The following is a 109743-nucleotide window of genomic DNA, read 5'->3' on the forward strand; positions in this document are numbered from 1 at the left end:
GGGCGAGATCGGCCTCGAAATCATCCGGGAGCACGGCATAGTCGACGAGGCCGGGGCCAGCGCGATCGAGCACCTGCCACCAGCGGAAATCCGGCACCGGACGCGGGAAGGCGATGATCTCGAGATAGGCGCCGTCCTCGAACACGACGAGCGCATTGCGCGAGCCGCGCGGATGCTCGCCGCCGGGGAGAACGGTGAAGCCGAGCGCGGCATAGTCCCGGACCGCGGCCTCGAGATCGGCGACGGCGATGACGATATGGTCGATCGAAAGCGGCATGGCGGGTTCCTGTCCTGCGGCGCTCAAGCGCTCCGGGCGATGGCTTCAATCCGGTCGATGCCGCCGAGCTGGGGGGCGAAGCTCGCCCAGACCTTGCGGGCGCCGTCCTGCCAGCCGGCGCGATCCTCGGCCGGCACGGTGCGGCCACCTTCGGAAGCGGCCTTGGCCATCGAGGCGGCCTCGTCCGCCAGCATCAGCGCGTCGAAATAGGCAGCCCCCTCGACTGCGGCCGCGGCCAGCGCCTCCCGGTCGGCCGGCGTCAGCGCCTTCCAGAACGGCGCGGCGAACATCACGACGCCGGTCGCCCAGATATGACCGGTCTCGATCAGCACCGGCACGACCTCGTGCAGGCGGAAGCCGACATAGGCGGATTTCGTCAGGTCCATGCAGTCGACCACGCCGGTCTTCAGCGCGTTGTAGGTCTCGGGGATCGGGATCGGCGTCGGATAGGCCCCGAAGCCCGACCAGAGCGCGGTGTGGAGCGGGCTCTGGATGACGCGGATGCGCTTGCCCTTGACGGAAGCAGGCGTCGTCAGCGGCTCTTTGGCCAGCAGGTGGCGGGCGCCGTAATTGATGAAGCCCGGCACGACGAAGCCCTGCGCCGCATAGCGCGCTTTGAGCTCAGCCCCGAGCGGCCCGGCCAGGACCCGCCCGAGATGCTCGCGATCGCGAAAGAGGAAGGGCAGGTCGAGGATCTGGCCGTCCGGCACCCAGGCCGACAGGGAGGAGACGGTCGAGAGCGCCGCCTGGATCGAGCCGAGCCGCAGGCCCTCGGCCACCTCCTTCTCGCCGCCTAGCGCGGCATTGGACACGATGCGCAGATCGAATCGCCCCGGGGCGGTGCGCGCCAGGATCTCGGCGATGCGCCGCCAGATCCTCGTCTCCGGCTTGTCCTCGCCGAGCAGCGAGGCGACGGTGACCGGGCGGCTCGCCGCCCCTGCCGAGCCGGCACGCAGGAGCGCGGGCGCTGCGATCAATCCGGCGGCGAAACGGCGGCGCGTGATGGGCATGGTCGGTCTCGAATGTCCTTTGCGCCAGATCGCCCGAAACCCGCCGGCACGGCAAGCCTCTTGCCAGTGGCTGGAAACAAGGCCGCCCGCCGATTCACGCGGGCGCGAATTTCCTCTATCGGTGCCGGCGGAGGCGAATGATGACCGAGACCCACGATATCTGCTCCGGCCGGCTGAAGGCGACGATCCGGGCGCAGGGCGGCGAGATAATCGCGCTGTCCGATGCGGATGGGCCCTTGCTCTGGCATGGCGGGCCGGAATGGCCGCGTCATACGCCGGTGCTCTTCCCCATCGTCGGGCGACTCACCGACGACACGCTGATCCATGAAGGCCGGGCTTACCACCTCACGCAACACGGTTTCGCCCGCGACAGCCTGTTCCAATGGGTCGAGCGGACGCCGGATCGCGCCGTGTTGGAACTGCGCGAGAGCGCGGAGACCCTGGAGCGCTACCCGTTCCGCTTCGTGCTGCAGATGATCTACGAGCTTGCGGATGACACGCTGTCGGTGACGACGCGCGTCACCAATCCGGCCGAGACGACACTGATCTGCGGCGTCGGTGCCCATCCGGCCTTCCTCTGGCCCCTCGCGCAAGGCGTCGCGAAGGAGGCCCATCGCCTCGGCTTCCTCCGCGCCGAGTCCGGGCTCGGGCTCGGCGTCACCGGCGGGCTGCTCGGCCCGGCGATTCCGCTGCCCTTCTCGGGCACCGAGCTGCCGCTCAGGGATGCGCTGTTCGTCGACGACGCGATCGTGATCCCGGACGCGGCCAACCGCTCGGTGCGATTTGCTGCCCTCGACGCGGCCGGGCGGGAAATCCGCGCGCTGACCGTGAGCTGGGAGGGCTACAGGGACCTCGGCATCTGGTCGAAGCCGACCGGGGCGCCCTTCCTCTGCATCGAACCCTGGTTCAGCATGGCGAGCCCGATCGGCTGGCAGGGCGAATTCGCGGACAAGCCCGGCATCCTGAAGCTGGCGCCGGGCGAGAGCCGCGATTTCGTCTGGCGTGCCGCGCCGCATTTCATCCCGACGGCCGCATCGGTCTGAACGACGGCAGCGTCACTTCTTCTCGATGTTCCAGAACAGCATGACCGGCGCCGCCAAAACACCAGCGACGTTGGTACGCCGGGCATAGGGCTGGTCGTACTGACCGAGCACGCGATAGGGCTGCACCTCGGCGAGACGCTTGTGCAAGGCGTCAAGCGCAAGCTTGCGGCCGGCTTCGTCGGGCGCATCGATGAAGGCGCCGCGCAGCTTCTCGGCCTCCGCATCGCAGGGCCAGCCTGACCAGGCGCGCTCGCAGGCCATGTTGGTGCCGATATTGGTCAGCGGCGACTGCATGGTCGCGCCGGACGCGGTCGTGACGAAGAGGTTCCAGCCGCCCTGCTCGGACGTGCCTTTGTTCTGCTGGCGTGTGGTGACGGTGCCCCAATCGGCGACTTGCAGATCGATATTGAAGCCGACCTTCCTGAGCGATGCGGCCGCGACCTCCGCCATGCGGCCGATCGGAGCGATGTCGTTGCTGGTGCTCAACACCAGCTTCTCGCCCTTGTAACCGCTCTCCTTCAGCAGCTCGCGCGCCTTGTCGAGATTAGGCTTGGCATAACTTTCGGCACCAGCTTCCGTACCGTTCGGACCGCCGCAGATAAAATAGGAGGCGCAGCGCTTCCACCACTCCTCGTCACCGAAGCCGGCCGAGAGGAAATCGGCTTGGTCGGTGGCATAGGCCAGAGCGAGCCGGGCCTTCGGATTGTCGAAGGGCGGGTGGAGATGGTTCGGCCGCAGCATCGCCTGATTGGCGAGGTTGGCATAGCGGTCGACCTTGACCTGCTCATTGGTCGAGATGACCGGGATCAGGTCCTGGCTCGGCTGTTCCCAGATGTCGATCTCGCCAGTCTGCAGTGCCGCCGCGGCCGTCGCGGCATCGGGCATGATCAGCCATTCGACGCGATCGACCTTGACGACGCGCCCGCCGGCGAGCCCGTCCGCCGGCTCGGAGCGCGGCACGTAGTCGGGGTTGCGGTCGTAGACGACCTTCGAACCGCTCCGCCAGTCCTCGCGGTTGAACTTGAACGGGCCGGAGCCGATCGTCTCGGTGATCGGCTTCATCGGATCGGACTTGGCGTCGGACTCGCGCATGATGACCGGGATCTGGCCGACGGCGGAGCCGAGCGCGAAGGGCACCAGGGCCATCGGCCGCTTCAGCTTGAGGCGGAAGGTGGCATCGTCGACCGCCTCCATCCCATCCGTATATTCCGCGAGCTTGCCGCCGATCGTGTCGCGCTTCATCCAGCGGGCGAGCGAGGCGATGACGTCCTTGGTCGTCACCGGCTGGCCATCATGGAATTTCAGGCCGGGACGGAGCTTGAAGGTCCAGGTCAGCTTGTCAGGCGAGGTCTCGAAGCTCTCGACCATCTGCGGCTTCGGCTGGAGGTTCGAATCCCAGGCGAAGAGCGTCTCATAGATCATCAGCCCATGCATCCGGGTGATGACAATGGAGGCCGCGACGGGGTCGAGCGTCTTCAGGTCCGCATGCGGCGCGACGCGCAGCACGCGGTTCGAAGCCGGCTGCGACTGCGCCGATGCCGCAAGCGGCAGGAAGGCGGCCGCCGACAGCAGCAGCGCGGCGGTGAAACGGGACAGTTGCATCAGGCGTTCTCCTCCTTCGTCACCAGCCCTGCGGCACCGCCCCTCTGCGAGGACGCCTCAGCCGGCGCGTTGCATTTGCAAGATCCTTGCCCGATGGCCGGCGACCCGCAAGCTTCCTTCCGCATCGAGCCAGAGGCAGGGTCGTGCAAGCCAGGGGCCGTGCTGGTGGCTGGCGAGCGCGCGACCGTTCGGCAGAGCCGTCAGGCGCGACACCGTCCCGCCGGAGGGCCAGGGCATCAGCGCCGTGCCGTCGGCCCGGATCTCGATCTCGGTCCCGAAGCGCGGATCGCGCCAGCGCCCGACCAGCCGCGCATCGAGCGGGGTGTCGGCCGGCACGCGGGCGAGCGAGCGCTGCACGCCGCCGATCAAGCCGGAGAGACGATCCTCGCCGTCGCGCCTGAGGCGGATGTCGAGATAGGCTGGCAGGCTGCGCAAGCCACCATCGCCATCGGTGATCAGACGCTCGAAACCGCCCATGAAGCTGATCGAATCCGATGCAAGTTCCGCCCAGAAGGGCCCTTCGTCGCTGGCGAAGAGACCGACAGGCGCCTGCGCGATCGCGGGGAGCTCCTGCGCGAGCAGGGCAGCCAGCACCGTCAGAGCGGGCCAGAGCGCCTCCTCCTCGCGATTGGACAGCACGACGACACCGACGCCATGGGCCGGCGACATCCAGAAATGGTTGCGATAACCGGCGAGCGAGCCGCCATGGCCGACGATCCGGGTCTCGCCGAGCCGGCTGCAGACGAGGCCCAGCCGGTAGACGCTCTCGCTGCCGTCAGCGAAATGGCGCGGCGCCGTCAGGCGTTCCAGCATGCCGGCGAGCGGGCCGCGGCCGGCCAGCAGGGCAGAGGCCCAGCCGGCGAGATCGGCGGCAGAGCCCACGATTCCACCCGAGGCGGAAAAATGCGGGCCATTATGGCCACGCCGCCAGGCCGAGCCGTCGTTCCAGTAGCCGGTGGCGAGGCCGGGCACGATCTCCGAGCCGTCATAGGGCAAGCGGAAGGCGGCACCGAGCTCGCCCGAGAGCTCTGCGACGGTCTCCTTGTAGGGCTTGCCCGTGACCTGCTCGAGGATGCGCTGGCCGAGCCTCCAGCCGGTGTTGGAATAGGCCATCTCGGTGCCGGGTTCGGCATTCAGCGCGGGGAAGCGACAGGCCATTGCGTAGACTTCCTCCGCGCTCAGTGTCGCGGTGAAGGGCACGCCCTGGTGCCAGAAGGCCTCCATCATGTCCGGCAGGGCGCCAGTCATATCGAGGGCGCGGCCGAGCTCGACCTCGGCGAGCGGCGCCGGCAATTCGCCGAGCCAACGGCCGAGCGGCGCATCGAGCGGGATGCCGGCCCGCAGTAAGGCCACCGCGAGGATATGCTTGCTGATCGAGGCGAAGCGGTTCGGCGTCTGCGGCGTGAAGGGCACGCCGTATTCGATGCTGGCGAGGCCGCCAGCAAAGGCCTCGCGCACCCCATCGCGATCGAAGAGCACGACGGCACCGCCCGGCCCCGCTGCGCGCTGCCAGTTCGCGGCGATCTCCTGCGCGCAGGTCGCTGCGCCGTTCCAATCCAGTGCCATGCGCCCCTCCCTCAACCCTGTGGCCGGGCTTCGCCGAGCAGATTGCGCAAGGCCCGCATGAAGACGCGCGCGCCAGGGCCGATCGCGTCATCCGGAAAATCGAAATCCGGATTGTGCAGATGCGCCGTGTCGCCCGAGCCGAGCAGGAACATCGCCGATTTGGAGCGGCGGCCGAACAGGCCGAAATCCTCCGAGCCGCGCGAGGGCGGCGTCGGACCATGCGGCACCTTCTCCTCGTCCATCGCCCGGCGCAACATCGCGACGGCCTCCGGCTCGTTCTCGCAGTGATGGAAGATGTCGTGATAGCTGATCTCGACGGTGAGCCGGCCGGCCTCGGCTGCCTCGCGCGCCAGCCTCTCGGCGGCCTCGCAGAGCGCACCCATCTGCGCGTCGTTGACGGTGCGCAGCGTCGCCCAAAGCTCGCCATGGCCCGGCGCGATGCCGAAGGCCTGCTCGCCGATCTCGACATGGGTCACGGTGACCAGCCGGAAATTGGCGTCGAGCGCGCCGCCCGGTCCCAGCGCGGTCAGAGCGGGGATCAAAGTCGCGATGGCCGGGGCCGGCGAGCGGCCATGCTCCGGCGTCGAGGCATGCGAGGTCTCGCCGGTCAGGACGATCTTGATGCCGCGCGAGGCGCAATTGGCGGCGCCTTCCGAAATCCGGGCATGTCCGACCGGAACGCCGGGGCGATTGTGCAGGGAGAAGGCGTAATCCGGCACGATCTCCTCGAATTTTGGATCGGCCATGACGGCGGCGGCGCCGGCGCCGGTCTCCTCGGCTGGCTGGAATAGCAGGATGGCGCGCCCCTTCTTCGGCGGGTTGCGCTGCAGCCCGCGCGCCAGGCCGGCGAGGATGGTCATGTGGCCGTCATGGCCGCAGAGATGGCCCTTGCCGGGAATTTCCGAGCGATGGTCGCTGTCGGAGAGCTCCTCGATCGGCAGCGCGTCGAGCTCGGCGCGGATCAGCACGGTCGGGCCGGGCTCGGCGCCCTCGTAGATAGCGGCGACGCCATGGCCGCCGAGCTCGGTGACGATGCGGTTCGGTCCGGTCGGCTTCAGGAAAGCGACGATCGTGGCAGCCGTCTCGCGCTCCTCGCCCGAGATTTCGGGGCGGCGATGCAGCCGATGCCGGAGATCGACGAGATCGACCATATCGCTGTTGGTCAGGAACACGGATGAGCCTCCCGGGGCACTATGCTGACCGGCGGACCACCGGCTCTTACCCTGAGAGGTTCGACAATTCAGCCGCTTCGGCAACCCGCGTCATCGCCGGGGGCGGCATGCGCGGGCGCCGGATCAGTTGCCGAGCTCGGCCTCGACCTCGGCGTCGAAGGCCTGGGCCAGCATCGCCCGGCAGGCTTCGGCCTGCTGGCGCGCCGAATCCAGCGCGATATGCGGAAGAATCTCGGCGAGATCGCGCAGGGCGAAATCGACGGCCGACATCAGGCCGAGCACCGGCTCGGCGGCGGCAGCCGATTGTTGCGGAAGACGGAACGCGATGACCTGACCCATAGGCATACTCACGCTGAAAGCGAATCGGCGATCAGTGTGCGGGGGCAGGCTTCAGAAAGTGGTTAACGGCGGAATTGCGGGGCCGCTCAAGCCCCGCCGACATTGCGAGAAGCGAAGCGACGAAGCAATCCAGGAGCGGCAGAGCTTTACGCCCCCTGGATTGCTTCGCTGCGCTCGCAATGACGGCAAACTGCGGCTTCCGGCTCAACCATAGCCGTGCAGGCCGGCGCCATGGCGCTTCAGCCAGGCTTCCGCCTCCTGCGTATGCGGGCAGAGCTTGTAGGTCAGCGCCCAGAAGCGGTGCGAGTGGTTCATCTCCTTGAGATGCGCCACCTCATGCGCCGCGAGATAGTCGAGCACCGAGGGCGGTGCCAGGATCAGGCGCCAGGAGAAGTTGAGATGGCCCTGCGAGGAGCAGGAGCCCCAGCGGCTCGTGGTGTCGCGGATGGTGATCTTGCGCGCCGGGATGCCGAGCGTCGCGGTGTGGCGGCGCACCGCCTTCTCGAGGTCCTCGAGCGCGAGCCGCCGCAGGAAATCCTTGATCCGGCGCGGGACATGAGCCGCCTCGCCTGCGACAGCGATGATGGGCGCCCCGTCCTGGTCCAAAGCCGCCTGTGTGAGCCCGCGCGCCTTCGACCAGTGGACGATGCGATGGGGGGTGCCGCGCAGCGGCACGACCCGGCCGGGCTCGAAGGGCACGGCGAGCGGTCGCCTGGCGATGCGCGCCGCGATCCAGCCGCCATGATTCTCGGCGAAAACCCGGCCGGCGGCGAAATCGGCGCGCTCGGGCAGCGTCAGGGTGATCTCGCCCGTCGCCTGCGAGACGCGCAGCGTCATACGCCGCGCATTGGCGCGGCGCTTGACGAGGACCGGATAGCGCGTGCCGGCATGCACGACCTCGATCCGGTCGGGGTCCGGCTGGCGCCTGAACAGGGAGATGCGCATCGCCTGCGATTGTGCGGGATTCGCGGGCGCCGCGAAAGAGCCGTCAGCCGACGACCTTGAGACCCTTGCGCTGCTCGGCCGCGCTGTCGCTGCGACGCCCCTTGGCCGCCTCCATGTCGAGGCTGACCATGAAGTCGGAGATTCGCGGCGCGATCTCGGCGCGGAAGCGCGAGCCGTTGAAGACGCCGTAATGACCGACCTTGGGCTGGAGATAATGCACCCGCTTCCCGGCCGGGATATTGACGCAGAGGTCATGCGCCGCCTTGGTCTGGCCGACGCCCGAGATATCGTCGTTCTCGCCCTCGACCGTCATCAGCGCGACCCGGCGGACAGCAGTGAGATCGACGGGCTTGTCGCGATGCATCATCTCGCCCCTGGGCAGGGCATGCCGGACGAAGACCGTATCGACCGTCTGCAGGTAGAACTCCGCGGTCAGGTCCATCACGGCGAGGTACTCGTCGTAGAAGTCGCGGTGCTTCTCGGCCGAATCGCCGTCTCCGGTGACGAGATGCTTGAACATCTCGTAATGGGCGGTGACATGGCGGTCGATATTCATCGCCATGAAGCCCGAAAGCTGCATGAAGCCGGGATAGACCTGCCGGAAGGCACCCATATGCGGGAAGGGCACCACGGTGATGCAGTTGCGGCGGAACCAGTCGGTGCCGCGCTCCATGGCGAGCTGGTTGACCGCGGTGGGCGAGCGGCGGGTGTCGATAGGCCCGCCCATCAGCGTCATCGAGCGGGGCGCGCAAGGGTCGGCCTCGGCCTCCATCCGCGCCACCGCGGCGATGACCGGAACGGCGGGCTGGCAGACGGCCATGACATGGGTGTCCGGCCCGAGCGTCTGCAGCATCGCGATGACGTAGTCGATGTAGTCGTCGAGGTCGAAACGGCCTTCGGCGAGCGGCACGAGGCGCGCATCGGTCCAGTCGGTGATGTAGACCTCATGGCCCGGCAGGAAGGCCTCGACCGTGCCGCGCAGCAGCGTGGCGTAGTGGCCCGACATCGGCGCCACGAGCAGCACCTTGGGCTGCGGCTTGCGGCGGCCCGCGATCTTGCGATCGAAATAGACGAGCTTGCAGAAGGGGCGCTCCCAGACGACCCGCTCCTCGACGGCGACCTTGACGCCGTTGATCGTGGTCTCGCCGAGGCCGAAGGCCGGCTTGCCGTAGCGGCGCGTCGCGCGCTCGAACAATTCGCAGGAGGCCGCGACCGTGCGCCCCAGCGGCGTATAGGTCAGCGGGTTCGCCGGGTTCTTGAAAGCCAGGTGCATCGCATCGGATACCCCGCGCGCCGGGCTCACCATCATGTGAACCGCTTCGTAGGCATGGTAGGCAAACGACATGGTGGCCCCGTACATGCGATCGAACGTCCTTCCGGCGGCGCAACAAGCAATGATGCGTCGCAACAACGCACCTTACGTTGATTTTGTTCTCATTCAACCCGGCTAAAGGCTAAGATTTTCCTGCCATGTGGATGAAACCCTCATGCCCGCCGCCGGCGGCAGCCTCGAAAAGGACGCATCGCCCGTGAACGCGTCCGACCTTTCCGCCCCCCTCCTGGCCCGCTCGGGCCGGCATCTGCGGCTCGATACGCTGGTCAGGCTGCGCTGGCTCGCCATAGCCGGGCAGAGCGCCGCGGTCGCCGGCGTGCATTTCGGTCTCGGCTTCTCCCTGCCCTTCGGCTGGTGCTTCATCGTCATCGCCGTCTCGGCCTGGCTCAACATCGCCCTGCGCATCCGCTTTCCGCTCAGCCACCGGCTGAAGGACAGGCCGGCGACGGCGCTGCTCGGCTTCGACATCGTCCAGCTCGCCGCGCTGCTCTACCTGACCGGGGGGTTGCAGAACCCGTTCGCGATCCTGTTCCTGGCGCCGGTGATGATCTCGGCCACGGCCCTGCCGCCGCAACGCACCCTGCTGCTCGGCGTGCTGGCGGTGGCGTTGGCAACCCTTCTGAGCCGCTACCACCTTCCCCTGCCCTGGACAGGCGCGGACCGGCCGGTGCTGCCGCCCTTCTATCAGCTCGGCAACTGGGTCGCGCTGGTGCTCGGCCTCGCCTTCACCGGCATCTATGCCTGGCGCGTCGCCAAGGAGGCGCGCGACCTCTCGGATGCGCTCGCTGCGACCGAGCTGGTGCTGGCGCGCGAGCAGCATCTCTCGCAGCTCGACGGGCTCGCGGCGGCCGCCGCCCATGAGCTCGGCACGCCACTCGGCACCATCGCGCTGGTCGCCCGCGAGCTTACCCGCCTCGCCCCGCCGGAAGGCGAAATGGCCGAGGACATCGCGCTGCTGCGGGAGCAGGTCGAGCGCTGCCGCGGCATCCTCGGCAAGCTCTCGAGCCTGCAGGACGACGATGCCGGCCCGCTCGACCAGCTGACGCTCAGATTGCTGATCGAGGAGGCGGCGGGGCCGCAGCGGCCCTTCGGCGTGCCCTTCGAGATCAGCATGAACGGCGACAAGCCGGAACCGGTCTGCCGGCGCAATCCGGGCATGATCTACGGCCTCGGCAACATCGTCGACAATGCCGTCGACTTCGCCCGCTCGACCGTGGCGATCGCGGCCGAATGGAGCCAGGGCCGCGTCGTGCTGACCATCGCCGATGACGGCCCGGGCTTCCCGCCCGACGTGCTGATGCGGGCGGGCGAGCCCTATCTCTCGCGCGGCGGCCGCGAGAGCCGCGCCGGCGGCGGCCTCGGGCTCGGGCTCTTCATCGCCAAGACCCTGCTCGAACGCGGCGGCGCGACGCTGGAATTCTCGAACCGGCCGGCTCCGGCGAGCGGCGCATCGATCCGAATCACCTGGCCGCGTGAGGTTTTCGAAGCCGACCTGCCCGCCAGCGGGGGTACCAAGCCGGAAGCATCGGCATTACATGAGCTTGGCTGAGGACGGGCTCCCACGAGCCCGGCCTGCCTTTCGACATGACACTTCGCGCCACCGCAGCGCGCATGGACAAGCGGTCAGGAGACGATGATGCAGGATGCGCCGAACGAGAACGACAGAGCCGACGCCACGGACATGTCGCTGTTGCTGGTCGATGACGACAAGCCTTTCCTCACCCGCCTCGCCCGCGCCATGGAAGGGCGCGGCTATGCGGTGCGGACCGCAGACAGCGTCGCGGCCGGGCTGGCCGCAGTCGAGGAGGCCGCCCCGGCCTTCGCCGTGATCGACCTGAGGCTCGGCGACGGCAACGGGCTCGACGTGATCGCGCGTCTCAAGGAGCGCCGGCCGGATGCGCGCGGCGTCGTGCTGACCGGCTACGGCAACATCGCCACCGCCGTCAGCGCGGTGAAGCTCGGCGCCTTCGACTTCCTCGCCAAGCCGGCCGATGCCGACGAGATCCACGCCGCGCTCGCCGCGCAGCGGGACGCCCGGCCCCAGCCGCCCGAGAACCCGATGTCGGCCGATCGCGTCCGCTGGGAGCATATCCAGCGCGTCTACGAGCTGTGCAGCCGCAATGTCTCGGAGACGGCGCGCCGCCTCGGCATGCATCGACGCACGCTGCAACGCATCCTCGCCAAGCGCGCGCCGCGCTGATCCGACCCTGAATGCAGAAAGCCCGCCGGATGACCTGTCCGGCGGGCTTTCTGTTGTTCTTTCGCGGGCGCGGCTCAGGTCGCGCAGGCCGGCACGATCCGGGCCGCGCGCCGTTCGAGCGACACCGCGAGGACGGCGAGTCCGAGGGCCGCCAGCGGCACCACAGCCGCGACCGGCGCGATCGCGCCATAGCCGAACCCCTGTGTGATGACCGCGCCGCCGAGCCAGGCACCGAGGGCATTGCCGAGATTGAAGGCGGCGATGTTGAGGCTCGATGCCAGCCCCTGCCCGGCTCCGCCAGCCTGCTGCAGCACCCACATCTGCAACGGCGCGACCGTGGCGAAGGCGGCAGCCCCCAGCGCCAAGGCGGCGATGACGGCGCCGACCTGGCTGTGGAAGGCGAAGCCCGCGGCGACCATCGCCAGCGTCAGCAGCGCGATGCTGCCGATCAGGGCCGGGGCGAGGCTGCGATCGGCCCAGCGCCCGCCGAGCAGATTGCCGATGACGAGGCCGCCGCCGAAGACGAGCAGGATCGGCGAGACCGCCGCCTCGCTGAAGCCCGCGAGCTCGACCAGGATCGGCTGGATGAAGGTGAAGACCGCGAAGATGCCGCCGAAGCCGAGCACGGTCATGACCAGGCCGAGCTGGACCTGCGGCCGCGCCAGCACCCTGAACTCCTCGGCGAGCGAGCCCGGGACGACCCGCTCGCGGTCGGCCGGCACGAGCGCGGCGAGGACGACCAGGGCGACGAGGCCGATGCCGGTCACGGCCCAGAAGGTCGAGCGCCAGCCGAAGGCGAGGCCGAGCCAGGAGCCGAAGGGCACGCCGAGCAGGGTCGCCAGCGTCAGCCCGGTGAACATCAGGGCGATGGCCGAGGCCTTGCGTTCTGGCGCGACGAGGCTGGTCGCGACCAGCGAGCCGACGCCGAAGAAGGTGCCGTGCGCGAGTGCGGTGACGATGCGGGCCGACATCAGCCAGCCGAAGCTCGGCGCCAAGGCGGCGGCAAGATTGCCGAGGGTGAAGATCGCCATCAGCACCAGGAGCGTCGTCTTGCGCGGCAGCGAGCGGGTGGCGATCGTCAGCACCGGGGCACCGACGAAGACGCCGAGCGCATAACCGGTCATCAGCAGGCCGGCGAGCGGCACGCTGACGCCGAGATCGGCGGAAACCTGCAGCAGCAGGCCCATGATCACGAATTCGGTGACGCCGATGCCGAAGGCACCGACGGTCAGGGCATAAAGGGCAATGGGCATGGAATGCCTCCGGGAATAGGGTCGGGCCCGGAGATAGCGCCGCTGCCGGCTGTGAATTAGACTGCATGAAAGATCAGCAATTGTGAGGTGAATTCACGATGCCGCGCCCCGAGATCAACCGCTCCGGCGAGATGGAGGTCTTCGCCCGCGTCGTCGAACTCGGCGGCTTCTCGCCGGCGGCGCGCGCATTGCGAATGACGCCTTCGGCGGTCAGCAAGCTCGTCGCCCGGCTGGAAGCGCGGCTCGGCGTCCGCCTGATCGTCCGCTCGACCCGCAAGTTCATGCTGACCGAGGAGGGAACGACCTTCCATGAGCGGACGCTGCGCGTGCTCGCCGATCTCGACGAGGCGGAGCGCGCGGTCGCCGCCTGCCAGATCCCGCGCGGCAGGCTCAGGGTCAATGCGAATGTCGCCTTCGGCTGGCATTTCCTGCTACCGGTCGCACCGCGCTTCATGGCGGCGCATCCCGGCGTCCAGCTGGACATCTCGATCACCGATGCGGTGATCGACCTCGTCGACGAGCGCGCCGATGTCGCGATCCGGGTCGGCCCGCTCAAATCGTCCCAGCTCGTCGCCCGCAAGCTCGGTGAGAGCGTCTCGGCGATCGTCGCGTCGCCGGACTATCTGGCAAAGCAGGCCGCGCCAGACCATCCCGACAAGCTCGCCGGCCAGGACCTCATCACCTTCAACTTCGCGCGGCATCGCGACACCTGGCCGTTCGTCATCGACGGCCAGCGCACCTTCCTGCCGGCCCATGGCCGCGTCACCGTCGGCGACGGCGAAAGCGCGCGGCGCCTCGCCTTGGCCGGCCAGGGCCTGACGCGGTTATCGCTCTTCCATATCGCCGACGACATCGCCGCCGGCCGGCTCGTCCCGGTTCTGGAAGCCTTCAATCCCGGCGATGTCGAGGAGATCCACGCCGTCTATGTCGGCCATGGCGGCCGGTTACCGGCACGCGTCCGCGCCTTCATCGACTTCCTCGTCGCCGAAATCGACCTCAACCGCTTCGCCATGTTGCCGGGAGCGACGGCAGGGGCGGGTGGAAGATCAGCATCAGGCCGAGCCTTCAGGATCCTCGATCAGGGCGAGCCGGCCTGAGGCCAGCCGCGCCAACGCGATCGTCAGCATCTTGCGGCGCGCCGGGCTCAAGGGATGGCGCGGCGGCTCGCGCAGCATTTCGCCGCCATAGGCGTCGGCGACGATCAGTCCGACATCCTCGGGCAGGATCTCGCGCGGGAATTCCGGCGCGACGGCGAAGAGGAAACCGTCGCAATAATCGCGGTAGTCCGGCCATTTGCCGTCGACGCGATAGTCGGCGATGCCGGACTTGACCTCGACGACCCAGAGCTCTCCCGAAGGCGAGAGCGCGACGATGTCGCCGCGCCGGCCATTGGCGAAGGTCATCTCCTTGACGATGGCGTAGCCGCGCTCGCGCAGGTGCCGGGCGGCGCCTCGGCAGACCATGCGCGTGATATCGGGCCGCGTCGGCGGCGGATTGAGGACGGAATCCGGAAGGGACATATGCTTATGTTCCCTCTTTGTTTCCGGATTTGCAAGTCCGGGCGACCGGCTCAGGGCAAATTCTCGCGCAGGATAATCTCGATGCTCGGCGCGGCCGTCCCCTCCGTAGCGGGGCGGCCGGCGCGCAGATTGGCGAAGATCGCGATGCAGCTCATCAGCGCCGCATGGGGATGCTGGGTGATGACGGCGTCCATCGTGCCGTCGAGCAGAAGCGCGCGCGTCTCAGGCGTCAGCCCATGGCCGACGAAGACGACCTCCTGCTGGCGCCCAACCTCCTTCAAGGCACGGGCGATGCCTTCCGGCCCGCCGCCGATATTGTAGATGCCGGCGAGGTCCGGATGCTGGGCGAGCAGCGCCTTGGCCTGGCGGTAGTTGCGCCCCTCGTCGTCGAGCCCTTCGCGCAGGCCGACCACCTCGATCTGCGGGAACAGCTCCTCGAAGAGATGCAGGAAGCCCATCTCGCGCTCCTCATGGGCGCGGTAGCTCAGGCTGCCGGCGATCATCGCGACCTTGGCCGGGCGCCTGCCGATGAAGCGGGCGACGAGATAGCCGGCGGTGCGCCCGGTCGAGCGATTGTCGAGCCCGACATAGGCGGCGCGGCGCGAACTGGCGAGATCGGAGATCAGCGTCACGGTCGGCACGCCGCGCTCGGCGAGCACGCTGACCGCCTCGCGCACGGCAGGGTGCTCCAGCGCCATGAAGGCGATGCCGTCGACATCGCGCCCGACCTGGCGAAGCTGCTGGGCCAACAGTTCCGGCTTGAAGCTTTCGATGAACTCGACACGGGCGCGCATGTTGAAGGAGGCGAGCTGGTCCTGCGCCGCGACGATGTGGCGCCCGAGCATTGCGAGGAAGCGGTTGCTGCCGGCCGGCAGCAGGAAGGCGAGCCGCATCGGCGTGAAGGCCTGCGCCGGCAAGGCCGGATCGAGCACATAGCCGAGCTCGCTCGCCGCCTTGAGCACGCGCTGAACGGTGGCGGCGCGCACGCCCGGGCGCTGGTTCAGCACCCTGTCGACCGTCGCGGTCGAGGCGCCGGACAGAGCAGCGATATCGGTGATGCGGGCCATCCGGCGGCGCTGCAGGCCGTCGCCCTTGCCGTTTCGTTCTACCGTCTCGCTCATGAAATCACATCAAAAGCCATCAGAATTTGAGTTTGACCACCATCATTCCAGCTTCCTACTCTTGAGGCAAGAAGACCTCGACCAATCAAATCGCATCAAGCGATGTCAGGGAGGACACCATGACGAATTTCACGCGCCGCACGGTGCTGCGCACGCTGGCCGCCGCACCTGCCGCCTCGCTCATCGGCATGCCGCATATCGCGCGAGCCGCCGAGATCGAGCTGAAATATGGCAACAACCTGCCGCTCAGCCATCCGCTCAACATCCGCGCCCAGGAGGCGGCCGAGCGCGTGGCGAAGGAGACCAACGGACGGGTCGAGATCAAGATCTTCCCGAACAACCAGCTCGGCGGCGATACCGACATGCTGAGCCAGGTCCGCAATGGCGGCATCACCTTCTTCACGCCCTCCGCCCTCGTCATCGCGACGCTGGTGCCGGTCGCGGCGATCAATGCCGTCGGCTTCGCCTTCGCCGACTACGATCAGGTCTGGAAGGCGATGGACGGCAAGCTCGGCGCCCATGTCCGCGAGGCAATCTCGAAGGTGAATCTCTACGCGTTCGAGAAGATGTGGGACAACGGCTTCCGCCAGATGACCACTTCGGGCAAGGCGATCGAAAGCGCCAAGGAGATGGCCGGCCTGAAGATCCGCGTGCCGGTGAGCCCGCTCTCGATCGCGATGTTCAAGGCGCTCGACGCTGCGCCGGCGAGCCTGCAGTTCTCGGAAGTCTATTCGGCGCTGCAGACCAAGGTCGTCGACGCGCAGGAGAACCCGCTGCCGATCATCCAGGTCGCCAAGCTCTACGAGGTGCAGAAGAGCTGCGCCGTCTCCAACCATATCTGGGACGGCTTCTGGTTCATCGCCAATGGCCGCGCCTGGCGCGGCCTGCCGGCCGATATCCAGAAGATCGTCGCCGGCGCCATCAACGATGCCGGCGTCGCCCAGCGCGGCGACATCAAGAAGCTCAACGAGACCGTGCAGGCCGACCTGCAGTCGAAGGGCCTCGCCTTCAACAAGACGGATCCCGATTCCTTCCGCGCCAAGCTGCGCGAGGCCGGCTTCTACAAGGAGTGGCAGGAGCGCTTCGGCAAGGACGCCTGGAGCCTGCTCGAAGACGCCGTCGGCAAGCTGGCCTGAGGCATGCGGGCGGGCCTATAAGGCGCCCCAACGCATAAGACAGGAAACGCCCCGATGGATGCTCACAGCGCGCCCCTTCCCGCGGCCGCCATGCCCGCGACCGGGCTCGGCCGCTTCGCCGGCCATATCGACAGCGGCCTCGGCAGGCTGGTCGAGACGGTGGCGGCGGTGCTGGTGCTGGTCGAGATCATCATCCTCGGGGCGGGCGTGACTGCCCGCTATGTCTTCCACGCCCCGCTCGTCTGGTCGGACGAACTCGCCTCGATCCTGTTCCTGTGGCTCTCCATGCTCGGCGCGGTCGTCGCGCTGCGACGGGGCGAGCACATGCGGATGACCGGCCTCGTCACCCGCGTCTCACCGCAGACGCGGGCGTTGCTCGAGGCGATCGCGATCACCGCCTCGATCGCCTTCCTGCTGCTGATCATCCCGCATGCGGTCGAGTATGCCGAGGAAGAGAACTTCATCGTCACGCCTGCGCTGGAGATCAGCAATGCCTGGCGCGCCGCCGCGATCCCGATCGGCGTCGGGCTGATGCTGATTGCGGCCGGCTGCCGGCTGCTGCGCTTCGGCTCGCTCAAGCCGGTCCTGCTCGCGATCGGGCTGACCGCGCTGCTGGTGCTGCTGTTCTGGCTCGCGGGTCCGGCGCTGAAGCCGCTCGGCAAGCTCAACCTCCTCGTCTTCTTCGTCGGTGTCGTCGCGCTCAACGTCTTCTCCGGCGTGCCGATCGCCTTCTCCTTCGCGCTCGCCACCTTCGGCTATCTCGCCTGCACCACCTCGACGCCGATGCTGGTCATGGTCGGCCGCCTCGACGAGGGCATGAGCCATCTCATCCTGCTCGCTGTGCCGCTCTTCATCTTCCTGGGCGCGCTGATCGAGATGACCGGCATGGCGCGCGCCATGATCCAGTTCCTGGCGAGCCTGCTCGGCCATGTCCGCGGCGGCCTATCCTATGTGCTGGTCGGCGCGATGTACCTGGTCTCGGGCATTTCCGGTTCGAAGATCGCCGACATGGCTGCGATCGCGCCGGTGCTCTTCCCCGAGATGCAGAAGCGCGGCGCCAAGCCCGGCGACCTCGTCGCCCTGCTTTCGGCCACCGGCGCCCAGACCGAGACGATCCCGCCCTCGATCGTGCTGATCACCATCGGCTCGGTGACCGGCGTCTCGATCGCGGCCCTGTTCACCGGCGGCATGCTGCCGGCCGTGGTGCTCGGCGTCGCGCTCTGCTTCGTTGTCTGGTGGCGCTGCCGGGGCGAGGACCTCAGCAACGTCAAACGCTATCCCAAGCGCGAGATCGCCAAGCTCACCCTGATCGCGGCGCCGGCCATCGCCCTTCCCTTCGTCATCCGCGCCGCGGTGGTCGAAGGCGTCGCGACCGCGACCGAGGTTTCCACCATCGGCATCGCCTATGCGATCCTGGCCGGGATCCTGCTCTATCGCCAGTTCGACTGGCGCCGCCTGCCGAAGATGCTGGTCGAGACGGCCTCGCTGACCGGCGCGATCATCTTCATCATCGGCTGCGCCACCGCCATGGCCTGGGGGCTGACGCAATCCGGCTTCTCGCGCGACCTCGCCCAGGCGATGGCTGCCGTGCCGGGCGGAAGCTGGGGCTTCCTCGGCGTCTCGATCGTCGCCTTCACCATCCTCGGCAGCGTGCTCGAGGGCATCCCTGCCATCGTGCTGTTCGGGCCGCTGGTGTTCCCGATCGCCCATCAGGTCGGCGTGCACGAAGTGCATTATTCGATGGTCGTGATCTTCGCGATGGGCATCGGGCTTTTCGCCCCGCCCTTCGGCGTCGGCTATTACGGCGCCTGCGCGATCAGCAAGATCAATCCCGACGAAGGCCTGAAATACATCTGGGGCTACATCCTCGCCCTGCTCATCGGCCTTCTCGTCGTCGCTGCCGTGCCGTGGATCTCCATCGGCTTCCTCAGATCCTGATTTCATAGAGAGCAACGCCCATGAGCCGCTTCTTTGGCCAGATCCGTCAGGCCGGCTATGTCGTCCCGGATATCGAGGCGGCAATGGACTACTGGAGCCGCGTGCTGGGCGTCGGACCGTTCTTCTACAACCCGAAGGTTCCGATCAGGAACTACCGCTACAAGGGCGAGGCCTACGAGCCGCACAATTCGGTGGCGCTGGCCAATTCAGGCCCGCTCCAGATCGAATTGATCCAGTGCCGCAACACCGTGCCGTCCATGTACAAGGACTTCACCGATGCGGGGCTGACCGGCCTGCAGCATGTCGCCTACTGGACCTCGGACTACGACGCCGATCTCGAGCGGCTCGTCGCCGAGGGCTTCAAGCCGGTGATGTCAGGCGAGGTCGGTGAGCGCGGCCGCTTTGTCTATTTCGACACGCATTACCATCCGGGCACGGTGATCGAGCTCTCGGAGGTCGCCGGCCCCAAGGGCGAGATGTTCCGCTTGATCCGCGAGGCCTCCGAGACCTGGGACGGCAAGAACCCGGTGCGGCCCTTCCCGGATTTGAGCAAGCTCGCCGCCGCGGCGGCCTGAGCCTGCAACTGCCTCGCGTCATGGCCGGGCTTTGACCCGGCCATCTCGGAAACCAGAGCCCTCTGGTCCTGAGATTCTCGGGTCAAGCCCGAGAATGACGCCCTGTGAACGGCCAGGATGCGCCCGATGACCGACAACCGCTTCGAAGCGACCTACCTGATCGAAACCCCGCTCGACCCGGCCAGGGTCGCGGAGGTGATGGCGGGCGAGCAATCCTGCGGCACCTTCGCCCGTGTCGCCGGCGAGACCGACGAATTGCGCGAGCGGGCACGCGCCATCGTCACGCGGATCGAGGAGCTGGAATCCGTATCCGAGCCCAGTCTGCCGAATGCCTGGCTTACCCGGAAAGGCGTCGGCGCGCCTTGGCGGCGGGCGCGGGTCGCGATCTCCTTCCCGGTATGCAATCTCGGCGCCAATCTCGCGACGCTCGCCGCCGTCGTCGCCGGCAATCTCTACGATCTCGGCGAGGTCACCGGGCTCAGGCTGGAAAGCATCGCCCTGCCCTGGTCCTATCGCCAGCGTTTCCCGCTGCCGGCTCAAGGCATCGCCGGCACGCGGCGCCTGACCGGCGCGGCAAAGGGGCCGCTCGTCGGCTCGATCATCAAGCCGAATGTGGGCCTGAGCGCCGCGCAGACGGCCGATCTCGTCGCCAGCCTCTGCGAGGCCGGGCTCGATTTCATCAAGGATGACGAGATCTCGGCCGATCCGGTGCATGCGCCGCTGGCCGAGCGCATTCCAGCCGTGATGGCGGCGGTGCGCCGGCACCAGGACAAGACCGGCAAGCATGTCATGATCGCCTTCAACATCACCGATGAAACCGACGCCATGCGCCGCCATGCCGATCTCGTCCAGCGCGAGGGCGGGTCCTGCGTGATGGCGAGCTTGAACTGGTGCGGCTTCTCCGCGATCGAGAGCCTGCGCCGCTCGACCGATCTCGCCTTGCACGGCCATCGCAACGGCTACGGCGCCTTCTCGCGCCATCCGCTGCTCGGCATCGGTTTCCAGGCCTATCAGGTGCTGTGGCGGCTCGCCGGCGTCGATCATATGCATGTCCATGGGCTGCAGGGGAAATTCGCGCAGGAGGACGAGGAGGTCGTGACTTCCGCCAGGGACTGCGTCACGCCGCTGACCGATGGTGCCGACGACCGGGTGATGCCGGCCTTCTCCTCCGGGCAATGGGCCGGCACGGCGCAGGCCACCTGGGACGCGATCGGCCATGACGACCTGCTCTTCATGGCCGGCGGCGGCATCCTCGCCCATCCAGGCGGGCCGAAAGCCGGCGTCGCCAGTATCCGGCAGGCCTGGGCGGCGGTGGCGAAGGGTACGCCCATTGCCGAGGCGGCACGCGCGCATCCGGAATTGCAGCAGGCGCTCGACACCTTCAGCGGCAAGGCGGGCTAGCGCGCCGTGACCGCGAAGCGCATCCCACTCTATGGCTGGTACGGTGACGATTTTACCGGATCGACCGATACGCTCGCGACGCTGGCCGAACGAGGCTTTCGCGCCCTGCTCTTCCTGCGCCAGCCGAACGAGGAGCAGTTCGCCGCCGCTGGGACACTCGACGCGATCGGCATCGCCGGCGCGAGCCGGGCCATGACGCCGGAGGCAATCGCGACGGAGCTGACGGAGATCGGCGCCTTCTTCGCGAGCCAGGGCGTTGGGCTGATGCATTACAAATGCTGCTCGACCTTCGACAGCGCCCCTCATATCGGCAGCATCGGAGCGGCGGTCGCGGCGCTGAAGCCGTTCTTTCCGAACCCGCTCGTCCCGATCCTCGGTGGGCAGCCCAATCTCGGGCGTTTCTGCCTGTTCGGGAACCTGTTCGCGGCAGGCGGCGACGGAACGGTCCATCGCATCGACCGGCACCCGACCATGAGCCGCCATCCGGTGACCCCGATGGCGGAAGCCGATCTGCGCCGGCACCTGGCGGCGCAAGGACTCCAAGACATCGGTCTTGTCGATTACCGCGCCTATGGCGAGGGCACCGTTGCTGCCGCGCTGGCTGGCTCCGAGCCCAACGGGGCAGCGCCCAAGCTGTTCGATGTCGCGACCGAGGCCGACCTTGCGGTGATCGGCAGGCTGCTCAGGACGGCACTAACCGACGGACCGATGCTGGCCGTCGGAGCGAGCTCGGTCGCACGCGCCTTTGCGGCGGGGCATTCAGAACGACTGCCAGGAGCACCCGCCACCGGGGCCGAGCGCCACCATGACGGGCCCGTCCTCGCCCTCGTCGGCAGCCTATCACCGGTCACGCGCGCGCAGGTCGATGCCGCACGGGGCTATGCCGCGCTGTCCGTCGATGCCGAACGGCTGCTTTCGGACAACGGCTATGCCGCCAGGTTGCGCGCGGCCGCCCTGTCCGAGCTGGCTCAGGGTGACGTGATGCTGATGACGGAACAGCCGCAAGGCGCTCCGACCGCGGCCGGTGCGGTTGCCGAAGCGACAGGGCGATTGCTCGCCTCGGTCATCGCCGAGGCCCATCTCGGGCGGCTTGTCGTCGCCGGCGGCGACACCTCGACTATGGCAATCCGGTCGCTGCCGCTCTGGGGCCTGTCCTATCGCGGCCCTTGCGTGCCCGGCGCGCCGCTCTGCCGCGCCCATTCAGACGATCCACGTCTCGACGGGCTCGAGATCGTGCTGAAGGGCGGGCAGATGGGACCGCCCGGCTTCTTCAACGACGCGGCACGCACCTAACCCGGCAGGCAGCCATCCGTGCCGGCGCCGCAGACCAGCGCGCAGATTTTCTCGCCGCCGGCCAACGGCAAACGCCCCGACTGGAGCGCCGCTAGCGCGGCGGCACCTGAAAGATCGGCGGCGATGCCGAACTCGAACCAGAGCGACTTCGCCGCCTGCTCCATCTCGGCATCGGTGATCAGCACGATCTCATCGACATTGCGGGCTGTCGCCTCGTAAATCGCCTGGTCGGTCTGGCGGCAGGACATGGTGGCGACGCGCGTCTCCAACCGGTCGAGCGCGACGAGGCGCCCGGCCGCGAGGCAGGCGTGCAGCGTCGGCGAGCCCACCGGCTCGATACCGATGATCCGCGTCTGCGGGCGCAGCGCCTTCACCGCTGTCGAGAGGCCGGTGATCAATCCACCACCGCCGATGGCGACCAGGATGACGTCGACATCCGGCATGTCGTCGAGGATATCGAGGCCGAGCGTGCCCTGCCCCGCCACAACCACCGGATCGCTGAAGGGGTGGGCATAGGTCGCGCCTGTCTTGGTGGAATGGGCGAGTGCGGCAGCGTTGGCATCGTCCCAGATCGCGCCGACGATGTGCACATCCGCGCCCCAGTCGCGCAGCTTGGCGATCTTGTCCGGCGCCGCGTTGGACGGCAGGAAGATCGTGGCGGGCACGCCGAGCACATGGGCCGAACGGGCGATGGCGAGGCCGTGATTGCCGCCAGACGCCGTGACGACGCCGCGCGCCAGCTCGTCCTTCGACAGCGTCAGCAGCCGGTTCATCGCGCCGCGCGCCTTGAAGGAGCCGGCCGCCTGCAGCAGTTCCAGCTTCAGCGTGACGTCGCCGCCAAAATCGCTGCCGCGCGTCTTCGCATAGGGCAGGGTCGGGGTTTTCCGGATATAGGGCGCGATGCGCTGGCGGGCGGCGCGGATATCGTCGAGCGCGATCATCACAGGGGTCCGTGATAGGGCGCTGCCACGATCAGGCAGCAATTGCCCGGCTTCACCCGGCCCGGCTGGCGTCGGCCATAGAGGATGCCGTCGGCGGCGTAGTACAGCGTCTCGGGCGGACGCGTCGGATCCCAGGTGCAATGGATGCGGCCTGCCGGCTCGCCGGCGCTGACCTTGGTGCCGTTGGCATGGAACGGCTCGAAGATGCCGTCCACCGTCGCGTAGACATAGGCCGAGATGCCGGGCAGCTCCAGGATCTGGCCGTCGCCGCGCTTCGGCTCGGGCTTCTCCCGGGCGACGACACCGAGATGGTCGAGCACATTGGCGACGCCACGGCGGCAGACCCTGAGCGCCTCGAGCGAGACCGTGCCGGCGCCGGCCATCTCGGTGCCGACCGTGACCAGCCCGGCCCGGCAGGCGGCGGCGGTCGCGGTGCGCGGTTCTCCGAGATTGCTGATCACGACCATCATCGGCGCGTCGAAGGCCTGGACGGCCGCGACATTGCGCTTGTGCAGGGCGGGATCGTCGGTCGGCTCGACGATGGCGCTGGGGATGATGTCGAGCGAGGAGCCGCCGGAATGCAGGTCGAGGAAGGCATCGCCAACCGGCAGGATATGGTCGCTGACGAAGGCCGAGATCTGCTGGGTGATGGTGCCGCGCGGATCGCCCGGGAAGGTGCGGTTGAAGTTCAGCCCGTCGACCGGGGAGGTACGCTGGCCGGCCATGACGGCATGGACGTTGTTCGCCGGCATCAGGATGAGGCGGCCCTGGACGCGGCCGGGGTCGAGATCGCGGATCAGGTCGCAGATCGTGATCGGCCCCTCATATTCGTCGCCATGATTGCCGCCCTCCATGATGACGGTCGGGCCCGAACCGTTCTTGATCACCGCGATCGGCACGCGCGTCGCACCCCAGGCGTCGTCATGCGGCGAATGCGGAATCATGAGGAAGCCGGTCTGCTTGCCCTCGCGATCGAGATCGACGGTGAGGAAGGCGCTGGACGGGCGCGGGGTCGGTTTCGGGCGCGCGGCGCTGGCTATGCTCATGGGATCACGCAGGATGCAAGAAGGGGATCGGCGCTGCGGGCGGGCCGAAGGATTCTTCGAAAGTGGCCGGGCGCGGCGGTACGCCCGGCCGGAACCGTTGCAGTCTCAAAGAGTCGGCAGCGGGTCCATCGGCATGTCCAGGTACTTGCGGTGCAGCCGGTCGAGCTCGCCATTCATCGAATTGAAGAAGATGAAGCCGTCGAGCCAGCGCACGAGGTTATGCTGGTCCATCTGCACGCCCATATGCGCCGGGCTGCGGCGGATGACGAACTTGCGCTCGAACTCCTTGTTCGGGTTCTGCTTGGCCAGCGCCTGCGCCACGATCGAATTCGTGGCGAGGAGATCGGCCTGGCCGGTGATGTAGGCGGCGGCGGCCGTCGCGTCGTCCTCGGTGCGCATCAGGCTGGCCTTCGGCGCGGCGGCCGAGATCGCGAGTTCCTGCGTCGTGCCCTTGGCGGCGGCGACGCGGGCGGAGCCGATCGTCTCCGGGCTCGACACCGTCGAGCTTTTCGCACCGTAGACCGCGAGGAACGTGTTGGCATAGGGCGCCGTGAACTGGATCTGCTTGGCGCGCTCCGGGGTCAGACCCATCACCGAGATGACGATGTCGACCTTGTCGGTCATCAGGAAGGGGATGCGGTTGGCGCCAGTGATCTGCTGCATCTCCAGCTTCACGCCGAGACCCTTGGCGACCATCTCGGCCATTTCGATGTCGAAGCCGATCGCCTTGCGGTCCGCGTCCTGCGAGCCGAAGGGCGGGGCATCGAGCGGCACGCCGATGCGGACCACGCCCTTGGACAGGATATCCTGAAGCTTGTCGGCCTTGGCCTCGGCGGCGCCGAAGGCGGCGACGGCCAGGGCGGCCAAACCTGCGAACAGTGAACGCATCGTCTTCTCTCCCCTCGTTGATGTTGTCTGGCTTTCCGCCTCAGTGCAGCACCGCACTGAGGAAGGTCTGGAGTTCCGGCGTCTTCGGCTCGGCCAGCACGGCGGCGGCCGGCCCCTGCTCGTGGACCCGGCCTTCATGCATGAAGACGACGCGCGAGCCGAAGCGGCGGGCGAAGCCCATCTCATGCGTCACCAGGATCATGGTCATGCCCTCCTGCGCGACGGATTCGAGGACCTTGAGCACCTCCCCGGTCAGTTCCGGATCGAGCGCGGAGGTGACCTCGTCGAACAGCATCAGTTTGGGACGCATGGCGAGCGAACGGGCGATGGCGACGCGCTGCTGCTGGCCGCCCGAGAGCTGCGAGGGATAGGCGTCGAGCTTGTCTTCGAGGCCGACGCGGGCGAGGACCTCGCGGGCCACCTCGCGCGCGGCCTGCGGCGCCTGCTTCTTCACGACGCGCGGCGCGAGCGTGATGTTGTCGCAGACCGAGAGATGCGGGAACAGGTTGAAGCTCTGGAAGACGATGCCGACCTCCTGGCGCAGCTTGCGCAGATCCGTCTTCGGGTCGTTGACCTGCGTGCCGTCGACGCGGATCACGCCCGCCTGGACCGGCTCCAGCCCGTTGATGCAGCGGAGCATCGTGCTCTTGCCGGAGCCAGAACGGCCGATCACGGCGATGATCTCGCCCTTGGCGACGTCCAGCGTGACGTCCTTCAGCACCTGGACGGCGCCGTAACTCTTGCTGATCCCATGGATTTCAACGAGCGACATCGAGCTTCCGCTCGATCGAGCGGCTCCATTGCGTGAGGGGGAAGCACATCGCGAAATAGATTGCGGCGACGGTGATGTAGACCGCGAAGGGCTTGTAGGTGCCGGCGGCGGTGAGCTGGCCTTCGCGGGTGAGCTCGACGAAGCCGATGACGGCGGCGAGCGAGGTGTTCTTGATCAGTTGCACCAGGAAGCCGACGGTCGGCGGGATCGCGACCCGGATCGATTGCGGCACGATGATGTGGCGCAGCTGCTCCCAGAGCGACAGACCGAGCGAGGCGCCGGCCTCCCACTGCGTCTTGGCGATCGAGACCAGCGCGCCACGCCAGATCTCGCCGAGGAAGGCGCTGCCATAGACCGAGAAGGCCGTCGCCGCCGCAAGCCACGGATTGACCGAGATGCCGGCGAGCGGAAGGCCGAAGAAGATGACGAAGAGCCAGACCAGCAGCGGCGTGCCCTGGACGACGTGGATATAGGCCGCGGAAAGCCAGCGCAGCGGCGCAAAGGGCAGGATGCGGGCGATCGCGATCACGATTCCGATCAGCGATGCGCCGATGAAGGCGGTGACGGTGAGCGCCAGCGTCCAGCGAGCCGCTGCCACCAGATACATCACGTCGATGAGGCCGAATTCGCGGATCATCGCCTGACGAACGCCCAGTAGTAGATGCCCGCGAACAGGCCACGGAAGGCGAAAGCGAGCCCGAGATAGAGCACGCCGATGACGGTGTAGACCTCGAAATCGCGGAAGGTGCGCGACTGGACGATCGAGGCCGCATGGAACAGGTCCTCGACCGAGATCTGCGAGACGACGCTGGTCGCCAGCATCAGCAGGACGAACTGGCTGGCGAGCGCCGGGAACATCGCCTTCAGCGCCGGGAACATCACGACATAGCGGAAGACCTGCAGGCCGGAGAGCCCGAGCGAATGGCCGGCCTCGACCTGCGCCTTCGGCACGGCCTCCAGCCCGGCGCGAACGATCTCGGTGGTATAGGCGCCGAGATTGATGACCAGCGCGATGATCGCGGCCGTGAAGCCGTCGAGCCTCAGGCCCAGGCTCGGCAGGCCGAAGAAGATCAGGAAGAGCTGCACCAGCAGCGGCGTGTTGCGGATGACCTCGACATAGGTTCCGACGATCCGGCGCAGCCATGACGGCCCGTAGACGCGGGCCGCGGCGCAGGCGATGCCGATGACGAGGCCGCCGATCATCGCCGCCGCCGAGAGCATCAGCGTGATCCAGACGCCGTCGAGGATCGATTCCCAGGCGGCGAAGACATCGCGGAACTGCAGGCCGTACTTCATGCGCGGCCGCCCTGCCGCCATGCTGCGGCACCGTTGCAACGCGCGATCCGATCAGACCATCGCACTATCCGCCTCCCCTTTACGGGAAGGCTAGGTTCGTTTCTTATTTGATGTCAAGCTTCATATATGAAACGAAATGGCATGAGCGACCCGGCGGACTCCGAGACCGGAGACAAAAGCACCTATGCGGCGCCTGCGCTGGAAAAGGGGCTCGATATCCTCGAGCTCCTCGCCGAAGTGGGCGAACCGCTATCGACGCGGGAGATCGCCGAGCGGCTCGCCCGCTCGAAGAGCGAGATCTTCCGCATGGTCTTCGTGCTGCAGCAGCGCGGCTACCTCGCCCGCGAGGCAGGGACCGACCGGCTCGGCCTGTCGCGCCGCCTCTTCGACCTCGGCATCCGCACGCCGGGCGGGCGCCAGCTCACCTCGATCGTGCTGCCGCTGATGGAGCGCTTCAGCGAGGAGAGCGGCCAGGTCGCGCATCTCGTGGTGCTGAGCCGGGCCCAGACCGTGGTGCTCGCCACCACCTCCGGCCATCTCGATGCCAGCGTGATCGTCAGGCCCGGCTATGGCAGACCCGCGCTCGACGCCAATTCCGGCCTGCTCATCCTCGCCTTCCAGAGCGAATCCCGCCGCCATCTGCTGATGAAGGAAGCCTCGCCGGCCGACCATGAGAGGCTGGAAAGCGACGAGACGCGGCGTATCCTGGCCGACATCCGCACGAACGGGCACCGCGTCGCGCCGAGCCGGGACATCATGGCCGTGACCGACATCGCCTGCCCGGTGATCGGCCCAGGCGGCCATGCCGAGGCTGCAATCCTCGTGCCCTGCCTACAGCGCCACGGCATCGCCACCGACGAGGAAGCGATCCTGCTCGCGCTCAAGGCCTCCTGCAGGGAGGCAGGCTCGCAATTGTCGCTTTGAGGCGGCTTCCGCGGGCGGTAGCGAATATCGATCTAGGCGGCTGCCAGCCCGCCATTCTCCTCGATGAATCCGACGATCTCGTCGAGGCCGATGCGGCGGTTCATGTCGGTGAAGACAAAGGGGCGCTCGCCGCGCTGCTTTTGCGTGTCCGAGCGCATCACGTCGAGATTCGCGCCGACATGGGGGGCGAGGTCGATCTTGTTGATGATCAGCAGGTCCGAGCGGGTGATGCCCGGCCCGCCCTTGCGCGGGATCTTCTCGCCGCCGGCGACGTCGATGACGTAGAGGGTGATGTCGGCGAGATCGGGCGAGAAGGTCGCAGCGAGGTTGTCGCCGCCGGATTCGATGAAGATGACGTCGAGATCGGGAAAGCGCCGGCGCATCTCGGCGATGGCCGCGAGATTGATCGAGGCGTCCTCGCGGATCGCGGTATGCGGGCAGCCGCCGGTCTCGACGCCGATGATGCGCTCTTCCGGCAGCGCCTGCAGCCGGTTGAGGATCAGCTCGTCCTCCTTGGTGAAGATGTCGTTGGTGACGACGGCGACGGAGTAACGGTCACGCATCGCCTTGCAGAGCTTCTCGGTGAGCGTCGTCTTGCCGACGCCGACCGGGCCGCCGATGCCGACCCGAAGGGGACCGTTTGAGGATTTCACGAGCGGAACACCCTGGAATACTGCGTTTCGTGGTTCATCGACATGATGTCGGCGCGGATGGTGCAGGAGCCGAGATCGTCGAGCGTCGAGACCGCCGCGCGCCGGGCGGTGCGCAGGGCAACCGATTCCAGCGCCGCAAGCGTCGCCACCCCGTCGCGCTGGCCGAGCGGGACCAGCCGGACGCTGGCCTGGACGAGATTGGAGGCGAAGGCGTGGAGATAGGCGGTAAGCGTATCCTCCAGCGCGATGCTATGGCGTGCGGCCGCCCCGCCAACAGCCACCGGATAGGCGACCGGCCCGTCCCCATCCATCGCCCGCTCGCCGCTCCAGGCCGCCATCGCATCGACAAAAGCGCCGCCCTGCAGCCTCGTCTCCATATGGCGCTCGCGGGAACCCGATATCGCCTCCGCGAGCTCCGCGACGTCAACGATGTCGGTTCCGGCAACTGTGCTGCGCCACGCCTCAGCCAGCAGTACCGCATCGTTCCAGGCCGAACCGCGCTCCAATAGCGCCTCCAACCATTCGCTCAGGCTCGTGCGGTCCCGGATCAGCCCGTCATGGATCGCCCGCTCCAGCCCGTGGCTATAGGCGAAGGCCCCGACAGGAAAGGCTGGGGACAGCCATGTCATCAGCCGGGCGAGCACGACCGTATCAGTCATGGTGATGGTGGTGATCATGGCCATGCGCGTGCCCATGATGATGGCTGTGACCATGACCATGACCGTGATCATGCCCATGGGCATGATAGGCGCCATGGACCGGTTGGAAGCGCGACACGGTCTCGCTGACGGAGGCGCCGAGGCCTTCGAGCATGGCGCGGATGACGTGGTCGCGCTGGATCAGGATACGATCCTCGTCGATCTGCGCCGGCAAATGGCGATTGCCGAGATGCCAGGCGAGATGGCGCAGCGGACAGGCCGGCCCGGGCTTCACCTCGTAGAGCTCTTCCTCCGCGGCGACGATGGCGACGGCGCGGCCATCCTCCAGCACGAGCCTGTCGCCATCGGTGAAAAGGACCGGCTCGGGCAGGTCGATCATGACCTTCTCACCCTGGTCGGTCGTCACCAGCTTGCGGCGCAGATGCCGCGCGGCATGGTCGAGGCTGATCGTGCCGGCCGGGGGATGGCCGCCGCCATGGCTATGGGAAACAGCGCGCAGCATCGTCGGCCTCAGAACAGGAAATAGCGCTGCGCCATCGGCAGCACGGTCGCGGGTTCACAGGTCAGGAGTTCGCCATCGGCGCGGACCTCGTAGGTCTCGGGGTCGACCTCCATATGCGGCGTGGCGTCGTTGAGGATCATCGAAGCCTTGGAGATGCCGCCGCGCGTATTCTCGACGGCGAGCATGCCCTTGGCGACGCCAAGCTTCTCTTGCAGCCCGTTCGCGATCGCGGCCCCGCTGACGAAGGTCACGGAGGACACGGCCGGCGCGCGACCCATGGCTCCGAACATCGGCCGGTAATGCATCGGCTGCGGCGTCGGGATCGAGGCGTTGGGATCGCCCATGGGCGCGGCCGCGATCATGCCGCCGACCAGCACCATCTCCGGCTTCACGCCGAAGAAGGCGGGGTTCCAGAGCACGAGATCGGCGCGCTTGCCGACCTCGACCGAGCCGACATGCTTCGACAGACCCTGCGCGATAGCGGGGTTGATCGTGTATTTCGCGAGGTAGCGGCGCACGCGCAGATTGTCGTTGTCGCCGGTCTCGCCGGGAAGCCGCCCGCGCTGCAGCTTCATCTTATGCGCGGTCTGCCAGGTGCGGATGGCGACCTCGCCGACGCGGCCCATGGCCTGGCTGTCGGAGGAGATGATCGAGAAGGCGCCGATATCGTGCAGGATGTCCTCGGCCGCGATCGTCTCCTTGCGGATGCGGCTCTCGGCGAAGGCGATGTCCTCCGGGATCGACGGCGACAGGTGATGGCAGACCATCAGCATGTCCAAATGCTCGGCGATGGTGTTCTGCGTGTAGGGCCGCGTCGGGTTGGTCGAGGACGGGATGACGTTCTTCAGCCCGCAGACCTTGATGATATCGGGTGCGTGGCCGCCGCCCGCCCCCTCGGTGTGGAAGGCGTGGATGGTGCGCCCCTTGAAGGCGGCGACCGTGTCCTCGACGAAGCCGCTCTCGTTCAGCGTGTCCGTATGGATCATCACCTGCACATCGTAATCGTCCGCCACCGCGAGGCAGTTGTCGATCGCGGCCGGTGTCGTGCCCCAGTCCTCATGGAGCTTGAGTGCACAGGCTCCGCCCTCGATCATTTCGACGAGCGCGGCCGGCTTCGAGGCATTGCCCTTGCCGGAAAGGCCGAGATTGATCGGCACGGCATCGAAGGACTGGATCATCCGGCCGAGATGCCAGGGGCCGGGCGTGCAGGTCGTCGCCAGCGTGCCATGGGCCGGGCCGGTGCCGCCGCCGAGCATGGTAGTGACGCCGGCCATCAGCGCCTCCTCGATCTGCTGCGGGCAGATGAAATGGATATGCGCGTCGACGCCGCCGGCGGTCAGGATCTTGCCCTCGCCCGCGATCGCTTCCGTGCCCGGGCCAATGACGATGGTGACGCCGGGTTGCGTATCCGGGTTGCCAGCCTTGCCGATGGCGACGATCAGCCCGTCCCTCAGGCCGACATCCGCCTTCACGATACCCCAATGGTCGACGATCAGCGCATTGGTGATGACGGTGTCGACCGCGCCCTCGGCCCGGCTCGCCTGGCTCTGGCCCATGCCGTCGCGGATGACCTTGCCGCCGCCGAACTTCACCTCCTCGCCATAGACGGTGAAATCCTTCTCGACCTCGATGATCAAGTCGGTATCGGCGAGCCGGACCCGGTCGCCGACCGTCGGCCCGTACATCTGCGCGTAAGCCGCATGGGAGAGCTTGGCCGGCATCAGAGTTTCCCCATCACCTTCTGCTGGAAGCCGTAGACGGCGCGCGCGCCGCCGAGCGGCACGAGGCGAACCTCGCGCTGCTGGCCCGGCTCGAAGCGCACGGCCGTGCCGGCGGCGATGTCGAGCCGCATGCCGCGCGTCGCGGCGCGGTCGAAATCGAGCGCCGCGTTGGTCTCGAAGAAATGGTAGTGGGAGCCGACCTGGATCGGCCGGTCGCCGGTATTGGCGACGAGCAGCGTGATCTGCGCCGCACCCGCATTGAGGACGATGTCGCCTTCGGCGGGAAAGAGCTCTCCGGGGATCATCGCCTCAGGCTCCCGCGACGAGCCAGAGGCCGGCGAGCGCGGTCAGGCCGCCGGCGATGCGCGCAGCGATCCGGCCGCGATGCGAGAGCGCATTGCCGGCAAAGCCGATGCCGACACCGAGCGCGTGCAGCAGCACTGTGGCCAACGCAAAGCCGACCATGAAGGGCAGGCTGGTCGCCTCCCCCAACTCACCGCCATGGGCATAGCCGTGGAACAGGGCGAAGAAGCCGACCACCGCCATGCCGACCGGCACCGGCACCTGCAACGCCACCAGTGCCAGCAGCCCGAGCACGACGACCGAGGCCGCGATTACCGGCTCGACGAAGGGCAGGCCGATGCCGAGGAGCGCCGCGGCGAAGCCGAGCATCATCGTGGCGACGAAGGCTGTTGGAATCATCCAGACGGCGCGGCCGCCGACGAGGAAGGCCCAGAGGCCAACGCCGACCATCGCCAGGATATGGTCCGCGCCGAAGAGCGGATGCGAGAAGCCGGCGGCAAAGGAGCCGTGCTCGGCCGGGTTCAGATGGGCGAAGGCCGGGCTCGCGGCACCGACGCTCAGGATCAGGGCGATCGACAGTCTCTTCATGGCAGCCTCCGTGCTCGGGACATCAGCGGATCGGTTCATGGACGGTGACGAGCTTGGTGCCGTCCGGAAAGGTGGCCTCGACCTGCACGTCGTGGATCATCTCGGCGACGCCTTCCATCACCTGCGCGCGGGTCACGACATGGGCGCCGGCCTCCATCAGCTCGGCGACGCTGCGGCCGTCGCGCGCGCCCTCGACGACGAAATCGCTGATCAGGGCGATCGCCTCGGGATGGTTCAGCCTGACGCCGCGTTCGAGCCGGCGCCGGGCCACCATGGCCGCCATGGCGATCAGCAGCTTGTCCTTCTCGCGCGGTGTCAGGTTCATGCCGTCAGTTCCTAGAGTTGCCAGACCTTGGGCAGCGCGCGGCCGCCCATGAGAAGCGTCAGCAGCGGCTCCAGCCGCCGCCTGAGCGCAAGCCCGGTCTCCTCGACCAGCCGCGCGAGAAACTTGCCGTTCCAGGCGCTGGCGCCGCCGCCCGGCCCGATGATCGACCGGGCCGGCTCCAGAAAGCGCTCGGGCGCGGCCCCGGCGAACAGCACCGTCGCCATGGCGCGGCGGCCGGCCATGGCGGGCTGCGGAGCGAGAAGTGCGGCGATATCGCCCGCGACGCGCAGATCGTCGGCGAAGATCAGGTGCCCATCCCTTCTCACCCGCCAGCGATCGTACAGATGGCCGCTGTGCAGCGTCTCGCCCATCGCTTGCCGGCCGAAGAGGATCGCCTCGACCGCGACCAGCTCGGCATCCCCAACGAGATCGGCCTCGAGACGGCGGAACAAGCGCCCGCCGTCGAACAGGATGGTTTCCTGCGGCAGCCAGGCGAGCCGCGCTCCGGCGGAGAGACGCAGGCGATTCTCGACGACGGCATCGGTGCCGGTCGAGCGGTAGACGCGCTCGCAGGCCTGGGTGGTCACGCAAGCCGACGCCTGCGGACCGAGATCGACCTCAGCTGCCAGCCGGTCGCCGCCCGTCAGGCCGCCGGCGGTGTTGATCAGGATCGCCTGCGGATCGGCGTGGTCGATCGGTATCGGCAGACGGATCTTGGCGCAGCCCTCCTGAAAGAGCCGCTCCAATCGGGTCGCGCCGAGGCCGACCCGGAAGCTTACCCGCGCGCGCCCTTCCGCACGCTGCGGGCGCGCCGGTCCCACGGCCGGCCGGCGCAGGGCGACACCAGCCGCCTCGATCACCTCACCGCACTCGACCACCGTCCCGGACACGACTGCCGCTCCTTCTTCGCTGCCGAAAAAAGAAGCAAACGACATGCCACCCGGCGCCCGCCGGGTTCAGTAGGTGGCGCGACCTCCCGAGAGATCGAAGATGCCGCCGGTCGAGAAGGAGCATTCGCCGGAGGCGAGCCAGAGCACCATCCGCGCAACCTCCTCGATCTCGACGAAGCGGCCCATCGGGATGCGCGAGAGAATGTAGGCCCGGCGCTCCGCGGTGATCTGCTTGGCCATCGCGGTCTCGGCGGCAGCCGGGGTCACGGCCGTGACGACGATGCCATCCCGCGCCGTTTCCTTGGCCATGCTCTTGGTCAGCGCGATCACCCCGGCCTTGGAGGCGGAATAGGCGCCGGCACGGGCCATTCCTTCCTTGCCCTGGATCGAGGCGATGTTGACGACATGCCCGCGCAGCGGATGGCCGCCGATGCCAGCGCGCGACCGCAGCTCCCGCATCCGGCCGATGACGGCGCGGCTGACGAGATAGGTGCCGAACAGGTTGACGCGCAGCACCGCTTCGAAATTCCGGGGGTCGGTCTCCCAGATCGGCTTCACCTCACCGAGGATGCCGGCATTGTTGACCAGGATGTCGATCCGGCCATGCTCCGCGAAGGCGGCCGCGGCGGCCGCCTCGACGAGGCCCGGCTCGGTGATGTCGACCCGCCGCCATGCGACACCGAGCTCGGCCACAGCCTCGGCGAGGCCATCCGGATCGGCATCCCACAACTCCACCGCCGCGCCGGCATCGCGCAGCGCCCGGGCGATGCCCCGGCCGAGGCCGCCGGCCCCGCCGGTGACGATGGCCGTGCGCCCGGCCAGATCGTAGCGCGCGTCCATCAGCCGGCGCTCCAGGCGGTCTTTGTGCGCGTGATCTGATGGCGGTAGAGACCGAGCGAATACGGACCCTCGCCGCCGATGGCGTCGAGCGCTGCCGGCGCCAGTTCCTTGCGCGCCAGCGCGACGAAATCCGCCTCGTCGCCCCAGCCTTCGAGCAGCAGCACCCAGCGCGGCACGGCATTGGCAACGCCGCGCGCCTTCTGCTCGGCGGTGGCGACGCCGCTGGCCTCGGCATCGGCCATGAGCAGATGCACGCCGGCGACGCCGGGCTTCGCCAGCAGGTCCGGAATGAACTGGCGCAGCAGCGCATCGCGGTGGGCCCGCACCTGCCCTTCCGGCACATCGTAGCGCAGCGTCGCGATCAGCCCGCCCTGGGCCGGCCCCGTGCTGTGGACGACACGGCAGATCGAGCGAGCGACCGAGCGAAAATGCTTCACCGCACCCAGCGTCCAGGGCGTCGGCGTGTTGACGCGAGCCGTGTAGTCCTGGCTCTTCAGCGTCTCGACGCTCAGCGCCTCGTAGAGGTTGAAGAACTCGAGATCGGCCTCGATCGCGACATAGCGCCGCCCGCGCAGGAAGCCGGGAATGCCGACCCGCTCCGGCATGTGCTCCTCGCCGTGCCAGGCATAGAAATCCTGCCGCCCTTCCGGCGCGATGTCATGCCAGATCGCGACCGCGCCTTCTCCCGCCAGACTCATGCGCCCTCCCGGCCCTCGCCCGCGAGGCGCGTTGACTCGGCCCCGTGGCGCTCTTATACGGAAATCAATTCCGAATTGGAAATCATTTCCAGAAATAGAACGAGGGACGGAACGGTTGACGATCGCAGCGGTCGAGCGGGCGTTGAAACTGGTGGAGGCGCTGGCCGGCGAGCCGGACGGCGTCGATCTCAGCCTGCTCGCCGAGCGGCTCGAACTGCCCTTCAGCGCGACGCACCGGCTGCTGGCGACATTGGCCGAGCGTGGCTTCGTCGCGCAGGACCCGCATTCGGGCGCCTACGGCCTGACCCTGAAGCTCTCGCAGCTCGCCTTCCGGGATCTCGACAGCCGTGGCCTGCCGGACGCGGGCCAGATCGTGCTCGACAGGCTGGCGGGAGCGACGCGGGAATATTGCCGGCTCGCCGTCGTCGAGGGCAGTGAGCTCGTCTGGATCGCGCGCTCGCAGGGCGCCACCGCCGGGCTGCGCTACGAGCCGCCGATGGGCGCCGGCCCCGTCCTGCACGCGACCGCCACCGGCAAGGCCTGGCTCGCCTCGCTGCCGGAGGCCGAAGCGCTGCGCATCGTCTTCGCACACGGTTTCGACGGCCGCGTCGGCCCCAATGCGCTCAAAGATGTCGATGCGTTGCGCGCCCATCTCGACGAGACGAGGCGGCGCGGGTTCGCCGAGGCGGTCGAGGAAGGCGAGATCGGCATCGTCGCGATGGCGACGACCTTCCGTGCCGGGCCCGACCCGGCCGCGCCGGTGGCCGGAACCCTGAGCGTCGCAGGCCCGCTGCCGCGCCTGCAAGCGGAGCGGCGCCCCGCCGTGGCGGAAGCGCTGAGCCGCGCCGCTACGGAAATGGCCGAGATCTGGCCGCTGCGGCGCCGGCAGATCCAGCCTTCGAAGGCCGCCCCGCAGGGCTTGGCGGGCGAAGTCCAGCAGACAGGAGCCACGGCATGAGCGACGGCGCCGCCACACCCGCTCTCCCGGCGACCGCGGCCGAGCGGAACCGGTTGCGCGACTGGAGCTCGGCCATCGGCTGGCCGCTGATGAGCTTCGCCGTGCTGCTCGCGGCTTGGGAGTGGCTGATCCCTTTGGCGCGCATCCCCGAATACATCCTGCCCGTTCCGAGCGCCTTTTTCGAACGGCTCTGGACCGACCGGGTCGACATCTTCCGCCACACGCTGGTGACGGCGAACGAGATCGTGCTCGGCTTCCTGATGGCTGCGGTGATCTCGATCCCGCTCGGCTACGTCATCGTCTCGGTGAGGCTGCTGGAGAAGGCGATCTATCCGGTCATCGTCTTCTTCCAGCTAGTGCCGAAGATCGCGATCGCGCCGCTCTTCGTCGTCTGGTTCGGCTTCGGCCTGTTCCCGAAGGTGCTGCTGACCTTCCTGCTCTGCTTCTTCCCGACGCTGGTCGCCAGCATGACCGGCTTCCGCGCGCTGGACGAGCGCGTGCTCTACCTCACCCGCTCGATGGGCGCCTCCGCTTGGCAGACCTTCCGCTATGTGCGGGTGCCGGCGGCGCTGACCTACATCTTTTCCGGCCTCAAGGTCTCCGCGGTCTTCGCGGCGACCGGTGCCATCGTCGGCGAGTTCGTCGGCGCCAATGCGGGGCTCGGCTATCTCCTGCTACGCGGCACGAGCTTCCTCGACATGCCGCTGATCTTCGCCTGCCTCGTGGCGCTGAGCATCGTCGGCATCCTGTTCAGCTACATCGTCGACGGCCTCGAAGTCCTGCTGATGCCCTGGCAGCGCAAGGGTTGACCCGACCACCACAGCCAAAAGCCGGACGAACCGGATCAAGGGAGGAATTCAGATGAACAGACGCATGCTGATTACCGCCGTCGCGGCCCTCGCCCTCAGCGCCTCCGGCGCCCTGGCGCAAGGTGCCGGCACGCCGATGAAGATCACGCTCAACTTCCTCGCCGCCGCGCCCAATGCCGGCTTCATGCTGGCCAAGCAGATGGGACTCTACGAGAAGGCCGGGATCAACCTGACGATCGAGGAAGGCAAGGGCTCCGGCACCACCGCGCAGATGGTGGCCACCGGCCAGACCGATATCGGCTTCGCCGACGCCCCGGCCGCGATGCAGCTGCGCACCAAGGGCGCGCCGGTGAAGATCATCGCGCCGGTGCTGCAGACCAACGGCTTCGCCATCATCGCGCTGGAGGAATCCGGCATCGCCTCGCCCAAGGACCTCGTCGGCAAGAAGGTCGCGGTCCAGCCCGGCACGGCGCAGACCACGCTGCTCGACGCCATCCTCGCCAGCAACCAGATCGACAAGGGCAAGGTCGACATCATCAACATCGACCCCGGCGCCTTCGTCGGGGCGCTGCTGGAAAAGAAGGTCGATGCCATCCTCGGCGGCGCCGACTTCCATTCGATCCAGATCCGCGAACGCGGCTTCAAGGTGCGCGACCTGCTCTATCGCGATGTCGGCGTGCCGACGGTGGGCCTGTCGATCATCGCCCGCGACGACCGGATCAAGGCCGATGCCGACCTCTACAAGAAGTTCGTCGAGGCGAGCCTGCAGGGCTGGGATGCAGCCCGCAAGAACCCGGACGCCGCCGCCGATGCCGTGGTCGCGCAGTTTCCCTCGGTGAAGAAGGCGCAGGTGCTGGCCCAGTTCGAGGTGGTCAACAAGCTGCTCTGCGCGCCGGGGGCGACGTCGCTCGGCAAGGTGCCGGAAGCGAACTGGAGCAAGAGCTTCGAGCTCCTGACCCAGTATCTCGGCCTGCCCAAGGACAAGCCGATCAGCGACTACTACACGGTGGAGCTGCTGCCCGCCTCGGCGCCGGCCTGTCCCTGACCCCGACAACCGCGGTCATCCCGGGCGACCGCAGGTCGATCCGGGATGATCCGAGACTGGACTGAATGCCGTGACAGCCGCAGCCGCCCACGCCGCAGCCTCGATCGAGGGGCGCCGCCTCATCAAGACCTTCGGCAGCTTCACCGCCGTCGACGGGCTGACGCTGAACATCCGCAGCGGCGAATTCGTCAGCCTGATCGGCCCGTCCGGCTGCGGCAAGAGCACGTTCATGCTGATGGCGGCGGGGCTGATCCCGATCAGCCAGGGCGAACTGCTGGTCAACGGCAAGCAGCTGACCTCCCCGCTCACCGATATCGGCATCGTCTTCCAGGACCATCTGCTGCTCGAGTTCCGGACGGCGATGGAGAACGTGCTGCTGCAGGCGGAAATCCGCGGCCTGCCGCTCGAGCCGGCGCGCGAGCGGGCGCTCGAGCTCTTCGCCAAGCTCGGCATCTCGCATGCCGCCGACCGCTACCCGAAGCAACTCTCCGGCGGCATGCGCCAGCGCGTCTCGATCGCCCGCGCGCTGATCCACAACCCGGCCGTGCTGATGATGGACGAGCCCTTCGGCGCACTCGACGCCATCACCCGCACCCAGATCCGGCACGATCTCGAACTGCTCTGGATGGAGCAGGCCAAGACCGTCGTCTTCATCACCCATTCGATCGAGGAGGCGATCGGGCTTTCCGACCGCGTGCTGGTTATGTCGCCGACGCCCGGCCGGATCGTCGACGAGATCGCGATCGAACTGCCGCGCCCGCGCCCGGCCCATCTCGGCGATTATCCGAGCTTCAACCACTATGCCGACCGCATCCACGACGCCTTCCGGCGCTTCGGCGTGATCCGCTACTGAGCGGCGGCGCGCCTCCTGAACAAGGAGGCGGCAGGACCTGCCCGTTTTCCGGTCAGCGCGGCGCGCTCACCGGAACAGTTCGGGATAGGCGAACAGGCCGGGCAGCCCGCCGGTGTGCCAGAAGACGACCGTCTCGCCGTGCGGAATCCGGCCGGCGCAGAGCAGAGCGATGAGACCGGCCATCGCCTTGCCGGTATAGACCGGGTCGAGCAGGATGCCTTCGGTCCGAGCCAGGGTCTCCACCGCCTCCTGCATCGCCGCGGTCGGCTGGCCATAGCCGGGACCGATCTGGGAATCGTCGATATCGATCTTGGGTAGGGCCGCGTCGGTGCGGCCGGTCAGCACCGCGACCTCCGCGACCAGGCCCGAGACCAGCGCATGCGCCGATTCCTGCGCCCGAGAGACGCTGATGCCGTGCACCTGGCAGGACAGGCCGGCCTCCGCCACGCCGGCTGCGATGCCGGCGTGGGTGCCGCCGCTTCCCGTCGGCAGGACGATGTGGTCGATCCGGCGACCAACGGCCCGCGCCTGCTCCGCCAGCTCGAGGACGGCGTCGCGATAGGCGAGGCTCCCGAGCGCGTTCGAGCCGCCGACCGGAATGAAATAGGGCCGGCGCCCCTGCGCCTTCAGCCGCTCCAGGGTCCGCTCCGCTGCTGCGGCGGCGTCCTCATCCGGCGCGAGCACCTGCAGTTCGGCCCCGAAGATCCGGTCGAGCAGCACGTTGCCGTTGCTGCGATAGGGTTCCTCGCGTCCCCTGACCGTGTCGGCCAGCACCAGCACGCAGGCGAGGCCGCTGCGCGCCGCCGCAGCCGCCGTCTGCCGCGCATGGTTGGACTGGATGGCGCCCATGGTGACGAGGACATCGGCGCCCTGCGCCACCGCGTCGGCGACGAGATATTCGAGCTTGCGCACCTTGTTGCCGCCGCCGGCGAAACCGGTGCAGTCATCGCGCTTGATCCAGATCGAGGAGGCCTCGTCGCCCCGTCCGAAATGTGCGGAGAACCGGGGCAGCCGCTCGAACGGCGTCGGCAGCTGTGCCAGCCGGCTCTTGTCACGTCGAATCATTCTAGGCGGCTCCTCCCGCGGACATTGCGGCCATCTGACACCGAACCGGCGCGGAGGCGACACCGGCGAGAACGCATGCCCTCCGTGCGTGCGGCGCAGCGAGCGCGGACCGTGGCCGCAGGCGTTGCAGAGAGCTCGTTCGAGGGAATCAGACGGAGCGCAGGCCGAGCGCGATGCGGGCTTCCTCGGCCATCCAGCCCAGCCGCTCGTAGTCGCCGCGCCAGTAGAGGAGGGCCGCGTCGTTGGGGCCGAGCCTGATCTCGCGCACCCGGCCGATGACGATGGCGTGCGAATGGCGCTCGATGAGCTCTTCCAGCTCGCAATCCAGGGCGGCGAGCGCGCCTTCGAGCAGGGGGACACCGGAGCGGCCTTCGCTCCACCGCGCCTCGACATAGCGAGCCGGGCCCTTCGCGCCACCGCGGCCGGCGAAGCGATCGGCGATCTCCTTCTGCGCGGCGGAGAGGAAGTTCACGCCGAAGCTGCGGTGGCGCCTGAGCACCGGAAAGACGGAGGAGGCCAGATTGAGCCCGAACATCACGGCCGGCGGCTCGGCCGAAAGCGAGGACAGCGAGGTCACGGTCAGACCGGTGCGGTCGTCGCCACGCCCGGTCGTGATGACGCAGACGCCGCCGGCGAGATGACGCAGCGCCGACTTGAACGCGCCCGCGCCGTCCGTGCCAGCCGATGCGGCGCTCGCAGGCGACCGGAGGGTCGATTGAGCGGCCGAGGAAGCGGGCGAGACGGTCGCCATGGAAACCTCTGAACGGGGCTGCGGATCGGACACCCCGACCGCAGGCGCCGGAGCTGCCATCGGATGATCGCGACGGGCCGGCAGGGGGATGATGCGGTTACCGCCGGCAGTATCGGCGCGAAACATGCGTCCTCCTTCGCCGATGGCGCTGTTGCGGGGAAAATGAATCCGGAAGGAAGCGGTCAGGCGTGCAGCGGCGCCGATGCCGCAATCCTTTCAATGGAAGCGCCCGGCGTCAATGAAAGCGCTTTTCAAATGCGTTCGGCTTAGGAGGTCGAACAGGGCGTTGATCCCGAGCTGTTGGAAGAATTTCCCTCGGCCCTGCCTATCGGCCGACCAAGGCGATGCACGCCTCGCACATCGAACGGCGCAGGCAGGCGCGCTCAGAGCCGCATGCCGCCATCGACGGCGATCTCGGCGCCGTTGATGTAGCTCCCCTCCGGCAAGCAGATCAGCAAGGCCAGCCCCGCACAATCCTCGGGCTTGCCGAGCCTGCCGAGCGGGATGCGGGCGCGTACCTGCTCCTCCCGCTCCGGCTGGGCCAGCACTGCGCGGTTGCGATCGGTCAGGACGGCGCCCGGCTTGAGGATGTTGAAGGTGACGTCCGGCGCCTGGGTGGTGCGCGCGAGGTTCAGGATCATGTTGGTCTGCGCGATCTTGGTGGCCGCGTAGTAGAAATGCGTCGGATTGGGGCGGGTCTCCTGCACACTGCCGATCGCGATCACCCGGCCGAAGCCGCGCGCCAGCATGCCCGGCAGGAAGGCCTGCAGCAGCCGCAGCGTGGCGTGGAGATTGATCTCGGTCTGAGCGGCCATCGCGGACTCGGAGACCGCATCCCAGGTCTCGAGCGTTTCGACGGAAGCGCAGAGCACGAGGATGTCGGGCTCCGCACCGCTCCCTTTCAGCTCGGCTGCCATGGCGGACGGAGCCGAGGCCTCGGCGAGATCGGCGATCAAGCTCGACGCAGCGAGGCCTCGCGCCCGCAGATCGGCGGATGCCGCGGTCGCGGCCGCAGCGTCCCGATCATGGATGATCGCATGCGCGCCGGCCTCGGCGAGGCGCGTCGCGATCGCCAGTCCGATGCCGCGCGCCGCGCCGGTAATGAGCGCGACACGCCCCGAGAGCGACCGCGCCATCAGCCGAGCAGCGGCTTCACGCGCGCCGTCGCATCGTCCATCGCCTGCTGCGCCGGCTTGCGGCCGAGCACGGCGGCCTGGGTTTCCTCGATGAAGATGTCGTGGGCGCGGGCCTGTTCGTCAAAGGCGGGCAGGTGGATGCGCGAGGCCTTGAGCGCGGCGGCCTCGTCGGCGGCATAGGGCATCGCCGCCTTCAGCTTCTCGTCCGCATAGGTCGAGATCCGCACCGGGCCATTGCCGTTCAGCGCCATGGCAGTCGTCCCGGCCTTGGAGGAGAGCGCGCGGATGAACTCCCAGCTCAGCGGCTTCTGCCTGGCGTTCTTCGGGATCATCAGCGACCAGAACTCGACCGTCGGCGCGAAGGCGACCTTGCCCGCGAGATCGGTCGCCATCGGCGGCAGCAGCGACTTGAAGCGCCCGCCATACTTGCCCTTGGACGCGTCGTTATAAGTGACGAGCCGGGCGAAGGGGTTGATCGTCATCGCCGCCCTGCCCTGCTGCATCCAGGTCGTGATCTCTTCGTTGTTCACCGTGGCGAAGTTCCGCGGCAGCACGCCGGCCTTGTAGAAGCCGGCGAGCAAGGTGAGCGTCTTCACCATCGGCGGCTCGGCGGCGACGATCTTGCCGTCGCTCGTCATGTAGTCGCCCCCGAGGCAGCGCGCGAGCGTCAGGAAGTTCGAGGCGAAGACGGCGGTGAAGGCGAGGCCATAGACCTGCGTGCCGTCGTCGCGCTTGAAGGTGAGCTTGCGGGCGAGCTCCGTCAGCTCCTCGAATGTCGTCGGCACCTTGGTGACGCCGCGCTCCTCCAGCAGGGCCTCGTTGTAGATCAGGGCGTTGGTAGCGTGGCGGACGGGGATGCCATGCAAGGCATCGCCGACCTTGAGCGGGGCGAGCAGGCCCGGCGCGAAATCGTCGAAGGCCTCGATCGGCGCCTGCTTCATCAACGCGTCCAGCGGTTCGAAGAGCTGAAGGTTTCGCGGCACGGCTCGGCCGTTGACGAGATAGGCGACGTCGATCGAGGTCTCCGACAGCGAGGCCTCGCGCAACAGCCGCTCATGCACGGCGTTGACGTCGCCGAAGGTCACCCAGTTCACATTGGCGTCGTTCGCCTTGCGGAAACCTTCGGTCGCATCACCGCCCGGGCCGGTCGTCGCAGCAGTCTGATGGACGCGATGGCCGAGCGCGGTCAGCGTCTTCGCCTGGGCGAAAGCGCCGCCCGGGAGCAATGCCGAGGCGGTCGCCGCGCCCGCAAGGACGCCGAACCGGCGGCGCGAGATGCTGGATGTCATCGATTGTCCTCCGGATATTGTTCCGGCGCTGTTCCGCGCCGTTTTTTTCTGGATCGTTCAGGCGGGCAGCAGCGGCTGCACGCGCTTGACCAGCGAGGCCATCGCCTCCTCCGGCGTCTTCATGCCGAGGACGGCAGCTTCCGCCTCCTCCTTGAAGAGGTCGCCGGCGCGCGCCGCCTCGTCAAAGGCCGGCAGCGGCACGCGCGCGACCTTCAGCACCTTCAGCTCCTCGGCCGCATAGGGCACGGTCCCGGCAAAGCTCTGATCGGCATAGGTCGAGGCGCGCACCGGGCCATTGCCGTTGAGCGCGGCCTTCAGCGTCGCCTCCTTGGAGGTCATCGCCTTGATGAAGCTCCAGGCGAGGTCCTTGCGCCTGGCATTCTTGGGAATGACCATGCCCCAGAACTCGACCTTTGCCGGGGCGGCATCGTATTTGCCGGCGAGGCTCTTCGAGGCCGGCACGGCGATCGTCTTGATCTTGCCGGGGAATTTCGACTTCTGCGGGTCGTTGTAGATGCGGTTGCGACCCATGCTCTGCAGGCTCATCGCGGCGCGGCCCTGCTGCATCCAGACATTGACGTCCTCGGGCGAGAGCGTCGCGAAATTGCGCGGGAAGGCATTGGCCTGGAAGAGCTCGCGCAAAGTGCGGATCGCGTTCAGCATCGGCGGCTGGTCGGCGGCGCATTTGAAGTCGGGCGTGATGAAGTCGCCATCCCAGGCGCGGGCGAGGTCGATCACGTTGGGATAGGTCACGCCCGGCGTGCAGAGGCCGACGACCTGCGTGCCGTCGGCGCGGCGATAGCTGCAAGCCCTGGCGATCTCGATCATCTCCTCGATCGTCGCGGGCGGCTTGGAGAAGCCCTTCTCGGCCAGGATCTCCTCATTGTAGTGCAGGCCGGAGGAGGCGTGGCGAAAGGGGATGGCGAGTTGCTTGCCGCCGACCTTCATGCCCTGCATCAGGCCGGGGAAGATGTCGGCGGGATCCTCGACCGGGTCCTTCTTGAGGTAGTCGTCGAGCGGCTCGAACAGCGTCGCGGCGCGCGGCACGACCTGCGTGTTGACGACGAAGCCGACATCCACCGAGGTCTCGCCGAGGCTCGCCTCACGGAAAAGCCGCTCCTGCAGGGGGCCGGTGTCGAAGGTGGTCCACTGGACGGTGACGCCGTTCTTCTGCGCCCAGTCCCTGGTGATGTCGCCGCCCTGCGCACCGGTCGAGACCGTCTGCATGACGCGATGGGTGAAGACGTTGAACGGCCCACTCTGGGCCTGCGCCACGCCGCCGAGCCCGGCGAAGCTCAGCCCGAGGATGCCCGCCCCGAACTGCCTACGGTCGAGCGTCGTCCTCTGGTTCATGGTGATCCTCCCTGTGGTTCGCGAGTTCCGCGATGGCGGCTTCGGCCGCTTCGAAATGCGTGTTCATGGCGGCGGACGCCGCGGCGGGGTCGCCGACGCGGATCGCCTCGACGACGCGGACATGGCGCTCGAAGGTGCGCTGCCAGTCCTCGGGACCGCGCGCCTCGCGCGAGTTGAAGATCTCCATCACCTCGCGGATGACCGGCCGCAGGCCGCGGATCTGGAAATCGAGCAGACGATTGCCGGAAGAGGCGGCGACCGCCTCGTGGAAATCGAGATCGGCCTCGATCCAGCGCGGCACGTTGCCGAGCGAATCCTCCATCCGGGCGAGGATGAGATCGAGCTTCTCGACGTCCTCGATCGTGCGCCGCTCGGCGCTGTGGGCCGCGATCGGCGGTTCGAGGATGCGACGCAGCTCCACCGCCTCGGTCAGCCCGTTGGCACGGCCGCGCACGGCGAAGCGGTAGAAGCGGTCGAGCGGGGCGGCGTCGAGCGCCTGCACCCGCGTCGGCTTGCCCTGCTGGATATGGACAACGCCCATCGCCGCGAGCTGGCGGATCGCCTCGCGCGCGATCGGCTTGCTGACCCCGAAGGAGGCGGCGATGCGCGCTTCCGACGGCAGGGAATCGCCCGGCTTCAGCCGCCCGTCGTGAATCGCCTGGGTGATGCGCTGGATCACGGCATCGCCGAGGCGCATCGGCACGACATCGCCCCCGGCGAAAAGGTCGTCCTCATCCAGCATCGAACGGGCGGGGTCGCTCATCAAATTCCTCCGGCGGCGATCATTGACAGATGCCGTGTTCCTTGGCAACTGTTCAACCTATCAGATAAGCAGATGTCGTTCAGCGACACGTTTCGGGAGGGCCATGCCGGATGCCGGCCAGCCGCATCGCCAAAGTTCATGTCCATCCGCTGCGGGCGACCTTGCCCAAGGTCCAGCGCACCTCGCAGGGCGACTATCCGGCGATCGAGATCGTCGTGGTCGAAGTCGAGACCGAGGACGGCACGATCGGCTTCGGCGAGGGGCTCTGCCGACGTGGGGCCGCCGGCTATGCGCGCTTCATCGAGGAGGCGCTGGCGCCGCGCCTGATCGGGCGCGACGCAGCCGACCGGCGCGCCCTGTGGAAGGCGATGCGCGCCGCACTTTCCGGCCGGCCCGGCGGCCAGGTGGTCGAGGCGATCGCGGCGGTCGACATCGCGCTCTGGGACATCGCCGGCAAGCAGGCGGGCGAGCCGATCCACCGGCTGCTCGGCGGCATGGGACGCAAGGCGGTCGCAGCCTATGCCTCCTCGATCAACTGGCTCGACGACGCCACGGTCGAGGCCGAGGTCGCGGCGGCGCTGAAGGCTGGCTTCCGCGAGATCAAGGTCAAGCTCGGTCATCCGCTGCGCGATGCAGTGGCGCGCGCCAAGCTGATCCGCCGGCTCGCCGGCGACGACATCGCCCTCTACGTCGACGCGAACTGGGCCTATGACGTCGACGACGCCCTGATCGTCGGCCGCGCCCTTGCCGATCTCGGCTATGGCTTCTTCGAGGAGCCGATCGCGCCGCATGATCGCGAGGGCTATCGACGCCTTGCGCAGCACCTGCCGATCCGGCTCGCGGCCGGCGAGAGCGACTTCGTCGCAAGCGAGGCCCTGGCCATGCTCGCCGACCGGACGCTCGGGCTGATTCAACCCGACGTGACGCGCTCCGGCGGCATCACCGAGACCTGGCGCATCGCCGAGCTCGCCGCGACCTTCAACACGGCCTACGCGCCGCATGTCGGCTGGTCCGGCGCGATTTGCGCCGCCGCGAGCCTGCAGCTTGCCGCGGCGGCGGAGAGCTTCCGCACCTTCGAATGCATGGTCTACGAGAACCCGTTGCGCGATTCCTTCACCCATCCGATCGTCGGCGAGGGCTCGCAACTCGTCGACGGCAAGCTCGCGATCCCGCAGGGGCCAGGCCTCGGCGTCGAGATCGACCGCGAGGCGCTGGCGCGCTTCAGGATCGTGTGAGGTCGAGATGAGATCCAGCGCTTCTCTCTGTTCCCCCCTCCACCATCACCCCGGGCGAAGCGAAGCGCAGACCCGGGATCCATTCCTGAACTGTTCCGGCATGGATCCCGGATCGGCGCCGCTAAGCGGCTTGTCCGGAATGACCCGTTGGGGATGTGAGGGATGAGCACCCGCACACCCTTTTCAGCGATCGCGCTGGTCTCGCCGGTCCAGCTGATGATCGGCGGCATCATCTTCCTGCCGGCGATCTATGTCTTCTGGCTCAGCCTCAACCAATCCTCCTTCGGCCAACAGACGAGCTTCGTCGGCCTCGCCAACTATGCCAAGGTGCTGGCCGATCCGTATTTCTGGAAGGCGCTCGTCAACACCGTCATCGTCGTCGCCGTCGTCGTGCATGCCGAGCTGCTGATCGGGCTCGGCATGGCGCTGTTCTTCGCTTCCGGCGTGCCGTTCCGGCCTCTCCTCCTCGCCATCGTGCTCGCGCCCTATGCCGTGAGCGAGGTCTCGGCCGTGGTGATGTGGCGCTACCTGTTCGAGCCCGATGTCGGGATGATGAGCCGGCTTCTTTCCACCGTCGGGCTTCCGCCCATCGAATGGGCGGTCAATCCGAGCCACGGGCTCGCCATGGTCAGCCTTCTCTCGATCTGGCTCCACCTGCCCTTCTCGTTCATCATCCTCTATGCCGCGCGGCTCTCGATCCCGAGCGATCTCTACGAGGCCGCTTCGATCGACGGCGCCTCGGCCTGGACCAGCTTTCGCCGCGTGACGCTGCCGCTGCTGATGCCGGCGCTGCTGATCGCCGCGCTGTTCCGCTACATCTTCGCCTTCCGCCTGTTCTCGGAGGTCTGGCTGATGACGGGGGGCGGCCCGGCGCGCTCGACCGAGGTGATGGCGGTCTATCTCTATCTCGAGGCCTTCCGCTACAACGCCTTCGGCTCGGCCGCCGCCACCGGCTGGCTGCTCGTGCTCGCCTCGCTCCTGCTCGCGCTGTTCTACCTGCGCCGGCTCTACCGGGAGATGTTCGCGCGTGCCTAACCCCGTCCGCTATCTCCTGAAGCTCGTCGGCGTCCTAGCGGTCGTCGCCTGGTCGCTCGTGCCGATCGGCTTGATCGCAATGTCGTCCTTCAAGGCCGACCGCGACATCTTCTCGACCACCGGCACCTTCTCCTTCGCGCCGACACTGGCGAACTACCAGGCGCTGTGGAGCCGCTGGGGCGATTTCTTCTTCGGCCTGTGGAACAGCTTCCTCGTCACCGTCGGTGCAACCGTGCTCGCGGTCGGTGTCTCCTTGCTCGCCGGCTTCGCCTATTCGCGCTTCGCCTCGCGCGGCCTGCAGGCCTCGGCCTTCTTCCTGATCTTCATCCGCCTGATCCCGCCGATCGTGATCACCTTGCCGCTCTTCCCGGTGGTGAACTGGCTTGGCCTCAACGACACCCACTTCATCCTGATCCTGCTCTACGCCACCTTCTTCGTCTCGCTCGGGACCGTGGTGATGCGCACCTTCATCGACCAGATCCCGCGCGAGCTCGACGAAGCGGCGATGATGGACGGCGCCACGCAGATGCAGATCATCGCCCGCGTCATCCTGCCGATGGCCGCTCAGGGCATGCTCGCGGTCTCGGTCTTCGTCATCGTCTATGCCTGGAACGAATTCCTCTTCGCCTTCATCTTCACCACCACCAAGGCCAAGACCGCGCCGCTCGTGATCTCCGAGATGATCGGCGCCGTCGAGGGCGTCGAATGGGGCGTGCTCTTCGCCGCCTCCACCGTGCAGCTCGTGCCGGTGCTCGCCTTCGTCATCCTCATGCAGAAGCACCTCGTCGCCGGGCTCACCGCCGGCGCGGTGAAGGGATAAGCCATGACCCAGCTTGACGATCTCAGGCGCGCGATCCGCGAGAGCGATCCGCAGCTCAGCCGCTTCGACCCGCTGCCGCGGATCATCTGCCTCGACGATTTCGACCGCGGCATGTGCGGCTGGACCCAACTCGTCGGCAATTACGAAGACACGCTCGACGCGATGCTGCCGGGCTATGCCCAGCACAGCCACGCCATGCTCTCGACTTTGCCGAACTGGGATTTCGGCTCGCATGGCGGTGTCGACGGCTCCTACGCGCTGAAGATCGCGACGAGGGCCAGGAAGGGCGCGCAGAATGTCGCGATCAAGCGCCTGACCTTCCGCAAGGCCGGGCCGATCCGGCTGGAGGCCTATTTCACCTTCAAGCCGGAGGCGACGGAGCTCGCGCTGTCGGAGACCGATATCCGCTCCTTCGGCTTCCTCTACGATCTCCAGATCGGCGACATGTCAGGGCCGGGCGACCGGGTGATGCCGCATCTGCGCTTCCTCAATGCGCAGGACGGGCAGCACATCCAGAAATGGCAGTTCAAGCGCCGGACGACGCCGATTAAGCCGATCGGCAGCGCCGGCAAGACGATCACGCATTATCATCTCGCTCCCAGCGATTGGGAGGACCTGCCCGGCGGCGAGCAGCGGCTCTGCTACAACGAGATCCCGACCAAGGTGAACTGGCACTATCTGCGCTTCGACTTCGACCTCGCGGCGATGCAGGCGACGCGCTTCCAGGTCAATGACCGCGTCTTTGCGATGGATGGCTTCGACTGCATCCGCATCCCGGCGATGAAGAATTTGTGGTGCATGCTGAACCTCGCCTTCTTCGCCGAGACGGACACCGACAAGCGCGCCTTCGCCTATCTCGATTCCGTCTGCCTGTCGGGGGATTTCTGATGCTGCCCGAGAACCTGACCGCCGTCGTCGCCCGCAACGAGACCTGGACCGGCGAGAGCGCCACCGAACCCTACGAAGCCGGCTGGGCGAAGGAAGCGATCGTCTTCGTCCGGGCGCTCAAGGACCCGGCCGGCTCCCTGCCGAAGGCGAGGATCGAAATCTCGGCGGACGGCATGCATTGGTGCGCCGAGGGCTCGGTGTTCGAACTGCCGGCCAAGAAGGATGCCGTCGTCTTCCAGCGCATCGCGCATTTCGGCAATTTCCTTCGCGTCGCGGCGTCGTTGCAGGACGGTTCCGAGATCACCGTCCTGGTGACGTTCCATCTGAAGGCCTGAGCCGGCCCATCGAATGGCGAGGAGGGCTTCCCGGTCCATCGCCTCTAAGCTGACATCCTGTTGCGGAAACCGCCATCGCTCAGGACGGGGTGAACCATGCTGCATCACATATCGCTCGGAGTGGCCGATCTCGAACGGGCGGCCGCGTTTTACGACGCCGTGCTCGCAACGCTGGGCTATGTCCGGGTCTGGGAAGACATCCGGCCCGGAGAAGTGGGGCAGGCCGTCGGCTACGGCGTCAGCGACGGCGGCGACAAGCTGGCCTTGAAGCACCGGCCGGATGGGCAGCGACCGCCGGGTCCCGGCTTCCATGTCGCCTTTGCCGCGCCCAGCCGGCAGGCCGTGTCGGATTTTTACGAAGCTGCGCTCGCGCATGGCGGCAAGGACAATGGCGCCCCCGGCCTGCGGCCGCATTACGGCCCGCACTATTTCGCCGCCTTCGTCGTCGACCCCGACGGGCACCATATCGAAGCTGTCTGCAACGCCGCGACGTGACGGCCGCACGACCGGCGCCGGCCCCATGTTTGCAGCGATAACGAGCCGGCAGATCCGTTCGCTCGCGCCGAGGCGGGAACGAAACTGTGGTGCGGTCCCGGGAGCGCGCAGACGACGGGAGCCGACGACGCGAGCACCGCCTTCAGCGGCAAGCTTGGTTTAGCCGCCAAGGTGCCCCGACCAGAATCGACAGCTTCAGGCTGAACGAAACACCGCTACCCGGGTGCGACGACGGTCGATGGTGGCTCTCCGATCGTCCAACGGCTCGATCGCAGCGTCCACGGGCGTGACGATTGCGGCCGGAGCGACGCTCAGCGGTCGTTCCAACGGCTGTGATCAATGGTGGCGCGGCCTCTCCCGGCGGCTCGCCGGAGACGCTGCGCCTGGGGCCGCGATCCTCGAAGCACGAGTGCGGTCGCCGCTTCGAGATCGCCGACGTTGTTCTCAAGCATTCAATATCGTCAGCGGATGAATTACCAAGAAAAATACGACTTTAGTATTACGATTATCGGTTTGCCATAAGGCGACATGGACATGAAGCCGGCCTTGCGCCCGCCCACGATCACCGATGTCGCCACCGCCGCCGGCGTCTCGCCGATGACGGTTTCGCGCGTGCTCAACGGCCGCGGCGGCGCCGGCGAGGAAACCCGCCAGCGCGTGCTCGAGGTTGCGCAGGCCCTGAACTACCGGCCCAACGCCTTCGCCCAGAGCCTGAAGAACGACCGCTCGAACACGGTCGGCATCGTGGTGCCCGACATCGTCAATCCGTTCTTCCCGGAGATCATCCGCGGCGCGGAGTTGGTGGCGCGCCCGGCCGGCTACACGCTGCTGTCCTGCAACGTGATCGAGGACCCGGAGCGCGAGGAGGAGGTACTGGGGACGCTGCTCGACAAGCGCGTCGACGGCGTCATCATCTGCAGCGCCCGCCTCGACGACGAGCGGCTCCTGCACGCCATCGCCCCGCACCGGGCCGTGGTGCTGATCAATCGCTCCGCCGCGAAGCGCCATGCCGGCACGATCGAGGTCGATTATCGCTCCGGCGTGGAAGCCGCCGTCACGCAGCTCGTCGCCCAGGGACGGCGGCGCTTCGGCTTCGCCGCGGGCCTGGCCTCCTCGCATGGCGGGCGCAAGCGGCGGGAGGGGATCGAGGCAGTCCTGGCCCGTCACGGGCTTGCATTGGTCTTCGACGCGCCCTGCACGCCCGACATAAAGGGTGGCGCCGAGATCGCCGCCCGGCTCCTGCCCGAGGCAGCACGGCTGGACACCGTCGTCTGCTATAACGACCTGATCGCGCTAGGGCTGATGAAGCCGCTTGAGCGCGCGGGCGTTAGAGTTCCCGAGGATATCGCCATCATCGGCTGCGACGACATTCCGGCGGCTTCGCTGGTGTCGCCGGCCCTGACCACGCTCAGAATCGCCAAGCAGGACCTCGGCGAGATGGCGATGCGGATGCTGCTCGACCGGATCGCCGGCCGCAACGCCCAGCAGGGCATCGTCATCGAACCCGACCTGATCTGGCGAGCGACGACACCGACCCTATGAGGGAAGGCTTCTAAGCTGTTCTGTGCTCATCGAGCGTGGCGACCTGGACGCGGAACTCTACCCGATCAATACCGGCTTTGTCGTGGGCCTTGCCGCTGCGCAGATCGCGGAACGCGGACAGGAAACCTGTCCGCGCCGCGATTTCGCCGGACCGGTGCGCGGCGTCTTCGCCCGTCGCGATATGGTCGTCGGGGAGGCTAGCCGTGCGGACGCAGCGTGTTGAGGTGGTGCCGCCAGCTTTCGACAACGATCTTCGCCTCCGCGAGGGCATAGAAGATCTCTCCGTCGAGGAGTTCGTCGCGCAACCCGGCATTGAGCGACTCGATGAAATGGTTTTGGATTCGGCCGGTGCCGGTCCTCGAAAGCCCGCAGCTCCAAAATGGCTTCGGGCGGTGGCAGGCGGCCAACTATGGATCGCTGAGGTCAGTCCTCGAAGACCCGCTTCCGAGCCGATTCCAGGTGGCGGCGCATTGCTGCCGAAGCTTCGCTCACGTCACTGGCGGCAATGGCATCGTAGATGACCTGATTGCCGTCTTCGGGACCGGGCAAACCTAAAGGCCCATTTGCTTCTTAAGCTGGGCGCCAACCTCGGCCATCAGCGTGGGCTTGATGCGCCCCAGCTTCTCGGCATGTGCCGCCTCAATTGTCGCGATCTTGACGGGACGGATCACGCTCGGCGCCGGTAATCCGGCCTCTTCGTAGAGCCGGCTGACCAGGTGGAAGAGCAGTTGCCCGCCGGACTGGGCGAAGGGCAGATAGCCGAGTTCGTCGAGGATGATGAAGTCCATGAGGGCGAGATAGTCGGCCATGCGGCCCTGGCGGCCGGCGCGGGCTTCGGCCTCGAGCTTGTTGACGAGATCGACGACGTTGAAGAAGCGGCCGCGAGCGCCGGCACGGATGCAGGCCCGGGCGATCGCGATGGCGAGATGGGTCTTGCCGGTCCCGGTGCCGCCGGCGAGGACGACATTGCGCTGATGGGCCAGGAAGTTGCCGCCGGCGAGATCGTGGACGAGTGCTTCGTTGATCGGCGTGTCGTCGAAGGCGAAGTCGGCGATGTCCTTGGCGAGCGGCAGCTTGGTGATGGTGATCTGATACTTGATCGAACGAGCCTGCTTCTCGGCGATCTCGGCGGCGAGCGGGTCGCCGACGACGCGCTGGGGCTCGTGCTGGCGCTTCGAGTCTGCAGAACACGCCGCAAATCGTCCTGCTCTTCATCTGACAAGCGGTAGCCATGGAGCGGTCGACAATCTGGTCGCGGCAAGCCATTCCGTTTGAGCAAATCGGTCCACAGCCCCGGCGCGGGGCGAGACATTGCGGCGCGAGGCGCAATAGTCCCCGAGTCAATGCATACTGCCGGTGATGCACCTGCGACGGTGAGTCTAAGAGCGCGCTGCAGGCTGGCAATCTTGATGCGGAGGGCGCGAGCTTTCGGCTCTGATCTCGCGGCGAGCTCGGCATCGATGATGGCTAACGCATTTGCGTCGAATGCAGATGCGTTAATCCGATCTGCCGCATTTGCTAGCAGTTCTTCCGCAGGCATTCCCCACCAGCCCAGCACCTTTGATTCTTTTTTCATCAGAAGCTGCGGCGGGGCGCGCGTCAAGGTTGTGCCTGGATGTGAGTGAGGCATTCCAAGAAACGTTTTTGAGACGGAGTGCTCTAGATGGCATTCGTGGCGACTCGGTGGCTATTCAAGCAGCCGTCGAGTACCGATAAAACGCCACGCGCTGACGAAATGTCAATAGTTTTAGGGGGTTAAATGGCGCGCCCGACACGATTCGAACGTGTGACCTTTGCCTTCGGAGGGCAACGCTCTATCCAGCTGAGCTACGGGCGCTAACCGTGCAGGCTGGATAGCCGATCCCCGTCGCTTCGGCAATGAAGGATTTTGGGATTGGGCACAGCCCGAACGGGCAAAGGTCATCCGTTCGAATCGTGTCGGGCGTGCCGCGGGTGTGGCGGAGACGATATCGTCAGCGCATCGAAGTGCGGGTATGCATAAGGCAACCAGGCATACTTCGATGAGACGAGTTCCATGCGACCTCTGTTGACCGCGTCGATAAATTGGCTACGCGCCGCAGCGAGGCCCGATGCCGGTAGGCGCGCCTGTCTGGGGGTGGCGCTTGCGGCTGCGGTGCTGACGGCGGGCTGCGGATCGAGACCTGAAGAGGGCTTTCTGGCTCCCGTCGCCGAGATCGACTCCGGTGCGACGCCGCACACACTGCTCGTGGCCACGACGCGAAAACGTGACGATCGGCCGGGCACCTTGTTCAACGGCGAGCGCAGCACGCCGCTCGATTTTGCCAAGATCGTCGTTTCTGTCCCAGACAAGCACACCGAGGGCGAAGTCGAATGGGCGTCGAGCCCGCCGGGTAATCCGAAGACCGATTTTGTCGTCCGCCAGGCCGGCTACCTCGAGAGCGAGAAGGCCTTCGTCAGCACATTGAACGCACAGCTAGCCGCAAAGCCGAAGGGGAAGCGCAACATCTTCCTCTTCATCCACGGCTACAACACGATGTTCGCGGAGGGTCTCTACCGTTTCGCCCAACTCGTGCACGATTCGCGTGCGGAGGGCGTGCCGGTCCTGTTTACCTGGGCGTCGCGCGGCCAGCTGACGCAGTATGTCTATGACACCAACAGCGCCACGGCTGCGCGCGATGATCTCGAACGCACCATTCGACTTCTCTTCGCCAGCAATGCGGATCAGATCAACATTCTGGCCCATTCCATGGGCAATTGGGTGACTGTCGAGGCGCTGCGACAGGTTCGCATCTCCGGAGGCCTGCCGCAGGCGTCCAAGCTCGGCCACGTGGTGCTGGCCGCGCCTGATATCGACATCGACGTCTTCAAATCGCAGATGCGCCGCTTCGGCAAGCCGGTGAAGCCGTTTTTCATCGTGCTGTCGAAGGACGACAAGGCGCTGGGAGCTTCCAATTTCCTGGCAGGAGGGCGGGGCAGGCTCGGAGCCGATTCCGACCCGGAGGAGCTGGCCGCGCTGGGCGCCGTCGTGATCGATATGACCGAGGTGAAGGGGCTCGACTCCAGCAATCACGGCAAATTCGCGCAACTGGCTGCCGTCGCTCCGAAGCTCACGGCGGTGCTGGAGAGTGGTGTCGCTCGGCAGCACCCGTCGGCGAGCGCCCAAGAGATCGCGAGCGGGTCGCTCGAGGCCATCGTCAAGCTGCCAATCACCATCATCGGCGCTCCATTCCGGCTTCTCGGCGGCGTCTGACTGCAGGTCATCGCTCGCGGTTACCGTCGTCGATGCCCCCGGCTTGCATGTAGACCTTCTGCTGACGGGCAGCGGCCCGATCCCCGTCGCTTCGGCCATGCGGGATTTGGATGCTGCGCGGTTCTCTCAAGACAAAGGTCACGCGTTCGAATCGTGTCGGGCGCATGCCCGCGTCGCCCCCGCCCTCATTCAGCCCCTCAACTGAACCGCAGGACGAGGCGGATGACCTCGATTTGCGTCGCCTTCACCGCGCGGCGCGCCGGAAACACCCGGAATGCCGCGTTGACGGATCGGCGAGCGAGGCGCTCAAGCGCCCAGCTCAAAAGCACGGGCCAGAAGCTCGTAATTGCGCAGGCGCAGTCGCGGATCGTCCAGGAAATCCTGAATCATGAACTCTTCGATCCCGGTTCTGTCCGCCATGCGCGAAAGGGTCGCCTTCACGCGCTCGGGCGTGCCGACGACATAGGCGGGCCAGTCCGCGGTCTCCGCGGGGACCATCCCGCCCATCACGGCGATCGCCTCACCGAGCTCCGGCAGATGCCGCACCATGATCCGCTCCGGCGAGCGCCGGAGCTTGAACACCGCACGCACCGGCATGGCGAGCCGCTCCGCCTCTTCCTGGGTCTCTCCGACGATGACGCGCACGGCGATGAAGGCCTGCGGCGCGGCAATGCCGGCGGCGTGACGGGACGGGGCGAAGTTCCTGGCATAGGCCGCCGCGGCATGCGGCGCCTGTTCCGGCTTGTGAAAGGCGCTGCAGGCGAGGCCGAGGCCGAGCCTCGCTGCCCTTTCGGCACTTTCCTCACTGACCGCGAGAACCCATGGCAGAGGTCCGGCAGGCTCGTCCGGCATGATCCGGATGCCATGGAACGGCGAGGTGGCGGGCAGGTCGTTGCCGAGCCAGCCGATCAGCTCCTCGACCTGCGCGGCATGATCGTCCGGGAGCGTGGCATCCCGGAGGCGCTGCAGCGCGCGATCGGCGACCGGGCCCGCCGTGGCGCGGCCGATGCCGACATCGATGCGCCCCGGAAACAACGCGTTCAACGTGCGCATCGCCTCGGCGACCTTGTAGGGGCTGTAGTGGTTCAGCAGCACGCCCCCAACCCCGATCCTGATCCGCGAGGTCGCGCCGGCCAGTGCCGCGGCGAAGACCTCCGGCGCTGGATTGGCCTCGAAGGCGACGTCGTGATGCTCGACGATCCAGTAGCGCGTAAAGCCGAGCCGCTCGGCCGCCCGTGCCATGCCGATGGCCGTCCGCAGGGCATCGCCGGAAGAGCCGCCCTTCGGCAGGACGATCGGATCGAGAAGCGACAGACGCATGATGCTTGAACCGGAAACGATGGCGCCGGCCGGAGAACGACCGGCGCCATGCGGGGCTATTTCAGGGTGAAGGCGGAGGGGGCGACGAGGCTCGCCTTGATGTCGATCGCCTTGGCCTTGGGCAACATGCCCGCCTGGACCATGAAATCCTGATCTTCCGAGAGATTGGCGATATCGGCCTCGGTCATCGCCGGCGTGAAGTCGTAGAGCGGCAGCTGCGCCCGGGCGTCCTCGATCGAGATCTTCTGCTCCCTGGCGGCGATCGCCAGCGCCTCCTCGGGGTTCTTCGCCACGAAGTCGAGGGCCTTGCGATGCGCCTCGAAATAGGCGGCGAGCAGATCGGGATGCTGCTCGGCGAAGGCGGTGCGGGCGCCGATCACCGTCGTCGGCTTGATCAGCCCTTCGCCGCTGGTCAGGGCCTTGCCGCCCGCCTTCTCGACCAGGGTGACGTTGGCGCCGGCGAGGGTTGCGACATCGACCTGGCCGGCGAGGAGCGCAGCCCGGGCAGCCGGCAGATCCATGTTGATGTATTCGACGTCGTTCAGCGTCAGCTTCTGCGAAGCGAGCGCCGCTACGAGAAGCTGGTTCAGCACCGTGCCCTTCGGGCCCGCGATCTTCTTGCCCTTGAGATCGGCGATCTTCGCCGGACCATCGGCGCGGGTCATCAGGAAATAGGCCTTGGGCGAGCGGGCATAGGCAGCGACCACCTTGAGGTCGACGCCATTGGCACGGGCGAGGATCGCCGAGGTGCCGCCGAGCACGCTGGCGAGGTCGATCTCGCCGGCGGCAAGGGCCTGCGTCTGCTGGGCGCCCGAGGTGATCACCGGATTCTCGACCTTGATGCCGAATTTGGCGAAGGCCTCGTCGAGATAGCCCATCTCGCGCATGACGATGGAGGGCACGTTGAAGGGCGCGGTCACATAGGTGACGCGGACCGTCTTCGGCTTGTCCGCCGCTGCGGCGGGGCCGATCAGCAGGGTGAGCGCGAGGCCCAGGGAAGCGAGACGTTTCATCGGGATGGCTCCTTGTCAGGGGCGGGAAGCACGGCGGTTTCCGGCTCCCGCGCCGGTGCGGTCAGATTCGCGAGGATGCGCCGGCGATGGTCGTTGACGGCCGTGGCCGTCGGGTCGCGCGGAAAAGGCAGGTCGACCGGCTCGTGACCGACGACGCGGCCGCGCTCGAGTTCGAGCACATGCTGGCCGAGCAGGACCGCCTCCTCGACGTCATGGGTGACGAAGACGATGGTCGGGCGCTTCTTCTGCCAGATCGCGATGAGCTCATTCTGCATCGCGCGGCGGGTAAAGGCGTCGAGCGCGGCGAAGGGCTCGTCGAGCAGGAGCAGGTCCGGCTCCGTCACCAGGGCCCTGGCGATGGCAACGCGCTGCGCCATGCCGCCCGAAAGCTGGCTCGGCATGGCGTCGGCGAAGGCGGACAGCCCGACAGTCTCGAGCGCGACGCGGCTGCGCTCCTCGGCGACGGAGGCGGGGAAGCGCCGGCGCAGGCCGAAGGAGACGTTGCCGAGCGTGTCGAGCCAGGGCATCAGCCGCGCCTCCTGAAACACCACACCCGTCCGCACCGGGCCGCCCTGGCGCCGCAGCGCGCCGCTGGTCGGCTGTTCGAGGCCGGCGAGGAGACGCAGCAGAGTGGTCTTCCCGCAGCCGCTGCGACCGACCACCGTCGTGATCGAGCCGCGCGGGAATGTCAGGTCGACCCCGGCGAGCGCAACGACCTCCGTCTCGCCCAGCCGATAGGCCTTGCCGAGCTGGTGCGCCTCAAGCACGGGCCATCTCCAGATCGCCGGACAGCCAGCTCGCCTTGCGGCTGATGAGATATCGCAGGAGGTGATCGCTGATGAGGCCGAGCACCCCGATCACCAGGATGCCCGCCAGCACGATGTCGGTGCGCGCCAGGTTTTCGGCGTCGACGATCATGTAGCCGAGGCCCGCCGACGAGGCGATGAGCTCGGCGCCGACGAGGGCCCGCCAGCTATAGCCGAGGCCGATGCGCAGCCCGACCACGATCGACGGCAGGGCCGAGGGCAGGACGATGCGCAGCATGATCTCGGTGCGGCTGAAGCCGTAGACCGTCCCGACATCGATGAGCTTGCGGTCGACGGCGGTGATGCCGCCGCGGACGCCGAGGAAAATCGGAAAGAAGCAGGAGAGGACGATGATCCCGATCTTCTGCGCCTCGCCGATGCCGAGCCACAGGATCAGCAACGGCATCATCGCGAGCGGCGGGATCTGTCGGAGGAATTCGAGCAAGGGCTCGATCATGCGGCGCAGCGCGCCGCTGAGGCTGAACAGCAATGCGACCGGAACCGCAAAAGCGATCGCGAGCAGGTAACCCGAGGCCACGCGCCGCAGGCTGACCAGCGTGTGCTTGGCGAGAACGCCCGAGCCGGCGAGCTCGACCAGCGTCTCGAACACGGCTTGCGGCGAAGGCAACAGGAAAGGCGTGACCCAGCCCGAGGTGCTCGCCACATGCCACGCCGCCAAGGCCGCGAGGAAGACAGCCAGCGTTGAAAGTCGCGGCATCGAAGAACCAGATTACAGAAGGTGGCTGGCCTGTAACCTCATCGGCCAGAATAGCAAGCACTGCGATCAAGTATTGAATTGTTCTAATTTGGAGAAACATTGAATATAGGACGCAGCGCGTTCGCGTCGATGTGCAGGTTCATCGCCCGGCGCGCCGCCTCGGCGTCGCCGCTCTCGATCGCGGCCAGGATCGCCCGATGCTTCGCCAGCGCATCTCCGAGCGCGCCGCTCTGCGAGGTCATCAGATGATGGACGCGTTCAAGCTGGGCGCGGGCGCGCGTGACACCGGCCCACATCTGGCCCAGCCTCTGCTCCAGAAAGAGCGCGCGGTGGAAGCGCTCGTCACAGGCATAGGCCGCCACGGCATTGCCGTTCGCGACGGCCTCTCCATGGTCTGCGAGCGCCGCCCGCATCTCGGCAAGCAGGCCGGCCGGGCGCTCACGCGCCGCCATGGCCGCAGCCTCGCCTTCCAGCAATCGGCGGATCAGGCTCGCTTCCGCGACAAGCGACGGGTCGATCAGCGAGACGAACGTGCCGAGATTGGGAAAGACATCGAGCAACTGCTCCTCGACGAGCCTCGCGAAGGCCTCGCGCACCAGAGTCCGGCTGACCGAATAGGCCTGCGCAACCTCGCCTTCGGAAAGCGGGCTTCCGGGCGCGAGCTCGAGCGAGATTATCGCCGCCCGCAAGGCGCGATGAATCTGCTCCGGGGCAGGCGATGTGCGGTCGATACTGAGCGGCCGAAGCGCCGGCATGGGTGCATTTCGCACAGGTCTCGGCATCGCCACCTCCCAATAACCAGAATACCGGCATACCGGTTATCGAGCAGAGTCCAGCGACGCGCTCAAGCGGCCAGCACTCAAAGCCGGCTCGCCTCGTCCATGCCGGGAATGCAGGACGCGGAGGCGCCCCGAGGCCACCGCCTCACGAGCCGGGCGCGAAGAAGGCCAGGCGGCTGAACAGCGTGTAGTGCGATTCGAAGACCATGATGCCGACGAAGACCAGCAGCGCCAGTGGCGGGAGCAGGATCGCGTAGGCCAGCGCCAGGCGCTCCCAGGCCATATGCATGAAGACCGCCACGATCAGCCCGGCCTTGGCCATCATGAAGATCAGGATCAGCGACCAGCGCAGATAGCCGACGAGGCCGAAATAATCGACCAGATAGGAGCAGGTGCTGAGGATGAACAGCCAGCCCCAGACCACGAGGTAGAGCCTGATCGGGTGATGCTGCGTCTCGCCCTGGGGGGCCGTCTGCGCCACGGCGGTGCTCGTCGTCCCGGACATCGCGACCTCCCTCACCAGAGATAGAACAGAGCGAAGATGAAGACCCAGACGAGATCGACGAAGTGCCAGTAGAGCCCGGTGATCTCGACGATCTCGTAATTCCCCTTGCGGCTCGTGAAGAAGCCGCGCCGTTCCCGGTCGAAATCGCCGCGCCAGACCTTGCGGGCGATGATAAGCAGGAAGATCACGCCGATCGTGACATGCGTGCCGTGGAAGCCGGTGATCATGAAGAAGCTGGCGCCGAACTGCTCCGCCCCCCAGGGGTTCCCCCATGGGCGGACACCCTCGGCGATCAGCTTGGACCATTCGAAGGCCTGCATGCCGACGAAGGTCGCACCAAGCAGGGCCGTCGCCAGCATCAAGATCGCCGTCTTCCGGCGGTCGCGGCGATAGCCGAAATTGACCGCCATCGCCATCGTGCCGCTGCTGCTGATCAGGACGAAGGTCATGATGGCGATCAGGATCAGCGGCAAATGGTGGCCGGCGATCTCGAGCGCGAAGACCTCGCTGGGATTGGGCCACGGCACCACCGTCGACATCCTGACCGTCATGTAGCCGATGAGGAACGAGCCGAAGATGAAGGTGTCGCTGAGCAGGAAGACCCACATCATGGCCTTCCCCCAGGAGACGTTCCTGAAGGCCTTCTGATCGGACGACCAGTCCGCCACGAAGCCGCGCCAGCCGGCGGGGCGGGCGATCTCGGCACTCGCGACGGTCGGCACAATCTCGTTCATCGGCCCCTCCTCGGTGGAAGATCCAGAAACTAGGTCAGCAGGCCACGGCAAATCTCGATGAGCTCATCCGTCCAGCGCATCAGCAGGCTGAACAGGACCAGCCAAACGAGCAGCAGGAAATGCCAGTAGATGGCGCAGAGCTCGACGCTCAGCGTGATCCCGCCCAGCGCCTTCGCGCCCGGCTCCCTCGGCAGGGCGAAGGCCCGCGCCGATGTCCGGCCGAGCGCCACGAGCCCGCCGAGCATATGCGCGCCGTGAATCGCCGTGACCAGATAGAAGAAGGCGCTGGCAGGGTTGGCCGCGGAGAAATAGCCGGCGGCGGCAAGCTCGCGCCAGGCCTGCAGCTGGGCGGCGAGGAAGGCGAGCGAGCATAGCCCGGCGGCGAGGAGGCTGGAGCGGAGATGGCCGAGTTCATCGCAACGGGCCGCGACGACCGCGATGTGCAGGGCGAGGCTCGCGAGCATCAGGAGCCCGGTGCTGAACCAAAGCACGGCCGGCATCGGCAGCGCGCGCCAATCGGCCATGGCCATGCGCATCGAATAGGCGCTGATCAGCAGGGCGAAGAGCGAGCTGGCAACGACGAGGAAGGTGCCGAGGCCGAGCTTGGCCGTCGCCGGCGCCGAGGGCGGCGCGGTGTCGCCGATAACCCCCACCTCGAGCCAGGGCTTGGCCGTCAGGCGCTGGCGCGAGAGCCACCAGCCGGCGACGGCTGCCACGACGACCATGAACCCGAGGACCACGCCCATGACGGCATCTCCTCACCCGGTCCGCGGCGTTGGCGGCTGGTTCTGCGGCAGGAAATCCTCCGCGGCGCCGGGCACGCTGTAGTCATAGGCCCAGCGATAGACGACCGGCAGGGTCTTGCCCCAGTTGCCATGGGCCGGCGGCGTCTGCGGCGTCTGCCATTCCAGCGTGGTCGCACGCCAGGGATTGCCGCCGGCCGGACGGCCGCGGCGGATGCTCCAGATCAGATTGAACAGGAAGACGAGCTGGGCGGCGCCGACGATCAGGGCGACGACCGTGATGAATTCGTTCAGCGTCGCGGCCGAGGGCGGGACGAAGGCCATCTCGCCGATCTCGTGATAGCGGCGCGGCACGCCCATCAGCCCGATGTAGTGCATCGGGAAGAAGATCAGATAGGCCCCAAGGAAGGTGACCCAGAAATGGAGCTTGCCGAGCCGGTCGTCGAGCATGTGCCCGGTGACCTTCGGGTACCAGTGATAGATCGCGCCGAAGATCACCAGGATCGGCGCGACGCCCATCACCATGTGGAAATGGGCGACGACGAACATCGTGTCGGAGAGGGGCACGTCGACGACGACATTGCCGAGGAACAGCCCGGTGAGCCCGCCATTTACGAAGGTGACGATGAAGCCGAGCGCGAACAGCATCGGCACGGTGAAATGGATGTCGCCCCGCCAGAGCGTCAGCACCCAGTTATAGACCTTGATCGCGGTGGGGATGGCGATGATCAGCGTCGTCGTGGCGAAGAAGAAGCCGAAGGACGGATGCATGCCGCTGACATACATGTGGTGCGCCCAGACGACGAAGCTGAGCGCGCCGATCGCGACCAGCGCCCAGACCATCATGCGGTAGCCGAAGATGTTCTTGCGGGCGTGGGTGCTGATCAGGTCCGAGACGATGCCGAAGGCCGGCAACGCGACGATGTAGACCTCCGGATGCCCGAAGAACCAGAACAGGTGCTGGAACAGGATGGGGCTGCCGCCCTTATAGGCCAGCCTCTCGCCCATCGCCACGATCGCCGGCATGAAGAAGCTGGTGCCGATCAACCGGTCGAGCAGCATCATCACGGCCCCGACGAACAGGGCGGGGAAGGCGAGCAGCGCCATGACGGTGGCGGTGAAGATGCCCCAGATCGTCAAGGGCATGCGCATCAGCGTCATCCCCCTGGCGCGCCCCTGCAGCACCGTCACGACATAGTTCAGCCCGCCCATGGTGAAGCCGATGATGAAGAGGATCAGCGAGACGAGCATCACGATGATGCCCCATTGCTGGCCGGGCGTGTTGGAGAGGATCGCCTGCGGCGGATAGAGCGTCCAGCCCGCTCCCGTCGGCCCGCCCGGCAGGAAAAAGCCGGTCACGAGCACCAGCACCGCGAGGAAATAGATCCAGAAGCTCAGCATGTTGACATAGGGGAACACCATGTCCCGCGCGCCGAGCATCAGCGGGATCAGGTAGTTGCCGAAGCCGCCGAGGAACAGGGCGGTCAGCAGATAGACCACCATGATCATGCCGTGCATGGTGATGAGTTGGTAGTAGCGATCCGGGTCGATGAAGGAGAACACGCCGGGAAAGCCGAGCTGCAGCCGCATCAGCCAGGACAGCACCAGCGCGACCAGCCCTATCGCCAGCGCCACCGTCGCATACTGGATGGCGATGATCTTGGCGTCCTGCGAGAAGACGTATTTCGTGACCCAGCTCTTCGGATGGTAGAGCTCGACATCGTCGGTCTCGGCCGCCGATAGCGGTTCCGGGGTGCCGTGCATCACGTCGACCATCAGCCGATCTCCCACTCCTCGCGGGGGCAAGACCCGACCCCGGGCGCGCCCTAGTTCTTCGCCTGCGCCCTGGCGGGCTCCCGTAGCTGGGCAAAGGTCTTCTGCTGCTGCAGCCAGGCCTGGTACTGGCCCTCCGGCTCGACCACGACATTGCCGCGCATGAAGGTATGTCCGGTGCCGCAGAGCTCGGCGCAAAGCACGTCGAAGGTGCCGGCCAGCGTCGGCGTGAACCAGTAATAGGTGACGCTGCCGGGGATCATGTCCATCTTGGCGCGGAATTCCGGCACGTAGAAGTCGTGCACGACATCGACCGCGCGCAGCAGCATCTTCACGGGCTTGCCGAGCTGCAGATGGAGGTTGTCGCCCTGGATGACGACGTCGTCCTGCCCGTGCGGGTCCTTCGGATCGATGCCGAGCGGGTTCTCGGGGGAGATGAGGGCAACATCGGAGGCGCCGAGCCTGCCGTCCGCGCCCGGCAGCCGGTAGGCCCATTGCCATTGCTGGCCGATGACCTCGACCGTCGTCGCATCCTTGGGCACCGTCACAAACTGGTGCCAGACCACCAGCCCTGGAGCGAGCATGGCGGCAACGCCGACGGCCGTGCCGATCGCCAGCCACCATTCGAGCCGCTTGTTCTCGGGCTCATAGGCGGCACGGTTGCCCTCGCGATGGCGGAACCGGAAGACGCAATAGGCCATGAACAGAACGACGGCCGCGAAGACCGTGCCGGTGATCCAGAACGTCACGATGATGGTGTTGTCGATATAGTGCCAATTGGACGCGATCGGCGTCCACCACCACGGGCTCAGGAAGTGGAAGACCACCGAGCCGATCACGACCAGAGCCAGTATGACCGCGATACCCATCCCGCTTCATCCTTGCCGAGGGCGGCGATGAACGGAAGCCAAGCCACGCCGCAGCGCAGGCGCGCCGCGACGCTAAGTCAACAAACGCAACTCCAGCATGAGGACGATGTCGACGCCCGCTGCCAAGCGGGTCTTCTGCTCGCCGGGGACATGATCGACGAGGCCAACAGCGGCGCAGGCCGGCCGCTCGGCGCCGGCGCTGCCGGGTGCCCTGCGCAGTTTGAAGCTCTGAGCCCTGTTCGCCATCGCCGAACCTTCGGTTCGCCCGGACGACACGCGTCACCATCCGACGCATAAACTCTCGGCCGGGCCAGGCAGCATTCAAGCGCTCAACCCAAAGTCACCTTCATGTTGTCGTCCTGCGCTCGGGAGTTGTCAAATCGACCCTGCGCTGAAAGCGGATACCACCCTCGATGCCATCGAAGGCCGCAAACTCTATTTCTTCTTTCCGTCTGAATCGAACTGCTTGAGAAAAGCGACGATGTCGTCGATCTCCTGATCGGTCTTCAGGCCCGGAAACACCATCTTGGTTCCCGGGACCTTGGCCTGAGGCCCCTTGATGTAATCGCGGAAGGTGGCCTCGTCCCAAACGATGCCGGAATTCTTGTTGGCGGGCGAATAGCTGTAGCCCTCGATCGAACCCGCCGGGCGGCCAAAGAGGCCGTTCAGGCGCGGTCCGACGGCGTTCTTCGCGGTCTCGCCGACCTGGTGGCAGGCCCGACATTTCAGGAAAACCTTCTCGCCGGCGGCAGCGTCGCCCGCCGCTTCGGCCGGACGGGGCCACACGAACAGGGCCAGCAGGGCCATCACGGTCCAAGGAGCCATCGGACGCCTCCCGAAATCCCGGAGGCGGTCTTAGCCAGACCAACGTCCGAGCCATAGAACGCCCATCATACGCTCATCGCCGCCCCACTCCAATCCGGAGCGTCGCGACGACCCGGCGGGCGCGCCTCCAAGGACAACGCGGCGCAGGTCTTGCGCGCAAACGGGAAGCGAGAGGCCTATTCCGCGGCCTCGGCATCCCCGGCCGCCTGCATCTCCTCCCAATCGCGGGCGGCGCTGGCGAGATGGCCGGCGAGGTGGCGAACTGCGCCCGCCCGGTTGCCCTGGTCGAGCGCCCTCCGGCCTCCGGCCCAGGCAGCCCAAGCTGCGCATGTGGGAAGTCTCGCTGGCGCAGCGAGGCCTTGATCCCGCCGGCAGGCAAGCGGTCGGCGACGACCGGCGCGACGCTGGCGCGCCCGCCGCCGATCGTCGGGTAAGGATCGGCCGATCACCCGATTCCGTCGGCTCCGGCTCCGGCTTCGGCCTTGCTCGGGCGGGTCGAGGGCCGCACGCGCTCTCGCAGCGACTGGAAGACCACGTAGAGCGCCGGGATCAGGAAGATCCCGATGAAGGCCGATGCCAGCATGCCGCCGAAGACGGGCGTGCTGACATTGCGCCGGGCGAGCATCGCCGGCCCCTCGGCGATGACGAGCGGCAGCAGGCCGAGGATGAAGGCGAAGGAGGTCATCATCACCGGGCGGAAGCGCAGGCGCGCGCCCTCGGTCGCCGCATGCAGCAGCGGATGGCCCTTCTCGCGCAGCTCCTTGGCGAACTCGACGATCAGGATGCCGTTCTTGGCCGCGAGGCCGATCAGCACGACGATGCCGATCTGGGCATAGAGATCCAGCGTCAGCCCCGCGACCACGATCGCGACGAAGGCGCCGAGCACGCCGACCGCGACCGAGAGCAGGACTGGCACCGGGATCGTCCAGCTCTCATAGAGTGCGACGAGGAAGAGGTAGGCGAAGAGCAGGGCGAAGGCGAGGATGATCGAGGTCTGCCCCTCGGCCCGCTTCTCCTGGAACGACACGTCGGTCCAGGCGCCACGATAGCTCGCCGGCAGCGTCTTGGCTGCGACCGCCTCCATCGCAGCCAGGGCCTGACCGGAGGAGACGCCGGGTGCGGGCGAACCCTGCAGGGTGACTGCGAGACGGTTGTTGTAGCGGATCAGCGCCTGTGGCCCGAGCACCAGCCTGGCCTCGACGAAGCTGCGCAGCGGGACCATCTCGCCGCCGCGATTGCGGACATTGATGCGGTAGATGTCATCGATCGAGGCACGGTCGACGCCCTCGGCCTGGACCTGCACCTGCCAGGTCCGGCCGAACAGGTTCATGTCGTTGACATAGTAGCCGCCGAGCGAAGCCTGCAGCGCCTGGAAGACGTTGCTGAGCTCGACCCCGAGGATCTGGACCTTGTCCCGGTCGATATCGAGATAGATCGAGGGCGCCGAATCCGAGAAGGTCGAGAAGACCCGCCGTAGCTGCGGATCCTGGTTGGCCGCGATGGTGAGGCCCCGCAGCGCGCGGCCGAGGGCCTTGGGATCGGAGGTCCCCATATCCATGACGACGTAGCTGAAGCCGCCGCCGCTGCCGAGACCGATGATCGGAGGCGGAGCGATCGGCACGACGCTGCCGCCGCGCACGGCCCGCAGCTTCTGCGAAAGCCGGGCAATGACTGCCGCGGCCGAATCCTCGCGGCCGGTCCGCTCCTCGAAGGGCTTCAGCGAAACCATGACGAAGCCGGCATTGGGCTGCGAGTAGTTGTCGAGGAAGTTCAGTCCGATGACGGTGGAATAGTCCGCGATCGCGCTTTCGGCCTTGAGAACCCCCTCCACCTCGGCCATCACCGCCGATGTGCGCCCGATCGAGGCGCCGTCCGGCAGCTGGGCGACGATGAAGAAGGCGCCCTGGTCGTCATCCGGCAGGAAGCCGGTCGGCGTGATCCGGCCCATGGCATAGATGCCGGCGCCGAAGGCGGCGGTCAGCGCGAGAGAGATGAAGGAGACGCGCACGAGGCGCGCGACGGCGTTGCCGTAACGGTCGCGCACCCAGTCGATGCCGCTCATGAGACGGGCGATCGGGCCGCGCCGCGGCCCTTCGTGACGCCTGAGCAGCACGGCGCAGAGCGCCGGCGAAAGCGTCAGCGCATTGATGGCCGACAGCACCATCGCCACCGCCACGGTGACGGCGAACTGCCGGAACAGCTCGCCGGAGATGCCGGGGATAAAGGCGACCGGGACGAAGACCGAGAGCAGGACCAGCGTGATCGCGATGATCGGCGCCACGATCTCGCTCATCGCCTTCTTGGTCGCCTCGGCCGGCGTCAGCTCCGGATGCTCCTCCATCACGCGCTCGACGTTCTCGATCACGACGATCGCGTCGTCGACGACGATGCCGATCGCGAGGACCACCGCCAGCAGCGAGACCGTGTTGGCGGAATAGCCGATGGCATTGAGGACGATGAAGGCGCCGATGAGGCTGACCGGCACGGCGACGGTCGGGATCAGCGTGGCGCGCAGATTGCCGAGGAAGAGATAGACGACGAGGACGACGAGAACGAAGGCCTCGAGCAGCGTCTTCTGCACCTCATGGATCGTCGCGGTGACGAAGGCGGTCGGGTCGTAGGTGACCTTCCATTCCAGGCCTTCGGGGAAGGATTTCGACAGGTCGCCCACCGTCTTCTTGACGGCATCGAGCGCGGCGATCGCATTGGCGCCGGGCGATTGGTAGACGCCGATCAGCACGGCGGGGCCGCCGTTCAGCCTTGTGTCGCGGTCGAGATTGGCGGCGCCGAGCTCAAGCCGCGCCACGTCGGAGAGGCGCAGGATCGAGCCGTCCGGATTGGTGCGCAGCACGATCTTGCCGAACTCCTCCGGCGAGGTCAGGCGACCTTTGGTCTGGATGTTGAGCTGCAGCTGCTGGTCGTCCGAGATCGGGCGCGCGCCGATGCGGCCGACAGCAGCCTGGGTGTTCTGGGACTGGATCGCGTTGATGATGTCGCCGGTCGTCAGGTTGAGACCGGTCAGCGCGTCGGTCTTGACCCAGGCCCGCATCGAGTAGTCCTGCGCGCCGAACAGCGCTGCATCGCCGACGCCGGGCGTCGAGCGGATCGAATCGAGCAGGTTGATGGTGACGTAGTTCGAGACGAACAGCGTGTCGTAGGTGTTCTTCGGCGCATAGACAGCGATCACGCCGAGCAGTGCCGAGGACTTCTTCTTCACCGTCACGCCGTTGCGCTGCACTTCCTGCGGCAGCTTCGACAGGGCGACCTGCACGCGGTTGTTGACGTTGACGCTGTTGATGTCGGGATTGGTGCCGAGCTCGAACGAGACCAGCAGCGAGTAGCTGCCGTCATTGCCGCTGACGCTCTTCATGTAGAGCATCTTGTCGGTGCCGACGATCTGGGCCTCGAGCGGCTGCGCCACGGTCTGCTCGATCACCGCCGCCGAGGCGCCGGGATAGGAGGCCGTCACCGAAACCTGCGGCGGCACGATGTCGGGATACTGCGCCACCGGGATCGCGAAGAGCGAGAGCAGGCCCGCGATCGTGGTGACGAGCGCGATGACGATGGCCAGGCGCGGCCGATCGACGAAGACGGAGGTGAACATCGGCTCAGCTCCGGCCGGCCGGCGGCGGGGTCACGGGCGAAGCCAGAACCGGGGTTCCAGGCCGCAGGTTCTGCAAGCCCTCGACGACGATCTGCTCGTTCCCGGCGAGACCGTCATCGACGACGACATAGGCGCCGGTCTCGGCGCCGATCTTGACGCGCTTGACCACGGCCTTGCCGTCCTCGACGGCGAAGACATAGGCGCCCTGCTGATCGGCGATCAGCGCCGATTGCGGGATCAAGACCTTCTCTTCGGCCTTGTCGGACTGGACGGTGACGCGAACGAGCGTGCCGTCGATCAGCCGGCCATCGGGATTCGGGATCTTGGCGCGCACCAGGACGGTGTCCGTGGCGCGATCGACCGACACGTCGACGAAATCGATGCGGCCTTTGTGGTCATAGGTCGAGCCATCGGCGAATCGGATGCTGATGAGGGGAGCATGCGCTTCGTCCTTGACCGTGTTCGCCTTCAGCCCCAGGAATTCACGCTGGCTGACCGGGAAGTTCACATACATCGGATCGCTGCTGACGATCTGCACGAGAACGCCGCTGTCGGGGCCGACGACGTTGCCCTTGGTGAGCTTGGTCCGGCCGATCCGGCCTGCGATCGGAGAGGTGATCTCGGTATAGCCGAGGTTGATCTGGGCCGTCTTCAGATTGGCTTCCGCGGTGGTCTTGTCGCCCAGCGCGCCCTGCTCCTCGGCGACACGCTGGTCGCGGACCGCTTCGGAGCCGGCGCTGGTGCGCAGCAGGTCCTCGGCGCGCTGCCGCTGGACGGTCGCGTTCTTGAGGGTGCCCTGGGCACGCTCGAGCGCGCCCTGCGCCTGCTCGACAGCCGCTTCGAAAGGCGGGCGCTCGATGCGGAAGAGCGGTGTGCCGACCTTGACGGTCGCGCCGTCCTTGAACAGCACCTCCTCGAGATAGCCGGTGACGCGGGCACGGACGTCGACGCGGTCGACCGCCTCGACGCGTCCAACGAAATCCGCCGTCTGCTCGATGGAGCGCTTCTGCGCCGCGACGGTCCCGACCGGAACCGGACCGGGCGCCGCCTGCTGCGCGAAAGCCGGCGCGCCAGCCGTGAGCGCGAGGCACCCGACGGCCAGGGCCGCCATGAAACGGCGCCGACCGGTCGGACGCGATTGCGTGTCCGCCAGCGAAAAAGCCTCGGGCATCAGACCCCCTCCGCGCATTAGCCTTGCCGTCCTCGCCAGGCTGGATCGCAGATGACGGCCACTCGGCGCCACTGTGCGGTTTTTTTTCCCGAAGAGCTAGGCCGATCGCAGCCAAAAGTGAACGGCCCGTCTCCCGGCATGCCCGGCCCGGGGCAAAACTTGCTGCGTTGCGGCTTGACAGTCGCTTCAAGCGCAATCGAACATGCCCCGGCCGTTGGGAAAGGGGAACCATGCGCCTGTTCGCTGCGTCGCTCGCGACCGAGACCAACACCTTCTCGCCGATCCCCACCTCACGGGCCAATTTCGAGGCCTCGGCCTATTTCCCGGCCGGCCAGCATCCGGACCGCGCCACCCACACCACCGCGCCGCTCTACGTCGCCCGCCAGCGCGCCAAGCGCGACGGCTTCGAACTGATCGAAGGCTCCTGCTTCTGGGCCGAACCGTCCGGCACCTGCGCGAAGGCCGACTACGAGGAGATGCGCGACGAGATCCTCGGCCAGCTCAAGGCGGCGCTACCGGTCGACGGCGTGCTGCTCGGCCTGCACGGCGCCATGGTCGCGCATGGTTACGACGATTGCGAGGGCGACATCCTCGAGCATGTGCGCGCCATCGTCGGCCCCTCGGTGCCGATCGGGGTCGAGCTCGACCCGCATTGCCATCTCACCGAGAAGCGCGTGCGGCTCGCCGACGCGATCATCCTCTACAAGGAATACCCGCATACCGACTTCGTCGAGCGTGCGCAGGAGCTGGTCGACATCATCGTCGCCACGGTCCGCGGCGAGATCAGGCCGGTGATGTCGCTCTATGACTGCCGCATGATCGAGCTGGTGCCGACGACGCGCGAGCCGGGCCGCTCCTTCGTCGACCGCATGAGCGCCCGCGAAGGCAAGGACGGCGTGCTCTCGATCTCGCTGGCGCATGGCTTCCAGCAGGGCGACGTCCCCGAGATCGGCACCCGCGTCCTCGTCGTCACGAACAACGACAAAGCGAAGGGCGATGCGCTCGCCGCCGAGCTAGGCGAGGAATTCCGCGCGCTCAAGGGGCAGTTCGCGCCGCCCGTGGTGCCGCTCGATGAAGCGTTCGACCGGGCGCTCGGCAGCGCCGCCAACGGCCCCAGCGTGATCGCGGATTCGACCGACAATGCCGGCGGCGGAGCCGCATCGGACAATACCAACGTCATCCGCCGGCTGCGCGAGCGCGGCATCGGCGACGCCGCGGTCGGCCCGATCTGGGACCCGGTTGCGGTCGAGTTCTGCCTGACCGCGGGCGTGGGAGCGACCATCCCGCTGCGCTTCGGCGGCAAGGCCGCCGCCACTTCAGGCGACCCGATCGACGGCGAGGTCACGGTGCTCGGCGCCGTCCGCAACGGCACGCAGAGCTTCGGCAGCGCGAAGGTGCCGATCGGCAATGCGGTGGGCATCCGCATCGACGGCATCGACGTGGCGCTGCTCTCGCACCGGACGCAGGCGCTCGGGCTCGAGATCTTCACCAGCGTCGGCATCGACCCGACGCAGAAGCGCATCGTCAGCGTCAAGTCGACTAACCATTTCCACGCCGCCTACGGGCCGATCGCCAGCGCCGTGATCTACACCGATGGCGGTGGCCCTTCGCATCTCGACGTGCGCAAATATCCCTACCGCAAGATCAACCGGCCGCTGTGGCCGCACGACCCGCTCCCGCCGGGACAGCTCGTGGTCTGAGGCCGCATCTGCCGGAAGGGACAGGAGATTCCGAAGCCATGACCTGACGAGGGCCTGACGGGGCGAATGCCCGCGGCCCGCCCATTGCGAGGAGGAGAACGAGATGACCACGACACGACGCCGCTTCGTTCAGGGCGGGCTGGCAACCGGCGCGCTCGTCGCCGCTCCGGCAACGATCCGCGCCCAAACCACGCCCCCGGTCGAGCGCACCATCCGCGCCGTGCTGCATGGCGACCTTCGCGTCTTCGATCCGATCTGGACCACCGCGAACATGACCTCCTACCACGCCGGCATGGTCTACGACATGCTGTTCGGCGTGAACGACAAATACGAGCCGCAGCCGCAGATGGTCTCGAAATGGTCGCTCTCGGACGACCGCAAGACCTACACGTTCGAACTGCGCGACGGGCTGCGCTTCAGCGACGGAACGCCCGTCACCGCGAAGGACTGCGTCGCCTCGATCCGGCGCTGGGGCGCCCGCGACGGCGGCGGCCAGCACATGATGGCCCGCCTCGCCGACACGCCCGTCAAGGACGACAAGACCTTCCAGATCGTGATGAAGGAGCCCTACGGGCTCGTCGTGGAATGGCTCGCCAAGGCGGCCACCAATGTCTGCTACATCATGCGCGAGAAGGAAGCGCAGACCGACCCGAACCAGCAGATCAGCACGATCATCGGCTCGGGCCCCTTCGTCTTCAACGAGGGCGCCGTCGTCCAGGGCCAGCGCTACGTCTACGACAAGAACCCGAACTACGTGCCGCGCTCGGAGCCGGCGGTGATGACCTCCGGCGGCAAGGTCGTGAATGTCGACCGGGTCGTCTTCGAGAACATCGCCGACGAGGCGACGGCCATCGCCGCGATCCGCGCCGGCGAGATCGACATGATCGAGTATCCCAACGTCGACCTGCTCGACACGCTGGCCGGCGAGAAGGACATCAAGCTCGAAGTCCTGAACAAGCAGGGCCAGCTCGGCTGGGCGCGCGTCAACTGGCTCCATCCGCCGTTCAACAACGTCAAGGCCCGCCAGGCCATGCTGCACCTGATCCACCCGACCGAGGTGATGAAGGCGACCTTCGGCGACGAGAAGTATTTCCGCGGCTGCTCCTCGCTGTTCGGCATGGGCACGCCGATGGAGAACGACGCCAATATCGACTGGTTCAAGACGGCGCCGAACATCGAGAAGGCCAAGCAGCTGCTCAAGGAATCCGGCTATGACGGCCGGCCCGTGGTGGTGCTGCAGGCGACCAACATCGCCTATATGAACAACGCCGCCAACCTGATCGCCCAATGGATGCGCCAGGCCGGCTTCAACGTCTCGCTGCAGGCCTCCGACTGGGGCGCCGTCGTCACCCGCCGTGCCGTCAAGGCCGCGCCCGACCAGGGTGGCTGGAACGTCTTCTTCACCTCGGGCTCGGTCAACGCCTTCGGCAACCCGGTCTCGCTCAGCGGCCATGCCGCCAATGGCGAGAAAGGCTGGTTCGGCTGGCCGAGCAACGAACTGCACGAGCAGCTGCGCGACAAATGGGCCGGGGCCCAGACCGACGCCGAGCGCAAGCAGATCGCCCGCGAGATCCAGCAGAACGCCTGGGATTTCGTGCCGCACCTCTATTACGGCCAATGGTTCCAGCCGGCCGCCCTGCGCAAGCTGACCGGGCTGATCGGCATGCCGGAGCTGATCCCGTTCTGGAACGTCAAGAAGGGCTGAGAGCCCGCCGGGCCACCCCGGCCCCGCCGTGAGCGGGGCCGGTTTCTCGACCTTGCCCCCGGACCGGCCGAAGCACCGCCTCCGGGAGGCTTCTTGCGCGCCTTCGCGGCGCGCACGCCGCGGTGGCGGGAAGCGCCGCCCCTGTAGCGTTCGAACATGGCGGCAGGCGGGGCGGACCGCCCGGCCGCCACGACTCCAAGGAGGACGACCGGACCCATGCTGAGCTATCTCGCACAACGCCTGGTATCGACGATTCTCGTCATGACGCTGGTCGGCATCTTCGTCTTCCTGCTGCTGCATCTTTCGGCGGGGGACCCGGCCGCGATCATCGCCGGCGACTACGCGACCCCGCAGCAGATCGTCGCCATCCGCCAGCGGCTCGGTCTCGACGACCCGCTGCTCGTCCAGTTCGGGCGCTGGGCGCTGCGCGTCATCCAGGGTGATCTCGGCGTCTCGATCTTCTCCAGCACGCCGGTCTCGGCGCTGATCCTGCAGCGCCTCGAGCCAACGCTGTCGCTGGCCCTGCTGACGATGCTGTTCGCGGTCACGATCGCGGTGACCTTCGGCGTACTCGCCGCCTGGAAGGCCGGCCGGCCGATCGACCGCCTGCTCATGGGCTTCTCTGTGCTCGGCTTCTCGATGCCGACTTTCGTCGTCGGCTACGGGCTGATCTACATCTTCGCCATCGAGCTGCGCTGGCTGCCGGTGCAGGGCTATCGCGCGCTCGCGGACGGAATCGGCCCCTGGTTCCTCCATCTCGTGCTGCCGACGGTGACGCTCGGCCTGGCCTATGTCGCCCTGATCGCGCGGATGACGCGGGCCTCGATGCAGGAGGTTCTGGAAGAGGACTATATCCGCACCGCCAACGCCAAGGGCGTGCCGGCCCGCACCATGCTGATGAAACACGCGCTCAAGAATGCCGGCGTGCCGATCATCACGGTGATCGGCATCGGCGTCGCCCTGCTGATCGGCGGCGTCGTGATTACTGAAACCGTCTTCAACATCCCCGGCGTCGGCCGGCTCGTGGTCGACGCGATCTCGAAGCGCGACTACCCGATCATCCAGGGCGTCATACTGATCTTCTCGGGCGTCTATGTCCTCATCAACTTGGCCGTCGATCTGTCCTATTCGCTGATCGATCCGCGGATCCGGCACTGAGGAGGCGCGACGATGACCGCAATCCCCGCCCCGACCGCCGCCGCAACGTCCGCGCGCCCGCTCGCCCGCTTCGGCCGCTTCGCCCGCCGCAACCCGACCGTGCTGCTCGGCGCCGCCATCCTGATCTTCTTCCTCGGCGTCGCCATCGCCGCGCCGCTGATCGCTGGCGACCCGATGCTGAAGCTGCCGACCCGGCGGCTGCAGCCGCCCTCGCCGGAACTGTGGTTCGGCACCGACCATCTCGGCCAGGACGTCTTCGCCCGCACGGTCTACGGCGCGCGGGTCTCGCTGATCGTCGGCTTCAGCGTCGCCGCGATCTCGATCCTGGTCGGGCTCGTGATCGGATTGTTCGCCGGCTATTATCGCTGGTTCGACAATATCGTGATGCGCCTGATGGACGGGCTGATGGCGATCCCCGCCATTCTGCTGGCGATCGCCATGGTCGCGCTGAACCAGGGCAGCATCGCCATCGTCGTCGCGGCGATCGCGATCCCCGAGCTGCCGCGCGTCGTGCGGCTCGTGCGCTCGATCGTGCTGAGCGTCCGCGAACTGCCCTTCGTCGAGGCCGCGATCGCCTGCGGGGCGCGGACCCCGCGCATCCTGCTGCGGCACATCACGCCGAGCACGATCGCCCCCCTGGTCGTCCAGGCCACCTATATCTGCGCCTCGGCGATCCTGGTCGAAGCCTCACTGTCCTTCCTCGGCGCCGGCGTCCCGCCGGAGGTGCCGAGCTGGGGCAACATGATCGCGTCGAGCCGGCTCTATCTGGCGCGCGCGCCGTGGACGATCTTCTGCCCGGCGATCGCGCTGGCGCTCGTCGTCCTCGCGGTCAACCTGCTCGGCGACGGGCTGCGCGACCGGCTGGATCCTCGCCTGTCGCGGCGGCTGTAAGCGCAAAACGACTGCGCCCGTCACCTGATCAAGGTGGCGGGCGCAAGCAAGCCGGCAGATGCGGCGCGCTTTTCCTTATTGCCCGATCTCGGCGAGATAGGTGCGCATGGCCCGCTCCGGCCCGTGCCAGGAGGCGCTGCCCTTGCCCTGAAGCTCCGGCGCGTCCTTCCAGCCCGGCTCGATACCGGTCATGTCCGGCAACAGATGGGCGATGCCCTTGTGGCAGTCGATGCAGGTCTTCTCGCCGGTGGTCAGGTAGCGGCCGTGGATTTCCGCCGCCCGGCGCGTCTGCTTGGTGAAGTCCATCGCGACCGAGGAATGGCAGTTCCGGCATTCGAGCGAGTCGTTCGCCTTCAGCCGCGCCCATTCGTGCTTGGCGAGTTCGAGACGCATGTTGAGGAACTTCTCACGCGTCGAGATCGTGCCGAAGATCTTGCCCCAGACCTCCTTCGAAGCCTGCATCTTGCGGGCGATCTTGTCCGTCCAGTTATGCGGGACGTGGCAATCCGGGCAGGTGGCGCGCACGCCCGAGCGATTGGAGAAGTGCACCGTCGACTGCAGCTCCTGATAGACGTTGTCGCGCATCTCGTGACAGGAGGTGCAGAACTTCTCGGTGTTGGTGACCTCCAGCGCGGTGTTGAAACCACCCCAGAAGAGCACGCCGCCGACAAAGCCGCCGAGCGTCAGGAGGCCGAGCGGCAGATAGGCGCTCGGCCGGCTGATGATGCGCCAGAAGCCGACGACGACGCTCCAGCACCAGAGAATGAAGGATTTGAGCCTGGCCATGTCTGCGTCCCGCTCACGGCTTCCGGCCGATGTCTTTGGCGTCCTGGAACCGGTTCTGGACCAAGGGCGGGACGTCGGTCTGCTGGACGTGGCAGGCCGTGCAGAAATAGCGCCGCGGCGTCACATCCGAGAGCACCTGCCCGTCCCGATCCTGGAAATGGGTGACGCTGATCATCGGTGCGCCCGAGCCCTCGGTGAACTCGCGCTTGTGGCAGTCCATGCAGCGATTGGTGTTGAGCGTGAGCTGGTAGCCGTCGATCGAATGCGGGATCACCGGTGGCTGCTCCGGATAGTTCCGCATGCGCCGGACGTCATCGACGACCGCGCGGCCCAGCGCGGGCACGCGCTCGAGCGCCATCGGATCGGCGGTGCCGGTCAGGCGCGGCACGATCTTCACCGGCGCCCCCTCCTGCGAGAAGGCTGCGCCGAAGGCGAGGACGAGGCCCGCCGCCAGGACGGCCCCGAGAAGAGTCAGCGAGCGCATCAGCCCGAGACCGGAACGATCTTGACCGCGCATTTCTTGAAATCCGTCTGCTTGGAGATGGGATCGGTGGCGTCGAGCGTCGTCTTGTTGATGAGCTGGCTCGCATCGAACCAGGGCACGAAGACCACGCCGGGCGGCATGCGGTTGCGCCCGCGCGTCTCGACGCGCGTGCGCATCTCGCCCCGGCGCGAGATCACCGTGATCTCGGCGCCCTGGTTGAGCCCGCGCTTGCGCGCATCCTCGGGATGCATGAAGCAGCGCGCACCCGGGAAGGCCTTGTAGAGCTCCGGCACGCGCATGGTCATCGAGCCGGAATGCCAGTGCTCGAGCACGCGGCCGGTGACGAGCCAGAGATCGTATTCCGCATCCGGCGATTCGGCCGGCGGCTCATAGGGCACCGCGATGATGCGGGCCTTGCCGTCCTTGTTGCCGTAGAACTCGACGCCCTTGCCGGGCTGCACATAGGGGTCGAGCCCCTCGCGATAGCGCCAGAGCGTCTCCTTGCCGTCGACCACAGGCCAACGCAGGCCGCGGACCTCGTGATAGAGCTCATAGGGCCCGAGATCGTGGCCATGGCCGCGGCCGAAGGTGGCATATTCCTCGAACAGGCCCTTGTGGACGTAGAAGCCGAAATCCTTCGATTCCTGGTTCTCGTAGTCGGGGCTGATCTCGGAGAGGGCGAATTTGTCGACGTTGCCGTTGCGGTAGAGCACGTCGAACAAGGTCTTGCCGCGATAATTCGGATTGGCGTCGAGAATCTCGGCCGGCCAGACCTCGTCGGTGGTGAAGCGCTTGGAGAACTCCATCAGCTGCCAGAGATCGGAACGCGCCTCTCCCGGCGCATTGACGAGCTGATGCCAGACATGGGTGCGCCGCTCGGCATTGCCGTAGGCGCCCTCCTTTTCGACCCACATCGCCGCCGGCAGGATCAGGTCGGCCGCCATGGCGGTCACCGTCGGATAGGCGTCGGAGACGACGACGAAATTCTCCGGATTGCGATAGCCCGGATAGGTCTCGTTGCTGCTGTTCGGCGCGGCCTGCAGGTTGTTGTTGACCTGGATCCAGTAGAAATTCAGCTTCCCGTCCTTGAGCATCCGGTCCTGCTCGACCGCGTGGTAGCCCGGCTTCTCCGGGATGATGCCGTTGGGGACGCGCCAGATCTCCTCGGTGTGCTTGCGGTGCTCGGGATTGGTCACCGTCATGTCGGCCGGCAGGCGATGGGCGAAGGTGCCGACCTCGCGTGCCGTGCCGCAGGCGGAGGGCTGGCCGGTGAGCGAGAACGGGCTGTTACCCGGCTCGGAAATCTTACCCGTCAGCAGGTGCAGGTTGTAGACGAGCTGGTTCGCCCAGACGCCGCGCACATGCTGGTTGAAGCCCATGGTCCAGAACGAGACGACCTTGCGCTTGGGGTCGGCATAGAGCTCGGCAAGCTGCTGCAGGAAGCCGGGCTCGACGCCGGTCAGGGCCGAAACCTTCTCCAGCGTGTAATCCTTGACGAAGGCGGCATAGGCCTCGAAATCGCTCGGCGTCGTCGCGGCCGGGTCGGCCGCCTTCCTCGCCTTGACCTCGCGCGGATCGTCCGGACGCAGGCCATAGCCGATATCGGTCGCGCCCTTCACGAAAGTCGTGTGCTTCTCGACGAAGTCCTTGTTCACCCGGCCGGTCGAGATGATGTGGTTGGCGATGTAGTTCAGGATCGCCAGGTCCGTGCCCGGCTTGAACACGATCGGGATGTCGGCGAGGTCCGAGCTGCGATGCGTGAAGGTCGAGAGCACCGCGACCTTCACATGCGGCTGGCCGAGCCGGCGGTCCGTCACCCGCGTCCACAGGATCGGGTGCATCTCCGCCATGTTCGAGCCCCAGAGCACGAAGGCGTCGGCATGCTCGAAATCGTCGTAGCAGCCCATCGGCTCGTCCATGCCGAAGGTCCGCATGAAGGCGTAGGCCGCGGACGCCATGCAGTGGCGGGCATTGGGGTCGAGATTGTTGGAGCGGAAGCCGGCCCGCATCAGCTTGGTCGCGGCATAGCCCTCGAAGATCGTCCACTGGCCGGAGCCGAACATGCCGAGTGCGGTCGGCCCCTTCGCCTTGAGGGTCTCCTTGGCCTTGGCGGCCATGGTGTCGAAAGCCTCGGCCCAGGAGACCGGCGTGAACTCGCCGTCCTTGGCATAGACGCCGTTCTTCTTGCGCAGCAGCGGCTGGGTCAGCCGGTCGCTGCCATACATGATCTTGGAAAGGAAATAGCCCTTGATGCAGTTGAGGCCGCGGTTGACGTCGGCCTTCATGTCGCCATGGGTGGCGATGACGCGCCCCTCCTTGACGCCGACCATGACGCCGCAACCAGTGCCACAGAAGCGGCACGGCGCCTTCGACCATTTGATCTGCAAGGTGTCGACGCCGCCCGAGACCGGCTGCGCTTCGGCCGGGACGCTCATATTGGCAGCGAGCGCGGCGACGCTGGCCGCCTGTGCCTTCAGCATCTCGCGACGGGACAGGGTCATGGGATCACTCCGGGGTCGTCGAGGGTTTCGAGGTCTTCGATCTGCTCGAACACCATGTTGGCCGAGAGCACGCCGTCGATAAGCCCGATGGCGGCGAGGCGGTCGCCGATCACGCCCGTGCTGGAGCCTTCCAGCACGATCACGATCTTGCCGTTCTCGACCCGATGCACCTCGGTGTCCGGCATCTCGCCGATGCGGGCGAGCACGGCCTCGACCTGCGCCGGCAGGGCTGAGACGACGGCGCTCGAAATGTGATGGAAGCGCGGGGCGGGGCGCTCAGCCATGGGTGACCTCCATGGCAGGCACGCTCACGCTGACGGCGCGCGCCGGGCAGGAGGCGATGCAGGCGCCGCAGCCAGTGCAGAGCTCGGTCGCGAGCTCCGGCAGGGCCGGCCCGCCGAGGCGCGGCCGGAAGCGGATCGCGCTTTCCGGACAGGCGTCGCCGCAGCTCTGGCAGACGATGCCCCGCCCGGCAAAGCAATCCTGTCCGATCGTCGCGACATGGTCGAAGGCGGCTAGGGAACGGTCGAAGACCGGCTCGGGGCAGGCTTCGGCGCAGGCGCCGCAGAAACTGCATTCGCCATTCGCGAAGTCCAGGCTCGGGCGGCCATCGGCGTCGAGCGCGATGATTTTCGGCGGGCAGGCCGGGACACAGGCGCCGCAGCCGGTGCAGGCCGCGGCGATCGATGCCGCCCGGGACCATGGCGGCAGAACCCGGTCGGCGTGCGCATGACGACACCCGGTCAGGAAACCGCGCCGCCCGAGATCAATGGCGTTGCTGTTCATGGCCCGGCCTCACCGCGGCGGGCCCGGTGGGCCGAGGATGAGCTGGGACATCCAGACCAGGAAGCCGTATCCGCCGACGACGCCGACCGCGACGATCGGCCAGATCAGAACCGCCAGCGTGAAGAAGGCCAGAAGCTCGGCTCGCTTCGTCGGCTTGTCGGGTACGACCTCCGGGCCGTCCGTCTTCGCGGTCTCCGTCGCCATCTCTTTTCCTTTCGGCAGCCGGCGCGGTCACATATCGCGGCGGAGCCCGATTAGAGATCGAGAAAAAGTATATGGATTTGCTTGGGCTTGTCCATGCCGTTCCGGCAGGTCTCATGCCCTCCGGATACTGTCTTTGACATACCGCAAATCGGATCCGCCGAATGCGATCGATTCGCCCGCGCGCCGCCGAACGCGGCCTGCCGTTCTCGACTACGGGCCGCACCTGGGCAATCGCAACGGTCGCAAGGGAGTCTGTGGAGCCAGAATCGATGGCGGAGCTCGCCCGCCCCGCATGGCAGGGTCGCTCGGCGAATCACTCGCCTGGTACAGGCGGCTGGACTTGGACAGGCAAGCCCCGTCCCGACCTCACGGTCTCTTTCGTCTTCCGACCGTCAATGTCTGGGAGAGTTTGATTTTGGTGGAGCCAGGCGGAATCGAACCGCCGACCTCTTGAATGCCATTCAAGCGCTCTCCCAACTGAGCTATGGCCCCACTCGCAACGGCCGACTTGGGGATCAGCCGTTCAATCCAAAGCTTTTGACCACCGGTTTCCGGTGGCTCTGCCCGGGCCGCCTGCCGGCGACGAAGCGCTCTATAGGCGGGCCGGGCGGAAGACACAAGCGCCTAATGTCGCTTTGTCGTCATCTTTTTTCGAAGGCCGGACTCAGTTGTCCTCGTCGCCCTCGATGTCCCCGTCGATCAGGTCGGAAACGTCATCGTCGCCTTCCTCATCCTCCTCGAGGAAGGTGTCGTCGTCCTCGCCGCCGATGTCGTCTTCGACCTCGATGTCGTCCTCGGTGGTGACGACGGCGTCCTTCTCGGACGTCTCGGCATCCGCATCCTCGAGCGAGACGAGCTCGACCGCGCCATCGGCAGCCTCGGTCTCTTCCTCCTCATCGGCCTCCGGCTTGCTCGGTGCCTTGGCCTGCGGCTCGAACATCGAGCGCGGATAGGCCTGGCCCGTGTAAGGCGAGACGATGGGATCCTTGTTCAAATCGTAGAACTTGCGACCCGTGACCGGGCAAACGCGCTTCGTTCCGAGTTCCGGTTTCGCCACTGCGTCGGACCCTTCAACCATCATGTTCTGAAAAGCAGGCGCGTCCGTTAGTCGGGGCGGGCGGCGCTGTCAAATGCTGATTTGCCTTCTGCGCCGGCCGCGCGCAAGAGCCAAGCGGATTCGCGGAGGGTCCGGCCACCCCGGACGGCCGCCAGATTGGCGCGCGGACATGGGCATGCTAGGGCGAACGGGCATCCCTATTCCCTTGATCGCAGAGTTCATAAGCCCGTGTCCCACGATCATGATCCCGTCCCGCTCTCCGCCAGCTCCGGCGGCCCGCTAAAGGGCCGCGTGCGGGTGCCGGGCGACAAATCGATCTCGCACCGTGCGATGATCTTCGGCCTGCTGGCGATCGGGGAGACCAAGGTCACCGGCCTGCTCGAGGGCGAGGACGTGATGCGCACCGCCGCCGCAGCCCGGGCGCTCGGCGCGATCGTCCATCATGACGGGCCGGGCTCCTGGCGCGTGCAGGGCGTCGGCGTCGGCGGCCTGCACGAGCCGGCCGGCGTGCTCGATTTCGGCAATGCCGGCACCGGCTCGCGCCTGATGATGGGCGTTTGCGGCTCGCATCCGATCACCACGACCTTCGACGGCGACGCCTCGCTGCGCAAGCGGCCGATGCGGCGCATCCTCGACCCGCTCGAGCAGATGGGCACCGTCGTGGTGTCGCAGCAGGAGGGCGGGCGCGTGCCCCTGACCCTGCGCGGGCCGAAGGAGGCGATCCCGATCACCTATCGCCCGCCGGTGGCCTCGGCGCAAATCAAGTCGGCCGTGCTGCTCGCCGCCCTCGCCGCGCCCGGCGAGACGACCGTGATCGAGGCCGAGGCGACGCGCGACCATACCGAGAAGATGCTCGCCCATTTCGGCGCCGAGATCAGCGTGACGCCGGAAGGCGCACATGGCCGCCGCATCGTGCTGAAGGGCCAGCCCGAACTCAGGGCGGCACCGATCGTGGTGCCGGCCGACCCCTCCTCCGCCGCCTTTCCGCTGGTGGCCGGGCTGATCGTACCGGGTTCCGACATCCTGATCGAGAGCGTGATGACGAACCCGCTGCGCTCGGGTCTCCTGACCACGCTGCGCGAGATGGGCGCCGACATCACCATCGAGCGCGAGGCCAATGAGGGCGGCGAGACCGTCGCGGACCTGCGGGTGCGCGCCTCGAGCCTGAAGGGCGTGACGGTGCCGCCCGAGCGGGCACCGGCGATGATCGACGAATATCCGGTGCTGGCGGTCGCGGCCGCCTTCGCCAGCGGCACGACGCGGATGTGCGGGCTGCAGGAGCTGCGCGTCAAGGAATCGGACCGCCTCGCCGCGGTGGAGGCCGGGCTGAAGGCGGCCGGCGTCCGCTGCGCGATCGAGGGCGACGACCTGATCGTCGAGGGTTCCGGCGGCGGGCCGGTGCGCGGCGGCGGGCCGATCGCGACCCATCTCGACCACCGCATCGCGATGAGCTTCCTCGTCATGGGGCTCGCGACGCAGCAGCCGGTCCAGGTCGACGACGGGGAGATGATCACCACCAGCTTCCCCAGCTTCGTGCCGCTGATGAACCAGCTCGGAGGCCGGATCGGATGAGCGCCGCGGCGGCGCGCAAGCGGCTCGTCATCGCCGTCGACGGCCCGGCCGCCTCGGGCAAGGGCACGCTGGCGCGCCGGCTCGCAGCCCATTACGGGCTGCCCTATCTGGACACCGGCCTGCTCTATCGGATGGTGGCGCGGGCCATGCTCGATGCCGGCCACGAGATCCGCGACGCGGAAGCTGCGGCGCTGATCGTCAACAGCTTCGACGAGACCGCCTTCCCCGAGGAGCGCCTGCGCGGGCGCGAGATCGGGGAGGCCGCCTCGGTCGTCGCCGCGATGCCGGCGGTGCGGGCCGGGCTTCTGGCGCGGCAGCGACGCTTCGCGGCGCAGGCCGGCGGCGCGGTGCTCGACGGGCGCGACATCGGCACGGTGATCTGCCCCGACGCCCCGGCCAAGCTCTTCGTCACCGCGACGCCGGAGGTGCGCGCGGCGCGCCGGCACAAGGAGCTGCTCGGGCGCGGCGAAGCCGTGCCCTTCGACGGCATCCTGGCCGATATCCGCCGACGCGATGCCCGCGATTCCGGCCGCAACGACGCACCGCTCAAGGCCGCCGACGATGCCGTCACCCTCGACACCTCGGCGCTCACCGTCGAGGAGGCGTTCGCGGCCGCGATCGGCATCATCGAGCAGCGCCGCGCCGCCTGAGCACCCCGTCCTCGCGCATTTGCTATCGAAACAGGCGCATCCCGCCGGATTTTCTATCTTGGCGATCATCCTAACGGGGCGCACACTCGCCTCCGCGACAGGACGACGGAGGTGGCGATGCGGCGCTGGCTGTTCGGTCTTTCATGTCTGGCAGCGGCGGCGCTCTGGCAGCCGGCCCTGCCCCGGGCCCAGACCACGGGTGCTCCGCCCGAGGAGGTCGACGTCGCGCTCGTGCTCGCGGTCGACGTCTCCTATTCGATGGATCTCGACGAGCTCGCCCTGCAGCGCAACGGCTATATCGAGGCCTTCCGCTCGAAGCAGCTGCATGACGCGATCAACAACGGAGCGCTCGGCAAGATCGCCGTGACCTATTTCGAATGGGCCGGCGGACAGTTCCAGCATGTCGTGCGGCCCTGGAAGGTCATCGACGGCGCGGCCTCGGCCATCGCCTTCGCCGAGGAGCTCGGCGAAGCGCCGACCCGGCGCGGCCGGCGCACCTCGATCTCCGGCGCGATCGATCTCGGCGTGCAGCTCCTGGAGCAGTCGAACGTGACCGCGATGCGGCGCGTCATCGACATCTCCGGCGACGGCGCCAACAATGACGGGCGCCCGGTCACCGCCGCGCGCGACGAGGCCGGCGCCAAGGGCATCGCCATCAACGGCCTGCCGGTCATGCTCAAGCAGGCCGGCTATTTCGACATCGACAATCTCGACGCCTACTACACGGCCTGCGTCATCACCGGCCTCGGCGCCTTCGTCATCCCGATCCGGGAGAAGAGCCAATTCGTCGAGGCGACGAAGACGAAGCTCCTGCGCGAGATCGCCGAGGCTCCGGCCGATGCGACCTTCCACCGGGCGCAGGCGAACAACCCCGCGGCTTGCCTCGCCGGCGAGCAGCAATGGCGCGACCGGATGGGGAATTGAGCGGCGTTCCCGTCATTGCGAGCGCAGCGAAGCAATCCAGGGGGACCGGGTTGAACGCTTCGACCCAGCCCCCGGGGTTGCTTCGTCGCTGCGCCCCTCGCAATGACGGCAATGCCCGTGCTTCGCGGTGCCCGAGAACAACGACTTTGGCTCAGGTCCCGCGCGGCTTGGCCCGCGTCGTCGGCAGCGCGCCGGCGGGATCGTCCGGCCAGGGATGGCGTGGATAGCGGCCCTTCATCTCCGATCGGACCGCAGCCCAGGAGCCGCGCCAGAAGCCCGGCAGGTCCCGCGTGACCTGGATCGGCCGGTGCGCCGGCGAGAGCAGCTCCAGCACCAGCGGCACCCGCCCGCCGGCCAGCGCCGGATGGGTCGCGAGACCGTAGAGCTCCTGAACCCGGACCGAGATCATCGGGCCGGCCTCGGCGGCGTAGTCGACGGCGAGCGAGGAGCCGGTCGGCGCGGTGAAATGGGTCGGCGCTTCCTGGTCGAGCCGGCGTTTCAACTCCCAAGGCAGGAGGGTCATCAGCGCCGAATCGAGATCGGAAGGCCGTATCGAGGCGAGCGAGGTGCGGCCGGCGAGATGAGGCGCCAGCCAGAGCTCCGGCTCCAGCGCCAGCCCCTCATCCGAGAGATCGGGCCAGGCTTCCTCCGGCTCGGCCTTGCGGAGGAAGGCGACGCGCTCGCGCAGCTGGTTCTGTCCCTTGCTCCAGGGCAGGAGGCCGATGCCGAGCGCGGCGACGCCCTTTGCCAGGGCCGCCGCATTATCCGGCGAATCCGCGACGGAGAGCGGCCGCTCGGACAGGGAGAGGGCGCCATAGCGCCGCACCGCCCGGACGCGCAGGGCGCGGGCGGCCCGGTCGAAGCTCGCTTCCTCGCGCTCCTCGATGGCGAAAGGCGCAAGGCCGTGGCCGACGAGCGCCGCGATCTCGGGCTCTGTGATCGCGGCGGCGGCCATGATGCGGGCCTGCTGGGCCGAGCCGGTCATCTCCGCGACGACGATATAGGGCTCGCGCGCCAGGCGCTGCGACGGCTCCAGCCCACCGCCTCGGCCATTGGCAAGGAGATATTGGCCGGAGCCCGGCGAACGGGCCTTGGCGGCACGGTCCGGATAGGCCAAGGCGAGCAGCAGGCCGGGTGACAGGGTGTCGCCCGCCGTGACGCGCGCTGCGCCAGGGCTTCGCTCGGCCGTCCGCGCCCAGCCCTCGGCGAGGCGGCGCATGTCGCCGGCACGGCCGCCACGCTCGCGCCCGAAACGCTCCAGCCGCTCGGCGAGATCGATGGCGTCGCCGCCGAGGCCCCGCTCGACCAGCACGGCGGCGAGGTCGGCGGCGATGTCCGCCCGCCCGAAGCGGGCGGCCGCCACGACCATGCGGGCGAGCCGCGGCGGCAGCGGCAGCGCCTGCAGGGCACGGCCGTCCGGTGTGATGCGGCCATCGGCATCGAGCGCGCCGATATTGCTCAGCAGGGCGCGGGCCTCCTTGAGGGCGGGCGCCGGCGGCGGATCGAGGAAGGCAAGCGTCGTCGGGTCGCCGACGCCCCAGGCGGCGCAATCGAGGAGCAGCGGGCTCAGATCGGCGGACAGGATCTCGGGCCGGGCGAAGGCCTCGAGCGCGCCCGTCGCGGCCTCCTCCCAGAGCCGGTAGCAGACGCCCGGCTCGGTGCGGCCGGCGCGGCCCCGGCGCTGATCGGCGGCGGCGCGGCTGACGCGACGGGTCTCCAGCCGGGTGACGCCGATATCGGGCTCGTAGACCGGGACACGGGCGAGGCCGGAATCGATGACGACGCGCACGCCTTCGATGGTCAGCGAGGTCTCGGCGATCGCCGTCGCCAGCACGATCTTACGCCTGCCGGCCGGCGCCGGAAGCACGGCGCGATCCTGGTCGCGCTGGTCGAGCGCGCCATAGAGCGGGGCGATCTCGACGGCGGGATCGCGTAATTTCTCGCGTAGGCGCTCCTCGACGCGGCGGATCTCGCCCTGCCCCGGTAGGAAGACGAGCTGCGAACCCGGCTGCTCGTTGAGGGCGAGCAGGATCGTCTCGGTGACCTGATCCTCGATGCGCTTCAGCGGGTCGCGGCCGCGATAGCGCGTCTCGATGGGGTAAGCACGGCCTTCGCTCTGGATCACCGGCGCATCGCCGAGCAGTCTTGCGACGCGGGCGCCGTCGAGAGTCGCGGACATGACGAGGATGCGCAGGTCCTCACGCAGGCCGCCCTGGGCATCGAGCGCCAGCGCCAGGCCGAAATCGGCATCGAGCGAACGCTCGTGAAACTCGTCGAAGAGCACGGCCGCAACGCCGTCCAGCGCCGGATCGTCGAGGATCATCCGGGCAAAGACGCCCTCGGTCACGACCTCGATGCGCGTCTTCGGCCCGATCTTGGACCCGAGGCGCACGCGCAGGCCAACGGTCTCGCCGACGCGCTCGCCCAGTGTCTGCGCCATCCGGTTCGCAGCACCGCGCGCCGCAAGCCGACGCGGCTCGAGCAGGATGAGCTTGCCGCCCTTCGTCCAGGGCTCGTCGAGCAAGGCGAGCGGCACGCGCGTGGTCTTGCCGGCGCCGGGCGGAGCCACCAGCACGGCGTTCGGCCGCGCCTCCAGGGAGGTGGCGAGATCGCCGAGCACGGCGTCGATGGGCAGGGCAGTGTCGAAGGCGCGCATGTCCGGCCGATGTGGCGCAGGCTCGCTCCGCGCGCAAGCCACTCGCCAGCCCGCGCGCGTCATGCTAACCGCTGGCGCATGACAGAGACCGGCCAGACCCGTATCCAGAACCGCTTCCAGGCCTGCGCCCGCGAGGGCCGGGCGGCGCTCGTGACCTTCGTCACCGCAGGCGACCCCGATTTCGAGACCTCCAGCGCGATCCTCGCGTCCCTGCCCGGCGCGGGCGCCGACGTGATCGAGCTCGGCGTGCCCTTCACCGACCCGATGGCGGATGGCGTGCCGGTCCAGCTCGCCGGCCAGCGCGCACTCAAGGCCGGGCAGACGCTGCGCAAGACCCTCGCCATGGTCGAGAGCTTCCGCAAGGCCGGCCACGACACGCCAATCGTGCTGATGGGCTATTACAATCCGATCTACGCCTATGGCGTCGAAGCCTTCCTCGCCGACGCCCGCCGGGTCGGCATCGACGGGCTGATCGTCGTCGACCTGCCGCCGGAAGAGGACGAGGAACTCTGCCTGCCGGCGCTGAAGGCGGGCGTCTCCTTCATCCGTTTGGCCACGCCGACGACCGACGACAAGCGGCTGCCCAAGGTGCTGCAGAACACCTCGGGCTTCGTCTACTACGTCTCGATGACGGGCGTGACCGGCGGCGCCATCGCCGATTACGGCGCTGTCGGCGATGCGGTCGCCCGCATCAAGCGCCACACCGACCTGCCCGTCGCCGTCGGCTTCGGCGTGAAGACGGCCGCGGATGCCGCCGCCATCGCCAAGGGCGCCGACGGCGTCGTCGTCGGCTCGGCCCTGGTCGAGCGCGTCCGGCTTTCGCTGGACAGCGAGGGCAAGGCCACGGAAAAGACGGTTTCGGCTGTCACCTCGCTGGTCAGCGAGCTCGCCAAGGGCGTGCGCTCGGTCGCCAAAGCGGCCTGAGACCGGCCTCATTCGACGGTCGCGCCGCTTGCCCGCCGGCAGGCGCGACCTATTTTCGGCATGACGGCGCGGACAGCGCCGAAAGCCCATCAGGGAATCGTCCGATGAACTGGATTTCCGAAGTCGTCCGGCCGCGCATCAAGACCCTGTTCAAGCGCGAGACCCCGGAGAACCTCTGGATCAAGTGCCCGGATTCCGGGCAGATGGTCTTCCACAAGGATGTCGAGGCCAATGGCTACGTCATCCCCGGCTCCGAGCACCATATGCGCGTCACCGCGCCGGAGCGGCTGCGGCTGACCTTCGACGAAGGCAAATGGCTCGACGTCGCCCTGCCCGAGGTCGCGGCCGACCCGCTGAAGTTCCGCGACGAGAAGCGCTATGCCGATCGGCTCAAGGACGCCCGCGCCAAGACCGGCGCGCAGGACGCCTTCAAGATCGGCTATGGCCGGGTCAAGGGCCTGCCAATGACCATCGCCGTGCAGGACTTCCACTTCATCGGCGGCACGATCGGCACGGCGGCGGGCGAGGCCTTCATCAAGGGCGCCGAGACCGCGATCGAGAAGAACACGCCCTACACCGTCTTTGCCGCCTCGGGTGGAATGCGCATGCAGGAGGGTATCCTCTCGCTGATGCAGATGCCGCGGACCACCATCGCCGTCCGGCGCCTGCGCGCAGCCGGCCTGCCCTATTTCGTGGTGCTGACGGACCCGACCACTGGTGGCGTCACCGCCTCCTACGCCATGCTGGGCGACATCCATATCGCCGAGCCCGGCGCACTGATCGGCTTCGCCGGGCCGCGCGTGATCGAGCAGACAGTGCGCGAGAAGCTGCCGGACGGCTTCCAGCGGGCGGAATACCTCAAGGAACACGGCATGGTCGACATGGTGGTGCACCGCCACGAGCTGCCGGAGACCCTGGCCCGGCTCGGCCGGCTGCTGACCAAGCAGCCGGCGGTGAAGGACGAAACCGCCGCCGCGCCGGTTCGCCCGGTCGCCGAAGCGGTCTGACGGTTCCAGAGCCGATCCGGGTTTCTCCGAAGCGCGGATCTGCCCTAGCTTTTAGTTTCCCGCATTTTCTTCACGCGAACCGGTGTCCACTTCGCTTGAAAATGCTCCAGGCCGGGGGGCGTTCCCATGGGCTCTTCCGATACGCTGCTCGCGCGCTTCATGGCGCTGCACCCCAAGCTGATCGACCTGTCGCTCGGCCGCATCCTGACCCTGCTGGAGCGGCTCGGCGATCCGCAGAAGCGCCTGCCACCGGTGATCCATGTCGCCGGCACCAACGGCAAGGGCTCGACCATCGCCTTCATGCGCGCCATCCTCGAAGCGGCGGGGCTTTCGGTGCATGTCTACATCTCGCCGCATCTGGTGCGCTTCCATGAACGCATCCGACTGGGGGCACCGGGCGGCGGCCGCTTCGTCGACGAGGACAAGCTCGTCGAGGCGCTGGAGCGCTGCGAGGCCGTCAATGCCGGCGACCCGATCACCTTCTTCGAAATGACCACCGCTGCCGGGCTCCTGCTCTTCGCCGAGAACCCCGCCGACGTGCTGCTGCTGGAGGTCGGACTGGGCGGGCGCTTCGACGCGACGAACGTGATCGCGCACCCGGCCTGCACGGTGGTGACGCCGGTCTCGCTCGACCATTCCGAATATCTCGGCAACACCGTCACCAAGATCGCGGGCGAGAAGGCCGGGATCTTCAAGCGTGGCGCGCCGGCTGTGATCGCGCCGCAGGAGCCGGAGCCGACAGCCGTGCTGGAAGCCGCCGCCGAACGCGCCGGCGCCTCCAGGATCCTGATCGGCGCGCAGGATTTCAACGTCCATGAAGCGGGCGGACGGCTGGTCTATGAGGATGGCGACGGGCTGCTCGACCTGCCGCTGCCGCGCCTCACCGGGCGCCATCAGCACATCAATGCCGGCACCGCGATCGCGGCGCTGCGTGCCGCCGGCTATGGCGGCCTGCCGGCGCGCGCCTTCGAGGACGGCATGCGCCAGGCCGATTGGCCGGCCCGCCTGCAGCGCCTGGCGCGCGGGCACCTGGCCGAGATCGTCCCGGAAGGGGCGGAGCTCTGGCTGGACGGCGGCCACAATCCCGATGGCGGGCGCGTGCTGGCCCAGGCCATGGCCGATCTCGCCGACCGGAACCCGGCACCGCTGGTGATGGTGGCCGGCCTGCTCTCGACCAAGGACGCCGCTGCGACGTTGGGCCATTTCAAGGGCTTGGCGCAGGCGCTCTACGCCGTGCCGATCCAGAACTCGCTCGCCGCGCGCCCGGCAGAGGAGGTCGCGGAGGCCGCCCGCAGCGCCGGGCTCGTCGCCGAGGTCTCCAGCTCGGTCGAGCAGGCCCTGCGGACGATCGCCGCCCGCGACTGGCCGGCGCCGCCGCGCATCCTGATCTGCGGTTCGCTCTATCTGGCCGGCGAGGTGCTCTCGGCCAATGGCACGCCGCCGACGTGACCAGCGGCCGAGCAGAACGCTTTCCAGGCAGCCTGCGGAGAAGAGCCATGCTCCTGCCCCGCCCGGCCATCCTCGGGGCCCTGCCGATCTGCGGCTTGCTCGCAGGCTGCGTCACCTCGGGGGGCACCGCTCCTGCGGGCGGCGCCGAGCGCGTGGCCGCGGGCTCTCCAACCTTCCTGGAGCGGACCTTCATGACGATGGATGCGCGCTGCCGGCCGGTGAAGCGGCCGACCGGCGTGCTCACGGACCCGCCGCGTCACGGCAAGGTCCGGATGGCGACGCGCAGTGCTGCGGCCGAGTACGGCCCCGGCGACCATGAGCATTGCGACGGCAGGACCGGTCCCTCGCTCGCCTTCGAATACACCTCGCGCGACGGTTATCGGGGCCCCGACGGCTTCGGCGTGCGTGTGCGCTACAATGACGGCGAGATCCGCCATGCCCGGTTCACGGTCGAGGTCTACTGAACAGCGGGAGAAGAACCCCATGCAGCGCGCGTTCGGAGCCGGCGGGCCGGCCGTTCCCGCCATCGGCCAGGGGAGCTGGTATATCGAGCAGGGCGACCGGCGTGAGGCCATCGCAGCGCTCCGGCGCGGCCTCGATCTCGGCCTCAGCCATATCGACACGGCCGAGATGTATGGCGACGGGCGCTCCGAGGCACTGATCGGCGAGGCCATCGCCGGCCGCCGCGACGAGACCTTCCTGGTCTCGAAGGTGCTGCCCCACAATGCCTCGCGACAGGGCGTCCGGGCCGCCTGCGAGCGTTCGCTCAGGCATCTGAAGACCGACCGGCTCGACTGCTACCTGCTGCACTGGCGCGGACCGTATCCGCTGTCGGAAACCTTCGCCGCCTTCGAGGCGCTGCGACGGGAAGGCAAGATCCTGTCCTGGGGCGTCAGCAATTTCGACGAGGACGATCTCGACGAGGCGCTCGCCGCGGCGGGCGAGGGCAGGATCGCCTGCAACCAGGTGCTCTACCATCTGCGCGAGCGCGCGATCGAGCATGCCGTCATTCCCTGGTGCGAACGCCACGGCGTCGCCGTCACGGCCTACAGCCCCTTCGGCCATGACGATTTCCCGGCGAAGGGCAGCGCACAGGGCAAACTGCTGGCCGAGATCGCGGCGGCGCATGGCGCGACGCCGCGACAGGTCGCGCTGGCCTTCCTGACGGCGCGCGCAAGCGTCTTCGCCATCCCCAAGGCCGGCAGTACAGCCCATGTCGAGGACAATGCGGGTGCGCTGAACCTCTCCCTGTCCGAGTCCGAAATCGCCCGGATCGACGCCGCCTTCCCGCGCGGCCGCAAACCGTCTTCGCTGCCGATGATCTGAGGCAGCGGAAACCAAGTTCCCCCTTCCCGCTTTACAAGGCGCCTCCCTCGGCGCTTTCCTTAGAGTCAAGGGCGGGGAGCCGTCAGAGCTCGACAACGCCTCATCCAGCAGCAGCGTCTTCCGGAGTGAGTGTGATGCGTCGCGTTCTCGGCATCCTGACGATATTCCTCCTTGCCGTGCTCGGCAGCGCCGCCCAGGCCGGCGTCAATGTCCGGGTCGACATCGCCGCCCAGCGCATGACGGTGACGACGACGGAGGGCGAGGTCTACGACTGGAAGATCTCGTCCGGTCGCCAGGGCTTCCGTTCGCCCAACGGCGTCTATCGGCCGACCCGGCTCGAAAAGAACTGGTATTCGCGCAAATATGGCGGCGCGATGCCCCATGCGGTGTTCTTCCGCGGCGGCTACGCGATCCATGGCACGACCGCCGTCGGCGCGCTCGGGCGCCCGGCTTCGCATGGCTGCATCCGGCTGCACCCTGCCAATGCCGCCAAACTGTTCGCTCTGGTGAAGAAGTACGGCGCCGGCCAGACGCGCATCGCGCTGAACGGCGCGGCGACGGACAATCTCTCGCGCTTCGCCAAGGCGTCTTCGACGTCGAAGGCCAAGCTCGCCAGGGCCACGGCACCGGCGAAGCACAAACTCGCCAAGCATTCCGGCACGAAGCAGCAGATCGCCAAGGCGAAGTCGCAGCGCGGCCAGGCGACGCTCGCCCAGCAGAGGCGCGGCGGCGGCTGGGAGACGGCACGCGGCCAGATCCTGCTGCGTCCCGCCCTGCCGGCCAACGCCTATGGCTACCAGCCCTATTATCCGAGCGGGTATGGCTGGCGCTGAGGCCCGAAACCGCCGTCAGAGCGCTTCCGGCGCGATCCTGAGCCAGCCTTCCAGAACCTCGCCGGGCGCCAGGCGCCTGAGCGGCGCGGCGGCTCGGGCCGCCGGCTCGCTGGGCGCGCCGATCGCATGGCTCTGCGGCTCGACGCAGAGGAAATCGGCACCCGCCGGCGCCCAGACGACCGGGCAGCGCAGGCTCTCGCTCGCGGTCAGCGTGATCGCGAGCCCGGTCGAAGGCGTCTCGATCCGGGCTCGACCATCCCAGCCGAGGAAGCTCCAGGCCGTAACGGATCCGGAACGAAAAGCCCGTGGCGCGGCATAGGGACCACCATCGGCGAAGCTTTCCTGCCCGGTGGCGCGAAAGGCCTCGCCGAAGACCAGCGCACCGGCGGCCTGCATGACGAGACGCGTATCGGCCGCGCAGGGGAACCAGGGATGATGGCCGATGCCGAAGGGCAGCACCGTTTCGGCCTCGTTCCGGATCGAAATCCCGATCGTCAGGCCCGCCGCGTCAAGACGGATCTCCTGCCGGGCGCGGTAGCGATAGGGGTCGGGCCCGTCGATACGCCGATGCTCGAGCACGGTATGACCGCGGTCATGCTCCAGGACATCCCAGGCGGACTGCCAGCCGAAGCCGTGAATCGTCCCGACCGGATCGTTGGCCGGGACCTGAAAGCGAGCCTCGCCATCGTCGACCACGCTGCCGAAGGTCCGGTTGGCGAAAGGCAGCATCGCCCAGCTGCCGAAGAAATTCGGGGAAGCCGTCGAAGCCTTACCGTCCGGCGACGGTCGCAGGACCTCGTGCCGGCGGCCGGCTGAGTCCGACCAGGTGAGCCGCGAGAGGATGCCACCGCTCTCGGGGATGATCGCGGCCTCAAGTCCGCCGGCTTGCAGTATCAGCATCGCGTTCGTCCGATTCGTCCATTGCCCTGGCCTTGCAGCCTTGCCGCGACTGCAGGGCGGGCACAAGCATCCGGCTCTTGACCCGGCAAGGCGCGGCGGGAACAGTCGCGCGCCATTTCCGGAGCCTGCCATGCCCAAACCTCTGATCGCGCTCGACTGGGGCACCACCCGCGCGCGCGCCTTCCTGATCTCGGACAAGGGGGAGGTGCTGCAGCGCCGCGTCGCCGACCAGGGCATCCAGTCCATTTCCGCCGGCGGCTACCCCGCCGCCTTCGAGGCGCTCGCGGGCGATTTCCGGCGCGCTGCCCCCGACGCCGCGATCGTGCTCGCCGGCATGGTCGGCAGCCGCAATGGCTGGATCGAGGCGCCCTATGTCGCCTGCCCGGCCGCTCCGCAAGACCTCGCGGCAGCCGCCATCACCGCCGAGCTCGACGCCCGGACCACGGCCACGATCCTGCCGGGGCTGAGCTGTGACGACGGCGCCTTCGACGTGATGCGCGGCGAGGAGACCCTGATCGTCGGCCTCGGCCTGGCCGACGGCATCGCCTGCCTGCCCGGCACCCATTCGAAATGGGCCGAGGTCAAGGATGGACGCATCGTCCGCTTCGCCAGCTTCATGACCGGCGAGGTTTACGGGCTCCTGCGCAACAACTCGATTCTCGGCCGCCTGGCGCAGGAACCGCAGGCCGGCGATGCAGACGAGGGCGCGGCGCGGGGCCGGGCCGGCGCCCGGCGCGCCGGAGGCCTGCTCAACAGCGCCTTCGCCGCCCGCACCGAGGTGCTGGCGGGACGGATGCCGGGCGGCGCGGTCGGCCCCTATCTCTCGGCCCTGCTGGTCGGGCAGGAGATCCTCGGCGCCGAGGCACTGTTCGGCGGCCATTCGCAAGTCCATCTCGTCGCCGACGGGGCGCTGGCGGAGAGCTATGGCGGCGAGCTCGCGGCCGCGGGTCGCGAGGTCAGGCTGGTCACACCAGAGGATGCCTTCGTCGCCGGTGTGAAGCGCCTCGCCGCCGGGCTGCAGGCCTGATCCGCGACGCAGGCGCAGCCGGCAGGTAAGCGCGGATTAAGGCTCTTCGCCAAGAACGGCCCGCAGCCTCGCAACCGCATGCAATCGCGCGCAATGCCTTTACCCTTCGTCAGGCCTATCCCGGCCATCGTCGGGCGTTCGTGACGAAACCGGGCAGAGGCATGACGACACATCCGGTGATCTGGGCGCTCGGTATTGCCGGCGCGGCGATGGCCGGCGCGCTGTCCTATACCCAGTGGATCGCCCCCCGGATCGGGGACGATCCCCCGACGCTCGCAGCCGCGACCGCCTCGAGACCGGGGCCGCGGGTGCCCTCCACGCTCGCGGTGGCCGCCGACTATCGCGGCCACTACATCGTCCATCCCAGCGTCGACAACTACCGGATCAAGATGATGGTCGACACCGGTGCGAGCATCGTGGCGCTGACGGCCGCGGATGCCCGCGCCCTGGGCATCAAGGCCGACGCCAGGGCGCGCAAGGCCGTGCTCGGCACGGCCAACGGCACCGTCACGGGTTTCCGCACGGTCCTGCGCGAGATCCGCCTCGGCGACATCGTCGTCCGCAATGTCGATGCGGTGGTGCTGCCGGAGCGAGCGCTGGCGATCAGCCTGCTCGGCAACTCCTTCCTCAGCAAGCTGCAAGGCTACGAGGTCCAGACCGGCCGGATGGAGCTGCGCGGCTGACCGCGCAGGTCAGGCCTTTGGACAGGCGGGCGTATCGATCCGGACAATCTGCTCGATATTGGCCGTGCCGCCAGCCTGGCCGGCGCGCGGGCGCGTATAGACCGGATGGTCGCCGAGGGTGACCTCGAGCTTGTCGAGATAGCCGGCAAGCGGAACGAAGCGATAGGCGGCGCGAGCCATGATGACGGAGGTGTTGGGCACGCGCACGCTATCGGGCACGGTCACCACGTCGCCGGCTTTCGGCACGGCGAAGAGCGGCGGACCGTCATTGGGCTTCAGAGGATCGACGGCCGGCTGCTGGACCCAGCAGACGCGCGCGATCTTGTTGGAATCGATGACGACGCTCGCGACCGCCATCTTCACCTTGGTGGTGTCATAGGGCATCAGGACCGTATTGGCGGCTTCGAAGATCGCCGCGATCTCGTTGGTCGAGACAGCCTGCTTCGAACGGGCGGTCAGATCCGAGAGGGTCGAGGTCAGCTGCGTGACCTTGCGATTGACCATGACCATCTGCGCGACGTCGACGAGACCGCAATAGGCGACCAGCATCACCGGGAAGATGAAGGCGAATTCGACCGCCGCCACGCCGTCGGCATTGCGGCCGAATGCCCGCCCGGAGCGGCGCCGGGCCCGGTTCGCCCGCGTGATCATGCCGGCCGCCTTCACAGGAAGGGCTCGGTTCGGAAGGCCATGCTGGCGACGATGGCGCGATGCCCTGTGCTGAGATTGGCAAGCCCCTGCGAAGCCCAGCCCGTCAGGAACAGCGAATAGTCCAGCACCGCGCGGATCACGACGATCTGGTCTCCGGCCGGCTGTGTGTAGCCGAAGCGGCTGACATCCAGGGTCCCGGAGGAAATCGGGTTGCTCGCCGCGGTTTGGCTGCCGGCCTCGTTGAAGCTCGCATAGGACCGGACATCGATGGTCAGCTTGGAGCAGTCGACCAGACCCAGCGGGGCTTGGGCGCAGATCGCGTCGCGGAACGCAGCGGCGTTGGCGGCGGCCGTACCCTTGTAGAGGGAGCGCGATTCGCCGGTGAGGATGCTGCGCGAAGCCTGCGATAGCGATTCCTCCAGCACCTGCGTCGTCCAGAACATCAGGGCCGTCTCGAAGATCGCCATCAGCAACGCGAAGAATGGGATCGCGACGAAGCCGAACTCGACCGCGGTCGCACCATCCTGCGAGCGCCCGAAGCGCCGGAAGATTCCGCCTCGACCGCGACGCGGCCGAGCCGAAGCCAGCTGAAATGCGACGGTCCGAACAGCCATCCCCGTGCTCCGTGAGCCCTCGGCCCTCAACATGCTGAAAGGCTCTACGGCAAAAGAATTTCCGATCGGTTAGAAGGCTCGCGGCGCAACACGAGGCCGCGGGAAGATTCCGTTTACCCTCCGGAACCCGACAGCACGAGACGCGTCTTCGCTAGCGCAGGCTCGTCCTGCTCAGCGCGGCGCGGCGCCACCCGCCGCCATCGCCCGCGTATTGTGGCTGGTCGCCTGCGCGCCGACCTCGCCGAAATATTTCTGGGCATCGCCGAGCTGCGCGGCCGGCTGGCAAGCCGGCGTGCAGGAGTAGCTCTCCCGGTCGAGGCCCCGCTGAACGATCAGGATGGAATCGGAAGCCGCGCCCACGCGCACGAGCGATTCCGCCAGCAGGGCGCCGCCGGCATCGAGCGCGATCAGGTTGGTGACCCCGAAGCTCTTGCCGGTAACGACCATGACTCCGTTGCGCTGAACGGATACGTCGGCGATGGCGGGGTTTCCGACGATCACGGTCTGGGCGTTCTCGGGCAAACGGACGACCTTCGCATGATCGACCGTGACGGTGACGCTGTCGAGCGCGCCGGCCTGCGGCGCTGCCACCGCGCCTCCTCCGAGAAGCATCGCGGACAACGCGCTCGCGGCGAGCCCGCGCCGCAGCGCCTGCCGCCCTGTCGAGGTCTGGATAGAGAACATGACCACGCCTTCAAGATATCCGCTGCCGCAAGGAAAGCGGAAAATGATGAACCAATCCCTAAATCCCGAGCAGGCGGCGTTCTTACACAGAACTTCGACATCTGCCGCAACGGAAGAGCATGCGCCCTCGCCGTGCACCGAGGACGCCAACCAGGCTTACGCCCAATTACAAGAATCAATAAACCATTCGTTTACCTGATTTGTCTCAAGTGAATTCAAATGTCACACCAGAAATATTAGATCTAATTGCATCAACAACAAATTAACCACAGCAAAAAAGCCTTGCGACGAGAGCTAATTCTTCGATCGGCTTAACCGATCAGCAAGAGGAGCGGCCTAATGTCGATCCCGTCGCTGACCGAAGCCACCTGAGAGCACAGGCAGCCGTCAAACCGTGGGGTAAAGGAGTTTCAGCATGACCAATGTTTTCGCTCGCTTCGTCAAGGACGAGTCCGGCGCGACCGCCATCGAATACGGCCTGATCGCCGCCCTGATCGCCGTCGTCTGCATCGGTGCCTGGACGACGGTCGGCGGTAACCTCGTGAAGGTGTTCGACGAGGTCGGCAAGAAGCTGACCGTCGCCGCCCCTGCCAGCGGCAGCTAATCGCCCGCAGTAATCTGCGACTTCTGAGAAACGCCCGGATTTTCTGGGCGTTTCTTGCTATTGAACTCATTTGAATCAAGTCGCCGTAAGGGTTTGGTGATGGCTACTTGATAAGTACCCCGATGTATCGCAGCGGAGTGACTGTCATGTCCCTGGCCCAGATCGTCATGCTCGGCGTCTTTCCTTTCGCCATGGCCTATGCCGCTGCGAGCGACCTGGTCTCGATGACGATCTCGAACCGGCTCTGCCTGTTCCTTGTCGGGAGCTTCGCGGTCTGCTCTGTCCTGCTCGGTCTGAGCCCGGTTGCGATCGGCTGGCACCTCGCCGCCGGAGCGCTGGTCCTGGTCGTGACCTTCAGTCTCTTCGCCGCCGGCTGGATCGGTGGCGGCGACGCCAAGCTCGCCGCCGCGACGGCGCTCTGGTTCGGCTTCGACCAGCTGATGCCCTATCTGCTGATCGCAGCCGTCCTCGGCGGCCTGCTCACGCTGCTCATCCTGCGGTTGCGGTCGCACCCATTGCCCGCGCTGGCGGAAAACTGGAGCTGGGCGCGGCGGCTGCACGCCGCCAATGAAGGCGTGCCCTACGGCATCGCCCTCGCTTTCGCCGCGCTGCTGGTGCTACCGGACACCGCGATCTGGCACGCAGCGATCGGCGCCTGAAAGAGGCCCCGTGCCGCTGCGTCAGACGACGCAAAAATATACGTCCGATTAACCATAAGTTGACGTTTCGCGACGACGATCCGGCAAGAGGGCCAACCCCGCTTGGCCGAGGATCGAACGTCGATGAGTCCCGCACGCATCATCATTCTCGTGGTCGCGCTGGCTGCAGGCCTCGGCGCGGCCCTGCTGGCCTCGGGTCCTTCGAAGGCGCCGGCGCCGGTGGCCAAGATCGAGCCGGCCCCGACCGTGCCCGTGCTGGTCGCGGCGAGCGATATCCCCGTCGGCAACACGGTAACCGCCGCAGATCTGCGCTGGCTCGACTGGCCGCTCGCCAGCGTCCCCGGCGGCGTCATCCGCAAGGACGAGGCTCCCGAGGCCGAAAAGGAGATCGCCGGCCAGGTCGCCCGCTACGCGCTGCTCGGCGCCGAACCGATCCGCCGCGAGAAGCTGATCAGGACGGACGGAACCGGCTTCCTCTCCGCCGTACTGCCCTCCGGCATGCGCGCCGTGGCGATCAGCACCGACAGCCGCGGCGCCAATACGGCCGGCGGCTTCATCCTGCCCAACGACCGCGTCGACGTGATCGGCACCAGCCGCGAAGAGGGTGGCCGCGGAAATCAGGACTATTTCAGCCAGACGATCCTGCGCAACATCCGGGTGCTCGCGATCGGCCAGAACATCCAGGAGCGCAACGGCGAGAAGGTCGTGATCGGCGAGACCGCGACGCTGGAAGTCGAGCCCGGCCAGGTCGAAATCCTGACCCAGGCCCAGAAGACCGGCAGCCTCTCGCTCGCCCTCCGCAGCCTCAAGGATGCCGGCGAAACGGCACAGTCCACCCAGGCGGACACAGCCATGACGCTCGTGCGCTACGGTATCACCTCGAAGAGCGCCAAACCATGACCGGCCCCCTCCTGCGCCTCGCGACCGCACTCGCCCTCGTCCTCTCCGCCAGCACCGCCATCGCCCAGTCGAACAGCAGCCCGACCCCGCTGCTCAATGTCGGCACGAGCGAGCATGCGATCTCGCGCAAGCTCGACCTCTCGATCGGCCGGTCGCTGATCGTCGAGTTGCCGCGGGACGCGAAGGAGGTGTTCGTCGCCAATCCGAAGGTCGCCAACGCCGTCGTCCGGACAGCCCGCAAGCTCTTCGTCATCGGCATCGCCGATGGCGCGACCTCGATGTTCGTCATGGACGCCGAGGGCCGGCAGATCACCGCGCTGGAGATCAATGTCGGGCGCGACCTCAACGTGCTGCGCCAGACGCTGCGCACCGCGCTGCCGAACTCGCAGATCGAGATCAAGCCGGCCGGCGATTCGATCCTGCTCATCGGGACCGTGCCCAATGCCTCCGAGGCGACGCAGGCCGTCGACATCGCCAATGCCTTCGTCGGCGTCTCCGACAAGTCGAACGCCAAGGGCGCGGTAATCAACTCGCTGACGATCCGCGACCGCGACCAGATCATGGTCAAGGTCACGGTGTCGGAAGTCTCCCGCAAGGCGATCAAGCAGCTCGGCATCAATTCGAGCGGCGAATGGAAGCTCGGCAATTTCTCGATCGCGCCCAGGATCGACAACCCGTTCTCGCTCTCGCCGCAGGCGCTGTCGGCGACCGCGATCGGCGCCGGCATCGGCAACTCGCAGAACTTCACCCTGAGGGCGCTGGAACGCGCCGGCCTGGCGCGCGTATTGGCCGAGCCGACCGTCACGGCGGTCTCGGGTGAGAGCGCCAAGTTCACCGCCGGCGGCGAGGTCCCGGTGCCGAGCGGCTACAGCTGCGACCCGACCAAGGGCATCTGCACGATCGGCGTCAACTACAAGCCGATCGGCGTCGCGCTCAACTTCACGCCGATCGTGCTCTCGGCCAACAAGATCAGCATGCGGATCGCCACCGAGGTCACCGAACTCGACTTCGAGAACCAGATCGTGCTCCAGGGCGCGCCCGGCCAGCCCTCCGTCACGGTGCCGGCCTTCCGCGTGCGCAAGTCCGACACCACCGTCGAACTGCCCTCGGGCGGCACGTTGGCGACCGCCGGCCTGATCCAGCGCGTCTCGAAAACCTCGATCAACGGGCTGCCCGGCCTTATGAACCTGCCGATCATCGGCGCGCTGTTTCGCTCGCGCGACTATCAGCGCGAGGAGACCGAGCTGATGATCACGGCCACCCCCTACATCGCCAAGCCGATGCAGCCTACCGAGGTCCAGCGGCCGGATGACGGCTTCGTCGATTCGCATGACGCGCAGGCGATCCTGCTCGGCCGCCTGAACAAGCTCTATGGCAGCGGCGGCGGCCCGATCCCGCAGGCCTACAAGGGCCGCGTCGGCTTCATCGCCGACTGATCGAACGCAATCGCCAGATGATGGACGGTCCGACCATGACGGCTCCCTCACACAGCAGAACCAGCCGGACGCGACTCGCCGCCGCGGCGCTGAGCCTGGCCGCGCTGCTCGGCGGCTGCGCCAGCAAGAGCGCCCAGAGCGACCCGCCGAACATGGCCCCGCCGGATGTGCGCGAACGGCACCCGATCGTGCTGCGCGACGCGCCGCGCTCGCTCGACGTCTTCGTCGGCCGCTCCGCCGGGCGGCTCGACATCCGCCAGGCGGAGGACGTCGCCGAATTCGCCCGCGAATATCGCCGCACCGGCAAGGGCGGGCTGGTCGCGCAGGTGCCGACCGGCAGCCGCCGCGAGCATGCGACGCGCGACACCCTCGCCGGCATCCGGGCGGAACTCGCCCGCAACGGCGTCGCGCCGGGAGCCTTGAGCGTCCGCAGCTACCCCGTCGAGGATCCCGGCCTCGCCTCGCCGATCCGCCTGACCTTCGCCTCGCTGCAGGCGGGCCTGCCGCATCAATGCGGGCAATGGCCGACCGATCTCGGCGTCTCGGAGTTCAAGTTCAGCGCCTCGAACGAACCCTACTGGAACCTCGGCTGCGCCTCGCAGGCGACGCTGGCGGCGCAGGTCGCCGATCCGCTCGATCTCGTGCGGGCGCGCAACGAGGGGCGCCCCGACATCGTCAAGCGCATGGGCGCCATCACCAAGATCCGCCAGGGCCAGGATCCCTCGACCGAGTATCGGCAGGCGACGCCGCAGATCAACTCCACGGTCGGAGGCAGTAACTGATGCAGCCCGAGGTCAACGAAACCCCGGCGATGGATCTGCCTGGCGAAGAGATCATCGCGCCGCTGCCGCGCATCACCCTGCAGGCCTTCTGCGAGACGCCCGCCGTGGCCGCGACGATGCAGGCCGCGGTGGCCGACCGGCGCATGGACAAGGCGCATGCCCGCATCCAGATGGGCGGGCCGGCCGCCGCCGTCGAGGCCTACCGCACCGCGCCGACACCCAACATCATCGTGCTGGAGACCGTGTCCGATCCGGCGACGCTGGTCAGCCATCTCGAAGCGCTGTCGGAAAGCTGCGACGCCGGCACCAAGGTCATCGTCGTCGGCCATGTCAACGACGTGCAGCTCTACCGGGACCTGATCCGGCGTGGCGTCAGCGAGTATCTGATCGCGCCGCTGGGGACGCTGGATCTGCTGCGCAGCCTCTCCGAACTCTATGTCGCGCCGGACGCCCGCAACCTCGGTCGCGTCATCGCGGTGATGGGCGCCAAGGGCGGCGTCGGCGCCTCGACGGTGGCGCACAACGTCTCCTGGGCGATCGCGCGCCATCTCGATGCCTCGACCGTGATCGTCGATCTCGACATCGCCTACGGCACCGCCGGCCTCAACTTCAACCAGGACCCGCCGCAGGGCATCGCCGAGGCAGTCTTCGCGCCGGAACGCCTCGATTCCAACCTGCTCGACCGGCTGCTGTCGCGCTGCTCCGACAACCTGGCGCTGCTCGCCGCCCCGGCGGTCCTCGACCGCACCGTGGACCTCGATGAAGATGCGCTCGAGCAGCTCCTCGATCTGCTGCGCGCCAGCGTCCCGTGCATCGTGCTCGACGTGCCGCACCAGTGGAGCAGCTGGGTCAGGCGCACGCTGCTCAGCGCCGACGAGATCGTCGTCGTGGCCGAGCCGGAGCTCGCCTCGCTGCGCAATGCCAAGAACCTCGTCGACCTGTCGCGTGCCACGCGCCCCAACGACGCTGTGGCTCGGCTCGTGCTCAACCAGGTCGGCATGCCGAAGCGCCCGGAGATCGCGGCCGGCGAGTTCGCCAAGGCGCTGGGCGTCGAGGTGCTCTGCGCCATCCCCTTCGATGCCCAGCTCTTCGGCACCGCCGCGAACAACGGCCAGATGATCGCCGAGGTCCAGGCCGGCGGCAAGGCGAGCGAGGCCTTCACCCAGATCGCGAGCGCCCTGACGGGACGCGGCGAGGCCAAGCGGAGCCGGCGCAGCCTGCTCGAGCCCATCGTCGCGAAGCTGAAGCGGCGCAAGGCCTCGTGATGGCGGGCGCGCGCCGCGGGGCGTTCTGCTTGGGAGTGAGCTGAGATGTTCGGCAAGCGATCCGCCGGCGCGACCGCCGCGCCGAGCCTGAGCCCGAGAGGCCCTGCCGCCCTGCAGCCGGCCCCGCGCAACAAGCCCGAGCCGATCCAGCCGGCCGTGGAGGATCGCCGGAGCGTGCCTGCCGAAACGGCAGCGCGTTCCGAAGAATACTATCAGATGAAGAGCATGATCTTCGGGGCGCTGATCGAGGCGATCGATCTGTCGCAGCTCGCGAAGCTCGACTCCGAATCGGCGCGCGAGGAAATCCGCGACATCATCAACGAGATCATCTCGCTGAAGAACGTCGTGCTCTCGATCGCGGAGCAGGAGGAGCTGCTCGACGACATCTGCAACGACGTCCTCGGCTATGGCCCGCTCGAGCCGCTGCTGGCACGCGACGACATCGCGGACATCATGGTCAACGGCGCCGGGCGCACCTTCATCGAGACCGGCGGCAAGATCCAGCTTACGAATATCCGCTTCCGCGACAACGCGCAGCTGATGAACATCTGCCAGCGCATCGTCAGCCAGGTCGGCCGACGCGTCGACGAGAGCTCGCCGATCTGCGACGCCCGCCTCGCCGACGGCTCGCGCGTCAACGTGATTGCACCGCCGCTGGCGATCGACGGCCCCGCGCTCACGATCCGCAAGTTCAGGAAGGACAAACTCACCCTCGACCAGATCACCCGGTTCGGCGCGATCTCGCCGCCGGGCGCCGAGATCCTGAAGATCATCGGCCGGGTGCGCTGCAACGTCGTGATCTCGGGCGGCACGGGCTCGGGCAAGACGACGCTGCTCAACTGCCTGACGAACTATATCGACCATGACGAGCGCGTGATCACCTGCGAGGACGCCGCCGAATTGCAGCTCCAGCAGCCGCATGTGGTGCGCCTTGAAACCCGCCCGCCCAATCTCGAGGGCACAGGCGCCGTCACCATGCGCGATCTCGTCAAGAACTGCCTGCGCATGCGCCCCGAGCGCATCATCGTCGGCGAGGTGCGCGGGCCGGAGGCCTTCGACCTGCTGCAGGCGATGAACACCGGCCATGACGGCTCGATGGGCACGCTGCACGCCAACACGCCGCGCGAATGCCTCAGCCGTATCGAATCGATGATCACCATGGGCGGCTTCTCGCTGCCCTCGAAGACGCTGCGCGAGATGATCTGCTCCTCGGTCGACGTGATCATCCAGGCTCAGCGCATGCGCGACGGCTCGCGCCGCATCACCCACATCACCGAGGTGATGGGCATGGAAGGCGAAGTGATCACGACCCAGGACCTCATGGTCTACGACGTGCTGGGCGAGGATGCGGCGGGCAAGCTCCTCGGCCGCCATCGCTCGACCGGCATCGGCCGGCCGCGCTTCTGGGAGCGTGCCCGCTATTTCGGCGAGGAACAGCGCCTGGCGGCGGCGCTCGATCAGCTCGAGCAGACGAATGAAGGCCATGTCGCCTGACCGGGAGGCTTCACGGGTGCCCAGCCGATGAACACGAGCACGCTCGCCGTCGCCTTCCTCGTCATGCTCGCCGTGGGCGGGGTGGTCTATGCCCTGCTCTATCCGACGCTGAGCGGGGAGAAGCGCGCCGAGAAGCGGCGCAAGGAATTCGCCGGCCCCACGGCGATGCGCGCCGTCGATCGCGAGGCGCAGATCCGGGCCAAGCGCGGGCAGGTGGCGCAGAGCCTCAAGGACATCGAAAACCGGGAGAACGCTCGCAACAAGATCACACTCGAGACCCGCATCGCCCAGGCGGGGCTGAGCTGGACGCGCCAGAAATACTACGTGATCAGCGCGATCACCGCGCTCCTGACCGGCCTGCTGCTGTGGGCCGCGAGCGCCAGCGCGATTCTCGGCGCGGTCGGCCTCTTCATCGGCGGGTTCGGCCTGCCGGCCTGGTTCCTGAAGCGCGCCAAGGCCAAGCGGCTCAAGAAGTTCGGCATCGAGTTTCCCAATGCGCTGGACGTGATCGTGCGCGGCATCAAGGCCGGCCTGCCGGTCAATGACTGCCTGCGCATCATCGCCAGCGAAGCGACCGAGCCGGTGAGGGGCGAGTTCCGTCAGATCATCGAGGCTCAGGCGCTGGGGCTTCCGCTCGCGGAGGCTGCGGTGAAGCTCTACGAGCGCATGCCCTGCGCCGAAGCGAACTTCTTCGGCATCGTCATCGCCATCCAGCAGAAGACCGGCGGCAATCTCTCGGAAACGCTGGCGAACCTGTCGCGCGTCCTGCGCGAGCGCCGCAAGATGCGCGACAAGATCCAGGCCGTCTCGATGGAGGCCAAGGCCTCCGCCGCCATCATCGGCGCGCTGCCTCCGACCGTCGCGGTCCTGGTCTGGCTCACGACCCCGAAATACATCGAGCTGCTCTGGCTCACCCAGGCCGGGAAATTCGCGCTGGTCGCCGGCGCCGTCTGGATGCTGATCGGCGTCCTGGTCATGCGCAAGATGATCAATTTCGAGATCTGAGGCCGCAGCATGATCTCCCAGATCGTCGACAAGGCCACCGATCCCCAGTTCCTGCTGGCGCTGCTGGCCGCCGTCGCTGCGGCGGCGACGGTGCTGACCGTCGCAATCCCGCTGACCGAGGGCAACAGCCTCCAGAAGCGGATGAAGAACGTCGCGACGGAGCGCGAGAAGATCCGGGCGCGCGAACGCGAACGGCTGAACCGCCAGAACGACAAGGTCTCGCTGCGCCAGGAGCCGAAGGCGTATATGCGCCGCATCGTCGAGCAGTTCAAACTCGGCGACTGGCTCGGCACGGAGACGGCCAAGACCCAGCTCACCATGGCCGGCTATCGCGGCCAGCAGGCGGAGATCGCCTTCCTGTTCTTCCGCCTGGCCGTGCCGGTCGGGCTGTTCCTGTTCACCCTCTTCTACGTCTTCGTCATCAACGGCTTCGGACAGAGCGTCACGGTCCGGATCGCGATGGCGATCGGCGGTGCCTATCTCGGCATCAAGGCGCCCGAGATTTTCCTGTCCAACCAGATTTCCAAGCGGCAGGCATCGATGCGGCTCGCCTTCCCGGACGCGCTCGATCTGCTGCTGATCTGCGTCGAATCCGGCATGTCGATCGAGCAGGCCTTCCGCAAGGTCTCGACCGAAATCGGCAGCCAGTCGGTTCCGCTGGCCGAGGAATTCGCGCTGTGCACAGCGGAGCTGTCCTATCTCGCTGACCGCAAGATCGCCTATGAGAACCTGGCGATGCGGACGGGCCTCGAAAGCGTCAAGTCGGTCTCCACCGCCCTGATCCAGGCCGAGCGCTACGGCACCCCGCTCGGCACCGCGCTGAGAACGCTCGCACAGGAAAGCCGCGACCAGCGGATGAACGCCGCCGAGAAGAAGGCGGCGGCCTTGCCGCCGAAGCTGACCGTGCCGATGATCCTGTTCTTCCTGCCGGTGCTGTTCGTGATCATCATGACACCGGCGCTGATCCAGGTCTTCAAGTGGCAGTGAGTGTCGATCTTATTCGAATGAGATCGATATGCGCCTGAGCGAATATAAAAAATATAATGATTTCAATATTTTAAATTAACGCCGAATGCCACAGGTAGAATCATAGGCCGAAAGAGCCATCTGGAGCGGTCGGTTTTTGGGCGCAAGCGACAATGTGTTTTCAGTCTCACCTCAGTGAGATTGCGGCTACGATCTTCAGCGGGTCGAACACCCGGCTGAAAAATCAAGAAGGCCAGGCCTACGGCAAGCCAGCCACCCAGCACATGAATTAGCCCGATCTCGGCAAGAAGCTCGCATGCGCCTGCGGGATATCTCTCAAGGCCCCCATCCTTTGCGAGGCTCAACGCTCTTAACGTGCCCTATCCAGTCGGCAACGGGCCGTGAGCAGACCTACAGACCGATGAGGCGGCGCTGTTGGAGATTGGCGACGAGAAGGCGACGCCCGAGCCCGGCGAGGAAATCGACCTCGTCGGCCTTGAGCGACAGCTTGTTGTGAAGTTGGAGAATGCGGGCGCTCTCGTCGGGCGCGCGGATGTCGGCCAGGGATAGTCGCACGAACGCGATCTCCAGCTTGTCGCAATCCCGTGCTCCCGTGGCGTCGCAACGCCAGCGGATCAGGCGCTTCCGCCAGCGTCCGGTCTCCTCCTCGAGCCTGTCGAGGCTGGCCCGGCTCGAACTGTCAACCATCGCATCGATCGAAGCCGTGACGGCGTCCAGTGCTCCGGGGCCTTCCATCGTCGCCGAGATGTCGCCGCCGACACGAAGCGAGGCGTCGGCCACGATCACGACGATGCGCCTGACCTCCCGCGCAGTCGCCTCAGGCAGTGGCGACGGTGCCGCCCTGCGCATCGATCTCATGAGGTTCTGGGCGGCCAGGTTGTCGACCAGGCCGCCATCGAGCAACTTGAGGTAGCGCAGGTCGGGCGCCATGGCGTAGCGGGCCTGCGTTTCCACAAGATGGGCCATGACCGCGGAGCCCGCTGGTTGCGTGGTCGGGACATCGGGAGCGAGCGGACAGGCCGGGCTGAAATTCTCAAGGACGACCGGGGCGAAGAGCAGCGGCACGGCAGCCGATGCAGCGACGGCATGCGACAGCGGGAAGCTGTTGTAGTCGCTGCAGATCGTGCGGAAATTCGCGCGATCGAAGGCGAAGGGCGCGCGGTTGTAGAGGTCCGTCGCATGCAGCAGGAGGCGCGGCCCGCGCCCACGCTCGACGTCGCCGAGCGTGGCACCGTGATAGAGATGGGCATCGAGCCAGGTTGCAAGGCCGGTCAGGTCGTTGACGCCGCCGCGATAGCCGCGCAGCAGATTGTCCGGCGTGAAGGCGGTCCGCAGAGAAGCCTCGGGATCTCGATCGAGATAATCGCGCCGGAATGCCGCGATCCCGGACGGACCATGCAAGGCGAGATAGGCCGCCAGCATGCCGCCGCCTGAAACACCGGCGACCACCGCGATTTCGTCGGCGAGCGTCCGGCCGTTTCCCTCGGGCGCCTGTTGTTCGGAAAGCGCCGACAGAACCCCGTACCCGAAGGCGGCCGACCGCGCCCCACCGCCCGACAGAGCCAGGACGACTGCCGTGGCCCCGGGCCGCGGGGCAGACGGACGCGGCCGGATCGACGCCGTGATATCCGTCAGGGGCAGGTTCGACGGGGGATTGGAGGGGCCGGCGCAAGCCGCCAGACCGATGGACAGCGCCAGCATCCCAAAAACCTTGAATACTTCTCTCCAGCAGCGAGCGGCCGACCTGCCGGACCGTTTGAGAACCATGCGGGCGCCATCTCCAACGCCCGCCGTCTTCTCGTATCGCGAAGACCGGGCAGCTGGAGGTTTCGCTCTGCTCGATTATCCCAGCATTATGCTGCCCTGAGCCTCGGGCATTCGCGGCGGGGTCGGCAGGCTCAGGCGGAAACAGGTTCCGCATGCTCGATCCAGGATTGCGATCGTGCCGCCGTGCAGCCGGACGATTTCCCGCACGAGATGAAGCCCCAGGCCGGCGCCCCGATCCTGATGGGCAAGGCGCGAGAACGGCTCGAAGACGCGCTCACGCTGCTCGGCCGCGATCCCGGGGCCCTCATCGGTCACGTCGATGATCCCTTCGCTCCCGACCGAGATGGTGATCGTGCCGCGGCGGCCGCCATGCTGGATGGCATTCTGCACCAGATTGACCAACGCCCGTTCGAGCCCTGCGGGGTCGCCGATGACGCCGACCTGCTCCTCTTCCGTCTCGAAGGCGAGCGCATAGCCGGCATTGATGGCAAGCGGCGCGAGATCGATGGCGACGCGTCGTCCGATCGCGACGAGATCGAGCCCGATGAAAGCGCCGGGAGCGCGCTCCAATCGCTGCAGGTCGAGCAATTGCTCGGCCATCACGGCGAGCCGGGCGATATCCTCGAGCAGGCGGGTGCGCTCCGCGGAGCCCGGCAGCGTCTCGAGCCGGGTCTGCAGGATGGCGATCGGCGTTCGCAGCTCATGGGCTGCATCGGCGAGGAAGCGCTTGCGCCGACCATGCCCCTCATCCAGCCGCTGCAAGGCGCGATTGACCGCATCGACGAGCGGCGTGACCTCCGCCGGCATCAGCGCTGTCGGGAGGCGGGTGCCCTCGCGGTCGATATCGATCCGCTCCGCCTCCGCAGCAACGGTTCCGAGCCCGTCCAATGCCCGGCTGACCACCATGGGCGTTGCGATCAGGGTCGCCAGAGCCATGACGGCGAGCACCGGCAACACGAAACCGGCGAAGACGACGAGCACGCCCTGAAGCAGCCAGCCGATCGGCGCCTCGCCGCCGGGGCCGGTCACGACCTGGATGTCCCCAGCCGCGCTCCGGACCCAGCGCATATGGGCGTTCGCCCGGGGTGGATCCCCCAGATTCCAGCCCATGCGCGCATTGCCGATGTCATCCAGCGCATCGCCGATGCGGGCGAAATGCGGCGGCGGAGAACCTTCGGTCAGCCGATGCCCCTGCCGGTCGCGCAGGATGTACCAGAGGTCCGGCACTGTCGCGCGCAATGCGATCAATTCAGGCGTCTCGCGGACCGCGAGACTGCCGTCGGCCTCGCGCGACACCGCAGTCTTCAGCGCGTCGATCGTGACGTCTTCGGATTCGAAGTTGAGGAGATGGCCGCCGAAATAGAGCGCGGCGATGATCAGGACGATCAGCAGGGACAGCAGCGCCGCCTGCAGCGTGAGGAGCCGGCGGATCAGCCGCCATTTCAGCGAATGGGCACGCGGCGCCGCGACGGTCATGCCGCCCGTTTCAGCAGATAGCCGATGCCCCGGATCCCGTGAATTTCGAGCTCCGCTCCGGCGTTGCTCAACCGTCGGCGCAGGCGAGAAACATGCATGTCCAGCGCGTTCGACTGGATTTCGTCATCGAAGCCGTAGACAGCCTCCTCCAAGGTCGCGCGCTGGACGGCGCGGCCATGACGGCGCAGCAGGCTCTCCAGCACCAGGAGCTCGCGCCGCGGCAGGTCGAAGGGCTGACCATCGACGCTCGCACTGCGATTGTGCCAATCGAATTCGAAACGACCTATGCGCAGGGGGTCCGGCGCCATTTCTGCCGATCGGCGAAGCACGGCGCGCAGCCGTGCCAGAAGCTCGTCGATCACGAAAGGTTTCGCCAGGTAGTCGTCGGCACCGGTATCGAGACCCGCGATCCTCTCTTCGATGTCGCCGCGCGCCGTCAGGACGATGACGGGAGCTGCGAGCTTCCGGGCACGCATGCGGGGCAGGAGATCGAGCCCGTCGCCATCCGGCAGATTGCGATCGAGCAGCACAGCGCGATGAACGCCGGCCGCGATCGCTTCCTCGCCTTCCGCCAGAGACGCGACATGGTCGACGACCATGCCGCGTTGCCCCAGCGCGGTGCGCAAGGCGCTGGCCATTTCCGGCTCGTCCTCGACCAGAAGGATGCGCATGCCGGGGCCTAGTGGCTGCGCATGAGGCAGGAACCTGCATCCGGGCCGACGGTGGTGGACGGCGCTGACGTCTGCGGCATTGGGGAGCTTCGCGTCGGGCTGAACTTCGCCCGCTATCGACCCCGATGCTTGCCGCAACATTGCCGGGGAGGAGAAGTTAAGACCGCTAGCGAACCGGGGGCTGGCGCGCTTTCCGATCAGCGAGAGTCTTCGAACTTTACGTCAAACTCGATTTTCTAATGCGAGACACGGCCGCGACGTCAACCTCGTCCCAGGGCGGTGATGTCGTGC

At 67.5% G+C, this 109743-nt stretch carries 111 protein-coding genes, 2 tRNA genes and 2 pseudogenes (2 of these 115 cut by a window edge); 47 read left to right on the forward strand and 68 right to left on the reverse strand.

Annotation, left to right across the window (positions count from 1 at the left end; translation table 11 throughout):
• Together B5Y19_RS12795 and B5Y19_RS12800 are read right to left on the reverse strand one after the other, a co-directional pair.
• A protein-coding gene (locus B5Y19_RS12795) for a VOC family protein (RefSeq protein WP_055729270.1) crosses the window boundary here: on the reverse strand, positions 1-277 show its 5' end (the start). Its footprint begins 503 nt before the window's first position; 277 of the gene's 780 nt are visible here — the first part of the coding sequence; the start codon lies at positions 275-277; the stop codon falls past the left edge of the window.
• Positions 278-300: 23 nt separating this feature from the next.
• Positions 301-1287: a TRAP transporter substrate-binding protein gene (locus B5Y19_RS12800; RefSeq protein WP_055729271.1), complete on the reverse strand. Its 987-nt coding sequence runs from the start codon at positions 1285-1287 to the stop codon at positions 301-303.
• Positions 1288-1427: 140 nt separating this feature from the next.
• On the opposite strand from B5Y19_RS12800, the gene B5Y19_RS12805 reads away from it, so the two are divergent.
• Positions 1428-2330, forward strand: a complete 903-nt coding sequence (locus tag B5Y19_RS12805) for an aldose 1-epimerase family protein (RefSeq protein WP_079591599.1) — start codon at positions 1428-1430, stop codon at positions 2328-2330.
• A gap of 12 nt (positions 2331-2342) precedes the next feature.
• On the opposite strand, the gene B5Y19_RS12810 is transcribed toward B5Y19_RS12805, so the two are convergent.
• The 6 genes from B5Y19_RS12810 to B5Y19_RS12835 form a co-directional block, all read right to left on the reverse strand.
• Positions 2343-3932: an ABC transporter substrate-binding protein gene (locus B5Y19_RS12810; protein WP_055729273.1), complete on the reverse strand. Its 1590-nt coding sequence runs from the start codon at positions 3930-3932 to the stop codon at positions 2343-2345.
• A 57-nt stretch (positions 3933-3989) separates the two neighbouring features.
• A complete protein-coding gene (locus B5Y19_RS12815) occupies positions 3990-5498 on the reverse strand; it encodes a serine hydrolase domain-containing protein (RefSeq protein ID WP_079591565.1) in 1509 nt (502 codons plus the stop codon).
• Between the two features lie 11 nt (positions 5499-5509).
• Entirely contained in the window at positions 5510-6670 is a 1161-nt protein-coding gene (locus B5Y19_RS12820) for an amidohydrolase (protein WP_055729274.1), read from the reverse strand.
• Between the two features lie 123 nt (positions 6671-6793).
• Positions 6794-7009, reverse strand: a complete 216-nt coding sequence (locus tag B5Y19_RS12825; protein ID WP_055729275.1) for a DEAD/DEAH box helicase family protein — start codon at positions 7007-7009, stop codon at positions 6794-6796.
• Positions 7010-7213: 204 nt separating this feature from the next.
• The gene (locus B5Y19_RS12830; RefSeq protein WP_055729276.1) at positions 7214-7954 is read right to left on the reverse strand and encodes a M48 family metallopeptidase; all 741 of its coding nucleotides are present in this window, start codon (positions 7952-7954) and stop codon (positions 7214-7216) included.
• Positions 7955-7997: 43 nt separating this feature from the next.
• Positions 7998-9299 (reverse strand): polyhydroxyalkanoate depolymerase, encoded by a 1302-nt coding sequence (locus B5Y19_RS12835; RefSeq protein ID WP_055729277.1) that lies wholly within the window; start codon positions 9297-9299, stop codon positions 7998-8000.
• 142 nt (positions 9300-9441) lie between these two features.
• Between B5Y19_RS12835 and B5Y19_RS12840 the strand changes: the two genes are divergently transcribed.
• Both B5Y19_RS12840 and B5Y19_RS12845 read left to right on the forward strand, forming a co-directional pair.
• A complete protein-coding gene (locus tag B5Y19_RS12840; protein ID WP_079591566.1) occupies positions 9442-10836 on the forward strand; it encodes an ActS/PrrB/RegB family redox-sensitive histidine kinase in 1395 nt (464 codons plus the stop codon).
• A gap of 87 nt (positions 10837-10923) precedes the next feature.
• The gene (locus B5Y19_RS12845) at positions 10924-11487 is read left to right on the forward strand and encodes an ActR/PrrA/RegA family redox response regulator transcription factor (RefSeq protein ID WP_079591600.1); all 564 of its coding nucleotides are present in this window, start codon (positions 10924-10926) and stop codon (positions 11485-11487) included.
• Positions 11488-11561: 74 nt separating this feature from the next.
• On the opposite strand, the gene B5Y19_RS12850 is transcribed toward B5Y19_RS12845, so the two are convergent.
• The gene (locus tag B5Y19_RS12850) at positions 11562-12740 is read right to left on the reverse strand and encodes an MFS transporter (protein ID WP_055729279.1); all 1179 of its coding nucleotides are present in this window, start codon (positions 12738-12740) and stop codon (positions 11562-11564) included.
• A 98-nt stretch (positions 12741-12838) separates the two neighbouring features.
• Here B5Y19_RS12850 and B5Y19_RS12855 point away from each other — a divergent pair, with 98 nt between their 5' ends.
• Positions 12839-13837 carry a LysR family transcriptional regulator gene (locus tag B5Y19_RS12855; protein WP_079591567.1) on the forward strand — a complete coding sequence of 333 codons (999 nt, stop codon included), beginning with the start codon at positions 12839-12841 and terminating at the stop codon, positions 13835-13837.
• Here B5Y19_RS12855 and B5Y19_RS12860 read toward each other — a convergent pair.
• Both B5Y19_RS12860 and B5Y19_RS12865 read right to left on the reverse strand, forming a co-directional pair.
• Positions 13793-14260 carry an MmcB family DNA repair protein gene (locus B5Y19_RS12860; RefSeq protein ID WP_055729280.1) on the reverse strand — a complete coding sequence of 156 codons (468 nt, stop codon included), beginning with the start codon at positions 14258-14260 and terminating at the stop codon, positions 13793-13795. The two genes, B5Y19_RS12855 and B5Y19_RS12860, sit on opposite strands and share 45 nt — an antisense overlap.
• 50 nt (positions 14261-14310) lie before the next feature.
• Entirely contained in the window at positions 14311-15381 is a 1071-nt protein-coding gene (locus B5Y19_RS12865; protein WP_055729281.1) for a LacI family DNA-binding transcriptional regulator, read from the reverse strand.
• Positions 15382-15500: 119 nt separating this feature from the next.
• Between B5Y19_RS12865 and B5Y19_RS12870 the strand changes: the two genes are divergently transcribed.
• From B5Y19_RS12870 to B5Y19_RS12890, 5 genes are all read left to right on the forward strand, one after another.
• The gene (locus tag B5Y19_RS12870; RefSeq protein ID WP_055729282.1) at positions 15501-16517 is read left to right on the forward strand and encodes a TRAP transporter substrate-binding protein; all 1017 of its coding nucleotides are present in this window, start codon (positions 15501-15503) and stop codon (positions 16515-16517) included.
• 90 nt (positions 16518-16607) lie between these two features.
• Positions 16608-18455: a TRAP transporter large permease gene (locus tag B5Y19_RS12875; RefSeq protein ID WP_244555586.1), complete on the forward strand. Its 1848-nt coding sequence runs from the start codon at positions 16608-16610 to the stop codon at positions 18453-18455.
• Positions 18456-18475: 20 nt separating this feature from the next.
• Complete coding sequence (locus B5Y19_RS12880) at positions 18476-19030, forward strand: VOC family protein (protein ID WP_055729284.1); 555 nt, start codon at positions 18476-18478, stop codon at positions 19028-19030.
• A gap of 117 nt (positions 19031-19147) precedes the next feature.
• Positions 19148-20431 carry a ribulose-bisphosphate carboxylase large subunit family protein gene (locus tag B5Y19_RS12885; RefSeq protein WP_197282459.1) on the forward strand — a complete coding sequence of 428 codons (1284 nt, stop codon included), beginning with the start codon at positions 19148-19150 and terminating at the stop codon, positions 20429-20431.
• Between the two features lie 6 nt (positions 20432-20437).
• A complete protein-coding gene (locus tag B5Y19_RS12890) occupies positions 20438-21724 on the forward strand; it encodes a four-carbon acid sugar kinase family protein (protein WP_079591568.1) in 1287 nt (428 codons plus the stop codon).
• Here B5Y19_RS12890 and B5Y19_RS12895 read toward each other — a convergent pair.
• The 6 genes from B5Y19_RS12895 to B5Y19_RS12920 all read right to left on the reverse strand — a co-directional run bounded on the left by B5Y19_RS12895 (position 21721) and on the right by B5Y19_RS12920 (position 26667).
• On the reverse strand, positions 21721-22665 hold the full coding sequence (locus tag B5Y19_RS12895; RefSeq protein ID WP_055729287.1) for a threonine ammonia-lyase: 945 nt from the start codon (positions 22663-22665) through the stop codon (positions 21721-21723). The genes B5Y19_RS12890 and B5Y19_RS12895 overlap by 4 nt on opposite strands.
• Positions 22665-23711, reverse strand: a complete 1047-nt coding sequence (locus B5Y19_RS12900) for a succinylglutamate desuccinylase/aspartoacylase family protein (RefSeq protein WP_055729288.1) — start codon at positions 23709-23711, stop codon at positions 22665-22667. Before B5Y19_RS12900 ends, B5Y19_RS12895 begins: the two co-directional genes overlap by 1 nt.
• Positions 23712-23816: 105 nt before the next feature.
• Positions 23817-24599, reverse strand: coding sequence for a transporter substrate-binding domain-containing protein (locus B5Y19_RS12905; protein ID WP_055729289.1), 783 nt, complete (start codon positions 24597-24599; stop codon positions 23817-23819).
• A 40-nt stretch (positions 24600-24639) separates the two neighbouring features.
• Entirely contained in the window at positions 24640-25371 is a 732-nt protein-coding gene (locus B5Y19_RS12910; RefSeq protein ID WP_079591570.1) for an amino acid ABC transporter ATP-binding protein, read from the reverse strand.
• Positions 25358-26005 carry an amino acid ABC transporter permease gene (locus tag B5Y19_RS12915; protein WP_079591601.1) on the reverse strand — a complete coding sequence of 216 codons (648 nt, stop codon included), beginning with the start codon at positions 26003-26005 and terminating at the stop codon, positions 25358-25360. Before B5Y19_RS12915 ends, B5Y19_RS12910 begins: the two co-directional genes overlap by 14 nt.
• The gene (locus B5Y19_RS12920; RefSeq protein WP_055729317.1) at positions 26005-26667 is read right to left on the reverse strand and encodes an amino acid ABC transporter permease; all 663 of its coding nucleotides are present in this window, start codon (positions 26665-26667) and stop codon (positions 26005-26007) included. Before B5Y19_RS12920 ends, B5Y19_RS12915 begins: the two co-directional genes overlap by 1 nt.
• Before the next feature lie 141 nt (positions 26668-26808).
• Between B5Y19_RS12920 and B5Y19_RS12925 the strand changes: the two genes are divergently transcribed.
• Positions 26809-27591, forward strand: coding sequence for an IclR family transcriptional regulator (locus B5Y19_RS12925; protein WP_055729292.1), 783 nt, complete (start codon positions 26809-26811; stop codon positions 27589-27591).
• Positions 27592-27623: 32 nt separating this feature from the next.
• Here B5Y19_RS12925 and ureG read toward each other — a convergent pair whose 3' ends face one another.
• From ureG to B5Y19_RS12975, 10 genes are all read right to left on the reverse strand, one after another.
• The gene (gene ureG / locus B5Y19_RS12930; protein WP_055729293.1) at positions 27624-28244 is read right to left on the reverse strand and encodes an urease accessory protein UreG; all 621 of its coding nucleotides are present in this window, start codon (positions 28242-28244) and stop codon (positions 27624-27626) included.
• Positions 28241-28927, reverse strand: coding sequence for an urease accessory protein UreF (locus B5Y19_RS12935; protein ID WP_055729318.1), 687 nt, complete (start codon positions 28925-28927; stop codon positions 28241-28243). The genes ureG and B5Y19_RS12935 overlap by 4 nt, the downstream gene beginning before the upstream one ends.
• Entirely contained in the window at positions 28896-29405 is a 510-nt protein-coding gene (locus tag B5Y19_RS12940) for an urease accessory protein UreE (protein WP_055729294.1), read from the reverse strand. Before B5Y19_RS12940 ends, B5Y19_RS12935 begins: the two co-directional genes overlap by 32 nt.
• A gap of 8 nt (positions 29406-29413) precedes the next feature.
• Positions 29414-31126 (reverse strand): urease subunit alpha, encoded by a 1713-nt coding sequence (gene ureC / locus B5Y19_RS12945; RefSeq protein WP_055729295.1) that lies wholly within the window; start codon positions 31124-31126, stop codon positions 29414-29416.
• Complete coding sequence (locus B5Y19_RS12950; protein ID WP_055729296.1) at positions 31126-31431, reverse strand: urease subunit beta; 306 nt, start codon at positions 31429-31431, stop codon at positions 31126-31128. The genes ureC and B5Y19_RS12950 overlap by 1 nt, the downstream gene beginning before the upstream one ends.
• A 4-nt stretch (positions 31432-31435) precedes the next feature.
• Positions 31436-32017: a HupE/UreJ family protein gene (locus B5Y19_RS12955; RefSeq protein WP_055729297.1), complete on the reverse strand. Its 582-nt coding sequence runs from the start codon at positions 32015-32017 to the stop codon at positions 31436-31438.
• 22 nt (positions 32018-32039) lie between these two features.
• Positions 32040-32342, reverse strand: a complete 303-nt coding sequence (locus B5Y19_RS12960; RefSeq protein WP_055729298.1) for an urease subunit gamma — start codon at positions 32340-32342, stop codon at positions 32040-32042.
• 11 nt (positions 32343-32353) lie between these two features.
• Positions 32354-33178 (reverse strand): urease accessory protein UreD, encoded by an 825-nt coding sequence (locus B5Y19_RS12965; RefSeq protein WP_411914152.1) that lies wholly within the window; start codon positions 33176-33178, stop codon positions 32354-32356.
• 120 nt (positions 33179-33298) lie between these two features.
• Positions 33299-34072 (reverse strand): SDR family NAD(P)-dependent oxidoreductase, encoded by a 774-nt coding sequence (locus B5Y19_RS12970; RefSeq protein ID WP_079591573.1) that lies wholly within the window; start codon positions 34070-34072, stop codon positions 33299-33301.
• Entirely contained in the window at positions 34072-34770 is a 699-nt protein-coding gene (locus B5Y19_RS12975) for a hypothetical protein (RefSeq protein WP_055729300.1), read from the reverse strand. The genes B5Y19_RS12970 and B5Y19_RS12975 overlap by 1 nt, the downstream gene beginning before the upstream one ends.
• Positions 34771-34885: 115 nt before the next feature.
• On the opposite strand from B5Y19_RS12975, the gene B5Y19_RS12980 reads away from it, so the two are divergent.
• From B5Y19_RS12980 to B5Y19_RS12995, 4 genes are all read left to right on the forward strand, one after another.
• Positions 34886-35728 (forward strand): IclR family transcriptional regulator, encoded by an 843-nt coding sequence (locus B5Y19_RS12980; RefSeq protein ID WP_055729301.1) that lies wholly within the window; start codon positions 34886-34888, stop codon positions 35726-35728.
• Entirely contained in the window at positions 35725-36537 is an 813-nt protein-coding gene (locus tag B5Y19_RS12985) for an ABC transporter permease (protein WP_079591574.1), read from the forward strand. The genes B5Y19_RS12980 and B5Y19_RS12985 overlap by 4 nt, the downstream gene beginning before the upstream one ends.
• A gap of 52 nt (positions 36538-36589) precedes the next feature.
• The gene (locus B5Y19_RS12990; RefSeq protein ID WP_079591575.1) at positions 36590-37582 is read left to right on the forward strand and encodes an ABC transporter substrate-binding protein; all 993 of its coding nucleotides are present in this window, start codon (positions 36590-36592) and stop codon (positions 37580-37582) included.
• Between the two features lie 70 nt (positions 37583-37652).
• Positions 37653-38435 (forward strand): ABC transporter ATP-binding protein, encoded by a 783-nt coding sequence (locus B5Y19_RS12995; RefSeq protein WP_244555581.1) that lies wholly within the window; start codon positions 37653-37655, stop codon positions 38433-38435.
• Between the two features lie 66 nt (positions 38436-38501).
• Here the strand turns inward: B5Y19_RS12995 and B5Y19_RS13000 are convergent, their stop codons facing one another.
• Positions 38502-39500 carry a D-cysteine desulfhydrase family protein gene (locus B5Y19_RS13000; protein ID WP_055729303.1) on the reverse strand — a complete coding sequence of 333 codons (999 nt, stop codon included), beginning with the start codon at positions 39498-39500 and terminating at the stop codon, positions 38502-38504.
• A 148-nt stretch (positions 39501-39648) separates the two neighbouring features.
• A complete protein-coding gene (locus tag B5Y19_RS13005; RefSeq protein ID WP_079591602.1) occupies positions 39649-40251 on the reverse strand; it encodes a flavin reductase family protein in 603 nt (200 codons plus the stop codon).
• 63 nt (positions 40252-40314) lie between these two features.
• Here B5Y19_RS13005 and B5Y19_RS25695 point away from each other — a divergent pair, with 63 nt between their 5' ends.
• A complete protein-coding gene (locus B5Y19_RS25695) occupies positions 40315-40521 on the forward strand; it encodes a hypothetical protein (RefSeq protein ID WP_139384380.1) in 207 nt (68 codons plus the stop codon).
• A 113-nt stretch (positions 40522-40634) separates the two neighbouring features.
• Here B5Y19_RS25695 and B5Y19_RS13010 read toward each other — a convergent pair whose 3' ends face one another.
• The 4 genes from B5Y19_RS13010 to B5Y19_RS13025 are packed head-to-tail and all read right to left on the reverse strand — an operon-like array spanning position 40635 to position 44792.
• Positions 40635-41387: an SDR family NAD(P)-dependent oxidoreductase gene (locus B5Y19_RS13010; RefSeq protein WP_055729304.1), complete on the reverse strand. Its 753-nt coding sequence runs from the start codon at positions 41385-41387 to the stop codon at positions 40635-40637.
• The gene (locus tag B5Y19_RS13015; protein ID WP_055729305.1) at positions 41387-42676 is read right to left on the reverse strand and encodes an ABC transporter substrate-binding protein; all 1290 of its coding nucleotides are present in this window, start codon (positions 42674-42676) and stop codon (positions 41387-41389) included. The genes B5Y19_RS13010 and B5Y19_RS13015 overlap by 1 nt, the downstream gene beginning before the upstream one ends.
• 57 nt (positions 42677-42733) lie before the next feature.
• Positions 42734-44029: an ABC transporter substrate-binding protein gene (locus tag B5Y19_RS13020; protein ID WP_079591577.1), complete on the reverse strand. Its 1296-nt coding sequence runs from the start codon at positions 44027-44029 to the stop codon at positions 42734-42736.
• Positions 44001-44792 carry a FadR/GntR family transcriptional regulator gene (locus B5Y19_RS13025; RefSeq protein WP_055729306.1) on the reverse strand — a complete coding sequence of 264 codons (792 nt, stop codon included), beginning with the start codon at positions 44790-44792 and terminating at the stop codon, positions 44001-44003. The genes B5Y19_RS13020 and B5Y19_RS13025 overlap by 29 nt, the downstream gene beginning before the upstream one ends.
• 110 nt (positions 44793-44902) lie before the next feature.
• Here B5Y19_RS13025 and B5Y19_RS13030 point away from each other — a divergent pair, with 110 nt between their 5' ends.
• The 7 genes from B5Y19_RS13030 (at position 44903) to B5Y19_RS13060 (ending at position 51142) form a co-directional block, all read left to right on the forward strand.
• A complete protein-coding gene (locus B5Y19_RS13030; protein ID WP_055729307.1) occupies positions 44903-46027 on the forward strand; it encodes a mandelate racemase/muconate lactonizing enzyme family protein in 1125 nt (374 codons plus the stop codon).
• 162 nt (positions 46028-46189) lie between these two features.
• Complete coding sequence (locus tag B5Y19_RS13035; RefSeq protein WP_055729308.1) at positions 46190-47062, forward strand: carbohydrate ABC transporter permease; 873 nt, start codon at positions 46190-46192, stop codon at positions 47060-47062.
• Positions 47055-47882, forward strand: coding sequence for a carbohydrate ABC transporter permease (locus B5Y19_RS13040; RefSeq protein WP_055729309.1), 828 nt, complete (start codon positions 47055-47057; stop codon positions 47880-47882). The genes B5Y19_RS13035 and B5Y19_RS13040 overlap by 8 nt, the downstream gene beginning before the upstream one ends.
• A gap of 3 nt (positions 47883-47885) precedes the next feature.
• Positions 47886-48770, forward strand: a complete 885-nt coding sequence (locus tag B5Y19_RS13045; RefSeq protein WP_055729310.1) for a DUF6772 family protein — start codon at positions 47886-47888, stop codon at positions 48768-48770.
• Positions 48770-49105, forward strand: coding sequence for a hypothetical protein (locus tag B5Y19_RS13050; protein ID WP_055729311.1), 336 nt, complete (start codon positions 48770-48772; stop codon positions 49103-49105). The genes B5Y19_RS13045 and B5Y19_RS13050 overlap by 1 nt, the downstream gene beginning before the upstream one ends.
• Before the next feature lie 96 nt (positions 49106-49201).
• Positions 49202-49600, forward strand: coding sequence for a VOC family protein (locus B5Y19_RS13055; RefSeq protein WP_055729312.1), 399 nt, complete (start codon positions 49202-49204; stop codon positions 49598-49600).
• Between the two features lie 534 nt (positions 49601-50134).
• Complete coding sequence (locus B5Y19_RS13060; RefSeq protein ID WP_079591604.1) at positions 50135-51142, forward strand: LacI family DNA-binding transcriptional regulator; 1008 nt, start codon at positions 50135-50137, stop codon at positions 51140-51142.
• A 10-nt stretch (positions 51143-51152) separates the two neighbouring features.
• Here the strand turns inward: B5Y19_RS13060 and B5Y19_RS26105 are convergent, their stop codons facing one another.
• The 4 genes and pseudogenes from B5Y19_RS26105 to B5Y19_RS13080 all read right to left on the reverse strand — a co-directional run bounded on the left by B5Y19_RS26105 (position 51153) and on the right by B5Y19_RS13080 (position 52979).
• Positions 51153-51389, reverse strand: coding sequence for a hypothetical protein (locus B5Y19_RS26105; protein WP_176168619.1), 237 nt, complete (start codon positions 51387-51389; stop codon positions 51153-51155).
• A pseudogene (locus B5Y19_RS26455) lies at positions 51346-51480 on the reverse strand (integrase core domain-containing protein); the annotation flags it as partial. The pseudogene B5Y19_RS26455 and the gene B5Y19_RS26105, both read right to left, overlap by 44 nt.
• Before the next feature lie 345 nt (positions 51481-51825).
• Positions 51826-52317, reverse strand: a pseudogene (locus tag B5Y19_RS13075) (ATP-binding protein); the annotation flags it as partial.
• Between the two features lie 585 nt (positions 52318-52902).
• Positions 52903-52979 (reverse strand) — tRNA-Arg (locus B5Y19_RS13080).
• A gap of 198 nt (positions 52980-53177) precedes the next feature.
• Between B5Y19_RS13080 and B5Y19_RS13085 the strand changes: the two genes are divergently transcribed.
• A complete protein-coding gene (locus B5Y19_RS13085; RefSeq protein WP_079591580.1) occupies positions 53178-54374 on the forward strand; it encodes an alpha/beta hydrolase in 1197 nt (398 codons plus the stop codon).
• A 306-nt stretch (positions 54375-54680) separates the two neighbouring features.
• Here B5Y19_RS13085 and B5Y19_RS13090 read toward each other — a convergent pair whose 3' ends face one another.
• The 14 genes from B5Y19_RS13090 to B5Y19_RS13150 all read right to left on the reverse strand — a co-directional run bounded on the left by B5Y19_RS13090 (position 54681) and on the right by B5Y19_RS13150 (position 69234).
• A complete protein-coding gene (locus tag B5Y19_RS13090; protein ID WP_055730010.1) occupies positions 54681-55694 on the reverse strand; it encodes an MsnO8 family LLM class oxidoreductase in 1014 nt (337 codons plus the stop codon).
• A gap of 56 nt (positions 55695-55750) precedes the next feature.
• Positions 55751-56707: an ABC transporter substrate-binding protein gene (locus tag B5Y19_RS13095; RefSeq protein ID WP_055730011.1), complete on the reverse strand. Its 957-nt coding sequence runs from the start codon at positions 56705-56707 to the stop codon at positions 55751-55753.
• The gene (locus B5Y19_RS13100; RefSeq protein WP_055730012.1) at positions 56704-57474 is read right to left on the reverse strand and encodes an ABC transporter ATP-binding protein; all 771 of its coding nucleotides are present in this window, start codon (positions 57472-57474) and stop codon (positions 56704-56706) included. Before B5Y19_RS13100 ends, B5Y19_RS13095 begins: the two co-directional genes overlap by 4 nt.
• Positions 57467-58231, reverse strand: coding sequence for an ABC transporter permease (locus B5Y19_RS13105; RefSeq protein WP_055730013.1), 765 nt, complete (start codon positions 58229-58231; stop codon positions 57467-57469). The genes B5Y19_RS13100 and B5Y19_RS13105 overlap by 8 nt, the downstream gene beginning before the upstream one ends.
• 83 nt (positions 58232-58314) lie before the next feature.
• A complete protein-coding gene (locus B5Y19_RS13110; RefSeq protein WP_055730014.1) occupies positions 58315-58986 on the reverse strand; it encodes a GntR family transcriptional regulator in 672 nt (223 codons plus the stop codon).
• A gap of 169 nt (positions 58987-59155) precedes the next feature.
• On the reverse strand, positions 59156-59515 hold the full coding sequence (locus B5Y19_RS13115; RefSeq protein WP_055730015.1) for a cytochrome C oxidase subunit IV family protein: 360 nt from the start codon (positions 59513-59515) through the stop codon (positions 59156-59158).
• Positions 59516-59526: 11 nt separating this feature from the next.
• Positions 59527-60249, reverse strand: coding sequence for a heme-copper oxidase subunit III family protein (locus tag B5Y19_RS13120; RefSeq protein WP_055730016.1), 723 nt, complete (start codon positions 60247-60249; stop codon positions 59527-59529).
• Positions 60250-60278: 29 nt separating this feature from the next.
• A complete protein-coding gene (locus B5Y19_RS13125; RefSeq protein ID WP_055730017.1) occupies positions 60279-60995 on the reverse strand; it encodes a cytochrome c oxidase subunit 3 in 717 nt (238 codons plus the stop codon).
• Between the two features lie 12 nt (positions 60996-61007).
• Entirely contained in the window at positions 61008-62768 is a 1761-nt protein-coding gene (locus B5Y19_RS13130) for a cytochrome c oxidase subunit I (RefSeq protein WP_055730018.1), read from the reverse strand.
• Between the two features lie 50 nt (positions 62769-62818).
• Positions 62819-63634 (reverse strand): cytochrome c oxidase subunit II, encoded by an 816-nt coding sequence (locus B5Y19_RS13135; RefSeq protein WP_055730019.1) that lies wholly within the window; start codon positions 63632-63634, stop codon positions 62819-62821.
• A 72-nt stretch (positions 63635-63706) separates the two neighbouring features.
• Complete coding sequence (locus B5Y19_RS26110) at positions 63707-63880, reverse strand: hypothetical protein (RefSeq protein WP_156367127.1); 174 nt, start codon at positions 63878-63880, stop codon at positions 63707-63709.
• Between the two features lie 189 nt (positions 63881-64069).
• Complete coding sequence (locus B5Y19_RS13140) at positions 64070-64459, reverse strand: c-type cytochrome (protein WP_055730020.1); 390 nt, start codon at positions 64457-64459, stop codon at positions 64070-64072.
• A 445-nt stretch (positions 64460-64904) separates the two neighbouring features.
• A complete protein-coding gene (locus B5Y19_RS13145) occupies positions 64905-68063 on the reverse strand; it encodes an efflux RND transporter permease subunit (RefSeq protein WP_055730021.1) in 3159 nt (1052 codons plus the stop codon).
• Between the two features lie 4 nt (positions 68064-68067).
• Complete coding sequence (locus B5Y19_RS13150) at positions 68068-69234, reverse strand: efflux RND transporter periplasmic adaptor subunit (RefSeq protein ID WP_244555582.1); 1167 nt, start codon at positions 69232-69234, stop codon at positions 68068-68070.
• A 230-nt stretch (positions 69235-69464) separates the two neighbouring features.
• Between B5Y19_RS13150 and B5Y19_RS13155 the strand changes: the two genes are divergently transcribed.
• The 4 genes from B5Y19_RS13155 (at position 69465) to B5Y19_RS13170 (ending at position 74688) form a co-directional block, all read left to right on the forward strand.
• On the forward strand, positions 69465-70934 hold the full coding sequence (locus tag B5Y19_RS13155; RefSeq protein ID WP_055730022.1) for a M81 family metallopeptidase: 1470 nt from the start codon (positions 69465-69467) through the stop codon (positions 70932-70934).
• Between the two features lie 103 nt (positions 70935-71037).
• The gene (locus B5Y19_RS13160) at positions 71038-72639 is read left to right on the forward strand and encodes an ABC transporter substrate-binding protein (protein ID WP_055730023.1); all 1602 of its coding nucleotides are present in this window, start codon (positions 71038-71040) and stop codon (positions 72637-72639) included.
• 216 nt (positions 72640-72855) lie between these two features.
• Positions 72856-73797, forward strand: a complete 942-nt coding sequence (locus B5Y19_RS13165; protein WP_055730024.1) for an ABC transporter permease — start codon at positions 72856-72858, stop codon at positions 73795-73797.
• Between the two features lie 12 nt (positions 73798-73809).
• Positions 73810-74688: an ABC transporter permease gene (locus B5Y19_RS13170; protein ID WP_055730025.1), complete on the forward strand. Its 879-nt coding sequence runs from the start codon at positions 73810-73812 to the stop codon at positions 74686-74688.
• Positions 74689-74763: 75 nt separating this feature from the next.
• On the opposite strand, the gene B5Y19_RS13175 is transcribed toward B5Y19_RS13170, so the two are convergent.
• The 8 genes from B5Y19_RS13175 to B5Y19_RS13210 all read right to left on the reverse strand — a co-directional run bounded on the left by B5Y19_RS13175 (position 74764) and on the right by B5Y19_RS13210 (position 80506).
• Positions 74764-75474, reverse strand: coding sequence for a NapC/NirT family cytochrome c (locus B5Y19_RS13175; protein WP_055730026.1), 711 nt, complete (start codon positions 75472-75474; stop codon positions 74764-74766).
• A gap of 13 nt (positions 75475-75487) precedes the next feature.
• Positions 75488-75991: a nitrate reductase cytochrome c-type subunit gene (locus B5Y19_RS13180; RefSeq protein WP_079591582.1), complete on the reverse strand. Its 504-nt coding sequence runs from the start codon at positions 75989-75991 to the stop codon at positions 75488-75490.
• Positions 75958-78459 carry a periplasmic nitrate reductase subunit alpha gene (napA, locus tag B5Y19_RS13185; RefSeq protein WP_055730028.1) on the reverse strand — a complete coding sequence of 834 codons (2502 nt, stop codon included), beginning with the start codon at positions 78457-78459 and terminating at the stop codon, positions 75958-75960. Before napA ends, B5Y19_RS13180 begins: the two co-directional genes overlap by 34 nt.
• Positions 78456-78743 carry a chaperone NapD gene (locus B5Y19_RS13190; RefSeq protein ID WP_055730029.1) on the reverse strand — a complete coding sequence of 96 codons (288 nt, stop codon included), beginning with the start codon at positions 78741-78743 and terminating at the stop codon, positions 78456-78458. The genes napA and B5Y19_RS13190 overlap by 4 nt, the downstream gene beginning before the upstream one ends.
• Positions 78736-79245 (reverse strand): ferredoxin-type protein NapF, encoded by a 510-nt coding sequence (gene napF / locus B5Y19_RS13195; RefSeq protein ID WP_055730030.1) that lies wholly within the window; start codon positions 79243-79245, stop codon positions 78736-78738. The genes B5Y19_RS13190 and napF overlap by 8 nt, the downstream gene beginning before the upstream one ends.
• Positions 79246-79254: 9 nt before the next feature.
• Entirely contained in the window at positions 79255-79449 is a 195-nt protein-coding gene (napE, locus tag B5Y19_RS13200; protein ID WP_055730031.1) for a periplasmic nitrate reductase, NapE protein, read from the reverse strand.
• Between the two features lie 416 nt (positions 79450-79865).
• A tRNA-Ala gene (locus tag B5Y19_RS13205) sits at positions 79866-79941 on the reverse strand.
• A gap of 172 nt (positions 79942-80113) precedes the next feature.
• A complete protein-coding gene (locus B5Y19_RS13210) occupies positions 80114-80506 on the reverse strand; it encodes a TIGR02300 family protein (RefSeq protein WP_055730032.1) in 393 nt (130 codons plus the stop codon).
• 228 nt (positions 80507-80734) lie between these two features.
• On the opposite strand from B5Y19_RS13210, the gene aroA reads away from it, so the two are divergent.
• From aroA to B5Y19_RS13225, 3 genes are all read left to right on the forward strand, one after another.
• Positions 80735-82078: a 3-phosphoshikimate 1-carboxyvinyltransferase gene (gene aroA / locus B5Y19_RS13215; RefSeq protein ID WP_055730033.1), complete on the forward strand. Its 1344-nt coding sequence runs from the start codon at positions 80735-80737 to the stop codon at positions 82076-82078.
• Positions 82075-82728 (forward strand): (d)CMP kinase, encoded by a 654-nt coding sequence (cmk, locus tag B5Y19_RS13220; RefSeq protein ID WP_055730034.1) that lies wholly within the window; start codon positions 82075-82077, stop codon positions 82726-82728. Before aroA ends, cmk begins: the two co-directional genes overlap by 4 nt.
• Before the next feature lie 117 nt (positions 82729-82845).
• A complete protein-coding gene (locus B5Y19_RS13225; protein WP_055730035.1) occupies positions 82846-83652 on the forward strand; it encodes a DUF1194 domain-containing protein in 807 nt (268 codons plus the stop codon).
• A 151-nt stretch (positions 83653-83803) separates the two neighbouring features.
• Here the strand turns inward: B5Y19_RS13225 and hrpB are convergent, their stop codons facing one another.
• Positions 83804-86308: an ATP-dependent helicase HrpB gene (gene hrpB / locus B5Y19_RS13230; RefSeq protein ID WP_079591583.1), complete on the reverse strand. Its 2505-nt coding sequence runs from the start codon at positions 86306-86308 to the stop codon at positions 83804-83806.
• A 78-nt stretch (positions 86309-86386) separates the two neighbouring features.
• Between hrpB and trpA the strand changes: the two genes are divergently transcribed.
• From trpA to B5Y19_RS13260, 6 genes are all read left to right on the forward strand, one after another.
• Positions 86387-87232 (forward strand): tryptophan synthase subunit alpha, encoded by an 846-nt coding sequence (gene trpA, locus B5Y19_RS13235; protein ID WP_055726595.1) that lies wholly within the window; start codon positions 86387-86389, stop codon positions 87230-87232.
• Between the two features lie 104 nt (positions 87233-87336).
• Positions 87337-88239 carry an acetyl-CoA carboxylase, carboxyltransferase subunit beta gene (gene accD / locus B5Y19_RS13240; protein ID WP_055726596.1) on the forward strand — a complete coding sequence of 301 codons (903 nt, stop codon included), beginning with the start codon at positions 87337-87339 and terminating at the stop codon, positions 88237-88239.
• A 126-nt stretch (positions 88240-88365) separates the two neighbouring features.
• Positions 88366-89688, forward strand: coding sequence for a bifunctional folylpolyglutamate synthase/dihydrofolate synthase (locus B5Y19_RS13245; RefSeq protein WP_055726597.1), 1323 nt, complete (start codon positions 88366-88368; stop codon positions 89686-89688).
• 47 nt (positions 89689-89735) lie between these two features.
• On the forward strand, positions 89736-90152 hold the full coding sequence (locus B5Y19_RS13250) for a hypothetical protein (RefSeq protein WP_055726598.1): 417 nt from the start codon (positions 89736-89738) through the stop codon (positions 90150-90152).
• Between the two features lie 19 nt (positions 90153-90171).
• Positions 90172-91014 carry an aldo/keto reductase gene (locus B5Y19_RS13255; protein WP_055726599.1) on the forward strand — a complete coding sequence of 281 codons (843 nt, stop codon included), beginning with the start codon at positions 90172-90174 and terminating at the stop codon, positions 91012-91014.
• A gap of 134 nt (positions 91015-91148) precedes the next feature.
• Positions 91149-91847, forward strand: coding sequence for a L,D-transpeptidase (locus tag B5Y19_RS13260; protein WP_079591584.1), 699 nt, complete (start codon positions 91149-91151; stop codon positions 91845-91847).
• Positions 91848-91862: 15 nt separating this feature from the next.
• Here the strand turns inward: B5Y19_RS13260 and B5Y19_RS13265 are convergent, their stop codons facing one another.
• Positions 91863-92747, reverse strand: coding sequence for an aldose epimerase family protein (locus tag B5Y19_RS13265; protein ID WP_055726600.1), 885 nt, complete (start codon positions 92745-92747; stop codon positions 91863-91865).
• A 130-nt stretch (positions 92748-92877) separates the two neighbouring features.
• On the opposite strand from B5Y19_RS13265, the gene B5Y19_RS13270 reads away from it, so the two are divergent.
• Both B5Y19_RS13270 and B5Y19_RS13275 read left to right on the forward strand, forming a co-directional pair.
• Positions 92878-93774, forward strand: coding sequence for a 2-dehydro-3-deoxygalactonokinase (locus tag B5Y19_RS13270; protein WP_055726601.1), 897 nt, complete (start codon positions 92878-92880; stop codon positions 93772-93774).
• A 161-nt stretch (positions 93775-93935) separates the two neighbouring features.
• Positions 93936-94457, forward strand: a complete 522-nt coding sequence (locus B5Y19_RS13275) for a retropepsin-like aspartic protease family protein (RefSeq protein WP_055726602.1) — start codon at positions 93936-93938, stop codon at positions 94455-94457.
• Between the two features lie 9 nt (positions 94458-94466).
• Here the strand turns inward: B5Y19_RS13275 and B5Y19_RS13280 are convergent, their stop codons facing one another.
• The 3 genes from B5Y19_RS13280 to B5Y19_RS13290 all read right to left on the reverse strand — a co-directional run bounded on the left by B5Y19_RS13280 (position 94467) and on the right by B5Y19_RS13290 (position 96406).
• Positions 94467-95108, reverse strand: a complete 642-nt coding sequence (locus B5Y19_RS13280; protein ID WP_139384383.1) for a TadE/TadG family type IV pilus assembly protein — start codon at positions 95106-95108, stop codon at positions 94467-94469.
• An 11-nt stretch (positions 95109-95119) separates the two neighbouring features.
• Positions 95120-95722: a TadE/TadG family type IV pilus assembly protein gene (locus tag B5Y19_RS13285; protein WP_055726604.1), complete on the reverse strand. Its 603-nt coding sequence runs from the start codon at positions 95720-95722 to the stop codon at positions 95120-95122.
• Between the two features lie 171 nt (positions 95723-95893).
• Entirely contained in the window at positions 95894-96406 is a 513-nt protein-coding gene (locus B5Y19_RS13290; RefSeq protein ID WP_055726605.1) for a pilus assembly protein N-terminal domain-containing protein, read from the reverse strand.
• Between the two features lie 415 nt (positions 96407-96821).
• Here B5Y19_RS13290 and B5Y19_RS13295 point away from each other — a divergent pair, with 415 nt between their 5' ends.
• From B5Y19_RS13295 to B5Y19_RS13335, 9 genes are all read left to right on the forward strand, one after another.
• Positions 96822-97010 (forward strand): Flp family type IVb pilin, encoded by a 189-nt coding sequence (locus tag B5Y19_RS13295; protein ID WP_055726606.1) that lies wholly within the window; start codon positions 96822-96824, stop codon positions 97008-97010.
• Between the two features lie 146 nt (positions 97011-97156).
• Positions 97157-97669 carry an A24 family peptidase gene (locus B5Y19_RS13300; protein ID WP_055726607.1) on the forward strand — a complete coding sequence of 171 codons (513 nt, stop codon included), beginning with the start codon at positions 97157-97159 and terminating at the stop codon, positions 97667-97669.
• Between the two features lie 123 nt (positions 97670-97792).
• Entirely contained in the window at positions 97793-98569 is a 777-nt protein-coding gene (gene cpaB, locus B5Y19_RS13305; protein ID WP_055726608.1) for a Flp pilus assembly protein CpaB, read from the forward strand.
• Positions 98566-100005 carry a type II and III secretion system protein family protein gene (locus B5Y19_RS13310; RefSeq protein WP_055726609.1) on the forward strand — a complete coding sequence of 480 codons (1440 nt, stop codon included), beginning with the start codon at positions 98566-98568 and terminating at the stop codon, positions 100003-100005. Before cpaB ends, B5Y19_RS13310 begins: the two co-directional genes overlap by 4 nt.
• A 35-nt stretch (positions 100006-100040) precedes the next feature.
• Positions 100041-100787: a CpaD family pilus assembly protein gene (locus B5Y19_RS13315; protein WP_079591609.1), complete on the forward strand. Its 747-nt coding sequence runs from the start codon at positions 100041-100043 to the stop codon at positions 100785-100787.
• Positions 100787-102052 (forward strand): CpaE/TadZ family protein, encoded by a 1266-nt coding sequence (locus B5Y19_RS13320; RefSeq protein WP_244555583.1) that lies wholly within the window; start codon positions 100787-100789, stop codon positions 102050-102052. Before B5Y19_RS13315 ends, B5Y19_RS13320 begins: the two co-directional genes overlap by 1 nt.
• 45 nt (positions 102053-102097) lie before the next feature.
• Positions 102098-103546, forward strand: a complete 1449-nt coding sequence (locus B5Y19_RS13325) for a TadA family conjugal transfer-associated ATPase (RefSeq protein WP_055726611.1) — start codon at positions 102098-102100, stop codon at positions 103544-103546.
• A gap of 27 nt (positions 103547-103573) precedes the next feature.
• Positions 103574-104551: a type II secretion system F family protein gene (locus B5Y19_RS13330; protein ID WP_055726612.1), complete on the forward strand. Its 978-nt coding sequence runs from the start codon at positions 103574-103576 to the stop codon at positions 104549-104551.
• A gap of 9 nt (positions 104552-104560) precedes the next feature.
• Positions 104561-105538 (forward strand): type II secretion system F family protein, encoded by a 978-nt coding sequence (locus B5Y19_RS13335; protein ID WP_055726613.1) that lies wholly within the window; start codon positions 104561-104563, stop codon positions 105536-105538.
• A 390-nt stretch (positions 105539-105928) separates the two neighbouring features.
• Here the strand turns inward: B5Y19_RS13335 and B5Y19_RS13340 are convergent, their stop codons facing one another.
• The 4 genes from B5Y19_RS13340 to B5Y19_RS13355 all read right to left on the reverse strand — a co-directional run.
• The gene (locus B5Y19_RS13340; protein ID WP_079591588.1) at positions 105929-107305 is read right to left on the reverse strand and encodes a patatin-like phospholipase family protein; all 1377 of its coding nucleotides are present in this window, start codon (positions 107303-107305) and stop codon (positions 105929-105931) included.
• A gap of 75 nt (positions 107306-107380) precedes the next feature.
• The gene (locus tag B5Y19_RS13345; protein WP_055726615.1) at positions 107381-108781 is read right to left on the reverse strand and encodes a sensor histidine kinase; all 1401 of its coding nucleotides are present in this window, start codon (positions 108779-108781) and stop codon (positions 107381-107383) included.
• Complete coding sequence (locus tag B5Y19_RS13350) at positions 108778-109452, reverse strand: response regulator transcription factor (protein WP_055726616.1); 675 nt, start codon at positions 109450-109452, stop codon at positions 108778-108780. Before B5Y19_RS13350 ends, B5Y19_RS13345 begins: the two co-directional genes overlap by 4 nt.
• 260 nt (positions 109453-109712) lie before the next feature.
• Positions 109713-109743, reverse strand: partial view of a LysR substrate-binding domain-containing protein gene (locus tag B5Y19_RS13355; protein ID WP_055726617.1) — the 3' portion only. Its footprint extends 869 nt past the window's final position; the window shows 31 of its 900 coding nt (coding positions 870-900); its start codon lies beyond the right edge, outside the window; the stop codon is at positions 109713-109715.

The sequence above is a fragment of the Allobosea thiooxidans genome (assembly GCF_900168195.1).
Lineage (GTDB): Bacteria > Pseudomonadota > Alphaproteobacteria > Rhizobiales > Beijerinckiaceae > Allobosea > Allobosea thiooxidans.

Bases quoted from the DNA above. Each gene is read 5' to 3' on its own strand.
- B5Y19_RS12845 (WP_079591600.1), top strand. From the start codon at position 10,924: ATGCAGGATGCGCCGAACGAGAACGACAGAGCCGACGCCACGGACATG.
- B5Y19_RS13325 (WP_055726611.1), top strand. From the start codon at position 102,098: ATGTTCGGCAAGCGATCCGCCGGCGCGACCGCCGCGCCGAGCCTGAGC.
- B5Y19_RS12800 (WP_055729271.1), bottom strand. From the start codon at position 1,287: ATGCCCATCACGCGCCGCCGTTTCGCCGCCGGATTGATCGCAGCGCCC.
- B5Y19_RS12990 (WP_079591575.1), top strand. From the start codon at position 36,590: ATGAACAGACGCATGCTGATTACCGCCGTCGCGGCCCTCGCCCTCAGC.
- B5Y19_RS13250 (WP_055726598.1), top strand. From the start codon at position 89,736: ATGCTCCTGCCCCGCCCGGCCATCCTCGGGGCCCTGCCGATCTGCGGC.
- B5Y19_RS13260 (WP_079591584.1), top strand. From the start codon at position 91,149: ATGCGTCGCGTTCTCGGCATCCTGACGATATTCCTCCTTGCCGTGCTC.
- ureC (WP_055729295.1), bottom strand. From the start codon at position 31,126: ATGCCGGCCAAGCTCTCCCATGCGGCTTACGCGCAGATGTACGGGCCG.
- B5Y19_RS12840 (WP_079591566.1), top strand. From the start codon at position 9,442: ATGCCCGCCGCCGGCGGCAGCCTCGAAAAGGACGCATCGCCCGTGAAC.
- B5Y19_RS13045 (WP_055729310.1), top strand. From the start codon at position 47,886: ATGACCCAGCTTGACGATCTCAGGCGCGCGATCCGCGAGAGCGATCCG.
- B5Y19_RS13030 (WP_055729307.1), top strand. From the start codon at position 44,903: ATGCCGGCCAGCCGCATCGCCAAAGTTCATGTCCATCCGCTGCGGGCG.
- B5Y19_RS13340 (WP_079591588.1), bottom strand. From the start codon at position 107,305: ATGGTTCTCAAACGGTCCGGCAGGTCGGCCGCTCGCTGCTGGAGAGAA.
- B5Y19_RS12830 (WP_055729276.1), bottom strand. From the start codon at position 7,954: ATGCGCATCTCCCTGTTCAGGCGCCAGCCGGACCCCGACCGGATCGAG.
- napF (WP_055730030.1), bottom strand. From the start codon at position 79,245: ATGAACAGCAACGCCATTGATCTCGGGCGGCGCGGTTTCCTGACCGGG.
- B5Y19_RS12905 (WP_055729289.1), bottom strand. From the start codon at position 24,599: ATGCGTTCACTGTTCGCAGGTTTGGCCGCCCTGGCCGTCGCCGCCTTC.
- B5Y19_RS13280 (WP_139384383.1), bottom strand. From the start codon at position 95,108: ATGATCACGCGGGCGAACCGGGCCCGGCGCCGCTCCGGGCGGGCATTC.
- B5Y19_RS13320 (WP_244555583.1), top strand. From the start codon at position 100,787: ATGCAGCCCGAGGTCAACGAAACCCCGGCGATGGATCTGCCTGGCGAA.
- B5Y19_RS12825 (WP_055729275.1), bottom strand. From the start codon at position 7,009: ATGGGTCAGGTCATCGCGTTCCGTCTTCCGCAACAATCGGCTGCCGCC.
- B5Y19_RS12925 (WP_055729292.1), top strand. From the start codon at position 26,809: ATGAGCGACCCGGCGGACTCCGAGACCGGAGACAAAAGCACCTATGCG.
- B5Y19_RS13055 (WP_055729312.1), top strand. From the start codon at position 49,202: ATGCTGCATCACATATCGCTCGGAGTGGCCGATCTCGAACGGGCGGCC.
- B5Y19_RS12805 (WP_079591599.1), top strand. From the start codon at position 1,428: ATGACCGAGACCCACGATATCTGCTCCGGCCGGCTGAAGGCGACGATC.
- B5Y19_RS13300 (WP_055726607.1), top strand. From the start codon at position 97,157: ATGTCCCTGGCCCAGATCGTCATGCTCGGCGTCTTTCCTTTCGCCATG.
- B5Y19_RS12895 (WP_055729287.1), bottom strand. From the start codon at position 22,665: ATGATCGCGCTCGACGATATCCGCGCCGCCCGCCAGCGCATCGCGCCC.
- B5Y19_RS13005 (WP_079591602.1), bottom strand. From the start codon at position 40,251: ATGGCGACCGTCTCGCCCGCTTCCTCGGCCGCTCAATCGACCCTCCGG.
- B5Y19_RS13275 (WP_055726602.1), top strand. From the start codon at position 93,936: ATGACGACACATCCGGTGATCTGGGCGCTCGGTATTGCCGGCGCGGCG.
- B5Y19_RS13090 (WP_055730010.1), bottom strand. From the start codon at position 55,694: ATGCGTCTGTCGCTTCTCGATCCGATCGTCCTGCCGAAGGGCGGCTCT.
- B5Y19_RS25695 (WP_139384380.1), top strand. From the start codon at position 40,315: ATGATCGCGACGGGCCGGCAGGGGGATGATGCGGTTACCGCCGGCAGT.
- B5Y19_RS13175 (WP_055730026.1), bottom strand. From the start codon at position 75,474: ATGGCCAGGCTCAAATCCTTCATTCTCTGGTGCTGGAGCGTCGTCGTC.
- B5Y19_RS12885 (WP_197282459.1), top strand. From the start codon at position 19,148: ATGCGCCCGATGACCGACAACCGCTTCGAAGCGACCTACCTGATCGAA.
- napA (WP_055730028.1), bottom strand. From the start codon at position 78,459: ATGACCCTGTCCCGTCGCGAGATGCTGAAGGCACAGGCGGCCAGCGTC.
- B5Y19_RS13105 (WP_055730013.1), bottom strand. From the start codon at position 58,231: ATGCCGCGACTTTCAACGCTGGCTGTCTTCCTCGCGGCCTTGGCGGCG.
- B5Y19_RS13190 (WP_055730029.1), bottom strand. From the start codon at position 78,743: ATGGCTGAGCGCCCCGCCCCGCGCTTCCATCACATTTCGAGCGCCGTC.
- B5Y19_RS13060 (WP_079591604.1), top strand. From the start codon at position 50,135: ATGAAGCCGGCCTTGCGCCCGCCCACGATCACCGATGTCGCCACCGCC.
- B5Y19_RS12835 (WP_055729277.1), bottom strand. From the start codon at position 9,299: ATGTCGTTTGCCTACCATGCCTACGAAGCGGTTCACATGATGGTGAGC.
- B5Y19_RS13165 (WP_055730024.1), top strand. From the start codon at position 72,856: ATGCTGAGCTATCTCGCACAACGCCTGGTATCGACGATTCTCGTCATG.
- B5Y19_RS12960 (WP_055729298.1), bottom strand. From the start codon at position 32,342: ATGAACCTGACACCGCGCGAGAAGGACAAGCTGCTGATCGCCATGGCG.
- B5Y19_RS12955 (WP_055729297.1), bottom strand. From the start codon at position 32,017: ATGAAGAGACTGTCGATCGCCCTGATCCTGAGCGTCGGTGCCGCGAGC.
- accD (WP_055726596.1), top strand. From the start codon at position 87,337: ATGAACTGGATTTCCGAAGTCGTCCGGCCGCGCATCAAGACCCTGTTC.
- B5Y19_RS13330 (WP_055726612.1), top strand. From the start codon at position 103,574: ATGAACACGAGCACGCTCGCCGTCGCCTTCCTCGTCATGCTCGCCGTG.
- B5Y19_RS13160 (WP_055730023.1), top strand. From the start codon at position 71,038: ATGACCACGACACGACGCCGCTTCGTTCAGGGCGGGCTGGCAACCGGC.
- B5Y19_RS13115 (WP_055730015.1), bottom strand. From the start codon at position 59,515: ATGTCCGGGACGACGAGCACCGCCGTGGCGCAGACGGCCCCCCAGGGC.
- B5Y19_RS12865 (WP_055729281.1), bottom strand. From the start codon at position 15,381: ATGAGCGAGACGGTAGAACGAAACGGCAAGGGCGACGGCCTGCAGCGC.
- B5Y19_RS12970 (WP_079591573.1), bottom strand. From the start codon at position 34,072: ATGGACGCGCGCTACGATCTGGCCGGGCGCACGGCCATCGTCACCGGC.
- B5Y19_RS12985 (WP_079591574.1), top strand. From the start codon at position 35,725: ATGAGCGACGGCGCCGCCACACCCGCTCTCCCGGCGACCGCGGCCGAG.
- B5Y19_RS13000 (WP_055729303.1), bottom strand. From the start codon at position 39,500: ATGATTCGACGTGACAAGAGCCGGCTGGCACAGCTGCCGACGCCGTTC.
- B5Y19_RS13110 (WP_055730014.1), bottom strand. From the start codon at position 58,986: ATGCCGGCGCTTCGGCCGCTCAGTATCGACCGCACATCGCCTGCCCCG.
- B5Y19_RS13015 (WP_055729305.1), bottom strand. From the start codon at position 42,676: ATGACATCCAGCATCTCGCGCCGCCGGTTCGGCGTCCTTGCGGGCGCG.
- B5Y19_RS12860 (WP_055729280.1), bottom strand. From the start codon at position 14,260: ATGTCCCTTCCGGATTCCGTCCTCAATCCGCCGCCGACGCGGCCCGAT.
- B5Y19_RS12935 (WP_055729318.1), bottom strand. From the start codon at position 28,927: ATGGCCATGATCACCACCATCACCATGACTGATACGGTCGTGCTCGCC.
- B5Y19_RS13255 (WP_055726599.1), top strand. From the start codon at position 90,172: ATGCAGCGCGCGTTCGGAGCCGGCGGGCCGGCCGTTCCCGCCATCGGC.
- B5Y19_RS13265 (WP_055726600.1), bottom strand. From the start codon at position 92,747: ATGCTGATACTGCAAGCCGGCGGACTTGAGGCCGCGATCATCCCCGAG.
- B5Y19_RS13010 (WP_055729304.1), bottom strand. From the start codon at position 41,387: ATGGCGCGGTCGCTCTCGGGGCGTGTCGCGCTCATTACCGGCGCGGCG.
- B5Y19_RS13170 (WP_055730025.1), top strand. From the start codon at position 73,810: ATGACCGCAATCCCCGCCCCGACCGCCGCCGCAACGTCCGCGCGCCCG.
- B5Y19_RS13345 (WP_055726615.1), bottom strand. From the start codon at position 108,781: ATGACCGTCGCGGCGCCGCGTGCCCATTCGCTGAAATGGCGGCTGATC.
- B5Y19_RS13125 (WP_055730017.1), bottom strand. From the start codon at position 60,995: ATGGGCGTGGTCCTCGGGTTCATGGTCGTCGTGGCAGCCGTCGCCGGC.
- B5Y19_RS13350 (WP_055726616.1), bottom strand. From the start codon at position 109,452: ATGCGCATCCTTCTGGTCGAGGACGAGCCGGAAATGGCCAGCGCCTTG.
- trpA (WP_055726595.1), top strand. From the start codon at position 86,387: ATGACAGAGACCGGCCAGACCCGTATCCAGAACCGCTTCCAGGCCTGC.
- napE (WP_055730031.1), bottom strand. From the start codon at position 79,449: ATGGCGACGGAGACCGCGAAGACGGACGGCCCGGAGGTCGTACCCGAC.
- B5Y19_RS13180 (WP_079591582.1), bottom strand. From the start codon at position 75,991: ATGCGCGGTCAAGATCGTTCCGGTCTCGGGCTGATGCGCTCGCTGACT.
- B5Y19_RS12880 (WP_055729284.1), top strand. From the start codon at position 18,476: ATGAGCCGCTTCTTTGGCCAGATCCGTCAGGCCGGCTATGTCGTCCCG.
- B5Y19_RS12810 (WP_055729273.1), bottom strand. From the start codon at position 3,932: ATGCAACTGTCCCGTTTCACCGCCGCGCTGCTGCTGTCGGCGGCCGCC.
- B5Y19_RS12910 (WP_079591570.1), bottom strand. From the start codon at position 25,371: ATGTCGCTCGTTGAAATCCATGGGATCAGCAAGAGTTACGGCGCCGTC.
- B5Y19_RS13315 (WP_079591609.1), top strand. From the start codon at position 100,041: ATGACGGCTCCCTCACACAGCAGAACCAGCCGGACGCGACTCGCCGCC.
- B5Y19_RS13270 (WP_055726601.1), top strand. From the start codon at position 92,878: ATGCCCAAACCTCTGATCGCGCTCGACTGGGGCACCACCCGCGCGCGC.
- B5Y19_RS13245 (WP_055726597.1), top strand. From the start codon at position 88,366: ATGGGCTCTTCCGATACGCTGCTCGCGCGCTTCATGGCGCTGCACCCC.
- B5Y19_RS13145 (WP_055730021.1), bottom strand. From the start codon at position 68,063: ATGTTCACCTCCGTCTTCGTCGATCGGCCGCGCCTGGCCATCGTCATC.
- B5Y19_RS13285 (WP_055726604.1), bottom strand. From the start codon at position 95,722: ATGGCTGTTCGGACCGTCGCATTTCAGCTGGCTTCGGCTCGGCCGCGT.
- B5Y19_RS13025 (WP_055729306.1), bottom strand. From the start codon at position 44,792: ATGAGCGACCCCGCCCGTTCGATGCTGGATGAGGACGACCTTTTCGCC.
- B5Y19_RS13135 (WP_055730019.1), bottom strand. From the start codon at position 63,634: ATGGGTATCGCGGTCATACTGGCTCTGGTCGTGATCGGCTCGGTGGTC.
- B5Y19_RS12950 (WP_055729296.1), bottom strand. From the start codon at position 31,431: ATGATCCCCGGAGAGCTCTTTCCCGCCGAAGGCGACATCGTCCTCAAT.
- B5Y19_RS13150 (WP_244555582.1), bottom strand. From the start codon at position 69,234: ATGCCCGAGGCTTTTTCGCTGGCGGACACGCAATCGCGTCCGACCGGT.
- B5Y19_RS13290 (WP_055726605.1), bottom strand. From the start codon at position 96,406: ATGTTCTCTATCCAGACCTCGACAGGGCGGCAGGCGCTGCGGCGCGGG.
- B5Y19_RS13140 (WP_055730020.1), bottom strand. From the start codon at position 64,459: ATGGCTCCTTGGACCGTGATGGCCCTGCTGGCCCTGTTCGTGTGGCCC.
- B5Y19_RS12975 (WP_055729300.1), bottom strand. From the start codon at position 34,770: ATGAGTCTGGCGGGAGAAGGCGCGGTCGCGATCTGGCATGACATCGCG.
- B5Y19_RS13295 (WP_055726606.1), top strand. From the start codon at position 96,822: ATGACCAATGTTTTCGCTCGCTTCGTCAAGGACGAGTCCGGCGCGACC.
- B5Y19_RS26110 (WP_156367127.1), bottom strand. From the start codon at position 63,880: ATGGCGAACAGGGCTCAGAGCTTCAAACTGCGCAGGGCACCCGGCAGC.
- B5Y19_RS13085 (WP_079591580.1), top strand. From the start codon at position 53,178: ATGCGACCTCTGTTGACCGCGTCGATAAATTGGCTACGCGCCGCAGCG.
- B5Y19_RS13225 (WP_055730035.1), top strand. From the start codon at position 82,846: ATGCGGCGCTGGCTGTTCGGTCTTTCATGTCTGGCAGCGGCGGCGCTC.
- B5Y19_RS12855 (WP_079591567.1), top strand. From the start codon at position 12,839: ATGCCGCGCCCCGAGATCAACCGCTCCGGCGAGATGGAGGTCTTCGCC.
- B5Y19_RS12900 (WP_055729288.1), bottom strand. From the start codon at position 23,711: ATGAGCATAGCCAGCGCCGCGCGCCCGAAACCGACCCCGCGCCCGTCC.
- B5Y19_RS12875 (WP_244555586.1), top strand. From the start codon at position 16,608: ATGCCCGCGACCGGGCTCGGCCGCTTCGCCGGCCATATCGACAGCGGC.
- B5Y19_RS13310 (WP_055726609.1), top strand. From the start codon at position 98,566: ATGACCGGCCCCCTCCTGCGCCTCGCGACCGCACTCGCCCTCGTCCTC.
- B5Y19_RS13035 (WP_055729308.1), top strand. From the start codon at position 46,190: ATGAGCACCCGCACACCCTTTTCAGCGATCGCGCTGGTCTCGCCGGTC.
- hrpB (WP_079591583.1), bottom strand. From the start codon at position 86,308: ATGCGCGCCTTCGACACTGCCCTGCCCATCGACGCCGTGCTCGGCGAT.
- B5Y19_RS12940 (WP_055729294.1), bottom strand. From the start codon at position 29,405: ATGCTGCGCGCTGTTTCCCATAGCCATGGCGGCGGCCATCCCCCGGCC.
- B5Y19_RS13120 (WP_055730016.1), bottom strand. From the start codon at position 60,249: ATGAACGAGATTGTGCCGACCGTCGCGAGTGCCGAGATCGCCCGCCCC.
- B5Y19_RS12850 (WP_055729279.1), bottom strand. From the start codon at position 12,740: ATGCCCATTGCCCTTTATGCCCTGACCGTCGGTGCCTTCGGCATCGGC.
- B5Y19_RS13020 (WP_079591577.1), bottom strand. From the start codon at position 44,029: ATGAACCAGAGGACGACGCTCGACCGTAGGCAGTTCGGGGCGGGCATC.
- cmk (WP_055730034.1), top strand. From the start codon at position 82,075: ATGAGCGCCGCGGCGGCGCGCAAGCGGCTCGTCATCGCCGTCGACGGC.
- B5Y19_RS13095 (WP_055730011.1), bottom strand. From the start codon at position 56,707: ATGAAACGTCTCGCTTCCCTGGGCCTCGCGCTCACCCTGCTGATCGGC.
- B5Y19_RS13130 (WP_055730018.1), bottom strand. From the start codon at position 62,768: ATGGTCGACGTGATGCACGGCACCCCGGAACCGCTATCGGCGGCCGAG.
- B5Y19_RS13335 (WP_055726613.1), top strand. From the start codon at position 104,561: ATGATCTCCCAGATCGTCGACAAGGCCACCGATCCCCAGTTCCTGCTG.
- cpaB (WP_055726608.1), top strand. From the start codon at position 97,793: ATGAGTCCCGCACGCATCATCATTCTCGTGGTCGCGCTGGCTGCAGGC.
- B5Y19_RS13155 (WP_055730022.1), top strand. From the start codon at position 69,465: ATGCGCCTGTTCGCTGCGTCGCTCGCGACCGAGACCAACACCTTCTCG.
- B5Y19_RS12815 (WP_079591565.1), bottom strand. From the start codon at position 5,498: ATGGCACTGGATTGGAACGGCGCAGCGACCTGCGCGCAGGAGATCGCC.
- B5Y19_RS13050 (WP_055729311.1), top strand. From the start codon at position 48,770: ATGCTGCCCGAGAACCTGACCGCCGTCGTCGCCCGCAACGAGACCTGG.
- B5Y19_RS12870 (WP_055729282.1), top strand. From the start codon at position 15,501: ATGACGAATTTCACGCGCCGCACGGTGCTGCGCACGCTGGCCGCCGCA.
- B5Y19_RS12920 (WP_055729317.1), bottom strand. From the start codon at position 26,667: ATGAAGTACGGCCTGCAGTTCCGCGATGTCTTCGCCGCCTGGGAATCG.